Annotated in this window: 96 protein-coding genes and 1 CRISPR repeat array; of the genes, 39 read left to right on the top strand and 57 right to left on the bottom strand. The window is 70.8% G+C overall.

Annotated elements, in window-relative coordinates:
- Positions 1 to 84: 84 nt before the first annotated feature.
- Positions 85 to 1203 carry a molecular chaperone DnaJ gene (dnaJ, locus tag KYK13_RS03120; RefSeq protein WP_223641828.1) on the bottom strand — a complete coding sequence of 373 codons (1119 nt, stop codon included), beginning with the start codon at positions 1201 to 1203 and terminating at the stop codon, positions 85 to 87.
- Between the two features lie 123 nt (positions 1204 to 1326).
- A complete protein-coding gene (locus tag KYK13_RS03115; RefSeq protein ID WP_223641826.1) occupies positions 1327 to 1767 on the bottom strand; it encodes a hypothetical protein in 441 nt (146 codons plus the stop codon).
- Between the two features lie 159 nt (positions 1768 to 1926).
- Here KYK13_RS03115 and KYK13_RS03110 point away from each other — a divergent pair, with 159 nt between their 5' ends.
- The 3 genes from KYK13_RS03110 to KYK13_RS39005 all read left to right on the top strand — a co-directional run bounded on the left by KYK13_RS03110 (position 1927) and on the right by KYK13_RS39005 (position 5225).
- Positions 1927 to 3690, top strand: coding sequence for an ABC transporter ATP-binding protein (locus KYK13_RS03110; RefSeq protein ID WP_223641825.1), 1764 nt, complete (start codon positions 1927 to 1929; stop codon positions 3688 to 3690).
- A gap of 127 nt (positions 3691 to 3817) precedes the next feature.
- Entirely contained in the window at positions 3818 to 4210 is a 393-nt protein-coding gene (locus tag KYK13_RS03105) for a hypothetical protein (RefSeq protein ID WP_223641824.1), read from the top strand.
- A gap of 82 nt (positions 4211 to 4292) precedes the next feature.
- A complete protein-coding gene (locus tag KYK13_RS39005) occupies positions 4293 to 5225 on the top strand; it encodes a hypothetical protein (protein ID WP_304504089.1) in 933 nt (310 codons plus the stop codon).
- Here the strand turns inward: KYK13_RS39005 and KYK13_RS03095 are convergent.
- Positions 5194 to 5919: a hypothetical protein gene (locus KYK13_RS03095; RefSeq protein WP_223641822.1), complete on the bottom strand. Its 726-nt coding sequence runs from the start codon at positions 5917 to 5919 to the stop codon at positions 5194 to 5196. The genes KYK13_RS39005 and KYK13_RS03095 overlap by 32 nt on opposite strands.
- Before the next feature lie 104 nt (positions 5920 to 6023).
- Here KYK13_RS03095 and KYK13_RS03090 point away from each other — a divergent pair, with 104 nt between their 5' ends.
- The gene (locus KYK13_RS03090) at positions 6024 to 6785 is read left to right on the top strand and encodes a hypothetical protein (RefSeq protein ID WP_223646505.1); all 762 of its coding nucleotides are present in this window, start codon (positions 6024 to 6026) and stop codon (positions 6783 to 6785) included.
- Positions 6786 to 6787: 2 nt separating this feature from the next.
- Positions 6788 to 7342, top strand: coding sequence for a hypothetical protein (locus tag KYK13_RS03085; RefSeq protein ID WP_223641820.1), 555 nt, complete (start codon positions 6788 to 6790; stop codon positions 7340 to 7342).
- Between the two features lie 18 nt (positions 7343 to 7360).
- On the opposite strand, the gene KYK13_RS03080 is transcribed toward KYK13_RS03085, so the two are convergent.
- The 5 genes from KYK13_RS03080 to KYK13_RS03060 all read right to left on the bottom strand — a co-directional run bounded on the left by KYK13_RS03080 (position 7361) and on the right by KYK13_RS03060 (position 14528).
- Positions 7361 to 8077, bottom strand: coding sequence for a hypothetical protein (locus KYK13_RS03080; protein WP_223641818.1), 717 nt, complete (start codon positions 8075 to 8077; stop codon positions 7361 to 7363).
- Positions 8074 to 8994, bottom strand: coding sequence for a hypothetical protein (locus KYK13_RS03075; protein ID WP_223646503.1), 921 nt, complete (start codon positions 8992 to 8994; stop codon positions 8074 to 8076). Before KYK13_RS03075 ends, KYK13_RS03080 begins: the two co-directional genes overlap by 4 nt.
- A gap of 70 nt (positions 8995 to 9064) precedes the next feature.
- Complete coding sequence (locus KYK13_RS03070) at positions 9065 to 10606, bottom strand: pilus assembly protein (RefSeq protein ID WP_223641816.1); 1542 nt, start codon at positions 10604 to 10606, stop codon at positions 9065 to 9067.
- The gene (locus KYK13_RS03065) at positions 10585 to 11379 is read right to left on the bottom strand and encodes a TadE/TadG family type IV pilus assembly protein (protein WP_223641814.1); all 795 of its coding nucleotides are present in this window, start codon (positions 11377 to 11379) and stop codon (positions 10585 to 10587) included. The genes KYK13_RS03070 and KYK13_RS03065 overlap by 22 nt, the downstream gene beginning before the upstream one ends.
- 101 nt (positions 11380 to 11480) lie before the next feature.
- Entirely contained in the window at positions 11481 to 14528 is a 3048-nt protein-coding gene (locus KYK13_RS03060) for a helicase-related protein (RefSeq protein WP_223641812.1), read from the bottom strand.
- A 429-nt stretch (positions 14529 to 14957) separates the two neighbouring features.
- On the opposite strand from KYK13_RS03060, the gene KYK13_RS03055 reads away from it, so the two are divergent.
- The 9 genes from KYK13_RS03055 (at position 14958) to KYK13_RS03015 (ending at position 28457) form a co-directional block, all read left to right on the top strand.
- Entirely contained in the window at positions 14958 to 16727 is a 1770-nt protein-coding gene (locus tag KYK13_RS03055) for an ATP-binding protein (RefSeq protein WP_223641810.1), read from the top strand.
- Positions 16728 to 17055: 328 nt separating this feature from the next.
- Positions 17056 to 18867, top strand: a complete 1812-nt coding sequence (locus KYK13_RS03050; protein WP_223646501.1) for a cytochrome C — start codon at positions 17056 to 17058, stop codon at positions 18865 to 18867.
- Between the two features lie 28 nt (positions 18868 to 18895).
- A complete protein-coding gene (locus KYK13_RS03045) occupies positions 18896 to 20059 on the top strand; it encodes an FIST signal transduction protein (RefSeq protein WP_223641809.1) in 1164 nt (387 codons plus the stop codon).
- A gap of 11 nt (positions 20060 to 20070) precedes the next feature.
- Positions 20071 to 23034 (top strand): response regulator, encoded by a 2964-nt coding sequence (locus tag KYK13_RS03040; RefSeq protein ID WP_223641808.1) that lies wholly within the window; start codon positions 20071 to 20073, stop codon positions 23032 to 23034.
- Positions 23027 to 23446, top strand: a complete 420-nt coding sequence (locus KYK13_RS03035; protein WP_143904099.1) for a response regulator — start codon at positions 23027 to 23029, stop codon at positions 23444 to 23446. The genes KYK13_RS03040 and KYK13_RS03035 overlap by 8 nt, the downstream gene beginning before the upstream one ends.
- A gap of 285 nt (positions 23447 to 23731) precedes the next feature.
- Entirely contained in the window at positions 23732 to 25315 is a 1584-nt protein-coding gene (locus tag KYK13_RS03030) for a tryptophan 2,3-dioxygenase family protein (protein ID WP_223641807.1), read from the top strand.
- Positions 25312 to 26457 carry an aminotransferase class V-fold PLP-dependent enzyme gene (locus tag KYK13_RS03025; protein ID WP_223641806.1) on the top strand — a complete coding sequence of 382 codons (1146 nt, stop codon included), beginning with the start codon at positions 25312 to 25314 and terminating at the stop codon, positions 26455 to 26457. Before KYK13_RS03030 ends, KYK13_RS03025 begins: the two co-directional genes overlap by 4 nt.
- Entirely contained in the window at positions 26454 to 27500 is a 1047-nt protein-coding gene (locus KYK13_RS03020) for a methyltransferase (RefSeq protein ID WP_223641805.1), read from the top strand. The genes KYK13_RS03025 and KYK13_RS03020 overlap by 4 nt, the downstream gene beginning before the upstream one ends.
- A gap of 165 nt (positions 27501 to 27665) precedes the next feature.
- Positions 27666 to 28457, top strand: coding sequence for a dienelactone hydrolase family protein (locus tag KYK13_RS03015; RefSeq protein ID WP_223641804.1), 792 nt, complete (start codon positions 27666 to 27668; stop codon positions 28455 to 28457).
- Positions 28458 to 28466: 9 nt separating this feature from the next.
- On the opposite strand, the gene KYK13_RS03010 is transcribed toward KYK13_RS03015, so the two are convergent.
- Positions 28467 to 29174: a response regulator transcription factor gene (locus KYK13_RS03010; RefSeq protein ID WP_223641802.1), complete on the bottom strand. Its 708-nt coding sequence runs from the start codon at positions 29172 to 29174 to the stop codon at positions 28467 to 28469.
- A 232-nt stretch (positions 29175 to 29406) separates the two neighbouring features.
- Between KYK13_RS03010 and KYK13_RS03005 the strand changes: the two genes are divergently transcribed.
- Both KYK13_RS03005 and KYK13_RS03000 read left to right on the top strand, forming a co-directional pair.
- On the top strand, positions 29407 to 31341 hold the full coding sequence (locus KYK13_RS03005) for a CheR family methyltransferase (RefSeq protein WP_223641795.1): 1935 nt from the start codon (positions 29407 to 29409) through the stop codon (positions 31339 to 31341).
- Positions 31338 to 32594: a sensor histidine kinase gene (locus tag KYK13_RS03000; RefSeq protein WP_223641793.1), complete on the top strand. Its 1257-nt coding sequence runs from the start codon at positions 31338 to 31340 to the stop codon at positions 32592 to 32594. Before KYK13_RS03005 ends, KYK13_RS03000 begins: the two co-directional genes overlap by 4 nt.
- A gap of 11 nt (positions 32595 to 32605) precedes the next feature.
- On the opposite strand, the gene KYK13_RS02995 is transcribed toward KYK13_RS03000, so the two are convergent.
- Complete coding sequence (locus KYK13_RS02995; RefSeq protein WP_223641791.1) at positions 32606 to 33664, bottom strand: chemotaxis protein CheB; 1059 nt, start codon at positions 33662 to 33664, stop codon at positions 32606 to 32608.
- A gap of 291 nt (positions 33665 to 33955) precedes the next feature.
- Here KYK13_RS02995 and KYK13_RS02990 point away from each other — a divergent pair, with 291 nt between their 5' ends.
- Positions 33956 to 34351: a response regulator gene (locus KYK13_RS02990; protein ID WP_223641790.1), complete on the top strand. Its 396-nt coding sequence runs from the start codon at positions 33956 to 33958 to the stop codon at positions 34349 to 34351.
- A 19-nt stretch (positions 34352 to 34370) separates the two neighbouring features.
- Here the strand turns inward: KYK13_RS02990 and KYK13_RS02985 are convergent, their stop codons facing one another.
- The 12 genes from KYK13_RS02985 to KYK13_RS02930 form a co-directional block, all read right to left on the bottom strand.
- Positions 34371 to 35681: an AarF/ABC1/UbiB kinase family protein gene (locus KYK13_RS02985; RefSeq protein ID WP_223641788.1), complete on the bottom strand. Its 1311-nt coding sequence runs from the start codon at positions 35679 to 35681 to the stop codon at positions 34371 to 34373.
- Between the two features lie 75 nt (positions 35682 to 35756).
- Positions 35757 to 37616: a serine/threonine-protein kinase gene (locus KYK13_RS02980; protein ID WP_223641787.1), complete on the bottom strand. Its 1860-nt coding sequence runs from the start codon at positions 37614 to 37616 to the stop codon at positions 35757 to 35759.
- Between the two features lie 827 nt (positions 37617 to 38443).
- Positions 38444 to 42270: direct repeats of the CRISPR family, unit length 37 nt; unit sequence GTTTCAACCCACGCTCCGCCCCGAAGAGCGGAGCGAC.
- Positions 42271 to 42453: 183 nt separating this feature from the next.
- Positions 42454 to 42744: a CRISPR-associated endonuclease Cas2 gene (cas2, locus tag KYK13_RS02975; RefSeq protein ID WP_223641786.1), complete on the bottom strand. Its 291-nt coding sequence runs from the start codon at positions 42742 to 42744 to the stop codon at positions 42454 to 42456.
- 4 nt (positions 42745 to 42748) lie between these two features.
- Positions 42749 to 43777 (bottom strand): type I-C CRISPR-associated endonuclease Cas1c, encoded by a 1029-nt coding sequence (gene cas1c / locus KYK13_RS02970; protein WP_223641785.1) that lies wholly within the window; start codon positions 43775 to 43777, stop codon positions 42749 to 42751.
- Entirely contained in the window at positions 43774 to 44433 is a 660-nt protein-coding gene (gene cas4, locus KYK13_RS02965) for a CRISPR-associated protein Cas4 (protein WP_223641784.1), read from the bottom strand. Before cas4 ends, cas1c begins: the two co-directional genes overlap by 4 nt.
- Positions 44430 to 45371 carry a type I-C CRISPR-associated protein Cas7/Csd2 gene (gene cas7c / locus KYK13_RS02960; protein WP_223641783.1) on the bottom strand — a complete coding sequence of 314 codons (942 nt, stop codon included), beginning with the start codon at positions 45369 to 45371 and terminating at the stop codon, positions 44430 to 44432. Before cas7c ends, cas4 begins: the two co-directional genes overlap by 4 nt.
- Before the next feature lie 35 nt (positions 45372 to 45406).
- Positions 45407 to 47164, bottom strand: coding sequence for a type I-C CRISPR-associated protein Cas8c/Csd1 (gene cas8c / locus KYK13_RS02955; protein ID WP_223641782.1), 1758 nt, complete (start codon positions 47162 to 47164; stop codon positions 45407 to 45409).
- The gene (gene cas5c / locus KYK13_RS02950) at positions 47161 to 47829 is read right to left on the bottom strand and encodes a type I-C CRISPR-associated protein Cas5c (RefSeq protein WP_223641781.1); all 669 of its coding nucleotides are present in this window, start codon (positions 47827 to 47829) and stop codon (positions 47161 to 47163) included. The genes cas8c and cas5c overlap by 4 nt, the downstream gene beginning before the upstream one ends.
- Positions 47830 to 47860: 31 nt before the next feature.
- A complete protein-coding gene (locus KYK13_RS39000) occupies positions 47861 to 50074 on the bottom strand; it encodes a CRISPR-associated endonuclease Cas3'' (RefSeq protein WP_304504088.1) in 2214 nt (737 codons plus the stop codon).
- A gap of 140 nt (positions 50075 to 50214) precedes the next feature.
- Positions 50215 to 51165: a ribokinase gene (locus tag KYK13_RS02940; protein ID WP_223641780.1), complete on the bottom strand. Its 951-nt coding sequence runs from the start codon at positions 51163 to 51165 to the stop codon at positions 50215 to 50217.
- A complete protein-coding gene (locus KYK13_RS02935) occupies positions 51162 to 51863 on the bottom strand; it encodes a dienelactone hydrolase family protein (RefSeq protein ID WP_223641779.1) in 702 nt (233 codons plus the stop codon). The genes KYK13_RS02940 and KYK13_RS02935 overlap by 4 nt, the downstream gene beginning before the upstream one ends.
- The gene (locus tag KYK13_RS02930; protein WP_223641777.1) at positions 51856 to 52524 is read right to left on the bottom strand and encodes a phosphoribosyltransferase; all 669 of its coding nucleotides are present in this window, start codon (positions 52522 to 52524) and stop codon (positions 51856 to 51858) included. Before KYK13_RS02930 ends, KYK13_RS02935 begins: the two co-directional genes overlap by 8 nt.
- Positions 52525 to 52831: 307 nt before the next feature.
- Between KYK13_RS02930 and adh the strand changes: the two genes are divergently transcribed.
- Both adh and KYK13_RS02920 read left to right on the top strand, forming a co-directional pair.
- Positions 52832 to 54358 carry an aldehyde dehydrogenase gene (gene adh, locus KYK13_RS02925; RefSeq protein WP_223641775.1) on the top strand — a complete coding sequence of 509 codons (1527 nt, stop codon included), beginning with the start codon at positions 52832 to 52834 and terminating at the stop codon, positions 54356 to 54358.
- Positions 54359 to 54367: 9 nt separating this feature from the next.
- Positions 54368 to 54757: a DUF779 domain-containing protein gene (locus KYK13_RS02920; protein ID WP_223641773.1), complete on the top strand. Its 390-nt coding sequence runs from the start codon at positions 54368 to 54370 to the stop codon at positions 54755 to 54757.
- A 24-nt stretch (positions 54758 to 54781) separates the two neighbouring features.
- On the opposite strand, the gene KYK13_RS02915 is transcribed toward KYK13_RS02920, so the two are convergent.
- The 8 genes from KYK13_RS02915 to KYK13_RS02880 all read right to left on the bottom strand — a co-directional run bounded on the left by KYK13_RS02915 (position 54782) and on the right by KYK13_RS02880 (position 62536).
- Entirely contained in the window at positions 54782 to 57601 is a 2820-nt protein-coding gene (locus KYK13_RS02915) for a GAF domain-containing protein (protein WP_223641770.1), read from the bottom strand.
- A 144-nt stretch (positions 57602 to 57745) separates the two neighbouring features.
- Positions 57746 to 58699: an aldo/keto reductase gene (locus KYK13_RS02910; protein ID WP_223641768.1), complete on the bottom strand. Its 954-nt coding sequence runs from the start codon at positions 58697 to 58699 to the stop codon at positions 57746 to 57748.
- 32 nt (positions 58700 to 58731) lie between these two features.
- Positions 58732 to 59007 carry a DUF5985 family protein gene (locus KYK13_RS02905; RefSeq protein WP_223641766.1) on the bottom strand — a complete coding sequence of 92 codons (276 nt, stop codon included), beginning with the start codon at positions 59005 to 59007 and terminating at the stop codon, positions 58732 to 58734.
- 13 nt (positions 59008 to 59020) lie between these two features.
- Complete coding sequence (locus KYK13_RS02900) at positions 59021 to 59278, bottom strand: DUF5985 family protein (protein WP_223641764.1); 258 nt, start codon at positions 59276 to 59278, stop codon at positions 59021 to 59023.
- Entirely contained in the window at positions 59271 to 59678 is a 408-nt protein-coding gene (locus tag KYK13_RS02895) for a hypothetical protein (protein WP_223641762.1), read from the bottom strand. The genes KYK13_RS02900 and KYK13_RS02895 overlap by 8 nt, the downstream gene beginning before the upstream one ends.
- A 127-nt stretch (positions 59679 to 59805) precedes the next feature.
- Entirely contained in the window at positions 59806 to 60627 is an 822-nt protein-coding gene (locus tag KYK13_RS02890) for a hypothetical protein (protein WP_223641760.1), read from the bottom strand.
- Positions 60628 to 60659: 32 nt separating this feature from the next.
- Positions 60660 to 61049 carry a response regulator gene (locus tag KYK13_RS02885; RefSeq protein WP_223641758.1) on the bottom strand — a complete coding sequence of 130 codons (390 nt, stop codon included), beginning with the start codon at positions 61047 to 61049 and terminating at the stop codon, positions 60660 to 60662.
- Between the two features lie 14 nt (positions 61050 to 61063).
- Positions 61064 to 62536 carry an ATPase domain-containing protein gene (locus tag KYK13_RS02880; RefSeq protein ID WP_223641756.1) on the bottom strand — a complete coding sequence of 491 codons (1473 nt, stop codon included), beginning with the start codon at positions 62534 to 62536 and terminating at the stop codon, positions 61064 to 61066.
- A gap of 85 nt (positions 62537 to 62621) precedes the next feature.
- Between KYK13_RS02880 and KYK13_RS02875 the strand changes: the two genes are divergently transcribed.
- Both KYK13_RS02875 and KYK13_RS02870 read left to right on the top strand, forming a co-directional pair.
- Positions 62622 to 63968 (top strand): short-chain fatty acid transporter, encoded by a 1347-nt coding sequence (locus tag KYK13_RS02875; protein ID WP_223641755.1) that lies wholly within the window; start codon positions 62622 to 62624, stop codon positions 63966 to 63968.
- A gap of 135 nt (positions 63969 to 64103) precedes the next feature.
- Entirely contained in the window at positions 64104 to 64607 is a 504-nt protein-coding gene (locus KYK13_RS02870; protein ID WP_223641754.1) for a hypothetical protein, read from the top strand.
- Positions 64608 to 64701: 94 nt separating this feature from the next.
- Here the strand turns inward: KYK13_RS02870 and KYK13_RS02865 are convergent, their stop codons facing one another.
- The 4 genes from KYK13_RS02865 to KYK13_RS02850 form a co-directional block, all read right to left on the bottom strand.
- Positions 64702 to 66459 carry a DUF4397 domain-containing protein gene (locus KYK13_RS02865; protein ID WP_304504087.1) on the bottom strand — a complete coding sequence of 586 codons (1758 nt, stop codon included), beginning with the start codon at positions 66457 to 66459 and terminating at the stop codon, positions 64702 to 64704.
- A gap of 62 nt (positions 66460 to 66521) precedes the next feature.
- Positions 66522 to 69257, bottom strand: coding sequence for a hypothetical protein (locus tag KYK13_RS02860; protein ID WP_223641753.1), 2736 nt, complete (start codon positions 69255 to 69257; stop codon positions 66522 to 66524).
- 197 nt (positions 69258 to 69454) lie between these two features.
- Entirely contained in the window at positions 69455 to 70498 is a 1044-nt protein-coding gene (locus KYK13_RS02855; RefSeq protein ID WP_223641752.1) for a Virginiamycin B lyase, read from the bottom strand.
- A 113-nt stretch (positions 70499 to 70611) separates the two neighbouring features.
- The gene (locus KYK13_RS02850) at positions 70612 to 71601 is read right to left on the bottom strand and encodes a substrate-binding domain-containing protein (protein ID WP_223641751.1); all 990 of its coding nucleotides are present in this window, start codon (positions 71599 to 71601) and stop codon (positions 70612 to 70614) included.
- A 763-nt stretch (positions 71602 to 72364) separates the two neighbouring features.
- Between KYK13_RS02850 and KYK13_RS02845 the strand changes: the two genes are divergently transcribed.
- Positions 72365 to 73606, top strand: coding sequence for a hypothetical protein (locus KYK13_RS02845; protein ID WP_223641750.1), 1242 nt, complete (start codon positions 72365 to 72367; stop codon positions 73604 to 73606).
- Here KYK13_RS02845 and KYK13_RS02840 read toward each other — a convergent pair.
- From KYK13_RS02840 to KYK13_RS02830, 3 genes are all read right to left on the bottom strand, one after another.
- Positions 73590 to 74018: a DUF1160 domain-containing protein gene (locus KYK13_RS02840; protein ID WP_223641749.1), complete on the bottom strand. Its 429-nt coding sequence runs from the start codon at positions 74016 to 74018 to the stop codon at positions 73590 to 73592. The genes KYK13_RS02845 and KYK13_RS02840 overlap by 17 nt on opposite strands.
- Positions 74019 to 74326: 308 nt before the next feature.
- The gene (locus tag KYK13_RS02835) at positions 74327 to 74602 is read right to left on the bottom strand and encodes a hypothetical protein (RefSeq protein ID WP_223641748.1); all 276 of its coding nucleotides are present in this window, start codon (positions 74600 to 74602) and stop codon (positions 74327 to 74329) included.
- 702 nt (positions 74603 to 75304) lie between these two features.
- Positions 75305 to 75853, bottom strand: coding sequence for a hypothetical protein (locus tag KYK13_RS02830; RefSeq protein WP_223641747.1), 549 nt, complete (start codon positions 75851 to 75853; stop codon positions 75305 to 75307).
- A 283-nt stretch (positions 75854 to 76136) separates the two neighbouring features.
- On the opposite strand from KYK13_RS02830, the gene KYK13_RS02825 reads away from it, so the two are divergent.
- On the top strand, positions 76137 to 76343 hold the full coding sequence (locus KYK13_RS02825) for a cold-shock protein (RefSeq protein ID WP_014393434.1): 207 nt from the start codon (positions 76137 to 76139) through the stop codon (positions 76341 to 76343).
- 201 nt (positions 76344 to 76544) lie between these two features.
- On the top strand, positions 76545 to 76958 hold the full coding sequence (locus tag KYK13_RS02820) for a hypothetical protein (protein ID WP_223641746.1): 414 nt from the start codon (positions 76545 to 76547) through the stop codon (positions 76956 to 76958).
- 169 nt (positions 76959 to 77127) lie between these two features.
- Here KYK13_RS02820 and KYK13_RS02815 read toward each other — a convergent pair whose 3' ends face one another.
- The 4 genes from KYK13_RS02815 to KYK13_RS02800 form a co-directional block, all read right to left on the bottom strand.
- Complete coding sequence (locus KYK13_RS02815) at positions 77128 to 80247, bottom strand: efflux RND transporter permease subunit (protein ID WP_223641745.1); 3120 nt, start codon at positions 80245 to 80247, stop codon at positions 77128 to 77130.
- Positions 80248 to 80308: 61 nt separating this feature from the next.
- Entirely contained in the window at positions 80309 to 81418 is a 1110-nt protein-coding gene (locus KYK13_RS02810; protein WP_223641744.1) for an efflux RND transporter periplasmic adaptor subunit, read from the bottom strand.
- Positions 81415 to 82179, bottom strand: a complete 765-nt coding sequence (locus KYK13_RS02805) for a TetR/AcrR family transcriptional regulator (RefSeq protein WP_223641743.1) — start codon at positions 82177 to 82179, stop codon at positions 81415 to 81417. Before KYK13_RS02805 ends, KYK13_RS02810 begins: the two co-directional genes overlap by 4 nt.
- Positions 82180 to 82236: 57 nt before the next feature.
- Positions 82237 to 82938 (bottom strand): DUF2293 domain-containing protein, encoded by a 702-nt coding sequence (locus tag KYK13_RS02800; RefSeq protein ID WP_223641742.1) that lies wholly within the window; start codon positions 82936 to 82938, stop codon positions 82237 to 82239.
- Between the two features lie 131 nt (positions 82939 to 83069).
- Between KYK13_RS02800 and rnz the strand changes: the two genes are divergently transcribed.
- A complete protein-coding gene (rnz, locus tag KYK13_RS02795) occupies positions 83070 to 83993 on the top strand; it encodes a ribonuclease Z (protein WP_223646499.1) in 924 nt (307 codons plus the stop codon).
- Positions 83994 to 84034: 41 nt separating this feature from the next.
- Here rnz and KYK13_RS02790 read toward each other — a convergent pair whose 3' ends face one another.
- Positions 84035 to 84556 (bottom strand): hypothetical protein, encoded by a 522-nt coding sequence (locus tag KYK13_RS02790; RefSeq protein WP_223641741.1) that lies wholly within the window; start codon positions 84554 to 84556, stop codon positions 84035 to 84037.
- Positions 84557 to 84771: 215 nt separating this feature from the next.
- Between KYK13_RS02790 and KYK13_RS02785 the strand changes: the two genes are divergently transcribed.
- Both KYK13_RS02785 and KYK13_RS02780 read left to right on the top strand, forming a co-directional pair.
- Positions 84772 to 85545 (top strand): rhomboid family intramembrane serine protease, encoded by a 774-nt coding sequence (locus tag KYK13_RS02785; protein WP_223641739.1) that lies wholly within the window; start codon positions 84772 to 84774, stop codon positions 85543 to 85545.
- A gap of 107 nt (positions 85546 to 85652) precedes the next feature.
- A complete protein-coding gene (locus KYK13_RS02780) occupies positions 85653 to 87059 on the top strand; it encodes an NAD(P)/FAD-dependent oxidoreductase (protein WP_223641737.1) in 1407 nt (468 codons plus the stop codon).
- 12 nt (positions 87060 to 87071) lie between these two features.
- Here the strand turns inward: KYK13_RS02780 and KYK13_RS02775 are convergent, their stop codons facing one another.
- Positions 87072 to 87728, bottom strand: a complete 657-nt coding sequence (locus tag KYK13_RS02775; protein WP_370645275.1) for an HAD family hydrolase — start codon at positions 87726 to 87728, stop codon at positions 87072 to 87074.
- Positions 87729 to 87822: 94 nt separating this feature from the next.
- Here KYK13_RS02775 and KYK13_RS02770 point away from each other — a divergent pair, with 94 nt between their 5' ends.
- The 3 genes from KYK13_RS02770 (at position 87823) to KYK13_RS02760 (ending at position 91302) form a co-directional block, all read left to right on the top strand.
- Entirely contained in the window at positions 87823 to 88704 is an 882-nt protein-coding gene (locus KYK13_RS02770; RefSeq protein WP_223641733.1) for an AraC family transcriptional regulator, read from the top strand.
- 33 nt (positions 88705 to 88737) lie between these two features.
- The gene (locus KYK13_RS02765; protein WP_223641731.1) at positions 88738 to 89490 is read left to right on the top strand and encodes a hypothetical protein; all 753 of its coding nucleotides are present in this window, start codon (positions 88738 to 88740) and stop codon (positions 89488 to 89490) included.
- Between the two features lie 111 nt (positions 89491 to 89601).
- Positions 89602 to 91302: an amidohydrolase gene (locus KYK13_RS02760; protein ID WP_223646498.1), complete on the top strand. Its 1701-nt coding sequence runs from the start codon at positions 89602 to 89604 to the stop codon at positions 91300 to 91302.
- On the opposite strand, the gene KYK13_RS02755 is transcribed toward KYK13_RS02760, so the two are convergent.
- The gene (locus tag KYK13_RS02755) at positions 91303 to 93324 is read right to left on the bottom strand and encodes a hypothetical protein (RefSeq protein WP_223641729.1); all 2022 of its coding nucleotides are present in this window, start codon (positions 93322 to 93324) and stop codon (positions 91303 to 91305) included.
- Positions 93325 to 93649: 325 nt separating this feature from the next.
- Between KYK13_RS02755 and KYK13_RS02750 the strand changes: the two genes are divergently transcribed.
- The 4 genes from KYK13_RS02750 to KYK13_RS02735 all read left to right on the top strand — a co-directional run bounded on the left by KYK13_RS02750 (position 93650) and on the right by KYK13_RS02735 (position 96419).
- Positions 93650 to 94006: a hypothetical protein gene (locus tag KYK13_RS02750; RefSeq protein ID WP_223641727.1), complete on the top strand. Its 357-nt coding sequence runs from the start codon at positions 93650 to 93652 to the stop codon at positions 94004 to 94006.
- A 57-nt stretch (positions 94007 to 94063) separates the two neighbouring features.
- Positions 94064 to 94279, top strand: a complete 216-nt coding sequence (locus KYK13_RS39180; protein ID WP_223641725.1) for a TIGR02269 family lipoprotein — start codon at positions 94064 to 94066, stop codon at positions 94277 to 94279.
- Positions 94252 to 95112 carry a DUF6068 family protein gene (locus KYK13_RS02740; RefSeq protein WP_223641724.1) on the top strand — a complete coding sequence of 287 codons (861 nt, stop codon included), beginning with the start codon at positions 94252 to 94254 and terminating at the stop codon, positions 95110 to 95112. The genes KYK13_RS39180 and KYK13_RS02740 overlap by 28 nt, the downstream gene beginning before the upstream one ends.
- Before the next feature lie 62 nt (positions 95113 to 95174).
- Positions 95175 to 96419, top strand: coding sequence for a DUF6068 family protein (locus KYK13_RS02735; protein WP_223641723.1), 1245 nt, complete (start codon positions 95175 to 95177; stop codon positions 96417 to 96419).
- A 6-nt stretch (positions 96420 to 96425) separates the two neighbouring features.
- Here the strand turns inward: KYK13_RS02735 and KYK13_RS02730 are convergent, their stop codons facing one another.
- Positions 96426 to 98261, bottom strand: a complete 1836-nt coding sequence (locus tag KYK13_RS02730) for a patatin-like phospholipase family protein (RefSeq protein WP_223641722.1) — start codon at positions 98259 to 98261, stop codon at positions 96426 to 96428.
- 172 nt (positions 98262 to 98433) lie between these two features.
- Between KYK13_RS02730 and KYK13_RS02725 the strand changes: the two genes are divergently transcribed.
- Positions 98434 to 99324: a bestrophin family protein gene (locus KYK13_RS02725; RefSeq protein ID WP_223641721.1), complete on the top strand. Its 891-nt coding sequence runs from the start codon at positions 98434 to 98436 to the stop codon at positions 99322 to 99324.
- Between the two features lie 4 nt (positions 99325 to 99328).
- Here the strand turns inward: KYK13_RS02725 and KYK13_RS02720 are convergent, their stop codons facing one another.
- On the bottom strand, positions 99329 to 99772 hold the full coding sequence (locus KYK13_RS02720; RefSeq protein ID WP_223641720.1) for an organic hydroperoxide resistance protein: 444 nt from the start codon (positions 99770 to 99772) through the stop codon (positions 99329 to 99331).
- Between the two features lie 38 nt (positions 99773 to 99810).
- Entirely contained in the window at positions 99811 to 100251 is a 441-nt protein-coding gene (locus KYK13_RS02715) for a MarR family winged helix-turn-helix transcriptional regulator (protein WP_223641719.1), read from the bottom strand.
- Between the two features lie 150 nt (positions 100252 to 100401).
- On the opposite strand from KYK13_RS02715, the gene KYK13_RS02710 reads away from it, so the two are divergent.
- From KYK13_RS02710 to KYK13_RS02695, 4 genes are all read left to right on the top strand, one after another.
- Positions 100402 to 101184 (top strand): HipA family kinase, encoded by a 783-nt coding sequence (locus tag KYK13_RS02710; RefSeq protein WP_223641718.1) that lies wholly within the window; start codon positions 100402 to 100404, stop codon positions 101182 to 101184.
- The gene (locus KYK13_RS02705; protein WP_223641716.1) at positions 101162 to 101560 is read left to right on the top strand and encodes a DUF3037 domain-containing protein; all 399 of its coding nucleotides are present in this window, start codon (positions 101162 to 101164) and stop codon (positions 101558 to 101560) included. Before KYK13_RS02710 ends, KYK13_RS02705 begins: the two co-directional genes overlap by 23 nt.
- Before the next feature lie 150 nt (positions 101561 to 101710).
- On the top strand, positions 101711 to 102682 hold the full coding sequence (locus KYK13_RS02700; RefSeq protein ID WP_223641714.1) for an endonuclease/exonuclease/phosphatase family protein: 972 nt from the start codon (positions 101711 to 101713) through the stop codon (positions 102680 to 102682).
- Between the two features lie 79 nt (positions 102683 to 102761).
- Entirely contained in the window at positions 102762 to 103154 is a 393-nt protein-coding gene (locus tag KYK13_RS02695; RefSeq protein ID WP_223641712.1) for a DUF488 domain-containing protein, read from the top strand.
- 117 nt (positions 103155 to 103271) lie between these two features.
- On the opposite strand, the gene KYK13_RS02690 is transcribed toward KYK13_RS02695, so the two are convergent.
- The 10 genes from KYK13_RS02690 to KYK13_RS02645 form a co-directional block, all read right to left on the bottom strand.
- Positions 103272 to 104198: a hypothetical protein gene (locus tag KYK13_RS02690; protein WP_223641711.1), complete on the bottom strand. Its 927-nt coding sequence runs from the start codon at positions 104196 to 104198 to the stop codon at positions 103272 to 103274.
- Positions 104199 to 104200: 2 nt separating this feature from the next.
- A complete protein-coding gene (locus tag KYK13_RS02685) occupies positions 104201 to 106801 on the bottom strand; it encodes a TonB-dependent receptor domain-containing protein (RefSeq protein WP_223641709.1) in 2601 nt (866 codons plus the stop codon).
- Between the two features lie 19 nt (positions 106802 to 106820).
- Positions 106821 to 107558 carry a TonB family protein gene (locus KYK13_RS02680; protein WP_223641707.1) on the bottom strand — a complete coding sequence of 246 codons (738 nt, stop codon included), beginning with the start codon at positions 107556 to 107558 and terminating at the stop codon, positions 106821 to 106823.
- A gap of 12 nt (positions 107559 to 107570) precedes the next feature.
- A complete protein-coding gene (locus KYK13_RS02675; protein WP_223641705.1) occupies positions 107571 to 107987 on the bottom strand; it encodes a biopolymer transporter ExbD in 417 nt (138 codons plus the stop codon).
- Positions 107987 to 108703 (bottom strand): MotA/TolQ/ExbB proton channel family protein, encoded by a 717-nt coding sequence (locus KYK13_RS02670; RefSeq protein WP_223641704.1) that lies wholly within the window; start codon positions 108701 to 108703, stop codon positions 107987 to 107989. The genes KYK13_RS02675 and KYK13_RS02670 overlap by 1 nt, the downstream gene beginning before the upstream one ends.
- A gap of 39 nt (positions 108704 to 108742) precedes the next feature.
- Positions 108743 to 109627: a hypothetical protein gene (locus KYK13_RS02665; protein ID WP_223641703.1), complete on the bottom strand. Its 885-nt coding sequence runs from the start codon at positions 109625 to 109627 to the stop codon at positions 108743 to 108745.
- Positions 109627 to 111153, bottom strand: coding sequence for an OprO/OprP family phosphate-selective porin (locus tag KYK13_RS02660; RefSeq protein WP_223641702.1), 1527 nt, complete (start codon positions 111151 to 111153; stop codon positions 109627 to 109629). Before KYK13_RS02660 ends, KYK13_RS02665 begins: the two co-directional genes overlap by 1 nt.
- Before the next feature lie 40 nt (positions 111154 to 111193).
- Entirely contained in the window at positions 111194 to 111451 is a 258-nt protein-coding gene (locus KYK13_RS02655; RefSeq protein WP_223641701.1) for a hypothetical protein, read from the bottom strand.
- A gap of 42 nt (positions 111452 to 111493) precedes the next feature.
- Positions 111494 to 112729, bottom strand: a complete 1236-nt coding sequence (locus KYK13_RS02650; RefSeq protein WP_223641700.1) for a hypothetical protein — start codon at positions 112727 to 112729, stop codon at positions 111494 to 111496.
- A 425-nt stretch (positions 112730 to 113154) separates the two neighbouring features.
- Positions 113155 to 113904 (bottom strand): J domain-containing protein, encoded by a 750-nt coding sequence (locus tag KYK13_RS02645; RefSeq protein ID WP_223641699.1) that lies wholly within the window; start codon positions 113902 to 113904, stop codon positions 113155 to 113157.
- Positions 113905 to 113915: the final 11 nt, after the last annotated feature.

The raw sequence follows: 113915 nt of genomic DNA, 5'->3' as shown, positions 1-113915 counted from the left end.
ACCGAGGGGAGAGCCCCGTCCCCTCCCCCTTCGTGCGGCCCCGGAGCCACGCTCGCGCGCGGCCCCGGACGCACGCCCGGCCTGCTAGCCGAAGAGCTCCTTCACCTTGTCGAAGAAGGACTTCGACTGCGGATGGGTCTCCTCGCCGGACACCTCCGCGAAGCGCTCCAGCAGCTCGCGCTGCTTGGAGGACAGCTCCGTGGGCGTTTCGATGATGACGCGCACGTGCTGATCTCCGCGCTGCTGGCTGTGCAGGTGCGGGATGCCCTTGCCGCGCAGGCGGAACACCTTGCCGGACTGGGTCCCCGCCGGGATGGTCATCTTCACCTTGCCGTCCAGCGTGGGCACGTCGATCTTCGCGCCCAGCGCCGCCTGCGTGAAGGACACCGGCACCTCGCAGAAGACCTCGTACTCCTCGCGCTGGAACAGCGGGTGCTCGCGCACGATGACCGTCACGTACAGGTCGCCCGCGGGAGCGCCCCGGTCGCCGGGCTCGCCCATGCCGGCCAGCCGCACGCGCGTGCCGTTGTCCACGCCGCCCGGGATGGCGACCTCGATGACCTCTTCCGACGCGACCTTCCCGGAGCCCCGGCACTTGTTGCACGGATCCGGAATGGTGGCGCCCGTGCCGCCGCAGTCGCCGCACGGCCGGGACACCGCGAAGAAGCCCTGCGAGTAACGCAGCTCACCGCTGCCGCCGCACGCCGCGCACGGCCGGGGCGCCGCGCCGCTCTTGCTGCCGGAGCCGGAGCAGGTCTCGCACTTCTTCGGGCGGGGGATGGTCACCTTCGGGCGGCAGCCGAACGCCGCCTCCTCGAAGGAGATTTCGAGGTTGTAGCGCAGGTCCGCGCCCCGGCTCTGGCGCTGCCGGCCGCGGCCGCCACCTCCGAAGATGTCGCCGAAGATCTCCCCGAAGATGTCGTTGATGTTGACGCCCTGGAAACCGCCGCCCACGTCCCCGAAGGGGTTGCCCGCGTGGCCGAAGCGGTCGTACTTCGAGCGCCGGTCCGGATCACTCAGGACCTCATAGGCCTCCGAGGCCTCCTTGAACTTCTCCTCGGCCTCGTGGTTCCCGGGGTTCCGGTCCGGGTGGTACTGCAACGCGACCTTGCGGAACGCGCTCTTCAGGTCCTGCGCCGAGACAGTCTTCTGGACGCCCAGGACCTCGTAGTAGTCGCGCTTCTGCCCTGCGGCCCCTGCCATTGAATCAAACCCCTGGAAATTGCTGGCGTTTTCAAGCTGCGTAGAGAATCGGAGTCACTATAACGCAGCGAAACACGCCAGCAATCCGGGCCCGGGCCCAACCCGTGTGACGCGAGGCTCCGGCTACACGGTCCAGACGCGGTTGGCCGTCAGCTCCATGCGGGCGAGCCGGCGCTTGAGGGCCGGGTCCACGGGGCCGCCGGTGGACCACTTGGGGACCACGAAGTGCAGCTCGGCGTTGTAGAGCTTCGCGGCGCTGGCCAGCAGGCTCCAGCGGTTCTCCGCGGTTGGATCATCCACCATGCCGGGAGTGACGATCTCCAGGATGATGGGCGTGCGGGCGGAGTCGGACTGACGGCAGGTGAAGTCCGGCCGGTGGTCCTCGATGGTGCCGGACAACACGGGCGGCGGCATGAAGCCAGGGAGGCGGGCCTTGATGTCCGAGTAACCAATGGTGCGGAAGTACTCGGCCATCAGCCAGAGCAGACGGCGGCGCTCTTCGTCCTCCACGACCGACTCGCAGCCGGGATTGAATTGGACTTCTTTCTCGGAGTTGGTTTCCATGGCGCATCTCAAGCTGTCCGCATGTGTGGGATGCGGCAACGCAGGCGGGCGTGAGTGCTCCCTGGCCGGCCGTGGGGCGGGCGGCCATGCACACCCGCTCCCCCGCTTCCCTTTCGCTTGGACGCCACCGTCGCCTCGGTGACAGAGTGCGCCCCCTCCGTGGCCCCCCGTCCCTCCGCGCACGTCTATCGCCGGCTCCTGGGCTACCTGAGCCCGTACCGCCGGTTGCTGCTGGCGGGCACGCTGGCCTCGCTCACCGCCGCGGCGGCCACCGCCGCGTACGCGTGGATCGTCGGGCCGCTCCTGCGCGCCGTCCTCACCGGCGCCCCCGTCACCGTCGCGGGGATGACCCTGGCGCCGGAGGCCCTCCTGTCCCGGCTGCCCCTCCTGGTGGTCGCGGTGGCGCTGGTCAAGGCCACCGCCCAGTTCCTTCAGGGCGGCCTGATGCAGCGGTTGGGCCAGCGGGTGATGGCGGACCTGAGGGGCTTTCTCTACGGCCGCCTGCTCGCCCAGCCACCGGCGTTCTTCGAGCAGCGGCACTCCGGAGAAATCCTCTCCCGGTTCACCTCCGACGTACCCCTGGTGGAGTTCTCTGTCACCCAGGCGCTGTCATCGTACGTGAGGGATGGGCTGCAGATTGTCGCACTGCTGGCGACCTGCTTCCTCATCGACGCGAAACTCTTTCTCTTCACGTTCGTCGTCGTTCCCGTGACGGTGGTGCCGGTGAACCGCTTCGCGCGGTCGCTCAAGAAGGTGGCCACCCGCTCACAGGCGAACCTGGGCGCGCTCAGCGCCATCACCGCCGAACAGCTGCAGAACCTCCCGGTGGTGCAGGCGTACGGCACGGTGCCGCGCGCGCTGGAGACGTTCGACGCGGAAGCGGAGGCGTACCTGGCGGAGATGCGCCGCTCGCTCTTCATCCGCGGCGCGTTCAGCCCCACCGTTGAACTGCTGGGCATCGTCGGCGTGGCGGTGGCGGTGGCGTGGGGCGCCCGCGCGGTGTCCATGGATCCGTCGCTCGCCGGGCGCCTCCTGTCCTTCATGGCGGCGGCGCTCCTGCTCTATCAGCCGGTGAAGTCGCTGAGCGGCACGCTGTCGCAGGTGCTCACGGGGCTGGCGGCGGCGGAGCGGCTGTTCGCGCTCGCGGACGCGCCGGTGCCTCCGGATGAAGGAGCGGAGGCGCAGCCCCTGACGCGCGCGCTGGAGCTGTCCGGCGTGCGCGCCACCTACGCGGACGGGCGCGAGGCCCTGCGCGGCGTGGACCTCACCATTCCCGCGGGCGCGCGCGTGGCGCTGGTGGGGCCGTCCGGCGCGGGCAAGACGACGCTGTTCTCCGTGCTCCTGGGCTTCCTTCCGTCCAGCGGCGGCGAGGTGAAGTGGGACGGCGTGCCGCTGTCGTCCCTCAAGTCCTCCAGCGTGCGCGCGCAGCTGGCGTGGGTGCCGCAGGAGCCGGTGCTCTTCTCCGGCACCGTGCGCCACAACCTGCGCCTGGGCCAGCCGGACGCGACGGACGACGCGCTGTGGGAGGCGCTGCGGCTGGCGCACGCGGAGGACTTCGTGCGCGCGCTGCCCGGCGGCCTGGATGAACCCGTGGGCGAGCGGGGCAGCCGCCTGTCCGGCGGACAACGCCAGCGCCTGGCCCTGGCGCGCGCCTTCCTGCGCCGCCCGTCCCTGCTGCTGCTGGATGAGCCGACCAGCGCCCTGGACGCCACCAGCGAGGCGGCGGTGGGCGCGGGGCTCCAGGCGCTGATGAAGGGCCGCACGGTGCTGGTCATCGCGCACCGGCTCAGCACCGTGCGCGACGCGGACCTCATCGCCGTGGTGGAGGGCGGCCAGGTGGTGGAGGCGGGCACGCACGAACAGCTGCTCGCGCTGCGGGGCCGCTACGCGCGGCTGTTGGGCGAGGGCGCCGTCGCCGCCTGAACGCCACCCCGCGGGGCCATGGCGTCCGCTCGCGGAGTGCGTGTACCTGCGGCCCGTGCCCGACCTCCCTGCTCCATTCCCGTCCTTGCGCGACCGGGCACGCCCTGCGAGCCTTCCGCCCTGGCCCATGCGTCCGACGCCGCCCCGCGAACGAGAGCCACTGTCGCTCAACGCGCTCCTGCTGGTGCCCGCCCTGCTCCTGGCCGCGGGCGCGTGCGTCGCGGTGGCCGCCCGGCACCTCGCGCTGGCCGCGGCCTTCACCGGCACGCTCGTCCTCGTCCCGCTCGTCTTCCGGCTGTGGACGCGGCCCTGGTACCGGGGGCTCGTGCTGCGCGGCCTGGGCCTGTTCATCGCGGGCATGCACCTGCCCATGCTCACCAGCGGCGTGCTCGCCTACGGGCGCATCGGCTGCGAGGGCGCGGACTGCGGACACACGCTCCTCTGGGGCATCGTGCTCGCTCCCGTGGCCGGCGCCGTCTGCACTGTCGTGTACTGGCTCGTGGGACGTCCCCCCGTCTGAATTACAAGGAATCACAGTCCCCCTATTCTCACTGGAAATGCTTGTTCCAGTCAGACCTCACGTCGCGCCCGGGCTTTTCGCGGTGGCGCTGGCCGTTCCCACCACGGTGTGCGTGCTGGGGGGCACGCTGCCCGCGCTGCTGGGCAGTCCCGCCGGGCTGTTGAGCGTGGTGACCTCCGCGGGGCCGTTCTCGCTGCTGCTGGTCGTGACGCTGGTGGTGGAGGTGCCGCTGCTCAGCCTGGCGGCCGGCTCCACGCTGCTGGGGCGCACGGTGCCGCTGGCGGTGATGTTGGGCATGGCCACGGTGCCGTGGACGCTGGGCCTGCTGGGCACGGAGGTGCTGCTGGAGCGGCTGCAGGCGGCGCTGCCGCTGGTGTCCGCGTCGGACGCGGGCATCGCGTTGACGGCCGGGCTGGGCAGGGCCATGGCGCCTCGCCTGCTGGGGGCCTGGACGAGCGCGGTGCTGCTGGGCGCGCTGTCGGTGGCGCTGGGCATGGCGCGCTACAACACCGCGCGCGTGGGGCAGGAGCAGACGCGCCGCAGCCTGCTGTTGGCCAGCCTGGTGTCCGCGGCGCTGGCGAGCATGGCGGTGGTGGGCACGCTGGAGGCGCACCAGCTCTTCACGCTGCTGACGCGGCTGGCGCGGGCCCCCGGCGAGCTCCGCCCGGACCTGATGGCGGAGGGCATGGCGCAGGCGGCGCGGCTGCGCACGGTGCGCTGGGGCTGCTTCTCCTGCCTGCTGGTGCTGGGCTTCACCTGGCTGATGACGTACCGCGCGAGGGAGGCCCGGCGCACGCGCGCGCTGGAGTGGGTGGGGGGCCTGGTGCTCACCGTCGTGGTGGCCGTCCTGCTGGTGCTGGACGCGCACCCGCTGCACACCACGCTGGGGCCGGAGCGCGTCACCGCCGGCCACCGGACGTCCGGCAGCGTCCCCACCGACGCGGACGTGACGCACCTGATGGGCGAGCGCTCGCCGCTGCGGCTCAGCTTCCCCGCATCAGCACGAACAGCATGATGAGCCCCACCACGACGGCGAAGCCGAAGACGGCCACCATCACCAGCCCCTCCGACTTGCGCACCACCGGGGGGATGACCTCATTGGGCAGCGGCTGACCGTAGCGCAGCACCACCGGCTCCGGCTCCGGGGCCACCTCCACCAGGGGCGCCGGCGCCACGGCCGGGACGGCTTCTGGAGACGGGGCCACCGGCGTGAAGGTCACGGTCCGGATGGGGACGGTGTCGCGGGCGCCCGCCCCCCGGCCCGGCCGCTCTCCCAGGGGCTCCGGCGACGTGACGCTGGACATCTCCAACCCCTCGCGCGCCAGCGCCAGCACGCGCTGCATGTGCAGGATGTAACGGTCCTGGCCCTCGTAGGTGGCGAGCGCCTGCGCGGCGCGCACCAGCCGCTGGGGCACCAGCTCCGGGTCCGCGCGCACCTCCGTGGACACGGGACGGGACGGGCCGCCCTCCACCCGGCCGGTGCGAACGCCCTGGCCGCTGGCCCAGATGCAGTGTTCATCCAGCAGCGTGAGCTCCTGGCGGCGCACCCGGCCATCCTCGTCCACCAGCGACATCAGCTCCGCTCCCTGGGGAGACAGGTGCCAGACGGTGCGCAGGCCGTTCTCCCCCATGGGGCCCTCCACCGCGCGCGCGCGGTAGAGTTCCTGCATCGCGGACTTCAAGGGGTCGGACGAGGATTCCACGGCCATGACTGCCGCAGAGTAGGGGCGCCGCGCCCGAAACGGAAGCGACGCCCTTCTGGGTGAATGCCCCGTGCGCGGATGCCCGCCTTGTGCCTACCGTCCATCCCACGATGAGCCGCTCCAAGAACCGAGCCCCCGACTTCGTCCGCCAGTTCGAGGGTGCACAGACGCTCGACGGACTGCTGGAGCTGGCCGGCAGTCCCTGCGACACCGCCGACGTGCTCGAGCGCATGCGCGAGGCGCGCGCGGACGGCGCCGACGCCGCCCAGGTGATTCCCACCCTCTTCGACGGGGAGCCCCGCTTCCCGGATCCGGACCTGGCGCGCCGCCTGTACCAGAACCTGCTGGGCCTCTGGGACCTGGTGCTGGAGGGCAAGGGGGTGCGGCTGGAGGACGGCCCCCGCCCGCCGCGCCCGAAGAAGGAGCGGCTCCAGCCGCCCGCGCCCTTCCATCCGGACGAGCCCGGCGCCGAATTCGTGGAGGCCGCCTGGCGTTATCTGGAAGACGACGACAAGGCGCGCACGCGGCTGATGCACGCGTATGAGAACCGGCAGGACAGCCTGCTGGGTGCGCTTGACGCCGCTGGCCTCACGGATGAAGGTTATGGGGTCGCCCGCCACCTGCTCTTCGAGCTGCACGCCATGCTGGAGCTGGGCTGGCCGCCGGGGCTCGCGGCCGTGGATGCCAGGGCCCTGGACAGGGAACCGGATGCGCCGCCCGCCCCGGCCGCCCTCCAGGAATACGTGACGGAAAGCTTGTTCGAGGCGGAGCAGGACGAGGAGCACCCCCTCGCCCCCGAGGAGCTGGCGCAGGTGCGCACCCTCGTCCGGCGGGGACTGGCGGCGCTGTGGAGCGCGCGCAAGGGGAGATGAGGATGGCCCGAGACGACAACGACGGTGGCGGCTTCACCGGCAAGCGCAACAAGACCTACCGCGAGCTGGACGCGCAGCGCGGCAAGAGCAAGTACCACTCGCGCCAGGACGACCCGGCGCAGCAGAAGCTGGAGCGCAGCGCCAGCTACCAGAAATACAAGTCCGCCGCGGACGCCCTCTTCACCGGCGGCGAGCTGCCCGAAGGCCTGGCCAAGACGTTCGACCCCGAAGGCAAGCGCAAGGCCCAGAAGGACGCCCTGCGCAAGGTGCAGGAGTCGGAGACGCGCGCGGACTGGGTGAAGGGCGTGGTGGACTACCTGGAGAAGTACCCGGACATGCCCGAGGACGCGTACTTCCTCGACAGCCTCCTGGACCACCCGCGCGAGCGCATCGTGGACAAGGCGCTGGCGAAGCTGGAGGCGCTCCAGGAGGCGGGCACGCTCCAGAAGAAGCTGCCCAAGAGCCTGGACCAGCGGCTGAAGTCCATCGAGCTCACCGGCCTGGACCCTGACATGCAGGGCCGCGCGAAGGCGCTGCGCGAGAAGCTGCGCACCTGATCAACGCGCGCGCCGCGGTCAGCGCGCGCGCTGCTGATAGATGAGCACCACGCCGCGCTGGCCGTCCTTGGAGGGCTGGTGCGTGAGCCGCAGCTCCGCGCCGGCCCGCGAGTACAGGCCGGCCTCGTCGCCGCGCTTCCACCCGGCCTTCGCCAGGGCGTCGTCGTAGAAGGCGTCCACCTGCGGGCCCGTGAGCGGGGCCTCGAAGGTGAGCGTGCGCGACCCTTCCGCGTTCACGCGCAGCACGCCGTGGGCCTGCGGCGGCAGCGGCGCGAAGTCCCCCGCGGCCTCCGGCGGACGCGCGAGCGCGTGGTTGGCCTCCCCCAGGTACAGCGTGGTGGTGCCGTCCTGCTGCGGCATCATCACCACGGTGTAGGTGATGCGGCGGCGCGGATCCAACGCGGTGAGCATCACGGCGTTGTTCGCGTACTGCGCCTGCTCCTTGCCGGGCGGCACGTAGAGGCCACCGTCGCGGAACGCGTCCGCGAAGCGCTGCACCAGGTCGCGGATGTTCTCCTTCACGTGCACCGCGCGCAGCGCCACCGGGATGCCCCCCGCCTCCACGATGTCGCTGGACTCCACGTGGGCGATGACCTGGAGCCGGGGCCACGCGAAGCGCGGCGCGTCCGGCTGCGCGCCCGCGTCCGGCACGCCCGCGCCCGGGGCCTGGGCCCGGGCGGCCAGGCCCAGGAGCAACACCAGCGCCGCGCCCGCCACGCGCCCGGCCCGCGTCAATGCGGCACGCCTCCCAGCCATTTGTTGCGCCGGCCGTCGTTCCGGTAGTTGGGGGAGATGTTCTCCGCCTCGAAGGGGGTCGTCTCCCAGACGGTCTGGTTGGCCGCGTGCGAGCCGCCGATGTTCTGCTCGTAGTGGCTCTCCGCGCCGCGGAAGCTCATGAAGAACTGGTCCTCGTCCACGCCGCCCTGCGCGTCCACGCCCGCCATCAGCGCGCTGCCGGCGCTGCCGCCACCGCCGTTCTTCTGGTACACGCTCTTGGCCCACTCGTAGTAGTCCGCGTTCGCGCAGGTGGCGCCGGAGTTGATGCTGAGCGGGCACTCGCGGCCCTCCGCCACGCCGGCCAGGCCCCAGTCGTCCAGCAGCATGAAGAAGCGCCCGGTGCAGCGCCCGCCGGACGCGCGCCCGGCGGCGCACACGCGGAACGGGTCGGTGGCATTCCGGTGCGACACCTTGAAGAACTCCGGCTCCATGAACTTGCCGATCCGCTCCGCGCGCAGCGTGGTGAACGCCGTGCAGGAGATGCCGTCGGACTCGAGCTTCATGGACTGCCCCAGCGCCGCCGAGCCGGGGTCCGCGTCCTGCGGGCGGGTGCCCAGGATTCCGACGGGGCTGCCCGCGGGCCGCGTCGGCTCGCAGTCCACCTGGATGCGCGTGGCGCGCGCGAGCGCCTGCTGGAAGGTCATCGCGCCGCTTTGCTGGCTGGAGCGGCCGTCGAAGTCCTGGTAGCGCCCGGCGGCCTCCGACGACGCGAGGGCCTCCGCGTGGGGGCGCTGGAAGACGCCGGCCTGCGGGTTGTGCATCACGTGCCCGGTGGCCTCCCACAGCGCGAAGTTGGCGGCCTCCTGCACCTTGAGCGACAGCGCGCCCACCTCCGCGAAGTAGATGCCGAAGAGGAGGATGGTGACGAACACCATGGACCCGAGGGCCGTCTCGACGAGCGCCTGTCCCCGGCGCGCGGTGGAAGTGCGTGAGCCCCTGGCCACGTCAGTACCTCCCGCCCGTGCTGCTGCCGCCCCGGTAGCCGGCGTTGTCCAGCCGGCGCAGCGCGTCCGCGTGCTCGGTGAAGCCCGCCTGCTCCAGGCTGCGCGCGGGCTTGTCGTCGCGGGCGCCCTCGGTGCTCACCAGCGTGGCGCGCCAGAAGGGGTTGAGGAAGTTGGGCGGCTCCTCCCAGCCGCCGCCCACCGCCGCCGGCCGGGGCCGGTGGTAGTAGGCGATGCCCGCGGCCAGCGCCACCTGGTTGCGCTGCACGTCCTCGCGGCCGGTGGGCAGGATGCGGCCCAGCGGCGCGGAGTTGTCGAACTGCGTCTCCTGGTTGGCGAACTTGAAGGTGAACAGCAGGTTCCACGGATCCGGCCGGGCGCGGCGCTGGTCGCTGGCGTAGTCGCGCCGGAGCATCGCGTACAGCTTGGGCTGGCCGTAGTCGTTCTCGTCGGCGTTGCCGTGCAGGAGCCCCGCGTTGAAGCCCACGGAGTAGGGCCAGATGCCGGGGCACACCACGCAGGCGCCCAGCGTGTGGCGCTCATCCACGGTGGTGTTGTTCTCCGCGCCCTGGCCGGGCGGCGGCTTGTTCGCGCCGTAGACGTGCTGGTCCTCGTGGGACTGGCGCTCGTCGGACATCACCCACGCGTCCGTCGCCCCGGCGGCATAGGGGGTGCCATCCGGGCAGGTGCCCGTCACCGCGCGGCCGTGGTCGTGCGCCCACGAGTTGCGGCCGGAGATGGTCTGGTAGGTGGACGAGTCCATCGAGGACGCGCTGGGGTAGTGATGGAAGCCGGGGTTGTGCGCGGCGGCGCCCGAGCCGAAACCCGCGCTGCCGCTCGCCCGGTTGTGCACCCAGGTCCAGCCCAGGCTGCCCATGGTGGCATTCAACGTGACGGTGCCCTGGCCACCGCCCGTGGGCATCACCGCGCCGGAGGTGTCCGGCACGGTGCCGGTCTTCTCCTGCTGCATCAGGTCGTCGTAGCTGGTGCCGGAGGACGCGCCCCCGGACACCTCCGCCAGCGACTTGTTCGCGCCCTCGGGCGGGGCGCTGAGCTCCGGGTTGACCTCCTTGGCGATGAGGTTCGTGAGCCCCTGGTTCGCCAGGTGCGTGCCGATGAGCTGGTTGTACATGACCAGCTCCGCGCGGAACATGTCGCCCGCGCGCCCCTGCAGCTGCTGCACCTGCGTGGCCGCCGCCTGGTCCAGGGCGGACCACGCGGTCGCGGGCACGGGGCACGGGGACATCTGCCGCGCGGCGTACTGCTGGCTGCCGTAGCTGATCATCGACTGCGTGCCCGCCATCGCCACCATGTGGGCGATCTGGGCGCGGTTCATCACCGCGATGGCGTTGAACGTGCGCGCCGTGGAGACCGCCTGGCTGTAGGCCGCCGCGTCCGCGGCCATCTGGATCTCGACGCGCTCCTTGGCGCGCATGCCGAAGCCCAGCGTGCCCAGCACCATCAGCGTCAACAGGAGGAACGTCAGGCAGAAGAGCACCAGCGCCTGGCCGCGCGCGCGGGCCTTCAGAAGCCGTGCAGGCTGCATCCGGCACCTCCATTGAAGTTCGATGCCTTCACCGGGGTCATCATCCGCATGGCCGCGTGGACCTGGATGGGGAACAGGTAGTGGCCCTGCGCGTTCCAGCGCACCATCCGGGCCCCCAGGTCCCCGCCGGGCCAGTCATCCGGCCCCAGCTCCACGTCGGTGTCCGCCCACCAGTCGGACTTCTTCTGCGCCGGGTTGAGCGGGTTCGCGTCCGTGTAGTTGCGCAGGTGGAACTGCGCCAGGAACATGCGGCTCATCACCCAGTCCGCGAACGGGATGCGCATGTAGTACCAGGCCACCATGCGGATCTCGAGCGTGCGCCGCTGCAGCTCCACCGCGGAGTCCGTGGGCGCGTCGAACATCAGGTCCTCCTCGCCGAGGCTGCGCACCCAGCTGGTGTCCGGGGACTCGCGGACGATTTCCACCATGGGCCCTTCGGTGAAGAGCGCCCCCCGAGAGCCGCGCACGCGCAGGTAGTTGCGCTTGCGGTCTTCAAAGGCCTTGGCCAGCTGCGCGGGTGTGCGCGTGTGCTCCACCGTGGGCAGCATCGTCACCAGCGCCGCGTGCGTCATCGCCTCGCAGCTGCCGTGATTGAGGCTGCCCGCGCGCACCGCGCGGTACACCGCCACCTGCGCCAGGATGCGGCCCTGCAGCAGCATGAAGAGCTGCAGCGTGCCCAGCACCATGAACACCACGAGCGGCATGCACAGCGCCGCCTCCACCGCGGCCTGACCGGACTGGTGCTGCCGACGTTGGGGATGGGGAAGGGCCATGGGGGGAGGCTGCCTTCCTCCTAGATTCTCGATGATTGGGGAATCGGTCAAATGGCCGAAGTCCCGACAGGACCGATTCCATTGTTACACGACTGTTTGCCTCAGCGGTTGAGGGTGAACCCGCAGGCCGAGTCCAGCACCACCTTCGCCCCCGAGAGCGCCTGGAGCAGACGCTCATAGTGATGACGCTCCGCATCAACCTGGGCCTCCACCGCCTCCGGGGCGAGCCCCTGGTGGGAGAGGGACAGGCGCAGGCGGGCGGCGGCCGCGTCGCGCTCCGCCTCGATGGCGGCCCGGGCCTTCTGCGCGGCCCGGCCGAGCTCCGCCTCCGCGGCGCCCTGGGCCACGGGCAGCGCGGCCTCCACGAAGGCGCCGAAGCCGGGGAAGGCCTGGTGGACCTCGTCCCCCTTCAGGGCCTTCCCGTCCGCTTCCAGTGCGGACGATACGGAAGGGTCGGCCACGGGGCCCCGGGGGCCGTCCACCACGGCGACGGGCAGCAGGGTGCGCGTGAGGAAGCGGGCCAGCTGGCGGCTGGGCACGCGGGCGCCGGGCGAGGTGTCCTGGGGCTCCGGCAGCTGGACGTGGAAGAGCAGCTCCAGGCCGCGCGCGGGCTTCTTCACGCCGCGCTTCTCGATGTGGCGGAAGCCGCTGCGGCCATAGGGGCCGTCCTTGAGGAAGCCGAACAGCGCCTCCACCAGCGGGTGGCCGGTGGCGAAGTACTCCAGCTCCTCCGCCTCCACCGCGGTGTCGCGCCAGAAGGTGCCCAGCACGGTGCGGTCCTGCATCACGTCGATGCCGGGCAGGCCCTCGACGTTGAGCGCGTGGCCGAACTGGAAGGCCACCTGGAAGGCCTCCACCTGTTCGTCGGTGTCCACGCCGATGCCCACGCGGCGCGCCAGCTCCGTGACGGTCTCCTCCAGGCGCTCGTCCAGGTCGCGGGCCACGCTCCACAGCCCGTCCTCCAGCGGCGGCGCCTCCTCGTCGGAGTCCTCGTCCTCGGGCTCGTCCCCCATGCGCTCCTGCGCGCGGGCCACCAGCCGGGCCACGGCGGGCTTGTCGAAGCTGCGCACGTCCAGCAGCGGGTCGTACGCGCGCTTCACCTGCTCGCGCGCCGCCTCCACGCGGGCCTTCAGCTCCGCGGCGTACTCCACGCGCGCCTCGCGGGGCAGCAGGGCCAGGTCCGCGATGCGGTCCTCCACCTCCTCCAGCACCGCGTCCAGGCCGCCCACCGTCTCACCGAAGACGCCCACGGCGTCCGCCAGCAGCATCAGCACGTCCGACGCGAGCGTGCCCGCGGGGTCGAAGACGTGGATCTCCACCGGGTGCGTCTGCCCGATGCGGTCCAGGCGGCCAATGCGCTGCTCCACCGTGGAGGGGCTCCACGGCAGGTCGTAGTGCACCAGGTGGTGCGCGAACTGGAAGTTGCGGCCCTCGCCGCCCACCTCCGTGCACAGGAGCACCCGGGGCCCCTCCGGGTCGCGGAAGCGCGCCACCTGCCGGTCGCGCTCCACGAGCGGCAGGTCGCCGTGGTAGCCCAGCGCCTCCACGCCCTCGCGCGACAGCTCCGACTGGAGCGACTCCAGCGTGTCGCGGCTCTCCGTGAACACGAGCACCTTCGCGCGCGGCTCCGCCTTCCAGATGCCGCGCAGCACGCCCACGAACGCGAGGAGCTTCGCGTCACGGCCCGTCAGCTTGAGGTCCGCGCCCTTCAGCGCCGGGTTGGACCTCACCGCGCCCGCGAACGCCGCGGGGCTGGACTCCAGGCGGCGCAGCACGTTGGCCAGGGGCGCGCCGCGCAAGCTGCCCTTCGCCAGCGTGGCGAGCGCGGCATCGCGCGCCTTCAGCTCCTCCGGCGACAGCCGCACCGGGTGCCGGTGGAGCCTTCGCGTGGAGAAGCCGCCCACCACCGCGCGCCGGTTGCGCACCAGCCGGTCGGACAGGCTGTACGTCTCCGCCAGGTGCGCGAGCAGCGCCTCCTTCTCCTTCAGCGTCTGGAGCTTCGCGTCCTCCGGGAAGCGCTTCGCCAGCGCGGCCACGGCGGCCTTCGCGTCCTGGCCCTCCAGCAGCGCGCGCACCGCGGTGGACAGCTCCTCCTGGCGCTGGAGCCGCGCCTCGAAGCCCTTCACCGACGGCGCCGTCGCCGCGTCGATGAGGGTGAGCAGGCCGTGGTACTCCGCCGGATCCAACTGCATGGGCGTGGCGGTGAGCAGCAGCAGGCCCCACGAGTTCGCGGCCAGCCCCTTCGCGGCGGCGAAGGCCTTCTCGCCCTTCAGGTGGTGCGCCTCGTCGATGATGACCAGGTCCCAGAAGGCGTCCTCGGCGGCCACCTCTTCGCGGTGCTCGCGGGTGCGGCTGAGCAGCTCCAGGCTCGTCACCACCAGCGGGAAGCGCGCCCACGGGGAGACGTCCGGCGCCTCCTTGAGGGACTGCTCGTAGCGGTCCGAGTCCATCAGCGTGAAGAGCTGGTTGAACTTGTGGAACAGCTCCACCAGCCACTGCACGGTGAGGTGGCTGGGCGCCACCACCAGGCACCGCCGCGCCAGGCCCACCAGCCGGAGCGCGCTGAACACCATGCCCGCTTCAATCGTCTTGCCCAGGCCCACTTCGTCCGCGAGCACGAAGCGCGGACGGCGCGCGGACAGCACGCGCTGCACCACGCCCACCTGGTGCGGCTTCACCATCACCCGGCTGGCCAGCAGCGCGCCCAGCGCGTCGCCCCGGCGCTCGTCGTCCAGCACCAGCGCCTGCTTGCGCAGCATGAACGCCTTCGCGTCCCCCACCCGCCCGTCGCGCAGCGTGGACATGAGGTCGGAGCGCGGCGCCAGCGCGCGGACCTCCGACTCCGGCAGCTCGTCCTCCTCCCCCGTGTCGTCGAAGCGCACCACGTAGCGGCGCAGCCCGCGAGCGCCCGGCTCCTCGCCCAGGATGGTGGCCTTGCGCCCCCTGGGCGTCTGGATGGGCTCGCCCCTGGGCAGCGGGTACGGCACCAGCGCGCCACCGCGCGTGGACACCAGCACTGGCGCATCCTCGCGGGACGGGAAGGCGATGAGGGCCTTGGCCCCCTGCTCCTGCAGCGACACCAGATGTCCCACGCCCCATTCGGGCTGCGGGAGGTAGCGGACCTTCAGACCTTCGACGAGAGACGCCATATGCCGTGCAACACCCTGGTGACGAGGAGGGGGGCGCTCCATAACGCTCCAGCGCCCGGAAGGCCATTTCACGGGCACCACCCCTCCTTCCAACCCCTTGATTCCAGGCCCCGTTCCCAGAGAGCGCCGGGCCAACGTCCATCATCCGACAGCCCCGCCGCATCTGGCCCGCCAAGAACTTCCCATCCCCCTGGGTAGGGTCCAACATTTCGTGACAAACAGGTAAAAACAGGGTTATAGGATACCCTGCCCGACAGTGCGATGTCGCTCACCCCACCTTTTCGGTGATGTTGAGCGTCCTTCTGCACAGAAGCGCTCGGTGCCGTCGGGGGGGAGTGCCACATGCTGCGACGTTGGACCTTCGCTCAGCGGGTCGGGGCGGGTCGGTCCGTATGCCTTCTGGCCGGACTCATCCTGCTTGCCACCCTGGTGTCCACGGCCCACACGCTGACGGTGGAGGACGGGGCCTTCTTCCATCACGCCTCCGACATCCTCTCCGGCCTCTTGGGCCTGGGCGCCCTGGTCGCGCTGGTGATGGTGCTGCGCAACGCGCTGGGCCCCATGCACGCGGAGCGGCTGCAGAGCGAACAGCGGCTGCACCTGTTCATGGATGGCGTGAGCGACTACGCGCTGTGCTTCCTGGAGCCGGACGGAAAGGTGTCCTGCTGGAGCACGGGCGCGGAGCGGCTCACCGGCTGGACGTCCTCCGACATCGTGGGCCAGCACGTGGAGGTGCTGCACGTGCCGGACGTGGTGGCGCGCGGGATGCCCGCGTCCCACCGCGAGCGGGCCGCGCGCGAGCGGCGCCTCCAGTCCGAGGGCTGGCGGCTGCGCAAGGACGGCTCGCGCTTCTGGGCGGAGACGCTGCTCACCGCGCTGTACGCGGAGTGCGGCACGCTGCAGGGCTTCGCGGAGGTGACGCGCGACATCACCGAGCGCAAGCGCACCGAGCGCATGCAGGCGCTGCTCGCGGAGGCCGGCCGCGTGCTCCAGCCGCAGGCCGGCGCCAAGGAGCTGGCCGCCGCGCTCACCCGCCTGTGCGTGCCGGAGATCGCCGACGCGTGCGTGCTCTACCTGCCGGACGGCAGCGGCGACGTGCGCCCCGGCGCGGTGGCGTGCGCGGACGCGGCCACCCAGGCGCGGCTGTGGGAGCCGCTGATGCGCCGGCCGTCGCCGGAGGAGCCCGGCCCCGCGCGCGTCGTCCACACCGGCCGCGCCGAGCGCTTCGCGGAGGTGGACGCGGACCGGCTGCCGTCCTCCGTGAGCGGCAGCACCTGCGCGGAGCTGTGGCGCGCCCTGGGCGTGCGCTCCGCGCTGAGCGTGCCGCTCGTGGTGGATGACCGCGTGCTGGGCGCGCTGTGTCTGCTGTCCACCCGACCGCACCGCCACTACGGCGCGGTGGACCAGGCCTTCCTGGAGGAGCTGTCCGCGCGCGCCGCGCTGGCGCTGGACAACGCCCGCCTGATGGCGGCGACGCAGAACGCGCTGGAGCTCATCGGCGTGGCGGCGCACGACCTGGGCACCCCGCTGAGCTCGCTGCAGCTGCGCCTGCGCCGCATGCGCCTGCAGTGCGCGCCCGCGCACGGCGAGGACTCGCGCCTGCGCGAGGGCCTGCTCCTGGCCGAGGACGAGACGAAGCGCCTGGGCCAGCTGGTGCACAACCTGCTGGACCTGTCGCGGCTGTCCGGCGGCCGGCTGGTGCTCCAGTCGCAGTCCATGGACCTGGCGGAGCTGGCGCACGAGGTGGCCACCCGCCACGAGGACCAGGCCGCCGCCGCCGGCTGCGCCCTCACCGTCCACGCCCACACCGGCTCCACCGGCCGCTGGGACCGCCAGCGCCTGGACCGCGTCCTCACCAACCTGCTCAGCAACGCCCTCAAGTTCGGCCGGGGCCAGCCCGTGGAGGTGCGGGTGGATGTGGATGAGGGCACACACCGGGTCCGCATGTCGGTGCGGGACCACGGGGTCGGCATTCCCCCGGACGCCCAGCAGCGCCTGTTCACCCGCTTCGAGCGGGTCACGACGGACAGCCGCGCGCCGGGCTTCGGACTGGGCCTCTACATCGTCCGGCAGCTCGTGGAGGCCCACGGCGGCACCATCCGCGTCCACTCGCGGCCCGGAGAGGGCTCGGAGTTCACCGTCGAACTCCCGTTCACCCCGGAAGCACAGAAGGAGGTCCAAAACATGATTCGAGCCTGACCCTCCAGGGTGGGTTGCGCCCCACGCCCCCTTCCCATTCAGTCACCAACAAACCGGGTTCGCCTCTGAGTGGAATTATTCTCAGAAGTTGAATCGGTCTGTTGATTATGGATATTCTCCGTACGGCTAGAACTGTTCATTTCCGGTGAATGCCGGATTTGGACATGACCCCTCCGCCAGCGTCCCCCCGACGCCAGGGCACCCCGGGGTTCTTTGGCCGCGACGCTGCTCCGGCAGCCGTCCGCACATACGCGTTCGGAGGAGTCCCCTCATGGGTGGAACTTTCACGATTCGGGAGCGGTGTTCTCGTACTTCCCCCCGCCTGTTCATGGCGGGCCGCGCGAGCCTGGTGGCAACGCTGGCCAGCCTGACGGTGGCGTGCGGTGGTCCGGAGTCCGCGGAGGCGGTGGCCCCCTCCGTCCAGGAGCCGGAGCTGGCGGTCCAGGGCGAGGCGCTGTCGCTGGGAGACCTCCTGGGCGGCGGCAACGGCGGGTCGTCCTCCGCGCCGGTGGGCCTGGCGCTGGAGGTGGACAACGGCAAGGGCGTGCCCATCAAGGTGAAGGCGGGGCAGACCTTCTGGGTGAACCAGATTGACCTGCGCGCCTCCATCACCGCGTCCAAGGACGAGGGCGTGGACGGCCTGCGCCAGAACAGCGACTTCCTGGTCATTGGCTGGAACGGCGTGCGCCTGGCGGACCAGGAGTTCGTGGGCCTGGCCAACGCGGACGGCACCTTCACCCGCCGCCGCTTCTACCGGGACGCGGCATGGATGAAGGCGCCCAGCCTCTTCACGGTGGAGCCGGTGGACGCGCTCGGCCTGCTGACGGGCGCGCCGGTGCTGTTGAACATCGGCACGGACGACACCCGCCGCACGGAGACGGACGACTTCTTCATCCGCCGCATGCGCGCCATCCAGTGGACGCGCGACTGCCGCTCGCTCACGGACTGCGACGGCGCCCGGGCCTACGAGGAAGAGGCCCTGGTGGAGCTGCGCAACGCGTACGCCCACGCGAAGAAGCAGACCCTCACCTTCAACTCCCGCACGGTGGGGCTGCGCCTGCGCTGGAGCCTGCGCCCGTTCGCCCCGTACTACATCCCGGTCACCCAGGTCTCCAAGCCGGAGTACGACTACGGCTTCGCCATCGACATCAAGCCCCTGACGGCGCCCCGCAAGGACGGCACGTACGCCCCCGGGTCGGACGTCACCTTCCAGATGACCCTGAAGGACGGCAAGGGCAAGGCCCTGCACAAGCCCGGGCGCCTCCCAACCTACAATGAGGTCGCACCTCCGGGCGCTCCCGGCAGCCCGGCGGGGATCCAGTACTATCAGGCCTTCTTCAACCCCACGACGACCTACTATCGCCGCAAGCACCAGGAACGGATGATGATGACGCAGCTCATCGGGCCGGCGCAGGACATCCAGCCCATCCGGAGCATCGTCGACCTGGAGGCCTTCCTGGATGACTCGCAGGACGTGCAGACCATCGCCACTCCGGCGCGCGACGGCGTCTATGCGCAGTTCATGACCTTCCCCCCCGCCAACAAGCTCTTCGGCGGCGCCTTCTTCCCCACCGAGGGCCGCTGGGACGCCCCCGTGAGCGACACCTGGACCTACCACCTGCCCGCGGACGCGAAGCCCGGCACCTACCTGGTGACCGCCAAGGCGCGCCGCGCGTACATGGGCGAGGACCGGCCGGCGTCGCGCACCATCGAAATCCAGGTGGGGACGAAGACCCACACGGACGCGGTGCTGACCACGGGTCCGTGCAACACCTGCCACAGCAAGGGCGGCGAGCTGAGCGAGGTCCTGCATGCGAACGACAACCGCGCCGCGTGCGCGTCGTGCCATGCTCCGCTGGGCTTCGAACTGGAAGGTCCCATCTTCGTGCGCACGCACTTCATCCACTCGCGCTCCAACCGCTTCGACGCGCCCCTGGAGAAGTGCACTTCCTGCCACCTGAAGCAGGAGACCACGCAGCGCACCAGCAAGGCCGCCTGCCTGTCGTGCCACAAGAGCTACCCGGACAGCCACGTGGCGAAGTTCGGCCCCATCGAGAGCATGTACGTCGGCGGGGGCCGCGAGTCGTTCCAGCAGTGCACCGGCAGCTGCCACAAGACACACCCCGGCAGCGGCTTCTAGCCGCCGCCAGTTCGCACGGAGGTCCTCCATGGCGCATGTGAAGATGCAGACGGCTCGCTCCACCCTTACGGATCCGGTCGCCGTCGCGGAGGACCTCCTGCGCCAGTTGCACGGCCCCGCGCCGAAGCTGGTCACGCTGTTCGCGTCGCGGCAGCGCGACCAGCGCGCGCTCAACCGCGCGGTGCGCGAGCGGCTGCCCAAGGACACCCGGCTGGTGGGCGCCACCACCGCCGGCGAGCTGGACAACAACGGCATCCACGAGAACAGCGTGGTGCTGGGCGCGCTCTCCGGTGACTTCGAGGTGGGCCTGGGCCTGGGCTCAGGCCTGACCGGGGACGCCATCGCCGCGGGCGCCATGGCCATCAAGCGCGCGTGCGAGGAGCTGGGCGTGCGCCAGCAGGACCTGGACGCGCGCCGGTACGTGGGCCTCGTGATTGACGACGGCTTCCGCTACAAGAAGGAAGAGCTGCTGCTGGGCATCCTGGAGAAGAACCAGACCCTGGTGCTCGTGGGCGGCGGCGCCAGCGATTCAGAGACGGACCCCGCGCGCCAGTCCGCGCTCATCCACGTGGATGGTGAGGTCGCCGGCGACGGCGTGCTGGTGGCCCTGTTCAAGACGAACGCCCCCTGGGCCGCGCTGCGCTCGCACTGGTACGTGCCCACCGGCGAGCGGCTCACCATCACCAAGGTGGACGAGACGCACACGCGCGCCCTGGAGATCGACGGCAAGCCCGCCGCCCGCCGCTACGCGGACATCCTGGGCGTGGAGAACATCGCGGACCTGGAGTTCGGCCGGCCGGGCGGCTTCGCGCTGCGCCCCACCGCGCTCAAGGTGGGCCGCGAGTACTTCATCCGCGCCGCGTGGCGCCCCCTGGAGGACGGCTCCATCCTGTTCGCCAACCTCCTGGAGGAGGGCAGCGAGCTGGACCTGATGAAGGCCGGCGACCTGGCGGGCATGACGCGGGACTTCTTCCAGGAGGAGCTGCCCAGGCGGGTGCAGAACCCCCAGGCCGCCCTCCTGTTCCACTGCAGCGGACGCATGTGGTACGCGCAGGCCCAGGGTCAGATCCCGAAGCTCTCGGAATCCTTGAAACTTGCACCCTCCGCGGCTGGGATGAATGTGCAATTCGAGATCTACTCGGGCTTCCACATCAACACCACGCTGACCGTGCTCGCGTTCGGCTCCAACTAAGTCACCAGACCATGGCCCAGCATCCGTTCGACGTGGCCCACGCCGAAGCGCCTCTTGGTTACACCCTGTCCCTGCTCCTGGTGGGAAGCGAGCGTGAGACGCGCGCCATGCGCGACGCGCTGGAGAAGGAGGACATCCTCTCCATGCTCACGCTGGAGCCCGTCACCACGGCCGAGGCCCTGGAGGCGGCGCTGGAGCGCCCCTGGGCGCTGGTGCTGGTGGGCTCCGAGCTGCCGGGCATGGGCTGGGAGGCGGTGCAGGCCGCCTGGGTGAAGCGCGGCCGCGAGACGGCCTTCGTGGTGAGCGCGCCCTCCTGGAGCGAGGACACGCTGGGCGCGGTGATGCGCGCCGGCGCGCGCGACTACGTCACGGAAGACCGCTACGGCCACCTGCCCTTCGTGGTGGCGCGCGAGCTGCGCCTGCACGCCGAGCGCGCCCAGCACCAGATGACGGGCGTGGAGCTCAAGCGCACCAACTACCTGCTCAGCAACATCATCGACGCGCTGCCCTTCGTGCTGTTCGTGAAGGACGCGGAGACGCGCCGGCTGGTGGTGGTGAACAAGACGTTCGCGGACGCCTTCAAGGTCACCAAGGAGTGGTTGCTGGGGAAGCTGGACCACGACTACTTCCCGCCGGAGCAGGCGGACTCGTTCATCGCCATCGACACCGAAATCCTCGAGACGCGCCGGATGAAGACGTTCGAGGAGGTGGCCCGCGCGGACGGCGTGGACCGCATCTTCGCCACGCGCAAGATTCCGCTGCTGGATGACCAGGGCGTCGCGCGCTTCGTGATGGGCGTCACGGAGGACATCACCGAGCGCAAGAACAACGAGGCGGCCCTGCGCGCCTCCAAGGATGAGCTGGAGGCCGCCAACAAGCAGCTGGCCGCCAGCCTGGAGGAGATCAAGAAGACGCGCGCGGTGTCCGCCCGCTCCCTGGCGAGCTATCAGCAGCGCGCGCTCCAGATGGAGATCATCCGCCAGCAGAACGAGGACCTGGACCGGCTGGCCCAGGAGCTCTCCGTCGCCAAGCGCAACGAGGAGGAGCGCGCCCGCGAGGCGGAGGGCGCCGTGCGGCTCAAGAGCGAGTTCCTGGCGAACTTCAGCCACGAAATCCGCACGCCGCTCAACGGCATCATCGGCTACTGCGACCTGCTCATGCGCGAGGAGGGCGGCCGCCTGACGCCGCACGGCCGGCGCGACCTCAACGTGGTGAAGACGAACGCCAAGACGCTGCTGGCGCTCATCAACGACATCCTGGACCTGTCCAAGATTGAAGCGGGCCGCGTGGAGGTCGTCACCGAGCCGGTGGACGTGCAGGAGCTGGCCGACGAGTGCATGGCCACCGTGAAGGAGTACCTGAAGGGCAAGGACGTGGCCCTCACGGTGAACGTGGACAGCGAGGCGAAGGAGATCCGCACCGACGCGCTGAAGCTGCGGCAGATCATGCTCAACCTCCTGAGCAACGCGGCCAAGTTCACGGACACGGGTGAGGTCGCGCTCACGGTGGTGCCCGCGGGCGGCGGCGAGCTCTTGATGACGGTGGAGGACACCGGCGTGGGCATCCCGTCGGATCAGCTCCCCTTCATCTTCGAGAAGTTCCGCCAGGTGGACGGCACCACCACGCGCAAGGTGGGCGGCACGGGACTGGGCCTGGCCATCGTGCGCGAGCTGACGCGCGTGCTGGGCGGCACGGTGGACGTGAAGAGCACGCTGGGCCGCGGCTCCACCTTCACGGTGCGGCTGCCGGACGTGCTGGCGAAGACGGTGGGCGCGGACAGCCCGCACGCCACGGAGCGCCTGGTGCCCTTCCACGACGTGGCCCAGCGGCTGGCGCCCATGGCGCGGCCGGGCAGCACGGTGCTGGTGGTGGACGACGACGTGCTCATCCAGCAGCTCGTCACCGGCCAGCTGGAGCCCGCGGGCTTCAAGGTGGTGGCGGCGAATGATGGCATCGCCGCGCTGAAGCTGGCCCGCGAGGTGAAGCCGCAGGCCATCCTGCTGGACATCCACCTGCCGCGCATGGACGGCTGGTCCGTCTTGAGCCAGCTGAAGAGCGACCCCGCGCTGGCGCCCATCCCGGTCATCCTGGTGTCGGTGGAGGAGCAGCGCGCGCGCGGCTTCAGCCTGGGCGCGTGCGAGTACCTGGTGAAGCCGGTGGAGCCGGAGCGGCTGGTGGAGGTGGTGCAGAAGAGCCTGGCCTCCGCGGGCACGGCCGCCACGGGCGACGTGCTGGTGGTGGACGACGACGCGGCCACGCGCGAGCTGGTCAGCCGCAACCTGCGCCGCGCGGGCTTCTCCACCAACGAGGCGCGCAACGGCGAGGACGCGCTGCTCAAGGCGCGCGTGTCGCCGCCGTCGCTGGTGGTGCTGGACCTGATGATGCCGAACCTGGACGGCTTCGAGGTCCTGCGCCGGCTGCGCGCGGAGAAGCTCTCCGTGCCGGTGGTGGTGCTCACCGGCAAGACGCTGTCTCCAGACGAAGAGGCGCTCCTGCGCGACGGCTTCGCCGGCTTCGTGCGCAAGGGCGGCACCGCGCTGGAGGACGTCATCTCGCAGGCCAAGGGGCTGCTCATGTCCCAGCGGGCTGCCAGCGCGGGCAAGCTGCCCCGCGTGCTGTACGTGGAGGACAGCGAGCAGAACCGCGACATCGTCCGCCGCTACCTGGGCGGGCTGTATGACCTCATCGAGGCGGAGGACGGCGAGCAGGGGCTGGAGCGCGCCCGCAACGACGCGCCGGACCTCATCCTCATGGACCTGTCCCTGCCGCGGCTCGACGGCTGGGAAGTCACCCGCAGGCTCCGCGCGTTGCCGGATGGGCAGAATGTGCCCGTCATCGCCGTCACGGCGCACGCGGGTCGCGAGTACCAGGACAAGGCGCATGCGGCCGGCTGCACGGCCTACATGACCAAGCCCCTGGACCGCGATCAGCTCATCGAGACGATTCGTCAGTACCTAGGGAGAAGCCATGGCTGAAGCAAAACCGCGCGTCCTGGTGGTGGACGACGATCCGGACCTGCTCGACCTCGTGCAGCGTTCGCTGAGCGCGTACGGGTTCGACGTGCAGACCCATACGTCCGCGCTGGGCGTGTCCAACATCGTGCGCGCCTCCGAGCCGGACTTCGTGCTCATCGACGTGAACTTCCCCGCCCTCAAGGGGGACAAGGTCGTGGGCCTGGCGCGCCAGTACGCCCCCCCGGGCACCCGCTTCATCCTCTACTCCGCCTCGGACGAGGCCAAGCTGCGCTCGCTGGCCATCGCCTCCGGCGCGGACGGCTACATCTCCAAGAGCGTCCAGGGCGCGGACCTGGCCCAGAAGCTCAACGCCATGCGGCTGAAGCCGCGCCCGGCGTCGCCCAACCGGAATCCCTCGCCGGTTGAGAGCTGACCCCTCCTGGGGGTGAGTCCGACCCCTCGGACTCCCCCACCCTCCGGTCGGATGGGAATCTCAAAAATCGATAACCCGCAAGCCCGGTATGACTTGAAGTTCACCAAAAGGGCTGTAAGGTAGTCGCTTCTAGAGATTTACGCGCTCACTGTTCTTTCGGGACTGGGGCGCGCTTCACCCACCACGAACTGCCTGCGTCCCCCCGGAGGCACCTTGCACACGTCCACTGATTACAGTCACGCGGAAAAGCTTAAGCAGGAGCTGACTCAACCGCTGTTCAACGTGATGTTGAAGAAGTGGGTGGGCAAGGGGGAGCTGGATTACGAGCGGTACCTGCACACGGGCACCCTGCTGTCGCTGCAGTCGCCGGAAGGGGAGCTGGTGTCCCATGACGAGCTGATGTTCCAGATCGTCCACCAGTCGCAGGAGCTGTACCTGAAGCTGGCGTCGCGGGAGATGGTGGAGGTGGTGGCGGAGCTGGACCGCGACGCGCTGTGGGCGGTGTCCGCGCGCCTGGTGCGGGTGCAGAAGATCCTCTCCAGCATCAGCGCGGAGATGTCCATCCTGGAGACGATGACCCCGGCCGAGTACCAGGTCATCCGCCGCAGCCTGGGCAACGGCAGCGGGCAGGAGTCGCCGGGCTACAACACGCTTCGCCACGCGGCGGACGGGTTGGAGTCCGCGATGGAGCGGATGCTGGCGCGCCGCGGGCTGACGCTGTTCCAGGTCTATTCGGCTGGGGGGCCGAAGGACCTGCAGCACGTCTGCGAGCAGCTGGTGACGGTGGATGAGTGCTTCCAGGGGTGGCTGTACGCGCACTACCAGCTGGTGCGCCGGACGATTGGCATCGACCGGACGGTGAAGGCGCTGGACGGGCTGCCGTCCCAGGTGCTGCAGGCGCGGATGAACCTGCCGCTGTTCCGCGCGCTGTGGGACGTGCGCGTGGAGCTGACCGCGGGCTGGAAGCGCGAGGGTGGCTACGCGCCGGGTGAGTCGCGCACCGGCGGCGGCTGCCCGATGGCCGCCATCAACGCGATGAACGACGCGGCGATGAACGCGCCCGTGGCGCAGGCGGCGCCCATGGCCCACGCGGCCGTGGCCCAGGCGCAGGCGGCGAACGCGGCCGTGGCCCAGGCGCATCACGTGCCCGTGGCGGCGTACGCGCAGCATGCCGCGGCGGTGGCGCACGCGGCCCCGGCCCAGGCGCAAGAGGCGCGCACCGGCGGCGGCTGCCCGATGCACGCGATGAACGGACAGCACGCCCCGGCGGCGCATGCGCCCATGGCGCACGCTCCGGTGGCCCACGCGGCGGCGGCGCACTCGCCCGCGCCCCACGCGGCGGCGGTGCACGCTTCGGCGGCGCACTCGCCCGCGCCCCACGCGCACTCCGCTGCGGCCCACGCGGCCCCGGCCCATGCTTCGGACGCGCATGCGGCGACGGTGCACGCCCCGGCGGCCCATGCGGCCACGGCTCACGCGCATGAGGCTCGCGCCGGCGGCTGCCCGATGCACGCGCAGCATGCCCCGGCGGCCCATGCGGCCACGGTGCACGCACCGCATGCCCTGGTGGCGCACGCACAGCCGGCTCCGGTGATCCACGCCCCGCACGCGGCGCCCCATGCTCCGACGGCGCACGCGGCCCACGCTCCGGTGCCTCACGCTCCGGCACCGCATGCGGCGCTCCATGCTCCGACGGCGCACGCGGCCCACGCTCCGGTGCCTCACGCTCCGGCACCGCATGCGGCGGCGGCTCCCGCGCCGGTGGCGCACGCGGCCCATGCTCCGGCGCCGCATGGGCCGCACACGCATCCGCACGCCGCGCACGCGCTGGCATACGCCCACGCCCAGGAGCTGCGGAGCCAGTCGTGAGCGACGCGGCACTCCCGGGAGCCCTGCGCGCGGAGTACCCGCTGCTCCAGACCTGCACGTACCTCAACAGCAACTCCACCGGGGCGCTGCCCCGGGCCGTGGAGGGCGTGCTGGCGCAGTACTGGGGGACGATGCGCGCGTGGCGCGATGACACCTGGGACTCTTGGCTGTCCCAGATGCAGGCGTACGCGGACGGCGTGGCGGACCTCATCGGCGCGCCGGCCGGCTCCGTGGCGCTGGACACCAACCTGAGCGCGCACCTGTCGCGCCTGGCCTCGTGCCTGGACTTCACCGGAGAGCGCCGCCGCGTCGTCATCACCGACCTGGAGTTCCCCACGGTGCCCTTCATCTGGAAGGGCTTCGCGCGCTACGGGGCGGAGCTGGTCGTCGTCCCGTCGAAGGACGGCCGCGTGGACGAGGCCGCGCTGGAGGCGGCCATCGACGCGCGCACCCTCATCGTCTGCGTCGCCCACGGCGCCTTCGCCACCGGCGCCGTGCTGGACCTGGCGCGCATCGCGAAGGCGGCGCACGCGGCCGGGGCCCTCATCGCCACGGACGCGTACCAGACCGTGGGCACCGTCCCCATCGACGTGCGCGCGCTCGACGTGGACTTCCTCATGGGCGGCGCGCACAAGTGGCTGGGCGGCTCCGAGGCCGCGTTCCTGTACGTGCGCCCGGGGCTCCTGCCCGCGCTCCGTCCCGCCGTCACCGGGTGGCTGGCCGGAGCTTCGCCGCTCGGCTTCCAGCAGACGACGGACTACGCGCCGGATGCGCGGCGGATGATGGGCGGCACGCCCGCGCCGCTCATGGTGCTGCTGTCCCGGCCCGGGCTGGAGCTGCTCAAGGGCGTGGGCATCCAGGCCGTGCGCGAGCACTCGCTGAAGCTCACCGACCGGCTGATGGCGCGCGCGGACGCGGCGGGCCTCCGCGTGGTGACCCCGCGCGAGCCGCACCAGCGCGGCGGCGTGGTGGCGCTGGGCTTCCCCGGCGACGCGCAGGTGACCCAGCGGCTGGTGGCGCGCGGCTTCATCTGCAGCCACCGCGGCTACCTGCGCGCCGCGCCGCACTTCTACAATACGCCCGAGGAAGTGGACGCCTTCATGGACGCGCTCCTCGAAGAGCAGCGCAAGGAGGTCGCATGAGCAGCCCGATGCCTCCCTTCACGCGTGAGGCGCCGTCGCCCCGCGCCCTCCTGCACCTGCTGTTCAACGGCGCCCGCGCGATGGACGTCGTGGAGACGGCGCTGAAGCTGGGCCTGCTGGACGCGCTGGAGCCCGGCCCCGTGACGCTGGGAGAACTGGCCACGAAGCACGGCCTGGTCCCCAAGCGGCTCTACAAGTTCCTCGACTGCCTGGAGAGCCTGGGACTGGTGCAGCGCGAGCAGACCTGCGACGCGCTGGAGGCGGCGCGCTACCGCGGCGCGCCCGGCCTGCGCGCGGCGGCGGAAGCCGTGCTCGGCCCGGGGTCGCTGGAGCGCGACCGCGAGAAGTACGACTGGAGGGCCCTGCATGGCCGGCTGCCGGAGACGCTGCACGGCCAGCACTCCATGTCCGCCGCGTCGTTCGACTGGCCTCCGCGCACGCCCGAACAGGTGGAGGGCTTCGAGGCCAGCATGGCCGCGGGCCTGGGCCCCATCCTGGAGACGTTCCGCGCGCACGCGGGCGCCCTGTGGCCTTCCGAGGCCCGGCTGCTCGACGTGGGCGGCGGGGACGGCACGCTCGCGGAAGCCCTGCTGCGCCAGCACCCGTCGCTCTCCGTGGACGTCTACAACCTGCCCGCCACGGAAGCCCTCGTCGCGCGCACGCGCGAGCGCGCGGGCCTCTCCGCCGGACGGCTGGGCTTCGTGGGCGGCGACTTCCTGAAGGAGCCGCTGCCCCGGGGCTACGACGCGCTGTCCTTCGTGCGCGTGCTGCATGACTGGCCCGCGGAGGTGGCGCGGTCGCTGATGCAGGCGGCCTTCACCGCCCTGCCCTCCGGCGGACGCGTGCTCATCTGCGAGGAGTTCCGCACCCCGGAGCGGCTGGCGGCCCAGTTCTTCTGGTCCTACTTCCTCATCGGCGTGGACACGTGCGTGAGCCGGCTGCGCGAGGTGGAGTTCTACCTGGAGGCGCTCACCGCCGCGGGCTTCACGCACGCGCACGTGCTCCCCGGCCCCTTCGAGTTGGTGGTCGCCACGAAGCCCTGACGTCCCGGCGGCCGGCCCCCACCCCAGGCGTCCTCCCCTGTCCCGCGGGCCTGTCCTACGCTGGACACCCGGCACCTTGCGGCAGGTCACACCGGAAGGGGCCGTGGCCAGACTGTGACTCAGCCGGACGCTGTAATCAGCCAAACGCAGACGGGAGGAGCCTGTATGCCAGGTCCCCGGTCACGAACGGGGTTGAAGGCGGTGGGGCAGGACCACGAGTGGGAGGAGGCGCGGGAGTCGCAGGCGCAACGTGGTGTCAGACCGGCGTCGCGCACGCATCTGGAGCGCGAGGTGCAGGTGCCGGTCGATGATTCCGTCCTCGTCCGAGGGCGGCTGGCGGTGCCCGCGGGGGCCCGGGGCGTGGTGGTGCTGGCGCGCGGCAGCGACAGCAGCCTCCAGAGTCCACGGCTCGCGCAGACCGCGAGCCTGTTCCAGGCGATGGGGCTGGGCACCCTGCTGATGGACCTGCTGACCCGCGAGGAGATGGAGGAGCGCCGCACGCGGCAGCTGCGCTTCAACGTGGGCCTGTTGGGCATGCGCATGGCGGGCGCGGCGCGGTGGCTCCAGCGCGAGCCCCTCACCTCGGGCCTGCGCGTGGGCTACTTCGGCGCGCACACCGGCGCGGGCGCGGCGCTGGCGGCCGCGGCCTTCCGGCCCGACCAGGTGGAGGCCGTCGTGTCGCGCGGCGGACGCCCGGACCTGGCAGGCGCGGTGCTGCCGAAGGTGCAGGCCCCCACCCTGCTCCTGGTGGGCGGCGCGGACACGCTGGGCCTGGACATCAACCACCGGGCCCATGAAGCGCTCCGCGCCGACAAGCGCATGGCCATCATCCCGGGCGCCACCCACCACTTCGAGGAGGAGTCGGAGCTGGAGCAGGTGGCCGCGCTCGCCGGGGAGTGGTTCCTCCAGCACCTGGGCGCCCCCCGGGACGACGCGGAAGCAACCGCGTCGCCCTGAGCAGGCGCGTCAGGCCAGCACGGGGCGGGGTACGCCCAGCTCGCACGCCATCACCGCGAGCTGGGCGCGGTTCTCCGGCCCCAGCTTGCGGTAGATGCTCGTGAGGTGGGCCTTCACCGTGCGCTCGGTGATGCCCAGGTGCGCGGCGATCTTCAGGTTGTCCGCGCCGGCCGCCACGTAGCCCAGCACCTCCCGCTCACGAAGGGTCAGCCGCGACAGCGCGGAGGCCGGCACCTGGAGGTCCTCCAGGTGCATGACGTTGGCGTGGAGCATGTCCACGGGCAAGAGCCGCTCGCCCCGGGCCACGCGCCCCACCGCGCGCACCACGTCGTCACACCCCACGTTGAGCTTGCACAGGTAGCCCGCCGCTCCCGCCTGGAAGCAGCGCTCCACCACCTCCGGCTCGTGGTGCCCGGACAGCACCAGCGCGCGCACCTGCGGGTGGAAGTCATGCAGGTACTTCAGCGCGTTGAGTCCGGCCTCCGGTCCTTCGCTGCCCATGGGGGCATCGCGGCTCAAGTTCTCCAGCTGCAGGTCCACCACGGCGACGTCGGGCGCGGCCGCGCGCATGTTGGACAGGAACGAGCTCGCTTCCGCGCACCGGGCCACCACCTTCATCCCCGCGTGTTCGAGCAGGGCCACCAGGCTCTCGCGGAACACCTGCTGATCCTCCAGCAGCGCCACGCGGATCTCCCGCCCCGTTGAGTTCAGCTCCATGGATGACACCCTTGCCTTCCCAACAGCTGGCCATCACCCCCTGGGAAGGATGATCCACGGTACGCCATCCGCACGGCCCCTTTGAAGTGACACCTGTCTCCACCGGCCAGGGAAGAGGGCCAGCGAACGTTTTGTCGTCGGAGACCCAGACGAGGAGTGCGGCCGGTGATGCTCTCGGAAGAGGGGAGTTGCCGGTCTTGCCCGGTCAAAACCCTTGGGTTAGGTCCGTCGCATGGCGACCAAGCCTCCCCGCGACAGCGAGCTCGAAGCCATCCTGGAGAAGGTCCGTCAGGTGAGGAACTTCGACTTCCGCAACTACAAGCGGGCTACGCTTCAGCGTCGCATCGAGCGACGGATGCAGGCGACGCGCTGTCGCAGCCGGGCGGCCTACCTGGCGTTGTTGGAGCGGGACCCCACCGAGGTGAGCACGTTGGTCTCCTCCATGCTCATCAAGCTGACCAGCTTCTTCCGGGACCGCGAGGTCTGGCAGGCGCTGGAGCAGAGCATGACGGAGCTCGTGCGCCAGCGGCCGGACGCGGAGCTGCGCATCTGGAGCGCGGGCTGCGCCACCGGTGAGGAGGCGTACTCGCTGGCCATCATCGCGGCGGAGGCGATGGGGCCGGGCTACCCGGGTCCGGAGCTGAAGGTGTTCGGCACCGACGTGGACGAGGACGCCATCGCCACCGCGCGCCGGGGCATCTATTCGCCGGAGCAGCTGGAGAATGTCTCCGCGGAGCGGCTGGCGCGCTTCTTCGTGCGCACCGGCAACAGCTACACGGTGCGCAAGGAGATCCGCCGCGCGGTGGTGTTCGGGGTGAACAACCTGGTGTCGGACGCGCCGGTGTCGCGCATCGACATCATCCTGTGCCGCAACGTCTTCATCTACCTGGACTCCGAGCTGCAGAAGCGGGTGCTGGCGCGCTTCCAGTTCGCGCTGCGGCGCAACGGGCTGATGGTGCTGGGCCGCTCGGAGCTCATCCCCTTCGCGGCGCGGCTCTTCCGGCCCATCGACCTGACCCGGCGCATCTACCGCAAGGACGGGCAGGCGGAGGTCACCAGCACGACGCAGGACCGGCTGCCCCCGGAGCCCACGAGCCTGCCGCGCCTGCTCGAACCCAGCCAGGACTCCGAGCGCTCCTTCCTGCGCAACCTGCTGGACTCGCACCCGTGTCCGCACATCGCCACGGACAACGACGGCACGGTGACGCTGTGGAGCCGCGCGGCGGCCCGGCTGTGGAGCCGCAACGAGGGCGAGCTGCTGGGCAGGAAGCTGGCCACGCTGGGCCTGCCGGGCCTCAGCGGCGACCTGCTCGTCGAGCAGAGCCAGCGCGTGCGCTCCGGCAGCTCCGAGCGGGAGACGGCGGACGGCCTCATCGAGGTCGCCACCGGAGAGCCCCTCGCCGTGCGCACCCAGGTGGTGCCCCTGCGCGACGCGTCCGGGGAGCGGCAGGGCCTGCTCTACATCACCCACGACATCAGCCACCTGCGCGACGTGGAGCAGGACCTGCGCGCGGCGCAGGATGAGCTGAAGGCCCTCCAACTGCGGATGCAGTCCTCCACGGAGGAGCTGCGCGCGTCCAACGAGGAGCTGGAGACGACCAACGAGGAGCTCCAGTCCGCGAACGAGGAGCTGCAGACGACGAACGAGGAGCTCCAGTCCACCAACGAGGAGCTGGAGACGACGAACGAGGAGCTCCAGTCCGCCAACTCGGAGCTGGACGCCACCAACCGCGAGCTGGCGCACCGCACGCTGGAGATGGACGCGCTCACCTTCTGCCAGCACACCATCATCCGCACCCTCTCCGCCGCGGTGCTGGTGCTGGACGGCGAAGGCCGCATCACCACCTGGAACCTGGCCGCGGAGCGGCTTCTGGGGCTCACCGAGCGCGAGACGGTGGGCCAGCTGCTGTGGACCCTGCACGTGCCCGCGCTCAAGCGCGCGCTGCTGCTCAAGCTGCGCCGCCACCTCCAGGAGAACCGCTCGCTGCGCCTGGAGAACATCCCCTACCAGCTGCCGCACGGGGGGAAGGGCAGCGCCACGGTGGTGGCCACGCCGCTCATCACCGACACGCAGGCGCTGGGCTCCATCATCCTCTTCGAGGACACCACCCGTGCCACCGCCCTGCTGGAGGAGAACCGGCGCCTGCAAGAGAGGCTCAAGGCATGAGCCCGCGCCGCGCATCCCCGCCCCCCTCCGTCCCGGAGCCCGGCGTCCAGGAACCCCCGGGGCTGCTGCGCAAGTACCGCGAGCTCATGAAGAAGCACGCCGCCCTGGTGCGCAAGCTGGGCGAGCACACCCGGCGGCAGGTCATCACCTTCCAGCTGTCGCGTTGGGCGCTGGAGACCAGCGACAGCGCGCTCGCGGTGATGAACGCCACCACCGTGGTGGTGGCCAATGGCCGCTGGCACGCGCTGGGGCGGCTGCGCGGCCCCTGGCGGCGCGACGAGGATGGCGCGGAGCGGATGGCCCTGCGCGACGTGGGCCAGGCGGAGGCCGCGGCGGTGCTCGCGTTCACCGAAGGCACGGCGCGCGTCGCCCGCTACCGGCAGGCGCGCGAGCCCCAGCCCCGGGTGCTGGAGGTGCGCACCGAGCGCGTCACCGGTCAGATGCAGGGGCAGGTGCTGGTGCTCGCGCGAGACATCACCGAACAGGTGCGCGCGGAGGAGGAGCTGGTCATCGCGCGCTCCACCCTGCTGGAGCGCGAGAAGGTGCGCGCCCTGGGCGAGCTGGCGGCGGGCATCGCGCACGATCTGCGCTCCACGCTCAACGCCATGCGGTTGCGGCTGGAGCTGCTCCAGCACGACGTGGTCCCCACGGGTCAGGGACCGCAGCACCTGGACGCGCTCGTCCGCATCGTGTCCGACGCGGAGGCGCGCGTGGGCCGGCTCCAGGACTTCTCCCGCCGCAAGCCCGGCACCGCCCGGGAGCGCGTCCAGCTGGCGGACGTGGTCCGCGACGCGGTGGACATCATCCGGGGCGGCATCGAGCACCAGGCGCGCCAGGGCGGCCACCCGGTGCGCCTGGACGTGGCGCTTCCCGAAGGGCTCCCCGGCATCTCCGGGTCCGCCATGGAGCTGCGCTACGTCGTCATCAACCTGCTCATCAACGCGCGCGACGCCATGCCCCGGGGCGGCACCATCCGCGTGCGGGCCTTCAAGGCCGGCAAGGCCGTGCGGCTCACCGTGGAGGACGAGGGCACCGGCATCCCCGAGGAGCACCTGTCGAGCATCTTCAAGCCCTTCTTCTCCACCAAGGGCGACAAGGGCACCGGCCTGGGGCTGTCCATGGCCCACGACGTGGTGACGCAAGCGGGCGGCACGCTCACCGCGGCCAACCGCCCGGAAGGCGGCGCGGTGTTCCTCCTCTCCTTCCCCGCGCTGAAGCCCGCACCCGACCCGGAGCGCGCCGGAGCGCGCTGAAGCAGGACGCCTCAGTTCGCCTGCTTCGACCCTTCGGGGGCCTGGGGCACCCGAGGCTCCGCGGCCGCCTCTCCGGGCGGGGGCGCCACGAGCACCACCTGGCGCAAGAGCTTCACCTGGGCCTCGGCCGTGCGGGCGCGCTCCTCGAAGCGCACCGCGGAGCGGGCGTGGTTGCGCCGCCGGGCCTGCGCGGCCATCCGGCGCGACAGGGACGCGCGCTCCTCCAGCGCCCGCAGCGCCGCCCACAGCGCGCCGTCCAGGTGGTCCTGCTGCGAGCCGGACAGCGCCTCCGCCGTGTACGCGTGGCCCGTGCGGCAGCGGAAGCGCAGGAGGCCGCCCTCCTCCAGTTCGAAGAGGACACCGCCGCAGTCGGGGCAGCCGTAAGCGGACGGCTTCGCGTACTCCAGCGGGGAGGGCGGGTCCTCCATGGAAGGAATGTCCACCCCCACGGCCTTCACCTCCGTCTCCAACCGCCCCGACCGCTTGCGCGAGCGCGGCGCGACGGGCGCCTCCACCAGCCGCGTCAGCAGCGCGCCCATCTCCGCCAGGGGCACGCAGTGGTCCACCGCCACGAGCTCCAGCGCGCTCCGGGGCATGTCCGGGCAGAGCGCGTCGCGCGGGTCCTGCACCACCGCCAGCCCGCCCTGCTTCTTCACCGCCATCAGGCCGCTGGTGCCGCAGTCCAGCGCGCCGGTCAGCACCACGCCCACCACGCGGGGGCCATAGGTGCTCGCGGCCGAGCGGAACAAGGGGTCCACCGCCGGCCGGTGCCCGTTCTCCCTGGGCCCGTTCAACACCTGCACGCGGCCCGGCTCCACCAGCAGGTGTCTGTCATTGGGCGCCACGTAGATGCGGCCCGGCTCCAGGGGCTCCCCGTCCCGGGGATGGTGGGCCGGCAGCGGACCGGAGCGCGAGAGGATCTCCGGCAGGTAGCTGCGGGGCCGCGCCGGAATGTGGAGCACCAGCAGGATGCTGGCGGCCAGGTCCCCGGGCAGCTGACCCACCAGCTGGCGCAGCGCCTCCACGCCGCCCATGGACGCGCCGATGACGATGATGTCGTGGCGTTGCACGTGTCCCCCTGTCCCAAGCTAGGCAGGGCGCACGCTCGCGCGCAGCATCGGGCCCCGCCATGGCGGGAGGCCCCCCTGCCACGAGGTGCACGTCTCCACCAAGGCTGGGGACGCTGCCCACCCGGCGGGGTGAGGCGAGTGGTCTCCACCGGATATCTCCAGAAAATTCCAGGGAGACTGGCCAGGATGGGGAGGGGTGGGCGATACTCAGGGAGTGCCCGGGTCACTGTTTTCGGGGACGGCATCCTGCCGGCCGGGGCACCCAACTGTCGGTTCCAGGGGGAGCCATCCATGTCGGATCCCAAGATTCGCGTCCTCATCGTGGACGATGACCCGGACCAGCTCGCGCTGACGGAGCGTTCGTTGTCCTCGTACAACTTCGAGGTGCGCACCCACCGCTCGTCCCTGGGGGTCTCCAACCTGGTGCGCACCACGGCGCCGGACCTGGTGCTCCTGGACGTGAACATCCCCGCGCTGAGCGGCGACAAGGTGCTGGCACTGGCCAGGCAGCAGGCCCCGGAGAACACGCGCTTCGTCCTCTACTCCGCCTCCGACGAGTCGAAGCTGCGCGCGCTGGCGCTGGCGGTGGGCGCGGACGGCTACATGTCCAAGAGCACGCAGGGCGCGGACCTGGCCCGCAAGCTGGAGCGGCTGCACAAGCGCTCGCGCGTCGCCGCCGGCACCTGATGCCGGGGCCGGGCGGGGCTCACCCGCCCACGAGCTCACCGACCTCCAGGTACACCTGCCGGAAGTCGCCCTGGGCGCCCACGAGCCGCAGGTTCTGCGCGAGCCCGCCGGTGGCGCGGAAGAACATCATCGCCTCCGGCGGCGGCCGGATGCGCATGATGCGCGCGGCGTTGCGCGTGAAGTGGTTGCGCATGTCGCGGTTGATGTCGCAGGCGGCGTAGTCGTACGGCGCCGTGCGCATGGGCCGTCCGGCGATGTGGAGCACCTCGCGCAGGAGCCCCTCCGCTTCCTCCTCCGGCAGCTCCACGGAGAAGCCCACCTCGCGGCACAGGCCCAGCACGTCCAGCGTCTCCAGCCGCAGCGCCTGCTGGAACATGCGGCGGTTGGCCTCGACGAAGCCCGGGCTGAAGCGCTTGATGGAGCCGAAGTCCAACAGGCCCATGCGCCCGTCCGGCATCACCATGAAGTTGCCGGGGTGCGGGTCGGCGTGGATTTCACCCGCGTCCAGGAACGGCCCGTAGGTGGCGCGGATGAGCTGGCGCGCGACGCGGAAGCGCTCGGCGGGGTCCGGCGACGTCGTCACCCAGTCCTTGAGCGTCTGGCCTTCCAACAGCTCCAGCGTGAGCACGCGGCGGGCGCTGCGCTCCTCGATGACCTGGGGCACGTACAGGTCCGGCAGCCGCGCCACGCTCCTGGCGAAGCCCCGCGCGAGCTTCGCCTCGCGCTGGTAGTCCAGCTCCAGCATGAGCTCGTCGCGGAACTCCTGGAAGTAGGCGGTGCCGTCCATCATCCGCGACGTCTTGGACACCGTCTTCACGACGAGGCCCAGGTTGTCCATGTCGTGGCCCATGGACACGTCGATGCCGGGGTACTGCACCTTCACCGCGACGGGGCGGCCGTCGTGCAGCACCGCGCGGTGCACCTGCCCGAGCGACGCGGCGGCGAGCGCGTCCGGGGAGAACGCCTTGAACAGCGCCTCCGGCGGCGCGCCCAGCTCCTCCTGCACCACGCGGGACACCTGCGCGTAGGACATGGCGGGGGCCTGGTTCTGCAGCCGGGCCATCATCTGCCGCACCTCGGGCGTGAGCAGATCCGGGTCCATGGAGAGGGCCTGGCCCAGCTTCATGGCCGCGCCCTTCATCTCCCCCAGCGTGGCCACCAGCTTCTCCGCGGTGCCCAGGCTGAGCAGCTCCGTGGGGCTGGTGCCGGAGAGCTTCCGGGCGCCCGTCTTGAGCACCTCCGAGCCCACGTGCATGGAGAGGCCCGCCAGCTTGCGCAGGCGGTTGAAGCGCCCCTGGGGCGGCAGCTTGTCGTCGGGGTCGGAAGCCATGGAAGAGGAGAGAGTTAACGGGGACTCCTCTTCCATACGCAAGACGACCTGGAGATGGATGCGAGCCCGCCCCCCCTACCTGGAGACGGCCGAGCCCCGCACCCGGGCCCGGAGGAAGCGCCAGCGCTTGAGCCCCTCCAGGTCCAAGGGGTCCGCGCGGACCGCCAGCTCATAGGCGGCGAGCGCCTCCTCCAGCCGGCCCACGGACGCCAGCGCGTCGCCGGACAGCCGGTGCACGGCGGCGCGGCCCTCGCGGCCGGTGTTGCCGGCGAGGAAGCGGCGGCGGCACTGCTCCAGCATGGTGGCGGTGAGGCCCGCGGCGAGGCACCGCTCGATGCCCTCCACGTTTCCCAGGGTGGCGTCGTATTCCACGCGCCGCTCCACGTGGCCCAGCGTGTGGAGCGCCCCGGCCACGCGCTCCAGCGCGCGGTCCACCTGGGTGCGCTGGCTCTCCGACAGCGGGCGGGCCTTGAGCAGCTCCAGCGCCCCGCGAGCGCGCTGGGCCGCGGTGCGCACCGCCTCCAGCGTGGCGTCGCGCGGCAGCTCCAGCACGGCGTACGGGTCCCCGGCGAGCCGGCGGCGGAAGCCCTGCAACACGACCTCCGCCTGCGGGTCCTCGGGCGTGGGGATGGCGGCGGTGGCCGGGGCCTGAGAGGGCGTGGGGCGCGCGCCGTTGCGCAACTGGGCCAGCTGGGCCTGGAAGGCGGGGCTGGCGTCGCGCAGCTGCACGCCGAAGCCCGGGGCCATGTTCCACGCCTGGGCCTGCTCGGCGGTGACGTGGCGCACCACCTGCGCGACGCACGGCAGGTCGCCGCCGGGCAGCCGCAGCACCAGCGACACGTCCGACAGGAGCGCGGGAGGCGGGGCGGAGGACTGGAAGAAGAGGCCGGAGCGGCCCACCCACTCGCCCTTGAGCTCCACGGGGGCCTGCGTGCCCGTGCCGCGCAGGAGCGCGGTGAGCGGCGGGGCGGCGGCCGCGGGCGGCGGTGCGAGCGACGCCTCCAGGGCCGTGCGCAGCTCCGCGGCGGAGGCGAAGCGGTGTTCGGGCCGCTTGGCCAGCGCGCGCAGGAGCACCCGCGACAGGGCCTCCGGCACGGCGGGGTTCAGCTCGTGCGGCGGGACGGGGTCCTTCTGCAGGTGGCCCACCAGGATTTCGGCGGCGGTGCGGCCGTAGAAGGGCACCTGGCCGGTGAGCAGCAGGTACGCGAGCACGCCGGCGGCGTAGAGGTCGCTGCGCGCGTCCACGACGCCGTCGCCGCACTGCTCGGGGGCCATGAACTCCGGCGTGCCCAGGAGGACGCCCACTTCGGTGGTCATCTCCCCGGCGGGGCGCGACAGGAGCTTGGCGATGCCGAAGTCGAGCAGCTTCACGCGCTGCTTGCCGCTGGGGCTGGGGACGAGGAAGACGTTGGCGGGCTTCAGGTCGCGGTGGACGATGCCGTGCGCGTGCGCGGCGCCCAGGGCGTCACACACCTGCGTCATCAGGTCCACCACCAGCGCCGGGGCCATGGGGCCGCGGGCGAAGTTGGCCAGGCTGTCCCCCTCCAGGTACTCCATGACGAGGTACGGGCGCCCGTCGCGCGAGTCCAGGTCGTAGAGGGTGACGACGTTCTCGTGCTGCACGAGCGTGAGCGTGCGGGCCTCGGAGAGGAAGCGCGCGACGAGCTCCGGCGCCTGGGCGAGGTGCGCGTGGAGCACCTTGATGGCCACGCGCTTCTGGATGAGCGCGTGCTCCGCGAGGAACACGGTGCCCATGCCGCCGCGCCCCAGCTCGCGCACGATGCGGAAGCGGCCGAACTCCTGTCCCACCAGCGAGGGCACCACGGGCGTGGGAGACGACATGGGCGAGGGCGTTTCAGGCTGCGCCACCGCGGGTCCCGGCGGCGGCGTGCCGGCGTAGAGCATCGTGCCACCATGGAGGTCCAGCCCGCGCATCAGCGTGGGACACGCCTCCGCGTCCGAGTGGGGCTGACCGCAGGAACAGATGTGTGGCGAAGAAGCGAGCACGAGGGTTTCGGGAGCAGGGAAGGCGATGCAGGGGTCAGGACAGCGTCAGCGGCCGATGCGAGGCGTGTGCCAGGAGCCAGGATTTTCGGGTTCACGCGGACGGGCGCGCCAACCGGTTGATCCGCTTCGCTTTTGCGACACTTGGGTGCGGCGTGGGTCCCAGCTCATCAGCAGACACCCCTCGGTTCCGGGGATTTTTTACAGCCCCGGGACGGAACAGTTTTCCGTCCAGCACATCCCAATACGTTTGGCCCGCAGGACCTTGGGCAACTTCCGTCCCGACTCCCCTTCAACCTTGCTTCCCCGCAGCGAAAGTCCCTCCAAGAAGATGACAGCACGCGGCGCGGGTTTCCAGTGCGCACCAACATGAACGGCCACGCTGGAAAACATCCCATTCACTCTCGAAGTAAGCCGTGATTGCCAGTCTGGCCGAGGGAGCCGGGAAGGCCCTGTGGCGCGAGAGGAACGTGCGGATCCGACGGTGTTGAGCCGCCGACAAATCGGCCCGGGATGAAGAGTCCTGCGCGGATGACGGGGGTTTCCGGGCTTCTGGCGGGACGCGGGTGCGTGCGGTGGGGACGCGGGGTCCGTCACCCGTCCGGCATCAGCTTCTTCCGCCAGGACCCGCGTCCGTTGGAGCGGAGCGCCCACCTGGAACTCGGCGATGATCGGGCACTGGGATGGATCCGGGGAGCCTTCGCGCGGTGGGTAGCGGCCGCCGTGGTGCGGGTTGAGGTCCGGGACGCGCTGTCGTGGTTTCAACCCATGCTCCGCCCCGAAGAGCGGAGCGACGCCCCCGGGAGGCGCGAACAAGGGTGCGGGGCTCGTGTTTCAACCCACGCTCCGCCCCGAACAGCGGAGCGACCTCCCTGCGCCGGGCGTCAACCACCTGGTGCACGTGTTTCAACCCACGCTCCGCCCCGAAGAGCGGAGCGACGCTCGACCTCGCCGTCTACCTCCGGCAGGCGCTGGTTTCAACCCACGCTCCGCCCCGAAGAGCGGAGCGACAACCGCGCACGACCTGTCACTTCCTGACGTCCTTGTTTCAACCCACGCTCCGCCCCGAAGAGCGGAGCGACGCGGGCCGCATCACGCTCCGCCTGGACGCGCCGGTTTCAACCCACGCTCCGCCCCGAAGAGCGGAGCGACTCCGGACCGGGCCTTTCAGCGCGTGGTGGACGTGATGGTTTCAACCCACGCTCCGCCCCGAAGAGCGGAGCGACCGCGCTCGGCGGGGCATCCGGGTTGGCGAGGTTGTTTCAACCCACGCTCCGCCCCGAAGAGCGGAGCGACGCACCAGCCCGTCGCGGTCGCTGAGCATCTCGCGGTTTCAACCCACGCTCCGCCCCGAAGAGCGGAGCGACGAACCGCCGCGGATGACACAGCGCAAGCGGCACATGTTTCAACCCACGCTCCGCCCCGAAGAGCGGAGCGACGAAGGATCTGCGCGCGTCGGGCGATGCCACGATGTTTCAACCCACGCTCCGCCCCGAAGAGCGGAGCGACGTCCGGCCCGCGCGCATCTGCTGGAGGGCCCAGCCGTTTCAACCCACGCTCCGCCCCGAAGAGCGGAGCGACACCTTGCGTCACCTGTGAAGCCCTCCGCCGCTTCGAGGAGTTTCAACCCACGCTCCGCCCCGAAGAGCGGAGCGACACCAACCGGCGCCGCGACTTCTCCAGGCGCGGGTAGTTTCAACCCACGCTCCGCCCCGAAGAGCGGAGCGACTCCGCCGCGTTGCACCTGGGGGCACCATGCAGATGTTTCAACCCACGCTCCGCCCCGAAGAGCGGAGCGACAACGAGACGCCGGTCCCCTTTGCGCCACGAAACGAGGTTTCAACCCACGCTCCGCCCCGAAGAGCGGAGCGACATTCGGGGCCTCTATAAGATCCGCACCGGGTACGTTTCAACCCACGCTCCGCCCCGAAGAGCGGAGCGACTCCTCCGGCGACGAGGGGCGCGGCCTGACGCGGTTTCAACCCACGCTCCGCCCCGAAGAGCGGAGCGACTCGGCGGTGATGAAGACCAGGTTCTGGCCGTTGCGCGTGTTTCAACCCACGCTCCGCCCCGAAGAGCGGAGCGACTAGGTCGGGTAGCCCGGTCCCGCCCCGAACTGGTTTCAACCCACGCTCCGCCCCGAAGAGCGGAGCGACATGTACTCGGCCACGAGCGCTTCCTGCGCCTTCGTGTTTCAACCCACGCTCCGCCCCGAAGAGCGGAGCGACCGTCGTGGCCTTCCGTGAGATGTCGGCGGTCATCGAGTTTCAACCCACGCTCCGCCCCGAAGAGCGGAGCGACATCCGGATCGACGAGACGTCCAGGTGGCGGTGGTGTTTCAACCCACGCTCCGCCCCGAAGAGCGGAGCGACGTTTCCCAATTGAATCTGGATCTGAATCGGACAAGTTTCAACCCACGCTCCGCCCCGAAGAGCGGAGCGACAAGGGGGTCTGACATGCATTGCCGAGGATGCATGAGTTTCAACCCACGCTCCGCCCCGAAGAGCGGAGCGACTTGGCACCGCACAACGACTCGTCGGCACTGCTCTTGGTTTCAACCCACGCTCCGCCCCGAAGAGCGGAGCGACGCGACCAGGTTCACGAGGGTGGCGGTCGGCGTGGCGGTGTTTCAACCCACGCTCCGCCCCGAAGAGCGGAGCGACTGGACCCAACGGCGTCGGCGGGGTGTGTCGTGGGTTTCAACCCACGCTCCGCCCCGAAGAGCGGAGCGACTGAAAGAGAAGCATGGACACCGCGTGGCGCGGATGTTTCAACCCACGCTCCGCCCCGAAGAGCGGAGCGACGCTGGCTGCCCCGCGTCGTGCACTCGCTGAGCACTGTTTCAACCCACGCTCCGCCCCGAAGAGCGGAGCGACCAACGTACACCGGGCGCGTGCTCGTGCCAGTCTGTTTCAACCCACGCTCCGCCCCGAAGAGCGGAGCGACTCCGGCCGTCCGCGCTGCGGCGGAGGCCTTCATGTTTCAACCCACGCTCCGCCCCGAAGAGCGGAGCGACGAACGCGGTCGCCCGACGCTTGTCCTTCATGGTGTTTCAACCCACGCTCCGCCCCGAAGAGCGGAGCGACACTGGACGCTCCCGTGCCCAAGCATCTTCGAGAGGTTTCAACCCACGCTCCGCCCCGAAGAGCGGAGCGACGTAGACGCGGTTGCGGATGTCCACGGCGCAGTTGTTTCAACCCACGCTCCGCCCCGAAGAGCGGAGCGACCAGGGCAGCCGATGTGCTTCCCCTTCCCCTCCCTGTTTCAACCCACGCTCCGCCCCGAAGAGCGGAGCGACCTCTTCGGGGGTCAGGTTCAAGCGTTTCTCCTTGTTTCAACCCACGCTCCGCCCCGAAGAGCGGAGCGACTGACCGCGACGACGACCGTCAACGGAAACAGCGAAGCGTTTCAACCCACGCTCCGCCCCGAAGAGCGGAGCGACATTCCGGAGCGATTGCGTGGGACGACCGTGTAGAGTTTCAACCCACGCTCCGCCCCGAAGAGCGGAGCGACTGAGCGCGGCGAGGGTCTCCACCGTGTACACCTTGTTTCAACCCACGCTCCGCCCCGAAGAGCGGAGCGACCGGCTTCCGAAGGGATTTCCGCGTGTCGGTCTGGGTTTCAACCCACGCTCCGCCCCGAAGAGCGGAGCGACAGGCCCGCTGGCCGGAGGAGGCCGCGCCAGCCCAGGTTTCAACCCACGCTCCGCCCCGAAGAGCGGAGCGACCCGGGACGGCCACGTGGGCCTGGTTGTACGAGAGGACGTTTCAACCCACGCTCCGCCCCGAAGAGCGGAGCGACCGAACGCCTCGGTCGTTGTCGTCACGGCGCCTCCAGGTTTCAACCCACGCTCCGCCCCGAAGAGCGGAGCGACCAGCGCACCGTAGAGCTCGTGAGCCAACACGAGGGTTTCAACCCACGCTCCGCCCCGAAGAGCGGAGCGACCGCATGGCATCGGTCAGAGGCTGGATCGCTTCGATGTTTCAACCCACGCTCCGCCCCGAAGAGCGGAGCGACTTCCAGACGCTCGCACCGTCTGCTACGTGGAGAGAGTTTCAACCCACGCTCCGCCCCGAAGAGCGGAGCGACGGGCCCCGGCGAGGACTACGCGCAGGTGCATGAGTTTCAACCCACGCTCCGCCCCGAAGAGCGGAGCGACTGCTCGATGACACAGCCGTTCTGCTGGCAGGTGAAGTTTCAACCCACGCTCCGCCCCGAAGAGCGGAGCGACTGGCGCGCAACGAAGGTGGCCAGGGCGCGGCCGATGTTTCAACCCACGCTCCGCCCCGAAGAGCGGAGCGACCAAAGGGCGTCCCCGGGCTGCACTTTCACCTTGGTGTTTCAACCCACGCTCCGCCCCGAAGAGCGGAGCGACGACAGCGGCGTGACAGGTACCCAGGACGAAAAGTTTCAACCCACGCTCCGCCCCGAAGAGCGGAGCGACTGTCTACCTCTCAAGTGACAATGGCACTCCTGGGTTTCAACCCACGCTCCGCCCCGAAGAGCGGAGCGACACCTGCGCTGGGTGTTGGCTGACGAGCGGCGAAGGTTTCAACCCACGCTCCGCCCCGAAGAGCGGAGCGACCCTACTGGTCACAACCTATGAAGTTTCCAAAGAAAATCCGCCCATTTCCGCGAACATCTACGTCCCCACTGTCCATCCTCGACAATCGGGCGACGTCCTCCTCGCAACCCTGCGGACCCGCTCGGGATTTTCCGAGCGCGAACCTCGGGCGGCCCCTCCGTCCATCCAGGTTCGCGGCGCGCATCACACGATGAGCGGCCCCGTGGGATCCAAGGGCGGCCTCACTCCGTGGTGCTCGCACCGGGTCTCCTCGTCCGCGTGCAGGAAATAGAAGCGCAGGCTGTCTTTCGTCAGCTCCGCCTCATCCAACAACCGTTGGCGCAAGGCCACCCATTCGCGCTTCCCCACCCGACACTCAAACAACGAATACTGCACCCGGACCCCGCGATCCTTGCACGCCTCCGCGATGCGCCGCAGCCGCCGCGCCCCCGCCGCGTCATCGTTCGCCACGTCGTAGCAGACCAGCACGAGCATCCCCTCACCTCACCCGAAAGGGCGGATACGCCTCCAGGTCGCCCCGGATCACCCGCGCCAGCAACAGCGCCTGGAGGTGCGGCACCCGCCCCCAGGGCACCTGCTGGCCGAGGAACTCGTGCTGGACCTCCACCTGCTTCGCCTCCTGGTACGCCACCAGGAATGTCTTCCTCGCCGCGTCGCTCATCCTCCACCCACCCGCGGCATCCTCCAAGAAGTCCCCCGGCCCCACCTGCCCCCGGTTCACCAACGACAACACCAGCCGGTCCACCACCGCCGCTCGCAGTTCCTCCATCAGGTCCAGGGCCAGCGAGAGCCGTCCCGGTCGCTCCTCGTGCAGGTACCCCACCGCCGCGTCCAGCCCCACCCCCGCGGCGGCTCCCGCACAGTCCTGCGCCAGCAACGCATACCCAAATGACAGCAGGGCATTGATGCGATCCTTTGGCGGCCTCCGGCTCCGTCCCCCGAACCGGAACGCCTCGTCCTCCCGCTTCACCAGCAGGGGAAACGCCGCGAAGTACTCCCGCGCCGCATTCCCCTCCACACCCCGCACCGCGTCCAGTGTCCCGGCGCGTCCCAACGCTCGCAGGCTCGACGCCAGATGCTCCGCCGCGTCCGCCAGGCCCTGCCTCCGGACCTCCGCCGCATCGCGCCTCGCGTGCAGCAGGAACTGCCGCGCGTTGTAGACCTTGCCCGCCACCATCGCCCGCGCCAACTCCAACGTGCGCGCCGCGTCGTCCGCGCACCGGAACTGCCCCCTGCGCAGCACCACGTTCCCCCCAGGCACGCCCTCCACCCGCGCCAGGAAACGCCCCGTGGGAGAAAAGAACGCCACGTGCACGCCCGCCTCCGCCAGCGCGGACATCAGCTCCGGCGACACACCCACCCGGCCAAAACACACCACCGACGCCAGGTGCTGCAACGGCACCTGGACCCGCGTCGTCTCCTCCACCCGGACCACCACCGTCTCATGATCCTTGCGCAGGTACGCCCCGTCCGTCGTCACGAAGAGCGTGTTGAGCTGAAGGCTCATTCCCCCTCCTCCAGGTTCAGCATCCGCGCCAGATGCCGGGCCGCCCGTCCCGGCTGAGACACCGGCTCCGGCAGGCAGCGGGCCCGCAACGAGCACGGCGGGCACCGCGCGTCGAAAACAGCGCGTGGCACCCACCGCTCCTGGATGAAGCCCGCCAGCCGGCGCGCCGCGGCCTCCGTCTCCTGCCGCAGCGCCACGTCAAACCGCACGCTCACTCGCCGGTGGCTCGCGCCGTAGAAGAGCGCGCCCTCCGGCACCGCCACGCCGTGCATCTCCTCCAGGCACAATGCCTGGGCGCACAGCTGCACCCGGTCCGCGCGCTCCGACTTCAGCCGCCCTCGCTTGTACTCCACCGGGAAGGGGCGCCACCCTCCCGGCACCGACGCGTCCGCGTGGTACTCCACCGCATCCGCCTGTCCCACCAGGCCCAGTCGCTCCGAGCGCAGCGGCAACGCCCTCACCACCCTCCCAGACCTGCGGCGCTCGGTCCCCGCCCGGTCCACCCGTTCATGGAAGAGCTTCCCCGCCACGGTCGCCGCGTCCTCCTCCCAGACTCGCTCGACGTGGATGAGCGCCGCCTGCCGCTCGCAGTACATGAGGTGCTGCAAGCCAGAGATGGGCACGAGGGCATCGGACTCACTGGGCCCTCCGCTCATCCACCCAACTCCATCACCTCCACGCCCTGCGGGATGCTACCCATGCTCAATGCGTAGTCCGCGAAGTCACGCGGCGGCTTCGAGTCATCCTTTCGCCGCACCGACATGGCGTCGAACAGCTTGTGCGCGGGCGCGTTGCCAAGGGCGCTCGCGTGCCGGAACACCAGCAGCCGCCGCGTCGCCATCAGACCGCGCGCCGCGCTCCGGTCGTGGTCGAACATCTCCACCAATGCCTTCCACAGCAGATCCAAGTCCGCCTCGCCGAATCCCGTCTGCTTCGCAAGAGCCGGCGACACGAAGCCGTGCGCCCGGTACAGCCCGTAGGGCACCGTGTTCTTGCGGCCCATCGTGCGATTGCCTCCACCCTGATTGTCCGCCTCGGCCTGCGTCGTCACCGCCATTCTCGTGATGGTGTGCTCGACTGCGGCCACCGGATCCAAAGAACGCCCGAACGTGAGCTGCACCGGACCTCGAACCTGTCCCGCGTTGGAGTTGGACTCCTTTCCAGGCATCACTGCCCCGAAGGCCCGAACATCGAAGTAGTACCGGCACATCTCGTCGCGAACCTTGTCGACTACCTCGGCCTCCGAAGCCTTACGCGACTTCTTCTCCCCCTTCCCCTTGGCTGGCTGCTTCTCATGTGGCCCGACATCATCGGCACCGGCCTGAGTCCTCAACCCCAACCGTTCATAGGCCTTGATCTGGAGCGTCGAGAGCACCCCTCGCTCCTTCACGTAGATGTCGTAACGTTCCTCGCTCCCCTTCAGGAGCTGCACGTAGTTGCGCACCTTGCGCTTGAGACACACGTCTGTAACAAGCCCGTGGCCGGTCTCCGGATCGATGCGGGGCAGGTTGCCCGCGTCGGGATCGCCATTCGGGTTGCCATCCTTCACATCGAACAACAGGACGAAGTCATAACGGTTCTTGAGTTCGGACATGATTCACTCCTGGAGCAGGACAGGAACAGACAGACTCAGGACTCAGCCGTAGCGGGTTCGGCGGGTGCAGCCTTTTTGAAGAGGTCCTCACGTTGGTGGTAGTACCCCACGGCGAACAGCCCCTGAGACTCCAGCGTCAGCGTGTTCGGCCAGACCTCGGCGGGGAACTGGCTCATGATCTGTCCAATGACCCGATCCAACCGCCCGGCACGCTCCCGTCCAGCCTTGGCCAAGTGGTGCGTCGACAAGCGGACCAGCCGAGGCATCACGATGCCTGGGTTCGCCATCGCCGCGCCGAAGTAACGCTCCTTGATGCTGGCATCCACGTCGCCCAGCGCGACGAACTGGAGCCGCTCCAGCACGGCGAACAGCCGACCCAACTGATAGGACACCTCGGGACTGTTTGGATCCAGCGCCACGGATACCTCCGGGAGTTGAGGGGAAAGACGTCGCAGCCGCAACAGCGTGGCTTTGATGAGCGCGCAGCGCGCGTACAACTGGAAGCCCGGCGCATCGTCCTTGTCAGGCACGCGCAGGCGACGCAGAGCCGCCGCAAGCAGTTCACGCGGTAGTGGGCGATTCATCATCACCGCGGCCAAGAGCCGACTGGCCAGCTCTGGTGGGGTGCCATCCCTGCCTCTGAGTTCCACGGATCGCAGCAGTCCCCACAGGGAGAGGGGTCGGCCTTTGCCTCCGTCCAGTCGCAGGTCGTCGAACCATTCGCGCAAACTTTGCTTCAGGTCTCGGACCGAGGACTCGAACCACTCGCGCACCACCACGCGCGCCGTGTTGCCTCCCAGCACCAACGCATAGAAGGGCTTGTAATCGAACACCGCCGGCTCCAGGCCGCGCAGCGGAGCCTCCGCGAAGTGGAGCGCCTGTCGTACGCCCGGAGGGCTCGAGCCCTCCTGCTGCGTGGCTGGCGCGTCGAGCAAGGCCAGCAGCACATCCACCGCCTGCTCGGCCTCGCGCGTCCAGAAGACCGCCACCGCATCCTTCCCGAGTGCAACCCCCCGTCGGTGCCGGCGTTCCCCGTCGCTCGACAGCATGTAATTGAGCGCTGTGCCATAGCCCTCCGCCACGGACCGGGAGACTGGCGCGTTGTACCCTTGATCGAGGCCATGGGAGCAGAATGCGTCCTCATTGAAGGACACCAGTGGCGATCCCTGTGGCTGTGCATTCGGGAGTCGTTTGATCAATGGATGCAACCGCGCCACGGGCTCCCATCGCCCAGTCACCAGACACTGCATCAGAGGCCCTTCATCCTCTTGCTTCGCGCTTCGCCTCCGGCGCCAGGCGTCACGCAGTGCCAGTCTCTCGTGCACGAGCAACGCGTCATCTCCCGACCACCGGAAAGCGAGTCGTTCCTCACCGGTCCATTCAGCGCGCTGGTTCAGGATGCGCGGCAGTTCGGAGTCGAGCCGTCCCAGGAACGCGGCCACAGCGCGTGCAGCCGGGTCCTGCGTCTCCTTCGCCGTCGCATCCACCAGCGCGCGGAACGCCGCGTTGCGCTCAGGGTGGAGGCGTGCTTTGGCTTCGTCCCCACCGTGCCCCAGCACGTACTTCGCGTTGTCCACGAAGAAGCCGGCCACAATGGCTGTGCCGGAGCGCTGAGGCTTGCGAGGCACTGCCCGTCGAGGGACTCTTCCCTCTTCATCCGAGGTGGGCACCAGCGCGAGGAAGCGACCGTCGTCCGCGACCTCCAGGAAGAAGTCCACCGCGAGCGGCTCGACGTCGGGGTCCTCTAGCAACCCTTCACGAAGCGCATACTCATAAAGCGCGCCGATAATCATGGATTGCCCCCTCTCTTCTGCTCGCGCAGCACGTCCTCCAGCGGAGGCACCCGCAGGCGGCCCCCGCTCAGCGTTGCGTCGAAGAACAACGGCACCACGCCGTCATTGCGATAGTCGAAGTCGTAGAACATCCATCCCAGCCGCCGCTCCGGTTCGGTCGTGATGGGCTTCACCTCCTCGGGTGGTGGCGCGGGCTCCACCGCAGCCGCGAACTCGCGGCAGCCCAGGTAGGGCGCCTGGAACGTCTGCCCCCTCTCCAACCGGCGCTCGAACATCTCCTCGAACTTGCGCACGTTGTCGTCGGGCCCGGCGTGCTCAGTCCTGCGGAAGGACGCGGACACGACGTAGTCCACGTTCTTCAGCGCCACCGTGTTGCGTTGCGTGCGTCTGTCCGGGTGGTCCGCGAAGAACACCGTTCCCGGTGACATCCGCTGCTTCACCTCGTTGCGCCGGAAGCTCACCCACTGGATGGGCGCCAGCACCGCCACCTCGTGCACCTGCCAGCGGATGGCGGGCTTCCACAGCACGGATTCGAGCAGCCCCCGCGCCGCCGAGGGCGTCATCACCTCGTAGCTCACCCGCTCCACCTTCATCTCCGGCCGGCTGAAACACGCCACTGGCCCCCGGGCCCGGAGACGAAACACCCGGCTCACCTGTGCACTCATGTCGCCCTCCCGCGTGTCGTTCTCGTGTTCATCAACTGACCAGCTTCTCGGGAGCCCACGTCCCCACGCGCTCGGGCACCAATCCCAGACGCTTGCCGTAGGCTCCGTCCGCGGCATCCAGGACCACCACCGTCTCCGCCACCCAGCGGGCGCAGTGGCTCTTCAGCCAGACCTCCCGCTTCCCCTTCTCCACGTTCACCGTGAAGCGTTGCAGGCGCCGCAAGCGCTCACGCGAGGGCCCCAGCCGCTCCAGCTCCGCGACCGCCTCCCGCGCATCGCCATACGGAACGACCACCGGCGCGGACCAGTCGTCCTCGATGAACTGGAACAGCTTCGCCGTCGTCCTGAAGCACAGGGCCTCCCGGAGCGGCAAAAGGCCCTTCGCGTCCAAGGACTTCGCGCTGTAGAGCCTCTGGAAGTAGCGCTGGTACAGGGCGGGGTCGAAGAGGTCCAGGTCCGGAGCCTCCTCGAGCAGCCCCTGCGTCACCGCCATCGCGGTCCGCGCCACGCCCTTCGGCGGCTTCGTGGGCGACAGGAACACGCGCAGCGCTCCGCCCTCTTCCAGCCTTCCCTCGCGGTTGCACCGGCCCGCGGCCTGAGCCAGCGCGTCCAGCCCGCCCAACGCGCGGTAGACCACCGGGAAGTCCAGGTCCACGCCCGCCTCCACCAGCTGCGTGGACACCACGCGCACGGAGTCGCCTCTCACCACCGCCTCGCGGATCCGCCCCAGAACCTCGCCCCGGTGCGCCGCGCACATGAGCGCGGACAGATGGAAGGTAGATGTGTCGCCCAGCCGCCGGTCCAACGCCTCGCAGACCTCGCGCGCATCCGCTCGCTTGTGCACGATGGCGAGCACGCTCCGCTCCGCCGCCAGCTCCTCCGCCAGGCGCTCGTGTGACAGCGGCTCCTCCGACGCAGGCCAGCGCACCCGGACCCGGCGCAGCCGCCCGAAAGCCTCGCGCGGCTCTGGCGCCAGCTCCCGCACCTGCTCGAAGCCCTCCGGCAAGCCCGCCCGTCGTCCCAGCGCGGGCTGGGTCGCCGTGCAGATGACCACCGACGCGCCATAGTCCGTCACCAGCGTGCGCAGCACGTCCAGGATGGGCGCGAGCAGGTCGGGCGGCAGCGTCTGCGCCTCGTCCAACACGATGACGCTGCCCGCCAGCCGGTGCAGCTTGCGGCACGGCCCGGGCCGGTTCGCGAACAGGCTCTCGAAGAGCTGCACGGTCGTCGTCACGATGACCGAGCGGTCCCAGTTCTCCGCCGCCACGCGGTTGCGGTTCGTCTCCCGCTGCGGATCCCCTCCGGAGTGGTGCTCCAGCACCGCGTCCTCGCCGAGTGCCTCCGCGTAGACAGCCGCGTTCTGTTCAATGATGGAGGTGAACGGGATGGCCACCACCACCCGCTCCAGCCCGTTGCGCACCGCGTGCTCCAGCGCGAATGCCATGGACGCCAGCGTCTTGCCGCCCCCCGTGGGGACCGTTAGGCTGAAGATTCCAGGGCGCTCCGCGGCCTTGGCCAGACATGAGGCCAGCACCTCGGAGCGCACCCGGTTCACCTCCGACAAGGGTCCGCGCGCCCGCACACGCGCCTCCAGCCGCTCCAGGTGCGCGCGCAATCGCTCTCGCAACGTTTCGATGGAAGGACCAGCGCCACGCAGAGCTGCCCTCCCGGCGTCGAAGAAGGCCTCCGTGTCCAGGAAGTCCGCGTCACAGAGCGCGGAGAAGGTCATCCGGATCCACATCTCCAACCGCCGCCTCCGCTCGCGCGCCGACTCCTGCCCACCCGGCCTGGGAGCCAGAAAGGACGGAATCGCCGGGCGTGCATGGGGGCGCAGCAGCCCTTCCGGGATGGGCCACTTCAGGGCCTGCGCGTACAGCGCCTGACGGTCTGGCGCGTTGAGGCGGTCCGCTTCGAGCTGCTCCTGGTCCGCCAGGCCGCTGTGATGTCCCGCGATGATGAATGCCAGGAACAATCCCTGACCGCCCAGCATCGCCTGTGCATGCAGCGCTCCCGCCGTGGAGTGGTCTCGCGGGCCCACCGGCCCTTCCTGCTCCAGGTGGGCCTCGATGCCGTTCTCGCGGCGGATGATGTTCTGGAACGCGACCGTGTACTTCCCCAGGTCGTGCCATCTGCCGGCCAGCCGAGCCCAGCCTTCGGACTGGAACCGCTTTGCGAACCGCGCCGCCAGCTCGCCCACGGCTTCCAGGTGCTCCTCGAGCAGGTGCGGCCGTCCCTGTTCATCCACGTGTGCCCAGGCCGCATGTGCATTGGACAGAGTGCCTCCCAGGCAATGAATGGCGTCAGCATGGACCACGGCCCACGCGCGCCGACATCCCCCGGAAGAGGCATGGTGAGACAGCAGACGATGTGTCTTGGACGTCTTCGCTATGGCGGCGCAGGCCGGACATCCAGCCCCACATCCGACAGCAATCCAAGCACCTCATCCCGATAGGGCAATCCCGCCTGCGCTCCCACTCGCGTCGTCGCGATGGCGGCTGCCGCCTGCGCGAAGCGCGCGGCGGCGAGCAGCGGCTGGGACTCCGCCAGGGCCACAGCGAGCGCCGCGGAGAACGCATCCCCTGCTCCGGTGGAATCCACGCTGTCCACCGGCAGCTCGGGCAGCCACGCCTCTTGCTCTCCTGACACCAGGAGGCTGCCTCCGGGCGCCGCGATGATGGCCGCCCCCACGCCGCGCATCAGCAGGTTCCGCGCGGCACGCCTCGCGGAGGCACGGTCACGCACCGAAATGCCGGTCAGCGCCCGGGCCTCTTTCGCGTTGGGCCGGATGACGTGGACATCCTCCAGCAACACCTCCGGCAACGGCCGGGCCGGCGCGGGATCCAACACCACCCGCATGCCGGCGGCTCGCGCCAGACGCACCGCCGCCTGGACCACGTCCAGGGGCACCTCCAACTGCACGAGCAATACATTCGCGGCGGCGATCCGCTCCGCGTTTCGCAGCACGTCCCGGATGGAAAGTCTGTGATTGGCGCCCGGCGCGGAGAAGGTCTGCTTCCTCCCGCCTCCATCCACCATCACCAGCACCGCGCCAGAAGGCGCCTCCGTGTCGGACGCCACCGACTCCAGCGCCACCCCTTCCCGCTCCAGGGACGCCAACTGCTCCAGGCCGCGGCGATCCGTCCCGACCCGCGCCACCAACGTGGCATCCGCGCCCAGCCTCACCGCGGCCACCGCCCCATTCGCCCCCTTCCCTCCGAGCGCCTCCTGGAAGATGCCTCCCTCCGCGCTCCCGCCCGGCTCCGGCAGCGACGGGCCGCGCACGAGATAGTCCGTGGCCACGCCTCCCACCACCACGATGCGAGGACGCGGGCTCATGGCGGCGCCTCACCGGACGGTCGTTCCCGTGCCGCCGGAGCAAGGTGCTGGAGGAACCAGTCCCGGGCCAGCCTCGCCGCCTGCTCGAGCGTCCCCGCCTCCTCGAAGAGGTGGGTCGCTCCGGGGACAATCTCCAACAGCCTGGGCGCGCGCATCGCCTCCAATGCCTGCCGGTTGAGCTCAATCACCTCCGTGTCATCCCCCCCCACGATGAGCAGCGTCGGCGCCCGCACGGCTGGCAGCACGGTGCCCGCGAGGTCCGGACGGCCGCCCCGGGACACCACCGCCTGGATGGCATCCGGCGCGCGCCCCGCGGCCACCAATGCCGCCCCCGCCCCCGTGCTCGACCCGATCAGCCCGAGCGGCCGACCTCCCAGCCCCGGCACCCGCGCCAGCCACCGCGTGGCCCCCTGAAGCCTCCGCGCCAGCAGCTCGATGTCGAAGCGCAGATGCCGCGTCCACCGCTCGGCCGCCTCCTCGTCCTGCGTGAGCAGGTCCATGAGCAGCGTCGCCAGCCCCGCCTGTTGAAACACGCCCGCCACGTACCGGTTGCGTGGACTGAAGCGGCTGCTGCCGCTGCCGTGCGCGAACAACACCACGCCCGAGGGCGCGTCCGGCACGCTCAGCGTCCCGTCCAGCCACACGCCAGGCTCCGCCTCCAGCCGCACCGTGTGCTCCGTGATTCCTTGCTCAGCCATGATGGGCCGCCCCTTCTTCATGCGCCGCTCGCGCCAGCAGCTCGCGCACCTCGTCGTCGGTGGTCTGCGTGAAGTCCTCGTACCACTGGCCCACCGCGTAGAACGGCGTCGGCGTGTGGACGCAGAGGACCGCGTCCGCCTCCTCCTGGAACGACTCGCACGTCTCCGGCGCCGCCACCGGCACGGCCACCACGATGCTCGCGGGCCCCTGCTGGCGAAGCGCCCGGAGCGCCGCCCGCATGGTGGAGCCCGTGGCCAACCCGTCATCCACCAGGATGGCCGTCCGCCCCTCCACACGCGCCGGCGGCCTGCCGTCGCGGAAGAGCTTCTCCCGCCGGACCAGCTCCCGAGCCTCGCGCTCCGCGACCGCCGTGATGGCCGACCCGGGAATCCCCAACCCCCGCACGACGCTCTCGTTGAGGACCCGCACACCGCCCGTGGCGATCGCCCCCATGGCCAGCTCCTCGTGCCCCGGCGTCCCGAGCTTGCGCACCACGAACACGTCCAGCGGCGCCCCCAGCGCCCGAGCGACCTCGAACCCCACCGGCACGCCGCCGCGCGGCAGCGCCAGCACCAACAGGTCACCCCTCCCCCCGAGCCGCACGTGAAGCCGTTGGCCCAACGCACGCCCGGCGTCGAAGCGGTCTCGAAACAATTGCATGCCATGCCCCCCGGGCCCTGCGAGCCGTCCTCCCTCTTGAGGTGGAAGACCTGGAGGACGGCAGCAAGGGCACCCTGCACGCCCGCCCGCATCGCGCCCGGGTGATGGCTCGCTCGCCCGGAGCCAACCACTCGCTGACGGGCGCCCCCCGCACCGTGTATGTCTTCAGGGCACCTGACTCAGCGAACAACCATTAACAAACATTTGCATCCTCCCCTGCGCACATAACGCGGAGCGTCACCTGCCTATCGTCTGTTCCGCGTCAAACCCCCGCACGAGTGCGTCAAAACCAACGCAGGGAGTCCCCATGTCGAAGGTCTATGAAGCTCCGGGTCAGAAGGGCAGCAAGGTCGAGTACAAGAGCCGCTACGGCAACTACATCGGCGGTGAGTTCGTCCCGCCCGTGAAGGGCCAGTACTTCGAGAACATCAGCCCCGTCACCGGCCGCCCCTTCTGCGAGATTCCGCGGTCCACGGCGGAGGACATCGAGAAGGCGCTGGACGCGGCGCACAAGGCGAAGGACGCGTGGGGCCGGACGGCCGCGGGCGAGCGGGCCAACATCCTGCTGAAGATCGCCGACCGCATGGAGCAGAACCTGGAGATGCTCGCCGTCTCCGAGACGTGGGACAACGGCAAGCCCGTGCGCGAGACGCTCGCCGCGGACCTGCCGCTGGCCATCGACCACTTCCGCTACTTCGCGGGGTGCCTCCGCGGACAGGAAGGCACGCTCAGCCAGCTGGACGACAACACCGTCGCCTACCACTTCAATGAGCCGCTGGGCGTCGTGGGGCAGATCATCCCGTGGAACTTCCCGCTGCTGATGGCCGCGTGGAAGCTGGCCCCCGCGCTCGCCGCCGGCAACTGCGTGGTGCTCAAGCCCGCGGAGCAGACCCCCGTCACCATCCTCAAGTTCGCGGAGCTGGTGGGCGACCTGCTCCCCCCCGGCGTGCTCAACATCGTGAACGGCTTCGGCATCGAGGCCGGCAAGCCGCTCGCCAGCAACAAGCGCATCGCGAAAATCGCCTTCACGGGGGAGACGACCACCGGCCGCCTCATCATGCAGTACGCCTCCGAGAACATCATCCCGGTCACCCTGGAGCTGGGCGGCAAGTCCCCCAACATCTTCTTCGAGGACGTCTTCGCCAAGGACGACGACTTCGCCCAGAAGGCGCTGGAGGGCTTCGCCATGTTCGCCCTCAACCAGGGCGAGGTGTGCACCTGCCCGTCGCGCTCGCTCGTCGCCGAGCGCTTCTACGACGAGTTCATCGCGAAGGCCGTGGAGCGCACGAAGCGCATCGTGCAGGGCAACCCGCTGGACACCGCCACGCAGATTGGTGCGCAGGCGTCCAACGACCAGCTGGAGAAGATCCTCAGCTACCTGGACATCGGCAAGAAGGAGGGCGCGAAGGTGCTCACCGGCGGCGGGCGCAAGGCGCTGCCCGGCGCGCTGGCGGAGGGCTTCTACGTGGAGCCCACCATCTTCGAAGGCCACAACAAGATGCGCATCTTCCAGGAGGAGATCTTCGGCCCCGTCGTCGCGGTGACGAAGTTCAAGACCGCGGAGGACGCGCTCGCGCTGGCCAATGACTCGCTCTACGGCCTGGGCGCCGGCGTGTGGACGCGCGACACGAACACCGCGTACCGCATGGGCCGGGGCATCCAGGCGGGCCGCGTCTGGGTGAACTGCTACCACCTGTACCCCGCGCACGCGGCGTTCGGCGGCTACAAGCAGTCCGGCATCGGGCGCGAGACGCACAAGATGATGCTCAATCACTACCAGCAGACGAAGAACATGCTCGTCAGCTACGACCCCAAGCCCATGGGCTTCTTCTAGGCCACGCCCATGCCCGTGCCGCGCGTCGACGCCACGCCGGCCGCCGAGGCCCTGCTTCGCAAGATGCAGGGCCTCCACGGCCCGCTGCTCTTCCACCAGTCCGGCGGCTGCTGCGACGGCAGCGCGCCCATGTGCTTCCCGCGCGGGGACTTCCGCGTGGGACAGGAGGACGTGTACCTGGGTGAAATCGTCGGCACGCCCTTCTACATCTCCGGCCCGCAGTTCCAGCTCTGGCGCCACACCCACCTCACCGTGGACGTGGTGCCCGGGCGCGGCAGCGGCTTCTCCGTCGAGGCCCCGGAGGGCGTGCGCTTCCTCATCCGCTCACGCCTGTTCACGGACGACGAGTACCGCGCGCTCGAACAGGAAGGGCCTCCACCCAAGGGGCCCCAGCACTGAAGACAGCCCGGGTCCCTGCCTTCCTCACACGCGGGGAGGCAGGGGCTGAGCCTCGGCCAGGCTCCGGGGCAGCCGCAGCGTGAAGGTGGCGCCCTGCCCCGGCTGGCTGTCCACGTCGATGCGGCCGCCCAGCGCCTCGACAATCTGGCGGCTGATGTAGAGCCCCAGCCCCATGCCGCCGTAGTGCCGCTCGCTCACCGCGCGCTCGAAGCGGCCGAAGAGGCGCGGCAGCGCGTCCGCCTCGATGCCGATGCCCTCGTCGCGCACCTCCACCCAGGCCTCGCCGCGCGCGTCCACGCCCGCGCGCACCGACACCGGGTGGCCCGCGCCGTACTTCGCCGCGTTGGTGAGCAGGTTCACCAGCACCTGGTCCAACCGCTGCGCGTCCCAGTGGCCCGTCAGCGTGCGCGGCAGGTCCAGCTTCACCGGACACCGCGCCTGCGCGAACACGTTCTCCAGCCGCTCCACCGCGTCGCGCGTGAGCTGCGACAGGTCCACCTCCGCGCGCTCCAGCGACAGCTTGCCCAGGGACAGCCGGCTCACGTCCAGCAGGTTGTCCACCAGGGCCGTCAGCCGCAGCACCTGCCGCTGCGCGGTGCCCAGCCTCCCGGTGACGGGGCCTGGCGTGCCCGCCGCCTCCAGCGCCCGGCCCAGGAGGTTGTGCTGGAGGATGAGGCTGGTGAGCGGCGTCTTCAGCTCGTGGCTCGCCACGGAGAGGAACTCGTCGCGCAGGCGCACCGCGGACTGGGCGTCGTGGAAGAGGCGCGCGTTCTCCAGCGCCACGCTCACCCGCAGCGCCAGCTCCTCCGCCATGGTCACGTCCGCGGCCACCAGCGTGCGCTGGGGCTCGGCGGTGAAGAGCGTGATGACGCCCAGCATGCGGCCCCGCGTGCGCAGCGGCACCGACAGCACCGACGTGGGCGCCAGGCTGTCCACCAGCTCGCGGTGCGCGTCGCTCGTGGAGACGTCGTCGCAGCGCTTGAAGTCCACGCGCGACAGGAAGCAGGGCTCGCCGGTCCGGAAGCACTGGAGCGCCGGGTGCGCGGGCCCCCGGCCCATGTCCTCCAGCGCCGCCTTGAGCCGCGCGTCGTGCGTGGCCACGCGGTGGGCCGCCGTCACCCGCCGCAAGCCGCCGTCCGGCGCGGTCAGGTCCACCAGACAGCCGGTGGCCACATGGTCCACCACCAGCCGCGCCACCTCCGGCAGCGCCTCCTCCACGTCGTCCATGCGCAGCGCCAGCACGCGGCTCGCGTCCAGCAGCAGCTGCAGCCGCTCCTCGGCCTCCTTGCGCCGGGTGATGTCCGCCATGGCGCCGGTGAGCTCCGCCACCTTCCCGTCCGGCCCGGCGAAGGACTGCCCCACGCTGTGCAGCCAGCGCACGCCTCCGTCGCGGCGCACCACGCGGAACTCCAACTCGAAGAAGGCTGGCGCCTCGCGCTGGAAGCGGTGGAACTCCGCCTCCACGTGCGGCCGGTCCTCCGGGTGGAGCAGCCCCAGCAGGTCCCCCACCGGCACCGAGGAGTCCACCGCCGGCAGGCCCAGCATGTGGTTGAGCGCCGCGTCGCGCAGCTCCTTGCCACGCACCAGGTCCAGGCGCCACGTCCCCATGTCGCCCGTCACCAGCGCCTGCCGCAGGCGTTCCGTGCGCTCGCGCAGCGCCTCGTAGAGCGCGGCCCGCTCCAGCGCCTGTGCGCACTGGTGCGCCAGTGCTTCGAGGAACGCGCGCTCCGCGTCCGGGAAGACACGCGGCTCCGGCCACCCGAGCAGCAGCAGGCCGCGCACGCGCGTCTCGCCCCACAGCGGCACCACCGCGCGGGCCCCCGGCCCCTGGCGGCGCGCGCAGTCCGCGCCCTCCGGATGGCGCGCGATGAACTCCTCCAGCGAGCCGAACCACCCCGCCTCGCGCCGGATGTCCTCAGTCCTCGTCCGGGCGGCACCGCTCGCCAGGCGGTCGAAGACGTCCAGCGCGGCCTCGGAGTCCCCCAGCACGCGCAACGGGCGCACGAGGCCGTCCTCCTCCAGCGCCAGCACCGCGACGCGCGTGGCGCCGCTCGCCTCCCACACCTCGCGCGCCAGCACCTGCGCCACCGCGTCCTCGCTGGCCGCTCGCGACAGCGCCGCCGTCACCGCCTGCAGCCGCGCCGTGCGCGCCTGGGCCTGACGGGCCTCGCCATACAGGCGCGCGTTGTCCAGCGACAGCGCGGCGCTGCGGGCCAGCCCCCGCGCCAGCTCCAGGTCGGGTTCGCCAAAGCGGCCGGCCGTGCCGGACATCAATGACATACATCCCAGCACCCGCCCGCGCGCCACCAGCGGCACCACCATCACGGACCGGCACCCCAGGCGCCAGGTGTCCTCCAGGGCCGCGTTGCCCCGCGCCGCCTCCAGGAACGCCTGCTCGGACACCTCCGGGATGAGGCGCGCCTCGCCGGTGCGCAGCACGTGGGTGATGTTCCGGGAGCCGCTCTCCTGGAGGGCCCAGCGCTCGCCAATGGCATACACGACTGGCACGAGCGCCGGGTCCCGGTGCGTCGCGGCCCTTCGGACCACCTTGTGCGAAGGCGTGACGACATCCACCGCGCACCAGTCCGCCAGCTCCGGCACCACCAGCTCCGCCAGCTGGCGCAGCACCGTGGGCTCATCCAGCGACGACGCAAGCACCTCGCCCGCGCGGGCCAGGAAGGCGAAGCGGCCCTCCTCCCGGGCCGAGGATGGCTCCCGCATGACGGCCAGGGGAGCGGACGCCGCGACCTCCCCGGTCGAGACGCCATTCGTCATCGCGGCGGACGGCGGCGGCGGTGGCGCGCCAACGGGCTCGGTCGAGGGCTCGAGGGACGGTTCAGGCATGGAGCGCGGGCCAGGGCGTCACGGGGATGACGCCTCACCAATGGGGCATTCCGATAATGACGCTCTAGGACCTGCCACAAGCCTCCGCGGCCACCGGACGCCCGGCGAGTGTCCGGCAGGCAACCCGCCGGCCCCCACGGTGACTCAGCGCGCCGTGACCTCGGGTGAAGGCGGGTTCCACCACACCGCCCCCTTCCCCTGGATGGCGGCGTGCGCCCGCTCCCTCACCGCCTGCATCCCCGGCGCGTCCAGGGGCTGGAAGGCCGCGGCCGCCTGGAGCGCGGCGTCCTGTTCGTTCGGGAACCCCATCCCCATCAGCATCACGTCTGGCTCCAGCGTCAGCGTGTACCGCACGCACTCCGCCACCGACAGATGCGGCAGCACGGGCGTGTCACGCGCCTCGCCGCCGGAGCCGACCTTGCCGCGCGGACGCGCCTGGAGCGGCCGGCCGTAGCCCTCCGTGTCCCCCAACAGCTTGCCCGCACCGAACGTCTTGAAGGACACCACCCCCACGCCGAGCGACCGCGCCAGGGGCAGCACCTGCTCCACGTAGCGCGCGTCCACGAACGGCCCCAGCGGGAACATCACCACGTCGCACCGCCCGGACCGCACCGCCGCCACCAGCGCATCCGGGTGGTGGCAGGAGATGCCCTTGAAGCGCGCCTTCCCCTTCGCCACGCACGCCTCCAGCTGCTCCATCGCGCCGCCCGGCCGGGCCAGCTCCTCCCACTGCGCCAGCGACTTCACCGCGTGCAGCACGAACAGGTCCACCGACGGCAGGCCCAGCCGCTGGAGGGACGCCTCCACCTGCGGCGCCACCGGCGCGTCCAGCACGTCCACCTTGTCGATGACGAACACCCCCTCGCGACGGCCGCGCAGCGCCTCGCCCACCACCTCCTCACTGAAGCCGTCTTCGTAGCCGGGCGCCGTGTCGATGACGTTGAGCCCCGCGTCCAAGGCCCGCGCGAGCGTGGCGACCAGCTCCGCGCGCGGCACCGTGCGGTCCGCCAGGTCGCCAATGCCCACCGCCGTCGCGGTGAAGCCCGTGCGCCCCAACGCGCGGCGCGGGGTGAAGCGGGGAAGCGAGGTCGTGGTCATGAAGGAATCCTCCCGTCAGGAGGCGCAGCATCTCACCGGGCTCCGCGCCCCGCGCGGTTCTTGTCCCAGATGGCCCCCAGGATGAGCAGGTAGGCCATCAGGCGCACGACGTACAGGTAGTGGATGCGCTCGGCATCCAACGTCGGCGCCAACAGCGCGCCCAACAGGTTGTGCACGCCCATCAGCGTGAAGGCCAGGGAGAACAGCGCGAACAGCCGGTCCTTCGACTGGAGATAGAAGCGCAGGAAGAACAGGGCGCACGCCAGGTACGCCATCAACACCGCGCCATCGAGCAGGGTCTTCAACATGGTGTCCCCTCCTTCAGGACACGTCCCAGATGAGGCCAAAGAGCAACACGCCAGCTCCCATGAGCGACGTGACGGTGCGCGCCAACGACAGGTCCATCGTCTGGATGAGCACCAGGTCCGCGAAGAGCAGCACGTTGTTCAAGGTGAAGACCGTGAAGCACAGGCCGCTGTAGAGCAGCAGCCGCATCCGCGTGCGCCGCCAGGCGCGCAAGAGCAGCAGCGCGCACGCCGCGCTCGTCAGCCCACACAGGATGTAGACCGCCTCAGCCATGGTCGTCGCCGTCCTTGTCCTTATTGAGCACGAACGCGTCCGCGAAGCCCCTCACCCGGTCCATGGGGCGTGAGAAGATGAACGAAATCACGCTCACCCGGCGCGCGGCGTACGCCGCCGCCAGCTCCGCCGTGGACTGCACGTCGTCCGACCGGCCGGGACTGAACCGGTAGGCGCCCTCCGCTGCGCCATCCTGGAGAAGCAGCCCCCCCGTCTTCAGCTCCGCCAGACGGCGGGCCGCGGAGGCTTCGGTGATACGCAGCTCCAGGGCCACCGCCGACGCTGTCCACGCCCGCTCCGTGCGGGCGCGAAGCAGGAGGAGCACCTCCAGCTTCTCGATGGAATCGATGTGCGTCGTGAGGAAGCGCTGGACCCGTGGTGAAAGGCCGGCGTCAGTCACGTCTCCACCTATGGACCCTGATACTTTGTGAATCAACCTTTATGGCAACGACGGTTGTTCACAGCTCTACACGGGCTGGCCGCCTGCCTGGTCCGGGTGCGTCACGGCAGGAGGTACCTGATTCCGACTAGTTACGCACCCGGGGGGCGGGGGCGCGCACGCGGACGTCCATGTGGGCGTCGCCGGCCACCATGCTGCTCAGGGCCTCTGGCTGGGCTGGGGACAGCCGGGCCACGGCGCGCAGGGCGGCCACCAGGATGAGGGACTCCAGGCTGGAGGGCACGGAGAGCCCCTGGGGACCGGCCTTCACGGGCAGGGGCAGCCGGGGCACGCGGCCGGCGGCGGACAGCGCCTCCACGGCGTAGGCGGGGCGGGACTCCAGCGACACGGTGATGGCGGGCAGGGACTGGGCCGCCTTGTCGGCGCCATGCACCTGGAGCTCCAGCAGCCGCCCCAGTGAGCCGGGGGACAGGTAGAGGGCGAAGCCCGAGGGGCCGTCCTCGTCGTGATGGAAGACGCAGCCCTCGTAGGTGTGCTCGTGCGCGCCCGTCACCTCCACGGTGAAGGCCTGGCTGTCGTCCCAGTGCGCCCAGGGCTGCGCGTCCCAGAACTCGGTGGCGGCCTGGACGAAGAGCAGCGCCTTGTCGCTGCCCAGCCCGGACACGCCCAGCTGGCCCCACGCGAGGAAGGTGGCGATGGCGGCCCGGGCGGAGAGCGCCGCGGTGGACGGGGGCGCCACGGCCAGGCCCAGCGCCTCCGCGGCGTCCGCCAGGGCGGGCTCGCACGCCACCTGGGACGGCTCCACGCCGGCCAGGAGCGCGCGCACGCCGGCCTCGTCCGTCTGTTCGAAGACGGGGGCGGACGGGTCGCCGGACCCGCCGATGCGCAGATAGACGCCGGTGGTGCCCATGGAGAGGGGCACCGGACCCAACTTGAGCAGGTGGAACATGGCGGACCCTCCGGGCACGCGGGTGGTGCGCCTCACCCTCCCCGGACGCGGGGATTCGCGTCCAGGGCCCTGCGCACCAGCTTCATCAGGGCTCGGATGTCGAACGGCTTCTGGAGGAACTCCATGCCCGGGTACAGGCGCTTGAGGCCGTTGACGTCCACCGCGCTCATGCCCAGCACGGGGATGTGGCGCAGCGCCGGGTCCTGCTGGAGGCGCTCGATGAGCGCGGGGCCGTCCAGCACGGGCATCATCCAGTCCGTGAGCACCAGGTCCGGCTTCACCTCCGACATGCGCTCCAGGGCCTCGCGGCCATGGGACGCCGTGAGCACGCGGTAGCCCTCCTCCCTGAGAAGGTCCGCGAGCGCCTCCAGGATGCCCTGTTCGTCGTCCACCACCAGCACGGTCTCGGTCGCGGGAACCACGGGTCCTCTGGGGGTCAGGAGTGGTTGCCCGGGAAGCGGGCGATGCCGGTGAGCAGCAACTCGGGCGCCGGCTGGAAGGGCGGCTGGATTTCGATTCCCTGGGAGGTGATGTGGAACTCGCGCAGCGTCGGATCATAGTCCGCGTCGCGCAGCTTGAAGATGGAGAGCAGCCGCCGCAGGCGGCCATTGAGTTCCAGGTGGCGCATGAACAGCAGGTTCTCCGCCACGCCGGACAGGCCCGTGCCCAGGGGCACGTCCATGTCCGGGCCGAAGAGGCGCGGCGTCTCCAGCGTGAAGACGGTGGTCACCCCGTGGCGTCGCAATTCCTGGGTGAGCGCGGCGAAGAAAGGGCTGATGCGCGCCGGCTCGTGGGTGGTCTCCACCATGGCGCTCAGCCCGTCCACGAACAGGCGCTTCACGCCGCGTCTGCGCACGTCCTCCAGCATCGCGTGCGCCACCAGGTCCAGGTTGCACTCGGCGGGCATGTTCCACTGGAGCACCAGCCGGCCGTCCTTCACCGCGCTGCCCAGCGCCAGCCCCACGTTGGCCGCCTTGTGCAGCAGCCGGTCCGGCCCCTCGTAGAAGCTCATCATCAGGCAGGGCTCGCCCAGCCGCAGCCCCTCCGCCAGGTGGCTGGCGCCAAGAATGGTCTTGCCGCAGCCCGGGGGGCCCATCACCAGCGTGGTGGACGCGGCGGCGATGCCCTCCGGAATCATGGCGTCCAGCGTGGGCACGCCGAACCTCACGCGCTGCGTGCCCCAGTCCGGCGGCTGCGCGCGGCTGACCATGGTCTCCAGGCGGGGGAACACCTCCAGGCCCGCGTCGGAGATGCGGAAGTGGTGCGCGCCGTTGAGGCTGGCGCTGCCCCGGAACTTGCGCACCTGCAGCTCACGCCAGGAGCGCATGGCCGCGGTGCGCTCGCGCAGCTCCAGGATGCCGTCCACCATGGTGTACTCCGGGTGCACGGTGGGGCCCACGCTGCTGGTGAGCAGGAGCGCGGTGAAGCGCGACAGGCCGGCGGACACCTGGAGCTCGTGGATGAACTTCTTGAAGTCGCGGCTGCTGCCCGCGGCCTCCTGCGCCTGCACCAGGCCGTCCAGCACCAGGATGCCCGCGCCGTGGTTGCGCATCTCCCGGCGCAGCAGCTCCAGCAGCCCCGGCAGCCCCTGCTCCTCCAGCATGCGGAAGCCGCTGACGTAGTAGATGCGCTGGGGCAGCTGGGCGGCGTCGAAGAACGACATGCTGCGCAGGTTCGCCAGCATGCGCGAGTGCGACTCGGCCAGCAGCGTCACGTACAGGCAGCGGGTGCCCTGGCGCGCCTGCGAGTAGCACAGCTGGTTGGCGAAGATGGTCTTCCCCGCGCCGGGCTCCCCCACCACGATGTAGACGCCTGAGGCCACCAGGCCACCGCCCAGGATGGGGTCCAGCCCGGGGACCCCCGTCGCGATGCGATCGAAGACAGGGGGGTGCTGCTCGCTAGGGGACATACCGACTGCTCATACCGTAAAACCCGGGGTGTCGCCCTGGGAGATTCGCGCCGGGGCCCTCCTGACCGCCTGGAGCCCTCACACCGTGGAAACCCTCGTCCGGTTCGCTGAAGGCCTGGGCCGCTTCTCCGCGCGCTTCGTCCCCAGCGCCTTCGCCATCGCGGTGCTGCTCACCCTGCTCACCATGGCGCTGGCCCTGGGCTGGGTGGGCGCCGCGCCGCCCGCGGTGCTGGACGCGTGGGGGGGCGGCTTCTGGGAGCTGCTCACCTTCTCCATGCAGATGGCGCTGGTGATGTTCACCGGCTACCTGCTCGCGCTCACCGCGCCGGTGAAGGCGCTGCTGGAGAAGGTCGCCAGCCTGCCCGGCAGCCCCCGGAGCGCCACCGCGCTGATGGCGGCGGTGTCCATGGCGCTCGCGTACTTCAACTGGGGCCTGTCGCTGGTGGCCAGCGCCATGCTGGTGCGCTTCATCGCGCGCAGGCGCCCGGACGTGGACTACCGGCTGCTGGTGGCGTGCGCCTACTTCGGGCTGGGCGCCACGTGGCACGCGGGCCTGTCCGCCTCCGCCCCGCTGCTCGTGGCGACGCCGGGCCACTTCCTGGAGAAGCAGCTGGGGGTCATCCCCATCGACCGGACGCTCTTCTCCCCCTTCAACGTGGGCCTCACGCTGGCCACGGTGGCGCTGCTCACGGCGCTGGCGTGGGCGCTCCATCCATCACCGGAGCGCACCGTGCGGGTGGAGCCCGCCGTGCTGGAGAAGCTGGGCGACTTCGTCCCGCCCAAGAAGCCTCAGGGGAGGTCGAGCCCCGCGGAGTGGTTGGACCACGCGTGGCTGCTCAACGCCCTCTTCGGCGTGCTGGGCCTCCTGTGGTTCGCGCGGCACCTGTGGCTCAACGGCGGCTGGAAGGCGCTCAACCTCAACGTGGTGAACTTCACCTTCCTCACGCTGGCGGTGCTGCTGCACGGCACGCCCGCCCGGCTGCTCAAGGCGAGCGAGGAGGCCGCGAGCGTGCTGCACGGCATCGTGCTCCAGTTCCCGCTGTACGCGGGCATCTACGGCATCTTCAAGGCCACGGGGCTCACGGACCGCATCGGGGAGCTCTTCGTGTCGCTGTCCACGCAGAAGACCTTCCCGGCCATCGTGTACCTCTACAGCGGCGTGGTGAACTACTTCGTGCCCTCGGGCGGATCCAAGTGGGCCATCGAAGCGCCCTACCTGCTGGACGCGGCCGGCCGCCTGGGCGTGGCGCCGGAGAAGGTGGTGCTGGCGTACGCGTGGGGCGACATGGCCACGGACCTCATCCAGCCCTTCTGGGCGCTGCCGCTCCTGGCCGTGGCCCGCTTGGAGTTCAAGGACATCCTCGGCTTCCTGCTGGTGGCCTTCCTCGCGTACCTGCCGCTGGTGACGCTGGGCTTCTTCCTGTTCGGATGAGGGATGGCGCGGCGCGGCGGGGCCGGGGCTTCCCGGGACGCGGGAAATGGCGTGGAATGTTCCATGGTAGACACGCACACCGAGGGGCCGGACGTGGGCCGGCCGCCTTCACCATTCAAGAGGGGACCCCAAGACATGAAGAGCCTGATCAACGGAAGCGTGCTGTGCGCGGTGCTGGGTGTGGCGGCGGTGGCGGGTGCGCAGGATGCGGCGGCGCCCGCGGCGGAGTCCGTGAAGGCCCCCAGCGCGGACGCGGTGCGCGACACCTGGAACTACTTCTACAAGGGCCAGGGCCAGGGCCCCGTGCTGGTGGAGGCCAAGCTCTGCACGGACGTGGCCAAGGACGGCCCCAACAAGTACGAGTGCACCGCCGAGGTGGGCCCCGAGGGCGTCAAGGCGGGCACCAACGTGATGCTGTGGCAGAGCTACCTGGTGCCCCAGGGGGACTCCATCGAGGACCTGACGGTGCAGGTGAAGCAGGGCAACACCGTGCGCGAGACGAAGGACGTGAAGGTGAAGGGCGAGGGCTGGCGCGCCCGTCAGTGGACCGGCGTGCGGCTGCCCAAGGCCGGCGCGTGGACCGTGACCATCATGCGCGGCGACCAGGTGCTCAAGGAAGTGCCGGTGAAGGTGCTGTAGTCCCTCCGCCCGTTCCATACCAGGCCCTGAAGCACCGACGCCCGCCCGGGAGGAGCTCCCAGGCGGGCGTCGTGCTGTCCGCGAGGCGGGAGGCTCAGGGCTGGAAGAGCGCGTCGCCGCGGGGCGTGAGCACGCTCCAGGTGTTGGAGCGCAGGTTGAAGGCGCGGAACGTGGGCCCCGCCGCCCAGTCCCCCATCAGCAGGAACAGGTGAGGCCGGGCGAGGGGCTGTCCCTTCACGGACCGGTTCACGGTGGAAGCGCCCACGGTGCCCCGGACGCCGTAGTACGCGTAGGTGCCCGTCACGTCGGTGCCTGTCGGCGCGGGGAAGGCCACGCCCTCCGAGGGGCCGCCGGACGCGCCGTACGCCACGTCCGGGATGACGGGCGTGAAGGTGTTGCCCCGGCTGCTGCCGTCCCCTGCCACGTTGAAGTAGCCCAGGCTGACGCCCGTCGCGGGGGACGTGGGGCAGGCGTTGATGAACCGCACGCGCGCGTCCTGCGCGTCCACAGGCAGGGAGTCCGGCACCACGAAGGCCCGAGGCGCCAGCGCGCCCGTCCCGCCCGCCTGGCCCGACACGACGACGAGGTAGCGGCGGCCCGCCTCCAGCGGCCCCGTCTGGATGCCGTCCAGCACGGACGTGGTGCCGTCCGACTGGAGGACGAACGACAGCGAGTGGCCCGCCGCGCTGGCCGGCACGTCTCCCGGCTTGGGGTCCGCGCCGTAGCGGAAGTCCGCCGCCACGGGCACGCCCTGGCTCAGGGCCCTCAGCGGGGCGCCCGAGGCGAGCGCGTGGAAGAAGTACAAGAGCGGGTCGCGCTTCAGGCGCACCGCCCCGTCCCTGCCGGCGGGGAGCAGCAGCAGCGAGGAGGCGCCCGGATCATTCATGGCGCGCCGGTCGTCTCCTGAAGACAGGACGTAGTACGCCTGTCCCTTCACCAACGCCCCGGCGGGCAGGGTGTAGCCCAGCTCGCCGCTCTGCGAGGGCTCGGGGGCGTCGATGCTGCCCCGCACCAGCAGCCGGGTGGTCGTCTCCGGGATGGCGCGGCCCTTCACCTCCGGGTCCGCCGTGAAGGGCGTGACCTCGGGGAGCTCGTCGCCCTGGTCCGTCTTGAGGAAGCGGGGGAAGAAGTCCGCGATCGTCTGATCCGCGGTCACGTGGCGCACGCGCACCTCTCCGGACGGCACGGCGCCGAAGTCGCGGTCCGCCAGGGCCAGGAGCTTCGGCGCGTTGAACTCCGCCGTGCCCTGGCTCGCCATGCCGCCAATGGCCATCAGCGTCAGCCGGTCCCCTTCCGCCAGCGTCACCTCGCCGGTCGTCGCCAGCGCGGGCCCGGAGGCCGCCGTCCCCGCGCCTCGGACGGAGAACGTGAGCTTCGTGCCCGGCGCCACCGCGAGGAAGTCCCGGGTGCCCGTGTCGCCCGGCTCCACCGCCGCGAACAGGGGCTGCGCGGTGGCGCTCGAATAGACATCCATCCGGTACCGCGCGGCGTCCCAGGGCGTGTTGCCGTCGTCGAAGTTGCCCTCGTAGAGCGCGTTGACGAAGCGCACGTAGGCGAAGGTCCCTGTCCCGGCATCCACGCCCGCATCCGGGACACCCGCGTCCGTCCCGGCATCGGTGACGCCGGCATCGGCGCCCCCCGCGTCAGGGGTGACGCCGGCGTCGGCGCCCGCGTCCGGCTTCGAGGGCGTGAGGGTGAGGGTCACGCACTTCGATTCCTGGCACGCCCACGTCTGGCCCTGGGGCGCGGTCCCCTGGTCGCGACAGTCGAACGCGTCCACGCACTCGTTCGAATCACAGCCAGCCAGGAGCGGCATCAGCCCCACGCCGACGCACAACAGAAACGCCTTCAAGCGGTGTCTCATCACGCGGTCTCCCCCTCCGGGAGGTGGTTGCTGCGAGGTCATGGGTGGGCTCAGGGAACGGAGCGCTTCTCGCACTCGCCGCGCAGCGGGTGGCTCCAGCCGGCGGGGTGCTGGGACAGCTCATCCTTGAGGAAGAAGTAGGCCATCACGCCCACGTTGAACTCCGCGTGGCGCAGCCACTCCTGCAGCCCCGCGGTGTCCGAGCCGTCGCGGATGCCGTCCGTCAGGGGATTGTCCACGGTGCACACGCGCGTCCACATCCGCGTGCCCCCCAGGGCCGTGACGTTCGCGCTGGGCGGCGTGGCGGTGCCGAACTTCCCCAGCCGGATGAGGTCGCACGCGCCGCGCGCCGCGCCGAGCATGTTCGCCCCCCACGACGCCCAGTCCCGCGTGTCCGCCGAGAAGTCGATGTCCACCTCGCCGTACTTCACCCACGCCTGCATGAACTCCTCGGTGAAGTGGACCGTGGTGCCACCGCTCGCCATCCAGAGCAGGTAGCGGGCGCCGCCGTTCGCGCCGTACGCCTGCTCGAAGGGCGCCAGGTGCGGCACGCCGTCCGTCGAGCCGAAGAGGCCCGCGGTGAGGTTGGCCACGCGAGCGCCGTTGAGGGCCACCAGCGTCTTGGCCGCGCCGCTCTGGCCGTCGCCCCCGCGCCCGTGGCAGTTCGCGCAGATGCCCTGGAACGCGGTGGCGCCCGGCGTCGAGTCATACAGCCGTCCCCAGCTGTAGCGGGGGCGGCCCAGCGAATCCAACATCCACGGCTCGATGGGGTCCGGGGCGGTCCGGCTCGGGAAGGAGCAGCCCGTCTTGCCCACCCACCAGTTGGTGGGGAAGCTCTGCCGGGCCAGCTGCTCGTGCTCGGCGGTGATGGGGTAGCGGGTCAGGTGCTCATAGGGAGGCTTCCCGATGGCGTCCCTCCACCCGGTGTTGCGCGGCTCGTAGGGCACCTTGTCCGTGAAGTCCTCGGTGATCCACCGCACGTCCGACGGGTTCACGCACGACGCGCTCACGGCCTGCTCCGCCTGCCGCAGCCGCTCCTGCTTGCGCGCCGCCTGCTCCTCCGCGGACAGGTCCGCCTCGCCCTTCCACTCCAGCGCGCCCAGGTAGCGCGCCATCAGCAGCGCCGCGCGGCAGTCGACGCCGGGGACGTTGGCGGGCATGTGGATGATGCGCGCGTCCGTGTCCCGGGCGACGCGCTGGTAGAGCGTGCTGCTGGGCGTCTTGAGCAGCAGGTCCTTGAGGAAGAAGTCGGACTGGCCGCCCGAATCACAGACGGCGTAGGTGCGCTGTCCGTTGCTCTCCTTCACGCCGCAGGGGTTCCAGCCGAACAGCACGCCGCCCGCGGAGAAGTCCAGCGAGGCGATGGCGGGGTTGCTCCGCACGGCGAAGCCGCGCGGGTTGTGGCATTGCGCGCAGTTACCCACGAAGTAGCCCTGGAGCTCCAGGGCCTCCTTGCCCGGCGCGGGCTGGCCCGCGGGGACCGCCTGCTGGGCGATAGCCTCCAGCTTCGGCAGTGAATCCCTCAGCTCCTGGCGCGAGCCGGTGGCGGGCAGGCCTGTGATGACGCCCGCGTGAACCAGCCGCTCCACCTGCCCCAGCTCGTCCTCCTCGATGAGCGCCTTCGGGTCCACGCCCGCCTCACCGGGAGCGCGGCGGTTGAGCTGCAGCGGCGTGAAGCCGAGCACGAAGTTCTGGCCCTCCGAGCCCGAGTGGCAGTTGATGCAGCGGTGCGCGCCGGGGATGGCGTAGTTGCGAGTCTTTCCGGTGGCCTCGTTCTCCGTGTAGACGAGGACCCGGTCGGAGAACGGCTCCCCGTTGCGGTAGCGCAGGTCATGCAGCTGCGCGACGGTGCCCTCGCTGTTCCAGATGTACGTGCCGAAGAGCGACCGGTCCCAGGGCTCGCGCACGACGATGAGCCGGGTTTCGATCTTCTGGTAGCGCACGGAGCCGTCCTTGCCGGCGACGGCCTTGAAGAACGTCTTGTAGAAGCGCGTGTTGGGCGGGACGTGGAACGCCTTCGTCTCCGCGTCGTACCGGATGGACTGGCCCGCCGGCACGTGCACCAGGCGCAGCTTCTTCGCGTGGTCGGAGAAGAGCGGATAGGTGGGCGCGAAGGCGAAGGTGCCGCGCGCGGCCAGCTTCTCCGCGTCGAAGGTCATGATGTCGCTGTCCGTGTCCGACAGCAGGGGCGGCAGCCGCGTGAGCGCCGCGAAGGCCGCGTCCTTGTCCGGGTCGCTGCCCAGCGCGCCCTCCTTCGTGACGTCCGGGACGCAGTTGCCCAGGTCGGTCATGTCCGCCGCCACGCCTTCGGCCACGGTGACGCCGCCTGGCGTCTTCTCCTCGCAGCTCACCGGAAACTCTCCGGCGGGCGAGCCCTGCGCCAGCCAGGCCTTGAGCACGCAGGACAGCTCCACCGCCTTCTTCGTCTGGTCGGGCGTGGCCAGCGGGGGCATCTCGCCCTGGGACGTCTTCAGCGCCATCCGGGCCGCTTCCTTCTTCAGGCCCTCCACGTCCGCGGTGTATTGGAAGCCCCCCACCCCATTGGGCGGCGCATGGCATCGGGCGCATTGCGCGTCCACCCGCGCCTTCAGCCCGTCGAAGGTCTCCGAGAAGGTCGCCGCCGGAGCCCCCGCGCGCATCGGGATGTGCTCCCCGGAGCGCGTGGGACGGCAGGACACGGGCTGCTCCGGCGGGGGGCCCGGCTTCACCGGCCCCGGGTCCGATCCGGAGCAGCCCGTCACGAGCAGCAGGGCCAGCAGCACACCACTCCGGCTCGGACCGGACACGGTCCTCTCGCGCATCATCCGCATGGGTTCGGGACCTCGTTCGTCGAAGGCGGCGCCCAAACCCTGTCAATGGGAGGCAACACGGCAGGGCGCCAATCCGGTGCGGCACCCTACCGCCGGGGTCCTGTCACTCTTTGACAAGTCTTTGCAACACCTGACGTCACGAATCCGCATCAATCCGTGGCACAGGCGCTGACTCAGGGCGTCGCGACCACCTGGAGCTTGCCAATCCGGTCACCAAACCGCTCCGTGAACCAGACATTGCCATCCAGACAGAAGAATCCAGCGGGGCCGAGCGTAAGGCCAGCCGGGAAGACATCCGGCGTGAGGAGCGCGAACTCGGTGATGGCTCCGGCGCGCGTGATGCGGCCCACCTTGTTGCCGAACTGCTCGACGAACCAGACGTTGCCGTCGGCGCCCAGGGAGAGCGCGGAGAGGCCGCTGTCCGGCGTCGGCACGGCGTACTCCGTCACCACGCCCGCGGGGGTGATGCGGCCCACCTTGTTGCCGAACTGCTCGACGAACCATATGGCGCCATCCAGGCCCGGGATGATGGCGGTGGGGCCGCTGTCCGGCGTGGGGAGGACGAACTCACGCACGCTGCCGTCCTTCGGGGTGAGGACGCCAATCTTGTTGCCCGCCAGCTCGGTGAACCAGATGTGGCCGTCCACGCCCACGGTGATGCCACGCGGCTGGGACGCCGGGGTGGGGATGGCGTACTCGGTCACCACGCCCTGGGGCGTGACGCGGCCAATGCGGTTGCCCGTCACCTCGGTGAAGTAGACATTGCCATCCAGGCCCGCGGTGATGCCGAACGGTGACGAGCCCCGCTCCGGCAGGGAGAACTCCGTCACCACGCCCGCGGGCGTGATGCGGCCCACCTGGTCCACGCTCAGCTCGGTGAACCAGAGGTTGCCGTCCAGGGCCGGCGTGAGGTTCTGGGGCGAAGCGGACGGCGTGGGCAGCGCGAACCGCGTCACCTGTCCCTCCCGGGTGACGCGGCCAATCTCATTGCTGCCGGCCAGGGTGACCCAGACCTTCAGGTCCGGCCCCACGGTGATGCCCAGGGGCTCCGAGCCCACGGGAAGGGCTATCTCCCCCTGGGTGCCCACGACGCCGCCGGGCTGACGGCACACCCAGGGGGCGCTCGCGGAGAGGGATTCAGACGGGGTGGAGGCGGCGAACGCGGGCGCGCCCAGGACCAACGAGGAGGCGACGAGCAGCGAGCTGAAGGAACGCATGGTTTCGGGTTCTCCGGATGGGGGAGACGGCGGTGCTCCACGGCGGAGAGGCCGGGAGAGGGATTCCCCCTCCCAGCCTGGTGAGGCCTTGCGCGTGGGACTTCAGCGACGGACTACTGGCAGGCGCCGGCGCCCTTGCCGTCGTTGTTCACGCCGCCGCACTTGAGCGGACCGGTGGCGTCGCAGGCGATGAAGCCCTGGTTGACCAGGATGTTCTCGAAGGCCTGCTTGTTGGCGGCGCTGTAGGCCCACGCGTAGAGGATGCGCTCGTTGCTGGAGCGGGTGTTGGTGGTGCTCTCGTTGAGGAACAGGCCGCGGGAGAGCGGATAGGCGTTGGCCTTGTCCGTGAGGAACTTGCGGACGTTGGTGGCGTTGGGGGCGATGCCATTCACGGTCAGCGCCCGGTTGCCCGTGCGGGCGGCGGAGTCACCGGAGTAGCCGATGGCGTTGGCATCCGTCGCGGTCAGCTTGCCGATGCAGTTCGTCGCGCTCGTCTCCCCCGCGCAGGCCGCCGGAAGGGCGCCGTCGGCGATGACGGTGACGTCGGAGCAGAAGGTGCCGCCGCCCACCAGCGTCTTGAAGGTGTCGGTGGTGCCGGACAGGTCGTCGCGGCGGTACTTGGTGAGGGTGCTGGCGCAGGAGCCGGGGATGGCGACGCCCGCGCTGTCCGTGGCGAAGAACATCTTGCGCAGGTCCGCCAGGGAGATGTCGGTCACCGGGTTGGCGGTGTTCACGAACGCGTTCACCGCGTCCAGCGCGATGATGTTGCTGCGCTCACCCGTGCGGCAGGGCGCCTTGAAGTCGCGCGACATCGGCGCGAGCGCCTGCTGCTTCGCGGTGCAGTAGGGCGACGAGCCATCGCGCACACAGCCCTCGCCCACGCCCGAGCCCTTGCCCTGGACGTTCAGGTTCGCGCCCGACGCCAGGCTGGCGGCGATCATCGCGTCCTTCAGGGTGTCCGACCCGTAGAACTCCCGGTTCGGGCCCAGGTCCTGCGCCACCGTCTCCAGCTCCGGCGCCGCCGCGGCGTCCGACGCGCCACCGCAGCCCACCGCCGACATCGCAACCACCGCAGCGGACATCACCCACGTCATCGTCTTCATGGACAGCTCCTGGTTGGTGCGTGATTCAGGTTGAACGGCCCCCTGCGCCCGCCCGGGTCCCCCCGGACAGACCCCGGCCCTGCCGCGTCAAGCGGTCACGAAAACGTGGCGAGGGCGGGAGAAACGCCGAACCCGGAGCGTCCCGGATTCGACGGGACGCAAGATGCCGCAATGGCAGACAGCGGGGTGACTCAAACGCGTCAAGAATTCGCGTTGGGCAGGTCACACCGCGCGAGCGGATTCTTCCAACACCTCTCGTGACGAACGCGCAACCCGGTTGCGGGAGCAACCCCGTCGCGAACGTGCCCCGCCTCACCGCTCCACGACGCCGGGCGGCGCCGGAAGCCAGACACCCGGCGGCCGGGCGCGAGTGATGACTTTCACGCAGTCCAGCGACCTGTCCGAACGTCTGGGCGTTTTTTCACCCTGGCTCGCCCCCACGAGCAGGAGTTTTTTCAGACAGGCGGACAGCTCCTCGCGCCGCGGGGGTGGGGTTCTTTCGGATTCCCGAGGGAACACCTTTGCCGGGACACGTTGGCCGCGCGCTTGCACAAGGACTGGGCGCGGTTGAAGGGCGGGGGAGTCGGGGTCGGTGGTGGGGCTGGGACCGGGACGGGGGGCGGCGGTGGCGTGGTTTCGGATGGCGGTGTGCGTGGGGGGGCTCTTCCTCGTGGGGTGCGGGGAAGCCCGGGCCACGGCACCGCGCATCCCGGTGCTTGGCGAGGTGGGTGGACAGGTAGCGCGAGAGGGCGAGGAGGCCCACGTGTGGTCGCGGACCCTGATGGTGGGGGACCCACAGGCTCCGCACGCGGTGGTGACCTCCGACGGGGACGTCCTCGTCGCGGCGACCTATCAAGAGCCCATGGACCTGGGGGCGGGGCCCCTGCCCTTCAATCGCAACGTGGTGGCGCCCCACCTGCTGGTGGCGCGGTATTCGTCAGACGGCACGCTGAAATGGGCGAGGGGCTGGACGCCCCAGCACGCGGGGCGTGCGCGCGTGGGCGGCCTGGCGGTGGACGCCGAGGGCCACGTCTTCCTCACGGGTTTGTCCGCGGGCTTCACCCGCGACGGCGCCACGCTGCCAGAGGGGCCGTTCCTGGCCCGGCTGGACGGCGGTGGCGCGCTGGACTGGGTGCGCTCGCTGCCGGGGGAAGGCCCGGTGGCGGTGAATGGCGTCACGTCCGACCATGAAGGAGGCGCGGTGCTGGTGGGGGACTTCGCCGGCGCGCGCGACCTGGGAGAGGGATTGAAGACCACGCCCCGGGGCAGGCACGCGGGCTTCGCGCTGCGCGTGGGGCCCAGGGGCGAGCAGCGCTGGAGCCGCGTGTGGATGCCCACGGGCGAGGGCGAGGTCTCCGCGCGGGCGGTGGCGGTGGATGACTTTGGCGACGTGCACGTGGTGGGCGGCTACGCGGGGGCGGTGTCCTTTGGAGACGCCACCTTCGTCACGGTGCGCCAGCACACGCCCTTCGTGGTGAAGCTCACGCGCGACGGCGACCCTGTCTGGAGTCACGACGTGAGAGGCACGGACGGCACGGCGGTGTCCGTGGCCGTGGGGGCGGACCGCGTCTTCGTGGGCGGCGGCTTCAGCGGCCGGCTGTATTTCCAGGACACCTTCCACCGCGCGGACTCGCGGGACGGTTTCCTGCTGGCCTACGACGCGCGCGGCGGCCAGCGGTGGGCGCGCACCTTCCCCACCGGCGCGCCCCTGGTCGCGACGGACGACGCGGGCCAGGTGACGGTGGCAGGCGGCCATGACGGTGGCCCCGCGCTGGGCGGAGGCAACCTGCCGCCGGGCCTGTACGTCGCGAAGCTGTTGCCGGAAGAGGGCACGTCGCTCTGGGTGCGCGGGTTCGCGAGCCCCGGCACCGTGGCCCTGGCCCGGGCCGTGAGCGTGGACGCGTCCGGGAACGTGCTGCTCGCCGGCGGCTTCAACCGGCCCGCCCCGGAGGACGGGCCGTCGCGGCGGCTTCAGGACGGCTTCGTGCTCAAGCTGAACCCTTGAAGAACTGCTCCTGGATGATGGCCTCCAGCGCGTGAACCTCCTCGTCGGTGAGGAGCTCGAAGTGCGACGCGCGCTTGGTGGCGGACAGCCTGCCCTTGTTGTGGAGTGCCACCTGGATGAACAGGTTCAACTGGCGGTCCGGCATGTCCACCACCTGCTCCATCTGTTCGCGGGCCTGACGGTAGCGGACGATGAACTCCAGCTCCTTGCGGAACTCCGTGCGGATGGTTTCGTCGGTCCATGCATAGAGGTCCTCCGCCATCCGCGTGCAATCGATTGCACGGTACAGGTTGCGGGTCTTGCCCTTCACCGTGACCTGCCACTCCTCGTCACGCGTGTAGCCGACCTGCTGCATGAGCGGGACGCAGAAGGACTCCAGGCAGGCGTTGTACTCGGAGCGCTTCTGCAGCATCACCGCGGAGACGGGGAAGATGAGCCCCTGAGGCGTGAAGCCCGAGCGCGACAGGAGGAGCGGGTCTCCTTGGCGTAGAGATAATTGACGGCCCGACGGAGCGCGTCCTCATCGTACTCCTCCATGAGCCGGGAGGCCTGCTTCGCCAGCTCCAGGCTGGCGAAGCGCTCAAGCTTTTCGGTGCGCCGCACCATGGGGCAGCATCCCACGGTACCCAACAGATTGTTGATGACGCGATGGCGCCGGCTCCGTTCATCCGTGGCGGTGAAGTACTCCTGGGGGTCCAACATGTTTCCGGTGAGGAACTCTTAGAGGAACCAAAGCCGCCGCGAGTACTGCCCGGTAGGCCGTTGCTGGATGTGCTCCTTGAGGAGTGGTTCCAGCACTCCCCTTGGCACCTTCTCAAACAGGGCGGAGAGGATTTCGAGCGACACCCCCTCGTACTTGAGCGCGAACTCCAGCTGAGCGAAGAGCCCTGGTTCCGGAGTGTAGGCCTGGGGATAGATGACGATGCTCTGCCCTCCCTCGACGCGCTCGCGCCTCCCCCCAGGAGCGACAAAGGACACCTGGTGATGCGGCAGCACGACGAGCTCATGCTCCAGGATGACCTGGGCATAACCGATGGGCTCTGCTCTGGGAGGAAGGTCAACACCCAGGCGTGCACGAATCGTTCGAGAGCGCTCTGACGGCGGAAGCGCGGGCATTGGGTCACGCCAACCGGGCTACCCGGCACGTCATCCGGGGAAGGAACGGGGCTGCCATAACGTGAGAGCGACTCAAGAAATCGTTCGTTCCAGAGGACCCGTATGCAAACCGCTCAAGCGGCTCCAAAAATCGTTCTCTTGAGGGCGAGCGTGCTCAAAACGTTTAGGTGGCTCCAGAAATCGTTACGGAGGGGATTACGTCCACCAAAACGATTAGGGGGCGCCAGGAAGCACTCATTTCGAGCAGAGCAGGATCCCCTGCCGCAGCCTGCTCACCCCCCAGTCTGACGCTCGGCTCGCTCAGTCTCCCAAAGCGCGGCCCATCAGTCGCCCCACGTCAGGGCAGCCAATGATCATCTCTCGGGGCTCACGATTCCATGAAGCCCCGGCGACATTGAACAGGGGACACCCAAGCACGCGGGCTGCGATTTGTGCTGGAAGCCCGCCATCGAGACTTGATGCTGACCACCCAGTCCCAAGATGACCAGCAGCGTCGCCGCACCGAGACACCGAGCCTCAGTCTTCCGTGGAACGACTGCGCCCCCATTACTTCCGCCCGGCGCTCTTGCCTCGCCCGTGACATCAGGCCCCGATGCCCTCGGGGTCCGTGGCCAGCTCGCCGCCCAGGTGCATGCCCGTCTGGCAGCGGTAGTCCGTGACGAGCGACACGGCGAGCACCTTCACGCCCAACAGCACGTGCAGCGCCGCCGCCACGGGCGAGCGCTTCGCGTACCCCAACACGAAGGGCGCCAGCACCGCGCCCAGGCCATAGGCGTAGTCCGCCAGCTCGTGCGCCTCGATGGGGATGAGCTTCGTCAGGCTCAACCGGTAGTCCGTGAACAGCGACACGCCCACCGCGGCGCCCCCCAGCGCCCAGCCGGCTGCCTTCGCCGTCCTGTCGCCAGACGCGCTGCCCACCACCGCCAGCGCCGCCCCGCCCACGTAGTCCAGCACCGAGTGCATGTCCTGCGGCAGCCAGCGGCGCAGCGGCAGCCGGCCGAACAGCGGACGCGACAGGATGCCCGCCGCCGCGCTGTGGTCCCGCAGCCGACGCCACTCGCGGCGCAGCGCGCCCTCCGAACGCGGAGGAACAGGGGGCAGCAGCGGTTCGGGGCCTCGGACCTCGTACATGACGTGACTCCTCTCCCGGCCGTGGTGGCCTTGCCCGGAAACGGTAGCCATGCCCTCACACCCGGGCGCCGGAGCCGCCCCTCCCCCTCGCCCGCCTGCCTGTGCCAGCAATGGGTAGGGCGGAGGCCTACCCCTCGAACTGTTGGCTGCCGAGCAAGGGGGCTTCCACCCACCCCTCCCCGCCGGGCAGACTGTTGTCTGCACTCAGGCCCTCACATTTCGAGAGGACCGACCGCTCTCGAGCGGTGGGTGCCGCGCCCCACCAACAAAGAGAAGACGATTCATGGCTACTGGTACGGTGAAGTGGTTCAACGATGCGAAGGGCTTTGGCTTCATCACTCAGGACGGCGGTGGTGAGGACGTGTTCTGCCACCACAGCGCCATCAACATGGACGGCTTCCGCACCCTTCAGGAAGGCCAGAAGGTGGAGTTCGAGGTGACGCGCGGCCCCAAGGGCCTGCAGGCGCAGAACGTCCGCGCAGTGGGTTGATCCCAACCCGCTCCGGGTCAAACCCAGAGCACCGGAGCCCGGTCCCGCTCACGCGGGCCGGGCTTCTTCATTTTTACAACCTGCCGCGACGGAAAAACGCGCAATCCCTTTCAAACCTTCCACCCCGCCGGGAATCATGGGGGGCTGGTGAAAGTCCGAAAGACGTCTGTTAGGCTTTGAGCCGCGAGGGAGGGCGCACCTATGTTCGAAGTCACCAACGATGTCAGCCGTCGGACCATCACTGCCCGGATGAGCGGTTTCATGCGTCCGGCGGAGATGAAGGAGTACGTGGCCGTCTACAAGAAGGCCACGGATAGCTACAACGGAGGGCGGCACCTGGTTCTGGCCGACATGCGGGGGCTTCGCCCGCTGGAGCCGGAGTCCGCGAAGCTGTTCTCCGAAATCGTCGACCACGGGCGCAAGAACGGCTGCGTGATGTGCGCGCACGTGTCGGACTCCACCATCGCGCGGCTGCAGACGGCCCGCGTGGCGTCGGAAGCATCCCCCAATGACGACATCACCGTGGATTGTGTGTCGTTGGAGGAAGCGCAGAACCAGCTCGCCAAGGCGCGCGTGCGCCTGCTGAGCGGCGAAGGCATGGCGGCTGCGCGCTAGACGTCTCCCGGGCAGGACGTCCGCGAGTGCCCCGTCTCCGGCGTGAAGCCCGGAGCCGGCGGCCTCCCGCGACAGGACGTCCACCCAGGACCTGTTTCATCCCCCTTGTCTCAAATGAAAGGCGCGGGTGACGACACCGTCACCCGCGCCTTTGTTCTTCCAGGGGACCTCAGGCCGCGCGGTCGTGCGCGGCGGGCGCGTCCATGGGCGGCGCGGAGAGCGGCCCGTCCGCGCGAGGCTTGCGCTTCTTGAAGGACAGCTTCTCCATGCCCGCGAACACCACCGGCACCACCAGCAGCGTGAGGAAGGTGGAGGTGATGACGCCGCCGATGACGGAGATGGCCATGGGGGCGCGGAACTCGGAGCCGATGCCCGTGCCCACGGCGGTGGGCACCATGCCAATGGCCATGGCCGCGCTCGTCATGAGGATGGGGCGCAGGCGGCGGGGGCCGGCCTTGAGCAGGGCCTCGTCCACGGAGTCGCCCTCGCGCAGGTGGTGGAGCGCGCCGTCGATGAGGAGGATGGCGTTCTTCGTGACCAGGCCCATCAGCAGGATGACGCCAATCATCGCGCCCATGCTGAGGTGGTGGTTCGTGACGACGAGCCCCAGCAGCGCGCCCACGAGCGCCAGCGGCAGCGACACCATGATGGTGAAGGGGTGCTTGAAGGACTCGAACTGGCTGGCGAGCACCATGTAGATGAAGACGAAGGCCAGGCCGAACGCGATGCCGAACGCGTCGTTCTGTTCATCCAGGCTCTTCATCTGGCCGTCGTAGACGATGGCGTAGCCGGGCGGCAGGGGCTTCTGGGCGATGGCGGCCTTGAGCTTCGCGGCCACGTCACCCAGCGCGGCGCCCTTGGCCAGCTGGGACACGACGGCCACCTGGCGCTCGCGGTTCTCGTGCTCGATGACGCTGGGGCCGTTCTTGAGCGACACGTCCGCCACGTCCGTCACCTGGTGCAGGCCGCGGGGCGTGGCGATCATCAGCTGGCGCACGCGCTCCGGCGTGGCCCGGTCCTCCTCGCGCAGGCGCACGCGGATGTCGGTCTCGTCCGTGCCCTCGCGCAGCTTGGCCGTCACGTCGCCGTCGATGGCGAGCCGCAGTTGCGCGGCGAGCGCCCCGGCGGACAGGTCCATGTCCGCGGCGCGCGCGCGGTCGACCTGGATCTGCAGCTCCGGCTTGGCCGGGTTGGAGTCCACGCGCACGTCGGAGGTGCCCAGGGTGCGCAGGATGCCGGCGATGCGCTCGGCCTCCTCGTTGACGCGCTTCAGGTCCGGGCCCACCACGCGGACCATGATGGGGAACCAGTCCCCCAGGCCCTCGATGGACGGCGGGTCGGACAGGGTGATGGCCGTGGAGACCAGGTTGGGGACCAGCAGCGCGCGGGCCTCCTCCTTGAGGGTGGCGATGCTCTTCGTGCGCTGCTCCTTGCCCACCGTGAGCACGCGCATGCGCGCCTTGTAGACGTCTCCGTTGGGCCCCACGGTGGTGTAGATGTCCGTGATCTCCGGCAGCTGCTTGAGGAGCGTCTCCGCCTCCGCGGCGCGCTCCGTGGTCTGCGCGAGGTTGGCGGAGTCCGGCAGCTGCAATTCAACGATGAGCTGCGAGCGGTCCTCCGCGCTCATGAACTCCACGCCCAGGCGGCTGGCGGCGCCGAAGGACAGGACCAGCGCCAGCACGGTGAGGCCCGCGGTGGTCCACTTGTGGCGCAGCACCCAGCCCAGGATGCGCGAGTACGTGGACTCCGTGGCCTCCAGGAAGCGGCGCAGCGCGCGGAAGACGGCGGGCTCGTGCTGGCGCTCCCCCGGCTTGTGCGCCTTGGCGAAGCGCGCGGACAGCATGGGGTCCAGCGTGAAGGAGATGAACAGCGAGATGAGCACCGCCACGGAGATGGTGATGCCGAACTGCTTGAAGAACTGCCCCACGATGCCGGGCATGAAGGCCACGGGGATGAACACCGCCACCAGGGCCAGCGTGGTCGCGAGCACCGCCAGGCCCACGTCCTTCGTGCCGTGGTACGCGGCGCTCATCGGGTCCTCGCCCTGCTCCAGGCGGTGGGTGATGGCCTCACGGACCACCACCGCGTCGTCGATGAGCAGACCGATGGCCAGCGACAGCGACAGCAGCGTCATCTGGTTGAGCGAGTAGCCCAGCACGTACATCACGAAGAACGTGCCAATGACAGACGTGGGCAGCGCGAGCGCGGAGATGAACGTGCCGCGCGGGTCCAGCAGGAACATCAGGATGATGAGGACGGCCATCAAGCCGCCGAAGATGAGGGCGACCCACACCTCGTGGGTGTTGGCGCGGATGAGGTCCGACTGGTCGATGAGCAGCGTGGCCTTGAAGCCCTGCCCCACCACGGGGCCCATCTGCGCGAGCGTCTTCTTCACCGCGTCGCTGACGCTCACGGTGTTGGAGCCCGGCTGCTTCACGATTTCGAGCACCACGGCGTCGCGGGCGTTGAGGCGCGCGGTGGTGCGGCGCTCGGCGACGCCGTCCGTGACGGTGGCGATCTCCTCCAGGCGCACCTGCGCGCCGGTGCTGCCCCGGGCGATGGGCAGCTTTCGCAGGTCCTCCACGCTGGTGAACTCGCCCATGGCGCGCACGGTGAGCTCGTTGGGCCCCAACTGCAGGCGGCCCGCGGGAAGGTTGAGGTTCTCCATGGCGACGCGCTGGGACACCTGGGAGGGCGTGATGCCCACCGCGCGGGCCTTGTCCAGGTCGATGTCGACCTGGATTTCGCGCGTGTCGCCGCCGGTGATGCGCACCTCCGCCACGCCGGCCAGCTGCGCGAGCGCGGGCTTGATGCGGTCATCCAGCAGCTTGCGCAGCGACTGGGAGGTCATGTCCGCGGACACGGCGTAGGTGAGGATGGGCGCGGCGGACAGGTCCACGCGGCTGACGATGGGCGCGTCCGCGTCCGTGGGCAGCTTGTTGACCGCCTGCCCCACCTTGTCGCGCACGTCCTGGACGGCGGTGTCCAGGGCGGTGCCCAGCGTGAAGGACACCACGACGGTGCCCACGTTCTCACGGCTGAAGGAGTGGATCTTGTCCACGCCGCTGATGCCGGCGACCGCGTCCTCCAGGGGCTTGATGACCTGGGTCTCGATTTCGCCCGGGCCCGCGCCCTTGTAGAGGGTGTTGACCACCACCACGGGGAAGCTCACGTCCGGGTAGAGGTCGGTGCCCAGGCGCTTGAGGCCCATCACGCCCAGCACGATGAGCAGCAGGGACACCATGGCCGTGAACACCGGCCGTCGGATGGAGACGTCACTGAGAATCATGGGAAGAGCTCACGCACGCCGCGCACGGAAGAAGGCCGCGGCGAAGAAGGGCGGCTTGCGGCTACTTCACGGAGACGCGGGTGCCGGGGGTCAGGGTGGGCGTGGGGTAGTCCACCACCTGCTGGAGGACGGCGGCGGCGCGCACCACCACCTCGCGGTCTCGGCGCTCCAGCACCTGCACGTCCACGCGCTGGAGGGCGCCGTCGCTGACGACGAGGACGTGGTCCCCGTTGGAGGAGGACAGCGCCGTGGTGGGCAAGAGCTGCGCGTCCTGGGTCTCGCCCAGCTTCAGCATGGCGCGCGCCAGCGTGTGGGCCACGAAGCGGCCGTCCGCGTTGGGCACGGCGATCTCCACCGGGATGCGGCGGGTGGTGGGGTCCGCGGAGGGCAGGATGGTGCGCACCACGGCCTCGTCGGTGGACGCGCCCTGCCCCACCGCCGTCACGCGCACCTTGGTGCCCGGCTTGAGCAGCGCGCGGGCCCCTTCCGCCACGGTGGTGCGGAAGATGAGCGTGTCCAGCTGCTCCAGCGTGAAGAGCGGCGAGCCCGGGGCCACCGTGGCGCCCGTCTGGTCCGGGGACTCAATCAGGGTGCCCGCGAAGGGCGCCTTCAGGTCGTGGCGGCGGCGCGCCGCGCGGGCCTGCGCGAGCTGCGCCTTCGCGGCCAGCACCTGCGCCTGGGCCTGCGCGGCGGCGGCCACGGCGTTCTTGTGCTGCTGGTCGCTGACGCCTCCGCCGGTGCTGAGCTTCTCCGTGCGCTCGGCCGCGTCCTGCGCCATGGAGGCGGCGGCCTCCGCGGCGGCGACGGCGGCCTCCGCGCCGGCCACCTGCGCGTCCGCGATTTCGGCGTTGAGCTGGGCGAGCGTGTCGCCCTTCTTCACGGCCTGGCCCTTCTGCGCGCGCACCACCTCCAGGCGGCCCCCCACCTCGAAGCCGACCTGGAGGCCCTGGGCGGGGTACAGCGTGCCCGTCACCTCCTCGGACTGCGAGGCCTGCACGCCGCGCGCGGCGACGACCTTCACGGCCGGCGCCGGCTTGTCCTGGCCGGTGGCCGCGGCGGCGGGGGGCGGCGAGGACGCGTCCGCCTTGTCGCAGCCGCTGAGCGCGAGCGTGGCGGCCACGCCCAGGGCGGTGAGGGCGCGGGAGGCGGAGGGCTTCGTGGAAGGTTTCACGGGCGTTTCCTTGAAGGGCGGTGCGGGTTGGCCGCGCGGGCGGAGCGCCGGCGCGTGGAAGGCGGGGGGGCAGGGCGGGCGAGGACGGCGGCGGGCCCGGGCACGGCCTCGCGGGGCAGCGTGCCCTCGTGCATCAGGCGCTGGAGGCCCACGGCCCAACTGGCCAGGTCCGGCTTCTGCGTCAGCCGGCCCATGCGCCGGGCCAGCAGCAGGTACGTGCCGACGACGAAGGAGCCGAAGAGGCTGGGGTCCACGTCCGGCGTGTCCGGCTGCCGACCGCGCAGGTGGTGGAACTCGCGCGCGATGCGCTCCACCTCGCGGTCCACCACGTCCCACATGACGGACTCGAAGGCGGTGCCCGCGCTGCCCACGATGAGCGCCGTGACGAGCTCACGCTGCTCCCACATGAGCTCCAGCATCTCCACGTCGAGGCAGGCCTCCATGCGCAGGAACTCGCGGTAGCGCTCCGTGCGCGCGGCGACGTCCCCAGGGCCCGGCAGGCCGCCGTGCTGGGCGCAGAAGCCGTCCATGCGGGACTTGCGCTCCGCGGCCAGCCGCTCCAGCGCCGCCAGGAAGTCCTCCACCAGCGCCGCGAAGAGGGCCTCCTTCGAGGGGAAGTGCAGGTAGAAGGCGCCCTTGGACAGGCCGCTGGCGGCGGTGATGTCGCTGATGCGCGCGCCCGTCACGCCCCGCTTCGCGAACTCCGCCCGCGCGGAGGTGACGAGCGCGCTGCGGGCTTTCGGGTCTGCGGGGCGGGGCATGGCGGCGCATTCCTAACCCGCCGGTCAGAAATAAACCATTCGTTGCTGAACGCCGGGTCAGGAATCCGAGGGGCGTGTCGGCGGAGGGCGCAGGAGGGCGGAGCAGAGCGGACACGCGGGCGGGGCGTGGGGGGCGTCCCGGCGGTGCAGGTCCAGGACGGCGCGGGAGATTTCCGCCAGCTCGCGGCGCACCTCGCGGCGGGCGCCCTTCACGCGCTGGATGCGCATGTCGTCATAGCTGGTGGTCTGGTGGCGCATCCAGGCGATGACGGCGGCCTCCGCGCGCCGCTCAATGGGGATGCGCTCCGTGCGGGCGACAGTGCCACTGCCCACGGGGGTGGCGTGGCCGGCGACGAGCACGGCCAGGCGCTTGGCGTGGGGGAGCCACGCGGGGCTGAAGGCGAGGAAGCGCAGGACGGCGTTGGCGAAGTCGACCTCGTAGTCGGCCTGCTCCCTGGCGCGGCGCTCGCGGCCCTGGGCCAGCTTCCTGGCGTAGGCGGGGGTGGCGCGCTCCGCGTCCAGGGCGGCGCGGGCCTGGACGATGTGGGCCTCCGGCGCCCACACGCCCCGGGAGAAGAGCTTGCGGCCCACCTTCTCCACCACGGTCCAGGTGGGGCCGGCGGCCTTCACGCGGCGGGTGAGGCCGGCGTCGCCGGGGGGGAGCAGGGCCCAGCCGGCAGGAACGGTGAGCAGGCGGCCGTCCGGGGCTTTCACCCGGCGGGGGTCGGCCGTGGGGCCGACCGTCAGGGAATCAGTCATGGGGGCGGGTCCGAAAGGGCCGGCTGCATAGCACGCCCCTTCGCACCCTGGTAAATGCCCCCGGGAACGCGCGCGCGGAGGACGGACTCCGCGCGTGCGAGGAGGCCACTCTCGACGTGGGAAGCGCTGGCATGTCGCTCTTGAGGCTCACCTTCCTCGGCACCTCCGCCGCGCAGCCCACCCTGCATCGGGGCCTGTCCGGCCTGGCGGTGAAGGCGGACGCGGACCTGCTCCTGTTCGACTGCGGCGAGGGCAGCCAGCGGCAGATGGTGCGCTTCGGCACGGGCTTCACCGTGGACGCGGCGTTCTTCACGCACTTCCATGCCGACCACTACCTGGGGATCATCGGCTTCCTGCGCACGCTGGGGATGATGGGCCGCACCGCGCCCATGCACCTGTACGGGCCGCCCCCGGCGCGCAGGCTCCTGCACCAGGCCGTGCACCTGGGGCTGGAGTCACTGGCCTTCCCGGTGGAGATCCACGAGCTGAAGGACGGGGACGTGGTGCGCCGCAACGGCTACGCCGTGCAGGCGGTGGGCGTGGACCACCGCATCCACGCGCTGGGCTACGTGCTGGCGGAGGACGGCCGCCCGGGGCGCTTCCACCTGGAGAAGGCGCGGGCGCTGGGCGTGCCGGAGGGGCCCTCCTTCGGGAAATTGCAGAAGGGCGAGGCCATCACCCTGCCGGACGGGCGCGTGGTGAAGCCGGAGGACGTGCTGGGAGAGGCCCGGTCCGGGCGGCGGCTGGTGCTTTCCGGCGACACGCGGCCCTGCCCGGCGCTGGTGCAGGCGGCGAGGGACGCGGACCTGCTGGTGCACGAGTCCACCTTCTCCGACGACGAGCAGGAGCGCGCCGTGGAGACGCGGCACTCCACCGCGCGCGAGGCGGCCCAGGTGGCGCGGGACGCGGGGGCGAAGCGGCTCATCCTCACCCACCTGTCCAGCCGCCACGACACCGACCCCGGACGGCTGCTCGCGCAGGCGCGCGAGGCGTTCAAGGGGCCGGTGGAGGTGGCCTTCGACGGCCTCACCGTGGAGCTGCCGCTGCGCGACTGACGTCCCCGTCGCGCAGGCGGCGTGCGCCACGGTGGGCGGGGCTAGTCGATCTTCTGCGCCTCGGCCTTGAGGGCGGCGGCGGCTTCGGGGTCCACCTTCTGGAGCAGCTCCCACTCCAGCTCGGAGTCGCGCTTCATCTGGGAGTTGCCGGCGCCGACCGCGGTCTCGCCCATGTCCTTGCCGCGGCCGCTGGTGTCGTCCGCGGCGCGGGACTCGGAGCGGTCCTGGCGGCGGAACTCCACCGCGCACTGGCCGGGCCCGCGCTCGAAGCCGCGCACCAGGTAGCGCGCGTAGGAGGTGCCCAGGGAGGACGGGGCGCTGGTCATCAGCCACTCCGTGGTGGTCTCGAAGCCGGTCTGGGTGTTCGTCACGGAGAAGCCCTTCTCCTTGATGAGGGCGAGCGCCGCCGGCCACACCTCCGCGATGGGCTTGCGGTAGACGTGCCCCATGGCCTTGTCCTCCAGGTACGCCTGCTGGCGGCGCGCGGCGCAGCCGCTGAAGGCGAGGGCGAGGACGGACACCACGAGCAGCGCCGAGGCGCGGGACGATTTCGACGGGTTCATTGCTCCGGACTCCATGAGTGAGATGACGGCTGCGGAATTTCGCCCGGCACGGGCCCGGAAGCCAAGTCCAGGTCCGCACCGGGAGGGGTCACCCACACCGGGCAACCTTCGTTTGGTAGAGCCCCTCGGCCTTCCGGTGATGCGTCCGGCGCCGCACATCCGCGCGCACGAGGCCGTCCGCGGGGCCGCGGACGGGGCCATGCTGGCGGGCGGACATGATTCCCATCAGTGACGACAACCCGACCCTGCGCACCCCGGTGATGACGTACCTGCTGCTCGCGGCCCTGGGGCTCGCCTGGGTGTTCCTCCAGGGCGCGGGCTTCAACGTGGAGGCGCTGGCCACCAGCATCTGCGAGCTGGGCCTGGTGCCCGGGGAGCTCACCGGGCGCGCGCCCCTGGGACAGGCGGTGCCGCTGGGGGACGGGCTCGCGTGCGTCGTGGACGACGAGCCCATCAACCGCCTCACCCCGCTCACGTCCATGTTCCTGCACGGCAGCTGGGGGCACCTGCTGGGCAACGTGCTGTTCTTCTGGGTCTTCGGCAACAACATCGAGGACAGCATGGGGCGCCTGCGCTTCCTCGTCTTCTACCTGGTGTGCGGGCTGGTGGCGGCGGCGACGCACGTGGCGGTGGACCCCACGTCGCCGGTGCCCACGGTGGGCGCGTCCGGCGCCATCGCGGGCGTGCTGGGCGCGTACCTGGTGCTCTACCCGCGCGTGCGGGTGAACATGCTGTTCATCATCTTCATCCTCATCCGCGTCATCCCCATCCCCGCGTGGGCCGTGCTGATGTGGTGGTTCGTGCTCCAGGTCATCACCGGACTGCCGCAGTTGATGACGCTGCGGCCGGACGTGTCCGGCGGCGTCGCCGTCTGGGCGCACATCGGCGGGTTCGTGGCGGGCATGGTGTTGATCAAGCTCTTCGAGAACCCCCGCTACACCTCCCAGCGCACGACGTGGCGGCACCGCATGCACCCGGACCACCCCTGAAGCCCGCAGGGCGGACGGCCGGGCAGGCGTCCCCCAGGCACAAGATGCGGACGCGCGCGAGCGCCCCGACATTGGAGGGGTGTCCTTCGCGCCGTGAGGAGGCGGGCATGGGGGCGGACGAGAAGTCGAAAGAGCTCTGCGTGGAGGCGCCGCCGCCGCGCAAGCGGGTGCTCATCCTGGGGGGCGGCTTCGCCGGCATGTACGCGGCGCTGCACCTGGAGCGGCGGTTGGGGAAGCGGGACGACGTGGAGGTGACGCTCGTCAGCCGCGACAACTACTTCCTCTTCACCCCCATGCTCCACGAGGTGGCGGCGAGCGACCTGAACGCGACGGCCATCGTCATCTCGCTGCGCAAGCTGCTGCCCCACCTGACGTTCGTGGAGGGCGACGTCAGCGGGTTGGACCTGAAGGCGAAGAAGGTCACGGTGGCGCACGGCGGGCTGGACGGGCACACCCACATGCTGGACTCCGACTACGTGGTGCTGGCCATGGGCTCGGAGACGAACTTCTTCGGCAAGTCCGGCCCGCGCGACTACGCGCTGACCATGAAGACGCTGGGCGACGCGATGCTCCTGCGCAACTGCCTCATCGACCGGCTGGAGGAGGCGGACGCGGACTGCGTGACGGCGGGCGCGCGCGACGCCATCGTCACCTTCGTGGTGGTGGGCGGCGGCTTCGCGGGGGTGGAGACGGCGGGCGCCATCAACGACTTCATCCACGGCGCCCTGCCCTTCTATTCCAACATCCAGCACGCGAACGTGCGCGTGATGCTGGTGCACGGCGGCAAGGAGGTGCTGCCGGAGCTGGGCGAGGACCTGGGCGCGTACACGCGCAAGAAGCTCATCGAGAACGGCGTGGAGGTGCGCACCGGCATCCACGTGAAGGACGTGACCGAGGCGGGCGTGGAGCTGCCGGACGGCACGGTGGTGCCCACCAAGACGGTGGTGTGGACCGCGGGCGTCACGCCTCCGTCCCTGCTGGAGGACCTCCCGTGCGAGAAGGAGCACGGCCGGCTCAAGGTGAACGAGCGCATGGAGGTGCCCGGCTTCCCCGGCGTGTGGGCGCTGGGCGATTGCGCGTCGGTGCCGGACATCACCAACGGCGGGAAGCCCTGCCCCCCCACCGCGCAGCACGCGCTTCGCCAGGGCGTGACGGTGGCGCGCAACGTGTGCGCGGCGCTGAAGGGACAGCGGGGCAAGGCCTTCCGCTACCGGATGCTGGGGCAGCTGGCGGCCATTGGCCAGCGCTCGGGCGTGGCGCGCATCCTGGGGCTGAAGTTCTCCGGCACCTTCGCGTGGGTGCTCTGGCGCACCATCTACCTGCTCAAGCTGCCGAGGCTGGAGACGAAGGTGCGCGTGGCCATGGGCTGGACGCTGGACCTGCTCTTCCACAAGGACGTGGTGCAGGTCATCAGCCCGCGGGAGTTGGATCAGCTCACGCTGCCGGCCCTGCCGCTCGACAGCCGCCAGCAGGTGCGCCAGGTGCGGTCGCTCCAACCGCAAGCCCAGCACTGAAGGCCGTCCGGCTCAGACGAGCGGCGGCAGGTGGTGCAGCAGCCGCTCCAGGTCCGGCTGGAGCTCGTCCGGCGTGGCGGTGGCCAGCTCCTCGCGAGGGTGCGTGCCCCAGGTGACGGCGTAGGTCTTGAGGCCCGCGGCCTGGCCCGCGCGCAGGTCCAGCGTGGTGTCGCCCACCATCCACAGGCCGCCGGTGCCCAGCGCCTTCAAGGCATGGTGGATGACGTCCGGCGCGGGCTTGTGCGGAAAGCCGTCCGTGCCCTGCACGTGGTGCAGCAGGCCGCCCAGTCCCATCGCGTCCACGAAGCGCCGCGCCATGTCGCCGCGCTTGGTGGTGGCGACGGCGAGCAGGTAGCCCCGCTCGCGCAGCGTGCGCAGGACGCGCTCCACGCCGGGGAAGGGCCGGGAGCGCCGGTGGAAGTTGAGCGGGTAGTGCTCGCGGTAGGTCACGCAGAGCGAGGTGGCGTGCTCCGGCGCGAAGCGCGTGTACATGTCCTCCAGCGGCTGGCCGATGAGCGCGCGCACCTCCGCGACGGGAGGCGCCGGAAGGCCGTGGTGGGTGAAGCCGTGGAGGAAGCTGTCGATGATGTCCGGCAGCGAGTCCACCAACGTGCCGTCCAGGTCGAAACAGATGCCGCGAGGGGTGACGGTGCTCACCCGCTGCTCCATACGCCCTCCGGGGCCGCGTGTCCTGGTCCGTCCGCTATGCTTTCACCCGCCGTGCGTTCCCTGTCATGAAGGGTGCGCGGCACCAGGGGGAGCCATGCGACGCACGAAGCAAGGGGACGGCTTCTGGGTGGCGCCCGAGGTCCCGGGCGTGGAGCTCCATCAGGCGACGTACACCCGGTGGACCTTTCCCAAGCACTCGCACGACGCCCTCTCGCTGTGTGCCTATGACGCGGGCGCGGAGTCGCTGCACCTGCAGGGGCAGCGGGTGGTGGCCTCGGTGGGCAGCTTCCTGGTCGTGCCTCCTGGAGAGATGCACGAGGGCCGCGAGGCGGACTCGAGCGTCGGGTGGGCGTACCGGATCCTCTACGTCCCGCCCTCGCTGCTCATCCGCGCGGCGGAGGAGACCGGGGCGCCTCCGGGCACCCTGCCCGGCTTCGCGTCTCCCGTGCTCCAGGACGCGGCCCTGATGGAGCGCTTCACCGCCACCTTCGACGCGCTGAAGGACGGCGGCGTCTCCCACCTGGAGCGAGAGGAGCGGCTCCTGGGGTTGCTGGTGGCGCTGCTGCGGCGGCACGCGGGTCTGCCCCAACGGCGGCGGGCGACCGCGTGCGCGCGGGGCGTGAAGCGGGCGCGCGAGTTGCTGGAGGCACACCCCACGCGCAACCTCTCCCTGGAGATGCTCGCGCGCGTCGCGGACCTCAGCCCGTGGCACCTGGTGCGCGCGTTCCACCGTCAGTTCGGCCAGACGCCGCAGGTGTTCCAGCGGGCCCTGCGGCTGCGGCTCGCGCAGGAGTTGCTGGGGGGGCCGCTGCCCATGGCGGAGGTGGCGCTCGCGGCCGGCTTCACGGACCAGAGCCACCTCATCAAGCACTTCGGCCGCACCCTCGGCGTCACGCCCGGCGAGTACCGCGCCGCCGTGTACGCGGGGCGTGGACCGCGCAAGCACGTACAATCCGGCGCGCCCGTGCGTCCGTAGTTTGGAGCCCTCTTCTCAAGGAGGGGTCCACACATGCGGAAACACCTCATCACGGTGGCGGTGCTCATGGGCTGGCTCATGGGTTGCGCGCCGGACGCACTGCCCGACGAGACGGCACCGGAGCCCGCCGCCTCCGAGGAAGCGCTGGACGCGGAAGCCTGGACGCGAGGCGCGGTGGTGCTACCGCCAGGAGCCCGCGTGTACGGCCGGCCCATCAGCGCATGGGCGAAGGAGTGGTACCGCTGGCACTTCCGCGTTCCAGCGGACCGCAGCCCCATGCTGCGGCTGGAACAGGACTGCGACGAGGACCAGGACGGCCCCGTCTTCTTCGTGCCCACCTACGACCTGGACACCACGTACCAGCGCACCTGCCGCGTCCCCCGGAACCGGCCTGTGCTGGTACCGCTGTGGGTCATCATCAATGACTATCCGTGCCCCGACCCGTCCTTCGAACCGGCGCCGGGCCAGACGCTGGAGGACTTCCTCCGCCAGGGCGCCATGGACTTCAACAACGGCACGCAGGACCTGGTGGTCACCGTGGATGGCCGGCGCGTGGACACCCGCCGTCATCGACATACGAGCGGCCTGTTCACCTTCGACGCGGACCCCAGCCTCGTGGGGAGGATTCCGGATCCGTGCCTCGTGGGGGGCGAGCAGCGCGGCGTGACGGACGGGTGGTGGCTGATGCTCCAGCTCGCCCCCGGGAAGCACGTGGTGCGAGTGCAGGCCCTGGCTCCCTTCGGCGCGCCCATTGATTACACATACACGCTGCGCGTGGGGCACTAGAGCACCGGGCAGGCTCGTGGAACTGGCCGTCGCGCGGGGCGTGCGTCAGAGTGCCCCGCGACGTCCCGGGACGGACTGCCCGGGCGAACGGTCATGGCGGGTGCGCGGATGATGCGAGGACGTCTCGGTTGGATGCTGGGAGCGCTGGTGCTGTGTGCGGGCGCGGGCTGCTCGCGGCGCGTGCCGGAGGGAGCGCCCACGGAGCAGGCGGTCGCGGGCGCGCCCACGGTGTACGTGGCCCGACGCATCCGCACGCTGGACGCGGCGAAGCCGGAGGCCCAGGCGCTGGCCGTGCGCGACGGCAAGGTGCTGGCCGTGGGCACGCGCGAGGAGGCGCTCGCCGCGGCGGGCCCCACCGCGCGCGTGGTGGAATTGGGCGATGCCACGGTGGTGCCCGGCCTCACGGATGCGCACGGGCACCTGGCGGGGCTGGGCCAGGCGCTCTCCGGCGTGCGGCTGGAGGGCACCACGTCACTGGACGAGGTGCGCCAGCGGCTGGAGAGGGCTCCCGCCACCGCGTACCAGGGCGACTGGCTGGTGGGGCAGGGCTGGGACCAGAACGACTGGGCCACGCCGCGCTTCCCCACGCTCGCCGACATGGGCGAGTCCCTGAAGGCCACGCCCGTGGTGCTGTGGCGCATCGACGGCCACGCGCTGTGGCTCAACGGTGAGGCGCTCAAGCGCGCGAACATCACCCGCGACACGAAGGCCCCCGAGGGCGGCACCATCGTGCGGCTGCCGGACGGCGCCCCCAGCGGCGTGCTCATCGACAACGCCATGGACCTGGCGCTGAAGGCATTGCCTGCGCCGACGAAGGAGCAGCACGCGTCGCGCATGCGCGCCGCGCTGGAGCACTGCGCGCGCGTGGGCCTCACCGGCGTGCACGACGCGGGCATGGACCTGCGGACGTTCCGCCTGTTCCAGGCGTGGGACCAGGCGGGCACCCTGTCCCTGCGCGTCTACGCCATGGCGGATGGGCAGACGGATGACCGCGTGCAGTACCTGAAGGACGGCCCGTTCCAGGGGAAGCTCCTGACGATGCGCGCGGTGAAGCTCACGCTGGACGGCGCGCTGGGCAGCCGGGGCGCGGCGCTGGGCGCGGCCTACAGCGACGAGCCCGGCCACCGCGGCCTGCTGCTCCTGTCGCCTGAGGAGTACGCCTCGCGCGTGCACGCCTTCGTGGGCCGCGGCTTCCAGGTGGCGACGCATGCGATTGGCGACCGCGCCAACACGCTGCTGTTGGACACGCTGACGCGGGAGCTGGGGGACCCGAAGACGAAGGACGCGCGCCCTCGCGTGGAGCACGCGCAGATCATGACGGCGGAGGACATCCGGCGCCTGGGCGCCAACGGCTTCATCGCGAGCGTGCAGCCCACGCACGCCACCAGCGACATGCCCTGGGCGGAGAAGCGCGTGGGCTCGGAGCGCATCCAGAACGCCTACGCGTGGCAGAAGCTGAAGGGCGCGGGCGCCGTGCTGGCGCTGGGCAGCGACTTCCCGGTGGAGCGGCCGGACGTGCTCGCGGGATTGTACGCGGCGCGCACGCGGCAGGATGCCAGTGGTCAGCCGCCGGGCGGGTGGCACCCGGACCAGCGCCTGAGCGGTGAGGAGGCGCTGGAGGGCTTCACGGTGGGCGCGGCCTACGCGTCCTTCGCGGAAGGCCAGCGCGGCCGGCTGAAGCCCGGCATGGATGCGGACTTCGTCGCGCTGTCGGTGGACCCCGTGGACGCGCCCCCGGCGGACCTGCTCACCGGGCAGGTCCGGCTGACGGTGGTCGCGGGCCGCGAGGTGTTCCGCGCGGACGCGAAGTAGCTACAGGTCCGCTTCGTAGGAGAGCGACTCGATGCGCTGGGTGACCTCCGCCTGGAGGCGGGTGCGCTCCTGCTCGAGTCGCTCCAGCTCCCGGCCGATGGCCTCCAGCCGGTCCTCCTGCGCGTTGAGCTTGGTGACGAAGCGCTCCACCAGCTCGCGCTGGGACGCGCCGCTCTTGAGCGAGTCGATGTTGGAGCGGATCCGCTCCTGGTCCTTGAAGAGCTGGGCGCGCTCCTCGTTGAGGCGCTGGAGGTCGCGGGCCACGGTGGCCTGCTTCTCGCGCATGGCCACCACGTCGCGCAGGGCCTGGGCGACGCGCGGGTCGATGTAGTGCGAGTCGAGGAAGAACGTCACCTCCTCCAGCCCCACGTTGCCCAGGTAGTACTGGCGGTGGCCCCGGGTGCGCTCGGTGATGACGAGCGTGTCGGAGGTGCCCGGGGCCAATTCGCGCTTGAAGCGCCAGAAGCCGTCCGTGGTCTCCGCGGGGGCCGCGGTGTCCTTCAGCTCCCAGCCGGTGCGCGGATGCTCCACGAAGAGCACCTGGGGGCGCTTCGCCTTGTTGCGCGCGAGGACCTTCGTGCGGCGCTGGTGGAAGAACTCCACCACCAGGGTGCCCCGGGTGAGCCGCGCGCGGAACACCGGGCCGTCCTCCTGGTCCTCCTCCACCGACACGACGCAGGACAGCTCCACGGCGTAGGGGACGAAGCGCGTGTCGTCGGGCTTGAGGGTGTCGAGCATCGCCTCGCCCACGTAGGTCTCGTCCTCGGTGATGGTGACGGGGCCGCCCTCCAGCGTGAGGCCGGTGGTGTTCTTGAACTCGATGCAGGCCATCGGGTTCTTCTCGCGCGTGGCGCGGTTGTAGAGCAGCACGCGCCGGCCCTCGAAGGGGCGCTGCAGGATGGGCACGAGCGCGCTCTGGTTGCGGTGCACGGTGACGGGGCGGTCCACGCCATACTCGAAGAGGTCCCCCACCTCCTTGGTCAGCGTCGTCACGGCGGTGCTCTGCTCCAGCGTCTCGCGCATGCCGCGTCCGGTGCCGCCCACCCTGGGGCCGCCCTTGGCGCGCATGCGGGGCGCCGGTGCGGGCGCGGCCATGGCGGGCATGATGCCGGACGAGGACGCCATGTCGGCGGAGCCGAAGGAGCCCTCTTCTTCCGCGTCCACCATGGGCTCGGCGACGCTCTCGTAGGCCTCCTGGGGGATGACGGGCGCGACGCCGGTCTCCGAGCGCACCTCCACGACGGGACGGCGCAGGTAGCGGGGGTTGTAGAGGTCGTGGACGAAGGACACGGGCAGGCCCGCGATGAGGGACAGCTCCACGTCCACCCAGTCCTCGTCACCGGTGTTGTCCACCATGGCCCAGCCCTGGAGCAGCGGCGGCTGCTTCTCATCCAGGAGGATGCGGTAGCTGGTCTTCCACACCGGGGACTCCAGCACGTAGCTGACGAACAACTCGCGCGAGCCCTCTCCGGCGGTGAGGATGGACAGCCGCTTCGAGTCCTTCTTGTACGAGGACATGACGGTGGCCAGGTAGAACTCCAAGTCCTTGCGCACGGCCTCGTCGAGGAACTCCAGCTCGCCCAGCTCCAGCACGTCGAACGTGCGCAGCGACGCGCCGACGAGCAGCGTGAGGAAGGGGCGCACGACGCTCGTCTCCCCCTGGACGACGGGCAGGGACTCCAGGCCGACGATGGCGCCTTCCACCTGCGCACCACCGACGCGAGCGCGGACGCGGGCCCCCTTCACCTGGCCGAGCAGCGCGGTGAGGCTGCCGTGTTCGGGGATGCGGATGGTGGCTTCGGAGAGGAGCTGCTCCAGGGGCTTGGTGGAGTCATAGCTCACGGCGGACACGGAGCCGCCGTTCAGGTCCAGCACGGTCATGGACTTGAGGACGTCGTTCATGTCGCGCGCCTTGAAGTCCAGGTGCGCGGTCTCGCTCCCGGTCACCTTCCCCCGGCGCTCGAAGTAACCGACGCCGTGCTTGTAGAGGACGACACGGCGGATGGACAGGGGCGAAGGCATTCGCGGAGCTCCGGGTGCGGTGTGATGGCGCCCCTGGTCTAGCAGTGGCGGGGCCGGGGGTTCCACTCCGGGTGAGTGTCCCTGCGCCCCGCCTGCCCCTCCCTGGGGGGAGGATGCCAGTCCTGGATGATATAATCGCAACCGGAATACGGTTGAAATCCAACTGCATTTGTTTGAATTGCAAGCCAGCCCTGGAAAGGCAGCAGCGTGGCCCCAGGCATGCCCCTGTTCCTTTGGGGGAGCGGCGCTACCTTCGCGGATGGGGCCGGGCTGAGAGACAGCGGTCCCTCCAGCAACGCAATTCCTACCGAAGGGGAGACGGCTCATGAATTCCAAAGGCAGCCATTCGCACACCTCGCATGACCACCAGCACGGAGAGGCCTGTGGCCATACGGCCGTGCAACATGGCAGTCATGTGGACTACCTCCACGAAGGGCATCTCCACCGCATGGAGGCCACCGGCATCAGCGAGTGCCGCATCGCCGCGGACGCAGCCAATCCCGTCCGGTGCACGCCCACGCACGAGTGCTCGGACCACGCGAAGGAGCACCAGCATGGCCCCCGGTGTGGCCATGAGTCCGTCCCTCATGGCGACCATGTGGACTACCTGGTGGCCGGGCACCTGCATCATCCCCACGGCTCTCATTGCGACGACCACGGCGCGCTGCGCCCCCTTGCCTGAGGGGGCCGTGAACGGGAGGAGGTTCCGGAGCCTCCTCCCGTCCTCCATGCTCCTGGCATGCTTCGCGAAGCGTTCTTCCGGGGGGACCTGTGCTGGCTGTTCATAGGGCTGCTCTGGAGCTGTGCGTCGACGTCATCCGCCCCGGCTTTCTCGCCGGAGGTCGTCTGGGCGGAGGCGGGCAGCGGACATGAGTGCGAGGACGGTGATGGGGACCAGTGCTTCGCGCCCCTGTGCGTGGACGGAGCTTGCGCGCTGTTCCGGTGCGAGGACTGACGGGTGCGCTATTTCGAATCGAGGGTGGCAGCACCGCCACGACCCTCCGCTGGGCCTTCGCGGCCGGGCAGCACTGGCTGGCCCGGCGGACCTTCCGAGACGACTCCCCGGGGGACGGCCCCACGCAGCACCGGCTCTACGCCACGACGCCCGGGCCGCTCTACCTCACCCATGGGCTGCTCGAGGTCTCCTTCAGCGCTGTCGGCCCCTCCATGTCCGCCGCACACGACGTCGCGCTCGTGTCATTCCAGCGAGGTTCAGGCACCACCGGCGGAACCCCGCCCGCCATGGACAACCCCTGGGGACCCGGTACCTGGTACGAGACGCAGGAGACCACCGACAGAGGCGTCCAGGTGAACCGCGTCTGTCTGGGCGCGGAACAGGGCTACCTGCTGCGCAAGGTCTGGAGCCGGCCGCGAGGTGAGAACCGGTGCGAGGACTTCCAGGGCGCGGAGGTGCTTTCCCTGGAGGATGCGTTGATCGACCTCGTCAACAACTCCGTCTACATCCCCGCCTGGCCTCCCCGAGACTACGGTGCCCCGCTCCCCAGGCAGGTCCATGTCTATGTGAGACAGGAGCCCGTGGCGGCGTACTTCGATGAAGTCCCTGAATACAGTCTGGGGGCACCCTGGATGCAGTCCACGAGCGACTCCACGGACCTGTGGAACCCCGTGCTCCGGGGGCTCCCCATGGAGGCGCGGTTCGACCCGCTGTCGAAAGGCGTGTACCTGGAGACCGCGTCCGGTGTGCGTCAGTACCGGTCAGACAGCCGGCTCACCCGCTGGGGCACGTGGCTGGAGTCCGCCCCCGAGCTGTCGACCAGCGCACGTTGACGCCACGCACGCGACCACCGTCCGCGCGGCTCCACGCGTCGCTCCGTGTATCTAGCGACCGCATGCGACACCCTCTCTTCCGCGCTCCCTTCCTGCTGTGCTCCGCGCTCCTCCTGGGCACGGGCTGCGAAAGCATGAAGCCCCGCGCCGTCTCCCCCGCCGACGGCACCACCGCCACCGAACAGCCCGGCGCTTCCTCCGAGCCTGAGGCCGCCATCACGGACGCTGGCGCTCCCACCACCGAAGCCACCCCCGCCACGCCCTCACCGTGGCAGCGCGCCCGCGTGGGCGACCGCGTGGAGTACGCCTTCTCCGCCCACCGGAGCCGCCCCGGCACGGACACCGGCGTGGGCGTGGCCGGTCATGTCGCGCTGGAGGTCGTCGCCGTGCAGGCGCCGTGGGCATGGCTCACCGTCACCTTCACGGATGATCAGGGCCGGCCCCTTGCCCACCCGCGCCTCTCCCAGCCTCGCGTGCTGCCCATGCGCGTGGAGGAGACACAGCCGTGGAAGGAGGAACACCGCGGCCAGCGCTCCACCGAACAGACCACCGCCGCCGGCCGCACCTGGGACGCACGCCGCTTCCTGGACGACCGCCGCCCCAGCGACGGCCCCCTCCAGAACCGCCTCTACGCCAGCGAGCCCGGGCCGCTGTACCTCACCCACGGCCTGCTCGACGCGAGCACCACGCTCTCCGGCTTCGGCGCCAGCGGCAGCCAGCAGCTCACGCTCGTGTCCTTCCGCCAGGGCACCGACGCCGCGGGCAGCGTGCCCGCGCTCGACCGGCCCTGGGGCCCGGGCACCTGGTACGACGTGCGCCAGGACCTCTCCGGCACGTCCTCCGTGCGCCGCGTCTGCCTGGGCGCGGAGCGCGGCTTCGTCCTGCGCAAGGAGCTGACCGGCCCCACCGGCGACGCGCCCTGCGCGGACTTCCAGGAGGCCGAGGCCCGGCCCCTCGAGGAGGCCCTGCTCGACGCCGTCAGCGAGACCCTCAGCCAGCCGCAGCAGTGGCCCCCCGTCCCCGCCGGCGCCGCGCCGGCGCGCCGGGAGACGTTCACCGTCGGCCAGCACCCCGTCCCCGCCCTCGTCGTCGAATCGCCCTTGGGTGAAGGCGCCGAGCGCCGCGTGCAGGTCACCACCTACGCCGCCGAGCCGTGGGGCGCCGCGCTGAACGGGCTCGCGGACGAGGCCCGCTTCACGCCCCTCGCCGACGCCGTCTACCGCGCCCCGCCCAAGGGCAAGCGCGTGCCCGAGGACGGGACCGCGCTCGCCGGCTGGGGCAGGTGGGTCGTGGACGGCGGCCGGTAGCCCGCCTCACCTACACGTGCGGCGCTCCGGCTTGTCCTTGCGGCACTGCGCCACGGACGGGAGCGCCTCGCGCGCTTCGTCCGCCACGTCCACCACCTGGCGCGCGCACTCGCTCGCCGCCAGCGTGCCCTGGATGTCGAACAGGGCCAGCACCTCCGCGCAGCGCTTCTGCATGGACTCCACGCCCGCCACGAAGAGCGGCTGCATCACCTCCGGCGTGAACGAATAGCCGTTCGCCTTCGCCAGCCCTGCGTCCGGCTTGAACATCCACGCGCTGCGCCAGCTGGACGCCACCTGGTCGAAGCGCGCCGAGCCCATCCACACCGCCTGCCCCGCCCCCAGCGCCCTCAGCGTGGGCGGTTGGAAGCCCGGCCCCTTGCGGCGGCAGAAGTCCTCCGTCGCGCCGCGCAGGCCGCAGACGGTGTACTCGCCCAGCCGGCGCGTCACCGCGAGCAGCTCCGCCTGCTGCACCTCGCCCACGCGCGGCTGCTCCACGAACAAATCAAGGGTGCGCATCAGCGCGTTCACCGCGTTCTTCGGCTCCAGCGCCGGCGACGGGTTCACCCCCCCCGTGGAAATCACCAGCACCCGCTCCGCCCCGCGCTGCACCGCCTGGAGCAGCGGCAGCCCCGAGCGCACCCCGCCGTCGTAGTACGTCCCCGTGCGGTCGCCCGCCGCCGACGGCAGCTTGCTCACCGGATCCGACAGCACCGGCTCCGCGATGGACGCCACGACGGCGTGAATCATCCCGCCCTTGCGCACAAGGTCCGACGCGCCCGGCTTGAAGTCCGCCGGGTCCTGGTCGCTCACGCTGAACACGTCGCCCGTCTCGAAGTCCACCGACACCGCCACCAGCTCCGTGCCGTTGTGCAGCTGCGCCGGCTGGACGAACTGCTCCAGCTTCGAATACATGCCGTCGAACCGCACCAGCCCCCGCGTGTCGTCCGCCAGATTCCACAACCACGTGGAGTTCACGCAATACAGGTCCGACTCCACCGTGCACGTGTAGTTGCCCAACAGCTGCCGGCGCGCACTCGCCTCCTGGCCCGGCGTGTGGAACAAGTCCACCAGCGTGCTGATGAGCGCGCCCGTGCTCGTCCCCGCCGCCAGGTCGATTCGCGCGTCCCCGCACCCCTCCGGCGCGGGCTTGCCCCGGCACTGCTCCAGGATGCCCAGCAGCCGCCAGATGGCCCCCGCGCTGAACGCGCCGTTGGCGCCGCCGCCGCTCAGCACCACCGCGTTGCTGGGCCGCTGCAGGTCGCGGTGCCACGAGCGCGCCCGCACGTACGCCGCCGCGGACGCCGCGCCCCGCTGGATGCCCTGCGCCAGGACCTCGCGCGTCAGCGGCACCTCCAGCGACTGCTGCAGCGCCGCGAGCGACGGTCCAATCCCCATCGCGTTCGCGAGGAAGCGCTGCGCGTCCACCTCCTCCCCGGCCGGCGTCGCCACGGAGAAGGACTGCACCGGCAGCGGCACGCCCCACGCGGACGCCTTCACCGTCCGGTCGATGTAGCCCGTGTGCTCGGCGTTCTCATAGCAGGACGCCGTGTCCTGCCCCGCGTGCTGCGCGATGCACGCCGTCATGTCCAGCACGGCTTCCGGAGACGCGCCCAGCGCGTCCATCCACGCGCCCGCGCGGGCAGGGTCCACGTAGGAGTCCGTCAACTGCGCGCGCGTCAGCCCCGCCACGCGCTCCACCGCCGGCACGCGGACCGGAACGTCCCCCGGCTTGGAAGACTCCGGCGCGTTGAGCGCGTCCAGGAGCGTGCCCGTGCGAAGGAAGCTGCAACCGCTCGCCATGGCGGCGAGGAACATCAGCAGGGGCGGAAGGTGACGGCGCATGGGAGACGCCTCCATGACGGAGAGGTGGACGGACCGCCCTCTTCCTTAGCTGATGCCCCCGACGCCCGGCCATCGCTTGAAGCGTCCGGCATCCGCAATCTCGCAAAGCACCGCTCGCGACGCGTCGCGCTGCGGTTAGCATGCGCGCCCCGTCCCGGAGGGTATCCCCCACATGGTTGAGTATGACCCGCATCGCTGGTGGAGCTACTTCCACTACCTGCGCGGTTCGATGGTGAAGGAGATTGTCGGCCGCGTGCTGCTGTGCCTGGTCTGGGCCGCGGCCGTGGTGGGCTTCCACCACCACGTGCGCGACGTGGGCGTGCCCCCCACGGTGCACACGCTGGCGGGCATCTCACTGAGCCTCCTGCTCGTGTTCCGCACCAACGCCTCCTATGACCGCTTCTGGGAGGGCCGGAAGCTCTGGGGCGGCATCGTCAACGAGACGCGCAACCTGGTCCGCGCGTCGGAGCCCTTCCTGGGCAGGACGCCGCTCTACGCCGCGCTCGTGCATTGGACGGCCGCGTTCCCCTTCGCCACCGCCGCGTGGCTGCGCGGGCAGCAGCGGCACCTGGGCCCCCACACCGCCCCCCTGCCTTCGCAGGAGGTGGCGGACGCGCTCAAGGCCCAGCACGTGCCGCTCACCGTGGCCCGCCGGATGACCGCCGTGCTGGACGAGGGCCGCCGGCAGGGGCTCTATCCCGAGTACGTCCAGATGCAGCTGGACCAGAACGTCCAACAGCTCATCGACTACCTGGGAGGTTGTGAGCGCATCCACCGCACCCCGATGCCTTTCGCATACATGGTGCACCTGCGCCGCGCGCTCATCCTCTACTGCTTCACCCTGCCCTTCGCGCTGGTGGACAGCTTTGGCTGGGTGACAGTCCTGGCCACGTTCATCGTCGCGTATGTCTTCTTCGGCATCGAGGAGATCGGCGTCGAAATCGAGGACCCCTTCGGCACGGACGACAACGACCTGCCGCTCGACACCATCTGCCAGAACATCCAGAGCAACCTGCTGGCGCTGCTGCCGGGCCCTCCCTCCAGGGAGAGCCCGGGGGCGTGAAGGACTACTCCGCGACGGAGACCTTCACCTCGATGTTGCCGCGCGTGGCGTTGGAGTACGGGCACACCTGGTGGGCCGCCTCCATCAGCTTCTGCGCCTCCTCGCGGGGGACGCCGGGGAGGATGCCCTGGAGCTCCACCGCCAGGCCGAAGCCGCCTTCCGGCGTCTTGCCGATGGTGACGGTGGCCTTCACGCCCGCCTTCTCATCCAGCTTCTTGCCGGCCTTGCCCGCGACCAGGCGCAGCGCGCTCTCGAAGCAGGAGGAGAAGCCCGCGGCGAAGAGCTGCTCGGGGTTGGTGGCCGTCTCCTTGCCGGAGCCTCCCAGCTGCTTCGGCATGGCCAGCTCCAGGCCGTTCAGCGGGCTGTTCTCCAGGAGCAGCTTGCCGTTGCGGCCGCCGTGGGTGATGGCGGTGGTGGAGTAGAGCGGCGAGATCTGGACCGGGGCCATGGTGTTGCTCCTTGCGTGAGTGGATACCGCGTGTGCCTTCAAGCGCTGCGTGAAACCTTCTCGAACAACCGCTGGATGTCCCGGCGCAGCCGCGCCAGCTCCTCCAGCGACAAACCCGTGCGGCAGACGATGGCCTCCGGGATGGACGCGGCCTTGCGGCGCAGGGCCTTCCCCTGGGACGTGAGCGACGCCGTCACCGAGCGCGCGTCCTCCTGGGAGCGCTCGCGGCGCACGAAGCCCAGCGTCTCCAGCCGCTTGAGCAGCGGCGTCAGCGTCCCCGAGTCCAGGTACAGCTTCTCCCCCAGCTCCTTCACCGTCACGCCGTCCGTCTCCCAGAGGACCAGCATCACCAGGTACTGCGGATAGGTGAGCCCCAGCTTCGCCAGCAGCGGCGTGTAGGCCTGCACCATCGCGCGCGACGCCGCGTAGAGCGGGAAGCACAACTGCAGGTCCAGCCGGAGGAAGTCATCCGTCGACATGGAGAATATGTAGTGCGCAATTCAATTGCGCGCAATCAATTTGATGGCGCGTGGGGAAGGTGCGTGTGGGTGCGGCGTGTTCCCCCCGCGGGCGGGGCCGTGCTACAGCCGCGCCTCCCGGGGTGCCCGGGAACGGACGAGGACGTGAGGATGCTCAGGACGGTCACCGCCACGCGCTACGTGACGCCCTTGCGCGAGGGGGGCTCGATGCCCGCCATCGTGGAGGCGAACGACGCGGGGCTCTATGTCGTGAAGTTCCGGGGGGCGGGCCAGGGGGCCAAGGCGCTCATCGCGGAGCTGTTGGCGGGCGAGCTGGCGCGCGTGCTGGGCCTGCGGGTGCCGGAGCTGGTGTTCGTGGAGCTGGACGCGACGCTGGGGCGCAACGAGCCGGACAGTGAAATCCGTGAGCTGCTCAAGGCGAGCGCGGGGTTGAACCTGGCGCTGGACTATCTGCCGCGCTCGGTGACGTTCGACCCGCTGGCGGTGCCGGTGCCGGAGGCGCAGGTGGCGTCCGCCATCGTGGCGTTCGACGCGTACGTGACGAACGTGGACCGCACGCCGAAGAACCCCAACCTCCTGGTGTGGCACCGCAACCTCTGGCTCATCGACCACGGGGCGGCGCTGTACTTCCACCACTCGTGGGACGGGTGGGAGGAGCGCAGCCAGGGGAGGTTCGCGCCCATCAAGGACCACGTGCTCCTGCCGTGGGCGCACGCGCTCAAGGACGCCGGGGACCTGCTGCGGCAGAAGGTGACGCGGGAGGTGGTGGAGCGCATCGTGGCGGCGATTCCGGAGGCGTGGCTGGGCCAGGAGCCCGCGTTCGCGTCCACGGCGGAGCACCGCGCGGCGTACGTGACGTGGCTGATGCGCAGGCTGGACGCGGCGCCGGCGTTCATCGAGGAGGCGACGCGTGCCCACGCCCAGCTCGTTTGATTACGCCATCATCCGGCTGGTGCCTCGCGTGGAGCGCGAGGAGTTCATCAACGTGGGCGTCGTCCTCTTCTGCGTGCAGCACCGCTTCCTGGGCGCGCGCGTGGAGCTGGACGTGGCCCGGCTCAAGGCGCTGTCGCCGGACGCGGACGTGGAGCTCTTGAGCGGCCACCTGGAGAGCTTCCGCCGCGTGTGCGTGGGCGGCAAGGACGCGGGGCCCATTGGACGGCTGCCGCAGAAGGAGCGCTGGCATTGGTTGGTGGCGCCCCGGAGCACGATGCTCCAGACGGGGCCCGTGCACACGGGCCTGTGCGACGACCCGGAGCGCGCGCTGGAGCACCTCCTGGACACGATGGTGCGGGTGAAGCCGGCCCGGTGAGCAGCCGTGCGGGCAGGGGCTCAGCCCGCCTGTTCGCACATCGCGGCGGGCGCCCGCGCATCGCATGGTGAAGAGAGCGGGGAGGCCTGGACGTTTGCCCCAGGGCTTCCCATTTTTCGCCGCGAGGCACGGGGAGGTGGCGACCGGACCATGGAGCCGTCAGCGCTACGCATCGTCACGTACAACGTCCGCTACTTCGGACACATGCTGAGGGGGCTTGCGAGCACCATCGGCCCCAAGCGCCGCGTGGCGGCCGCATTGGCCACACTGGATCCGCTGCCGGACATCATCTGCCTCCAGGAGGTGGAGACCTCGTCGCTGCGCAGCAACATCATCCACCGGCCCACCCATCCGGGTGAGACGCAGCTGGAAGCCTTCATGACGCGCGTGGAGGAGACGTTCGCCCTCCAGGGGAGGGACATGCCCTACGAGGCGTTCTACTTCCGCGCGCACCACTACAAGGTGGGCGAGCTGTCCCTGTACACCACCGGCCTGGCGATGCTCGTCAACACGCGCACCCTGCTGGTGGACCAGCACAACGTGCAGGCGCCGGAGCACATCACGCACCACCACGTGCAGGGGCTCAAGGAGCGCAAGCAGAGCCGCATCTGCGCGCACATGCGCGTCATCCGCCGCTCGGACCTGCGCGCGTTCCACATCTTCAACACGCACCTGAGCCTGCCCACGCCGTTCGCCCGCGAGTTCTGGGCCACGCGCGACAAGATGGGCTGCGGCGTCAACCAGCTCCACGAGGCGAAGAAGCTCGCGGGCTTCATCGGACTGCACGCGAAGCAGGAGCCGTTCGTCGTGTGCGGGGACTTCAACTCGCCGCCGTCGTCGCCGGTGTTCCGCTACCTCACGGGGGACGCGCACCTGACGTGCGCGCAGGCGGCGGTGGGGCAGATCAACCCGGCCGTGTCCCGCGCGTTCCCCACCGCGGGCTTCATGCGCATGCGCATGCACCTGGACCACCTGTTCTCCGGGGGCGGCGTGAGCTGGCTGGACACGGCCGATACGCGGCCCTTCGGCGACCTGAGCAGCCGCTTCCACGGCCTGTCCGACCACGTGCCGCTCATCGCGCGGTTCCGGCTGGATGCACCGGCCCCCGTGCTGCTGACCTGAGAAGCGGGCCGCCGCGTCCCCGCCGGATGCTCCCCGCGCGCGCTTCGCGTGGGCAGCGTGTCCTTCCGGAGGCTCGCCGATGATTCGACTCCAGCGCGTTTATGGGGAGCACCGCCCGGACCCTCGGGCGGGGACCCGGTTCCTGGTGGACCGGCTGTGGCCGCGGGGCATCAAGAAGGTGGACCTCCGACTGGACGGCTGGCCCCGCGAGGTGGCGCCCAGCACGGAGCTGCGGCAGTGGTACGCCCACAACGTGGAGCGCTTTGACGAGTTCCGGTCCCGCTACATCCACGAGCTGGACGCGCACCCCGACGCGTGGGAGCCGCTGCTGGAGGCCGCACGCCACGGCCGCATCACGCTGCTCCACGGCGCCCGCGACACCGAGCACAACAACGCCACGGTGTTGAAGGAATACCTGGAGGCACGGCTGAAGCACCCGTCGCGAAAGAAGCCGCGCCACACGGTGCACTAGAGGCTGTCCCTGATTGACGCGGCCAGAGCAGCCTGGAGGCACCGTGCAGGACGGCGAGGGAGCTGGCCGCCGTCTTGTCGTCACTCGGGGACAGCGCCCGGGGCGGCATCCCGGCCATCAGCGCGCGGCGACGGTTCCGTGCAGCGCGAGGAAGTCCACGCCGCCGCGCGCGTCGCGCAACACCACCCACAGCTGCACGGGCCCGGGCGTGGCCGGCGCCGTCCAGGCGTTCTCGCTGAAGGATTCGGTTTCGTCCTCGCTCCGGCCGGTGCGGTCCGCCTCGAAGTCGCCCGAGGTGGCGTACCAGGAGACGCGCAGGCTCTCGCGCCGCTCGACGAGCGACTGGGAGGCGACGTCGTACACCACGTACGTCTCCGCCGAGGGCTCCGCGTCCTCCGGGCCGCTCCAGCGGGCGCGCCAGGTGATGGTGGCATCGGCGGGCAGCGCGTCGAGCGCCACCGGCGCGCCGTTCACCTGCGCTGTCACCTCCAGCAGATGCGGGGCGCGGTTGGGCACGTAGCGCTCGCGGAAGTCGCGGGCCACCTCGGGGCTGGCGCCCACCAGGTTGCAGCGGATGCGCTCGAGCGCCACCGCCGGGTCCGACCCCGGCAGGTCCACGCGCACGGGCAGGTAGTAGCCGCCGGTGACGTCCGGGTCATGCGGGCGGAAGGGCGGCTCGCCCGGGCGGGGCGCCGGCGTGTCCGGACCGAACAGCGTGCATGCGTCCGCGGGCACCTCTCCCGACGTCTCCGGGCCGCGACCGCCGAAGGCGCGCACGTCCTTGCCCAGGCAGCTGGCGCCCACCACGTTGTTCTCCGTGGCGGGCTTGGAGGTGGCGCAGGTGGACCAGCTCAGCGCGGGCGCGCCGTCCGCCAGCGCCACCAGCGCGCGGTACGTCACGACCTCTCCGGGGCGTGCCTCCGCGGGCGTGGCCTGCACGGCGAGAATGCGCGGCTCGGTGATGCGCGAGGACCGGGTGCCGAAGTCCGGGCGGCAGCCCACGGCGAGCACGGCCACGGCGAGGAGGGGCAGAGGAGCTTTCATCGTCAGAACTGGTAGCGCAGGCCGGCCACCGCGAGCACGGGCAGTCCGACGATGTACTTCCGCTCGCGGTAGTCGAAGTTGTAGGTGATTTCTTCGGGGTTCTGCCGGTTCGTCACGTTCTGCATGTCCAGGTAGACATTGAGCGTGCCGCTCCCCACCTGGAAGTCGCGCTCGGCGCGCAGGTCCACCTGGTAGAAGGACGGAATGCGCACGGAGTTCTGCGAGCCGAACAGCGGCTGGTACACGTCATCGCGGACGTCGTAGAAGGCGCCCGCCACGGGCGTGCGGGGCGCGCCGGTGGCGAAGCGGAAGCGGGCTCCCAGCGTCCACGGCCCCATCTGGTAGCTGCCGACCACGCCCAGCACGTGCGTCTGGTCGTAGTCGAACAGGCGCACGGCCGCGGCCGGCGAGTCCTGCCGCTCGCTGCGGCTGAGGCTGTAGGTCACCCAGCCGAAGAAGTTCTGCCACAGCTCCTGGCGCAGGAGGAACTGCACGCCGTAGCTGCGCCCGGTGCCGTCCTGGGTGAGGGCGCGCGCGAGCTGCGGCGTGGCGTAGGGGCTGCGGGCCACCAGGTTGTCGAGCGTCTTGTAGAAGCCCACCGCGTCCGCGGTGAGGGTGCCGGTGACGCGCCACGAGGCACCCGCGGTGGCGTGCACGGCGCGCTGGGGCAGCAGCGTGGGATTGCCGAAGACGGCGCTCATCTCCTCGGGCGCGGGGGCCTGGTAGTAGACGCCCGCGGCGGCGTTGAGGGTGAGGTCCTTGCGCAGCTTGTAGCTGGCGGACAGGCGCGGCTCGATGACGGGGGTCAGGGTGGAGCGGCCAATGGGCAGCGTCCCGCCCACGCTCGGCGTCAGCCGGCTGGCCTCCAGCAGGAAGCCCGACAGGCGCAGGCCGGGGTTGAGGGTGAGCGCGCCCAGCCGCAGCTCCGCGGTGGCGTATGGAGACACCGTCACCTGGTTGACGTCCCAGGTGTCCGCGTTGCTCTCGTCACTGGGGCGCTGGCCGAAGACGAAGATGTCGCCCTCGCGCGCGGGCAGGTTGAGCGAGCCCTGGCGCCGCACGTGGGTGGGCGCGCCCTGCAGGTCCAGGCCGAGCGCGAGCGTCACCCCGCGATCCACCTTGCGCCGGTAGCTGCCGCGCAGGCCCCAGCGCACGCCGCGCATGTCCAGCAGCGCCGGCGTGGGCCCGAAGGTGGCGAGCTGATGGCTGCTGTCCAGCCCCACCGACGGCGTCACCACGAAGCTGGAGCCGTCCTCCAGGATGCGGTTGTAGCGCAGGATGACGCGGGAGAAGGAGCTGTCCGTCGTCTCCGAGCGCACCTGCGCCGGGTCGCTGGAGGCCACCGTGCGCTTCAGGTAGTCATTCGAGCCGAGCACCAGCACGCTCAGCGACTCGTCCTTGCGCAGGTCCAGCTGCCCCTGGAGCTGGTAGTCGTTGTAGCGGGGAATGGGGAAGAAGTCGCCCACGTCCTGGGACACCACGCCGGCGAGGACGCGGTCCAGGTAGCTGTAGCGCACGGCGCCGGCCACGCGCAGCGTGGGAGTGATTGAGGCGGAGAGCTGCGCCGAGGCGTCCATCGCGTCCGCGGACACCACGCCGTGCACGCCGTCCGCCTGGGGCGCGCGCGTCTCCACCCGCACGAGGCCCCCCATGCCGCGTCCGTAGTCCCCGCCGTAGGCGCCGGGCGTCAGGTCGATGCCCTTCACCAGCCCGGAGTTGATCGTCGAGCGCAGGCCGCCCACATGGTAGAGGGCCGGGATCTCCACGCCGTCCACGTTGACGCGCGTGTCGCGCGGGGCGCTGCCCCACACGACGAGCTGCCCGCTGCCGAAGGACGAGCGCGCCACGCCCGGCAGGTTCTGCACCACCTTGAGGGTGTCGCCCTGCGTGCCGGGCACGCGCCGGGCCTCCTCGGTGCGGATGCTCACCTCGGTGGACTCCTTGCGGATGCGCGGCGCGCGCACCACCACCTCCTCGTCCACGCCCTCCTGCTTCTCCTCGGCCAGGTAGCGCACCGTCTTCTTCTTCGCCTCGGCGATGTCCTCCTGCGTGGAGACGGTGATGAGCGTGGCGCTGGAGAGCTGCACCTGGTGCGTGCCCACCGGCACGTCGATGAAGGAGAACGTGCCCTGCTCGTCCGTAGAAGTGGTGGCGCCCGTGTCCACGACCGTCACGGTGACGCCCGCCAGGGGCTTCTTGGTGAAGCGCTCGAGGACGACGCCCTCGAAGTTCACCTGCGGCCCCAGCTTCACCTTCACCTCGTCGATCTTGAAGGTGTAGCGGTAGTCGATGCGCACCGGCGACGGCACGCCGTCCACCTCGGCCGGCTCGAAGACGAACCTGCGGGCGGCGGCCACCGCGGCGGCGTCGAAGTCCGCCCCGCCGCTCTCCACCACCTTCACGTCCTCCACGGTGCCGTCCGCGGCGATCTCGATGCCCAGCAGCACGGAGGCGGTGACGCCCGCCTCGCGCTTGTCCGCCGGGTACTCGGCCTCCACGAAGGTGGTCAGCTTGGGGGCCTTCGTGAGCTCCCCCTGCTGCGGCTCCTGGGCGCGCGCGCTCCCCAGCGCGCACACCAGCGCCAGCACTGCCGCCACCAACATTCGCCCTTCGCGCACCACGTTAGTCTCCGAGTTCGAAGCGCCGGGCGAGCGTGAAGACGCCGCCGGTCACGGGTTTTCCGCAGGCGGTGGAGGGCTTGAAGCGCCACAGCTTCACCGCGGCCACCGCGGCGGCGTCCAGGGCCGCCTCCACGGCGCTCACCACGTCCACCCGCGCCACGCTGCCATCCGCGGAGATGATGACGGAGAGCACCAGGCGGCCCTCCACGCCGTCGGCGCGCGCCTGGGCGGTGTACTCAATGTCCGGCGTGCGCACGAGCGGCACCGGCTTGGTGGGCGCCTCGGTGCAGGGGTCCTCGTCCGGTGGCGGCGGGGGCTTCACCGGCTCGCGCCGCGCGATGGGCTGCTTCGCGGGCTCGGGGTCGCCGCGGGTCGTCGGGCCATGCGTCAGCCCGCCCACGGCGATGCCGCCGCCTGGGCCGCCGCCATCGTTGCCCAGCGTCAGGCCGGTGGAGAGGGCCGCGGGCCGGGGCGCCGGCGTGGGGGTGGACGCGGGAGGCGGCGGGGCCGGGGCAGCCACCTCGGGCGCCGCCTCCGGGCGGCGCGGGCGGGGCGCCGGCGGCGGCGGCGGGGGGGGCTTCGGAGGCTCCTCGGGCTTGGGCTCTGGCTTCTTCTTGGCGCCCTCCACCACCGCGACGGCGATGGCGCGGTGTTGCATGGGGGTGCGCGACAGCCAGAAGAGGAGCGCCACCGCCAGCGCGTGGAGCGCCAGGGAGATGAAAAGGGGCTTACCGCGCATGGCGTCGTCTTCTCAGTCGGCCTGCACGTTGATGGCGAAGTGGGTGATGCCGGTCACCTTCGCCAGGTCGATGATGTGCACCACCGCGCCATGCGGCGTGTCCTTGTCCGCGCTCACGACCAGGTTCATGTCCGGGTTTGCCTTCACCGCGGCCGTCAGGCGCTCGCGCACCACGGCCTCCTCCGCCGGCTGCTCGTCCATCAGCAGCTTGCCGTCCTTCTGGACCACCACCGTGGTGGGCTTCTCCGCCATGCCGTCCGAGCTGGAGGCGCGCGGCAGCTGCACCTTGAGCGTCTGCGCCACGATGTACGTCGAGGACACCATCAGGATGATGAGCAGCACCAGCACCACGTCGACCAGGGGCGTGACGTTGATGTTGGAGATCGTGCCGCCGCGGCGGCCCCCGCCTCCTCCGAGCGTGCCGGCCATTACGTCTGCACCTCGCGCTCACGGACGGGGGACCTGGCGGCCAGCGCGGCAGCCCCGTTGGCGGGCGCCTCGGACGGGGCGCGCGCCGGGTGCGCGCTGCGCAGGTGGGCCAGCAGCTGGCCGCCGAGCGTCGCCACGTTGTCCTCCACCTCGGTGCACTTCTTCTGGAAGTAGTTGAAGGCCACCACCGCCGGCAGCGCCACGAGGATGCCCACCGCCGTGGCGATGAGCGCCTCGGCGATGCCGCCCATGACGTTGCCCATGCCTCCGCCCCCGGCCTGGGCGCTGCCCAGCTCCTTGAAGGCGGTGATGATGCCGAGCACCGTGCCGAACAGGCCGATGAAGGGCGAGTTGTTGGCCAGCGTGCCCAGGAAGAGCAGCCCGGACTCGAACTGCGGCCGCCGGTCCTTCAGGCCGCTGCCGAGGATCTCCGCCACCGCGTCCGCGCCGTCCGCGTACCACTCCAGCGCCTCGGTCAGCACCTGCGCCTCGATGCTCTTGTGGTGGGCGAGCACCGCGCGCGCGCCCGCCACGTCCCCGGCGCGCAGCCGCTCCACCAGCGCGCGGCCCAGCTTGCGCGGGTCCACCCGGCGCTTGTGGAAGTACACGATGCGGTCCACCACCACGCCCACCGACAGCACCGACAGGGCAATCAACAGCCACAGCACCGCGGTGCTGCCCATCTGCACCGCGCCATGCATCTTCTCCAACATCATCAACTCCTCGCGAAGCGCGAAAATGAAACCCGGAACGGCTCAGGGAATGTCGAACTCGAGGGCCAGCAGGCCGGCGCCCTTCTCGTGGGTGCCGCGCGTGTCGGACTCCACCACGCTGCCCTCGGCGCGGCCGAGGACCACGCCGTCACGGCGCGCCTCCAGCTTCCAGTTGGCGCCGGCCTCGGCGCACAGGCTGAAGGCGTCCACGCGCACCACGTAGTGGCCGGAAGGGGGTGGCTGCCGCCACACCACGTCCTCCTGGCGGCGCCCGTCCAGCACGCACTGCGCGTTGGAGTCGTAGAGGAGCACGCCCCCGGCCTCCACCTGCGAGGGGTCGATGACGCCCACGGTGGGCGGCGTGTACGAGTTGATGTTGCGCGCCCAGATCTCCACCCCGTCCGGGATGGTGACGTGCAGGTCCAGGTCCGACTGGGTGTCCCAGGACAGGCTGATGACGAGGCTGCCCGAGGGGGCGGCGCTGGCCATCACGTCCACGCCGAGCGCGCGCGGCGGGCCGGCGCGGCCCTGCCCGTCCAGCGCGCGCGCCACCACCTCGTAGTGCCCGGCCTCCACGCGCGGCGAGAAGGCGAGCTGCGCGCTGAACGTCACCAGGTCCTGGTTGAGGGTGTCCACGTTGCCGGTGGGGATGCGCCAGTGGCCCTGCTCGCCGGAGAAGCTGAGCGCCACCGCCTCCGCGCCCTTGACGGCCAGCCCGCTGAAGGACTTGGCCTGGACGCCGGCGCGCACCAGGGTGTTGGAGGTGGTGACGTCCACCAGGTCGGGGCCGCCCTCGGGGGCCTGCAGCTCCTGGGGGTAGTGCCGCGCCCCGGCCACCTGCATCAGCGCGTCCAGCCCCGAGTCGCTCGTCTCTCCACAGCCGGCCAGCGCCAGGAGCGCCAGCGCCATCGTCGTCGCGAGCCGCATCAGAAGACCACCTCGCCGCGCACGGTGAGCGCGTCATCCGGCAGGGTGGTGGGGGCCCCGCTCGTGGTGCGCGCCAGCGCGTTGGTGTTGTGGTCGTACTCCACCATCACCCGGCCGTAGGGAGGCAGCCGCGCGCCCAGCACCACGGCGGTGGTGGACAGCGCGTTGGTGCGCACCACCTGCGCGCCGTTGCGCACCTCGCTGGCGTCCCGGTCCGGGTCGTAGAAGTCGTAGCGCACGCCGCCGAAGAGGTGGGGGCCCACCTGCGCGGTGAGGCCCACCAGATAGCCCTGCTCGCGCAGCGCGCGGCCGGCACCCACCGGGTTCGCCACCTGGAAGCCCCGGTCGAGGTTGGAGGCCCAGTACAGCTCGCCCAGGGCCTGCAGCGTCACCCGCTCCGTGACAGGCACGGTCACCGTGAGGTCCGCGCCCACCGCGTCGCGGGAGAAGGACTGCGAGGCCTGCGCCGGGTAGCCGGGGATGATTTGAATCTCCGGCAGCTGCACCTGGCCGTCCTCGTTGATGTCGCGCCAGGTCACCTGGTCCTTCGTGGCGGCGACGCCCCGGGTGAAGCCGTGGCCGACGAGGTACGAGACGCCGGCCCGCACCCCGACGCGCTCCAGCTGGGTGTCCACGCCCAGGCGGCCCACCACGTCCTTGAGGGCCAGCGGGGCGCGTCCCGGGAAGGACTTCTCGCCCAGGGGGTGGCCGTTCATCACGCCCACCGCGTAGCGCAGGAAGCGCCAGCCGCCGGACAGCTGCGCGCCCAGGTCATACTCGCCGGGGAAGAGGGCCGAGGCGGCGTTGCTGCGCTCCAGGAAGGGGCGCACGCGGTCGCTCTCCAGCACCTCGTGGCCCCAGGGAATCTTGAAGAGGCCCACGGTGGCCATGGCCAGCGGCGGGGCGTCCGCGTCCGGCTGGTAGCGCAGGCTGACCTCGGCCGCCTGGAGGCGGGCGGCGGGGCCTCTGACGGTGTTGCCGTCCAGCTCGAGCGCGCCGGAGATCCACGGCGCGGTGAGCTCGGCGCGCACGCGGGCGCGGCGGATGAGGAAGCGCGTCTGGTTGAGCGGCTCGCCCGTGGCGGGGTTCAGCTCGTCCTCCGAGGACTGGCGCATCAGCACGCCGTCGGACTGGAGGAAGCCGGTGAGCCGGAAGTCCACCGGGCCTGCCTTCGGCTCCGGAAGGGCGGGCGGCGGCGCGGGGCGCAGGCGCTCCAGCTCCAGCTTGAGGGCGGCCACCTCCGCGTCCCGGCTGGACTTCTCGGCGGCGAGCGCCTGCTCGAGGGATTCGAGGCGCGCGTCCGCCGCGCTCCTCCCCGCTCCATCGGCCGGCGGCGCGGCGATGGACGGGGACTCCTGGGTTCCCGCGGGTGAGGAGACGCCGCTGCCCCCGGGGGCCTCGGGCGGCGTCTGGGCCCACGCGGTGCTGGCGGTGGCCACCACGGCGGCCGCGACCAGCGGCCACGCGCCCCCGCGAAGGCGGGCGTGCGCGCGGCGAGAGAACTGGGGATTCAGGGAGCGGGACATACGAGGAGAGCGCGGCGGACGGGCGTTCAACGGACGCTCACTACGGCAGCGACGGCAGGGTGCCGTCCGCGTTGAGCGGGAGGGTGGGGTTCTTGGTGATTTGCGTGACGCCCGCGGGCGGGCACGAGTTGATGATCTCGTTGTTCGTGTCGGCGGGGGTCTTGAAGCAGGTCTCCTCCTCCGTCGGGGTGCCGTCGTCGGGGGGATTGGGATCGGGCTTCTTGTCATCACCGCAGCCGGTCAGGGCGAGCACGGTGAGCGCGCCCGCGGCAAGCAGCCGCATCATTCGGGTCGACATGGAGGTGTCCTCAGTGAGGTCAGGGGTTGAAGCCACGCGGGCTTACTTCGCCTCGCAGAAGCCGCTCTGGCACGACTGGTCACTGCTGCACTGGGAGTCCGCCGTGCACGCCTTGCAGGAGGCGGAGGCGGTGCCCACGAGGCTCTCGAAGTAGCAGCCGCACGCGGTGGCGGGCTTGAAGCGGTGCAGGTCGCCGCCCTCGGCGGTGCGGTGGACCTTCATGGCGCACAGGGGGATGAGCTTGGCGTCCTGGGCGACCGTCTTCACCATGTCCACGCCCGCGAGCGCCTTCGTGCCCATCACCACGTCGATGAACGTCTTGGCGTTGGCGTTGGTGGGCACGCCCTGGGCGTCCACCGGGGTGATGAGGTGGGCGTAGCCCAGGCCGGCGTAGCGGCCCTCGCGCACGTTGATCTTGTCGTGCGAGGTGCTGGTGGCGTCCGGGTAGTAGGCGAACTTCTGGCCGCGGCCCTTGAGGGCCAGCACCTTCACCTTTTCGCGGTTGGTGCCCGCGTCCACCACCTCCATGCCGAGGATGCCGATGGTCCCCTCGCCGTTGGCGCTGGAGCTCACCGAGGCGAGCACGTCACCGGAGCCGGCGTCCTTGCCCGCGCTGTTCTTGCGCTGGCCGAACCACTTCTCGTTGGGCACGCCAATGACGGAGGCGAGGATGCGCAGGGTGCCGGAGCTGTCCGGGCGGATGAAGAAGAAGTTGGGGTCGGTCCACGGGGCGGCCTGCTTGCCCTGGGCGCCGCCGAAGCCGAACGCGAAGTAGGCCTCGTCGGCGGTGATGGCCGTCTGGGTGCTGGTCGGCGGCACCACGAACGTCATGACCTGCGCCGGGCCGGTGAAGTCACCCAGGGTGGACGGGCGCGCCGCGCGGGTGCACGTCTCCAAGAAGACGTCGGAGATGGCGAGCTGCGTGGCGGTGGCCGCCGACAGGGTGCACGTGGGCGCGGTGCCCGCCGCCCCTTCGTTGAAGGACTCCGGGAAGTAGGACAGCGCGGAGCCCGCGGCGACCCTGTTCTGGTCCGGAGCCACCACGCCATTGACGCCGCTGCACGAGCCGTTGCCGAGGTACGCGACGAGGATGTTGTTGGGGGCCGCCGCCAGCTTCGGGCCCATGACGTTGAGCAGTGGCTTGAGGGCCGTGGAGCCGGTCACCAGCAGCAGCTGCTTGCCCTGGTTGGCGGCGAGGGTGGCACAGTCATCCGCGAGCGCCGGAGCCGCCCCGGTAAGGGCAGCGAGCGCCAGCAATCCAGTCAAACGACGACGCATGGTGGATCTCCTGGACAGGAGGCGGTGGGTTTCGACCAGTGAGAGCATTTCCAGGCCATGCGCCTGTGATTGCGGACGCGACTCCGATGGCTGGATTTGCCGGGGAACTCGCGATGCTCTCTACAGGATTTTGGAGGGGGCGAAAGTCGCCAGACGGCGCTGTCCCAAGAGTTTTCAATGGGATTGGCGTCGTGACAGTTTCGAGATGAAGCTGACACAAACCCCGGGGTGAACGGTCACGGATGTGAAACATGGGCTGTGGGCGTGTCACTTGTGTCACGCGCCCTTCGTTGTCCGCGCGGGAGGTGCGGCGCGGCCAAACCCGCTCACCACCCGCGGGAGGGAGGAGGGCCAGGTCGAGGGGAGGGACTGGATCTCCCATTGGGCCAACACGCAGGCTCGGCGGACTTCATCCGGGGCGAGGGCTAGCCCGCGTCGCGCTCCAGCGCCTCCCATGCGTCCAGGATTTCGCGCGTCTTGCGTTCGGCGAGCGCGTGGAACTCCGGCGCCAGGTGGGCCACCTTGTCCGGGTGGTACTGCGCGACGAGCGCGCGGAAGGCCTTGCGCGCCTCGTCCCGGGGCGTGCCCCGCGCGATGCCCAGCACCGTCCAGGGGTCCTTCGGCTCGGGCGGGGCGGGCGGCGGATTCACGGCACGGCTTCCACGCGGGGGCGTGGCTTCATCATTCGCGGGCCTGTAGCGCGGCGGCGCTCGGGGGGCGGGCTCCGGGCGGCGGTGCCCCGGGCGCTTCGCGGGGTCGGGGGCGGGGATGCCCGGGGACAGGCGGCTCAGGGCCTCCTGGAGGAACCACACGTCCTCCGCGGGGCTGGAGTGCTTGCGCACCACCGCGCGCGGCCTGCCTCCCTCCAGCAACACGTAGCCCGTGGCCGCCACGTAGGCGCGCTTCTTGTCGTCCGGGTAGAGCCGGTCGCCCAGGTCCCCCAGCGGGTCGCGCCACATGCCCTCCGTGGTGCCCTCGTCCGCCACGATGACCTGCGCCAGCACCTCCCCGAACAGGTCCTCCAACGCCGCGAAGGGCTCGCGCGCCTGGGGTGGACGCGTCATCCCCGCGTCGTGGCGCACGCCGGTCACCAGCAGCAGCCCCTGCGCCGCGTCCACGAAGGCGAAGAGCTTCTCGCGCACCTGCTTGTCGGAGAAGTAGAGAACGGCCTGCACGATGGTCCCAT

It is taken from the genome of Corallococcus sp. EGB (genome assembly GCF_019968905.1).
Lineage (GTDB): Bacteria > Myxococcota > Myxococcia > Myxococcales > Myxococcaceae > Corallococcus.
The sequence above is the reverse complement of the archived record's forward strand: the minus strand, read 5'-3'. Positions and strand labels throughout refer to the sequence as shown.

What these genes read in the sequence shown, in the direction of transcription:
- KYK13_RS02780 (WP_223641737.1), top strand. Translation starts at nt 85,653, where the DNA reads ATGGGGGCGGACGAGAAGTCGAAAGAGCTCTGCGTGGAGGCGCCGCCG.
- KYK13_RS02855 (WP_223641752.1), bottom strand. Translation starts at nt 70,498, where the DNA reads ATGCGTTCCTTCAGCTCGCTGCTCGTCGCCTCCTCGTTGGTCCTGGGC.
- KYK13_RS02720 (WP_223641720.1), bottom strand. Translation starts at nt 99,772, where the DNA reads ATGGCCCCGGTCCAGATCTCGCCGCTCTACTCCACCACCGCCATCACC.
- KYK13_RS02830 (WP_223641747.1), bottom strand. Translation starts at nt 75,853, where the DNA reads ATGTACGAGGTCCGAGGCCCCGAACCGCTGCTGCCCCCTGTTCCTCCG.
- KYK13_RS03115 (WP_223641826.1), bottom strand. Translation starts at nt 1,767, where the DNA reads ATGGAAACCAACTCCGAGAAAGAAGTCCAATTCAATCCCGGCTGCGAG.
- KYK13_RS02930 (WP_223641777.1), bottom strand. Translation starts at nt 52,524, where the DNA reads ATGCAATTGTTTCGAGACCGCTTCGACGCCGGGCGTGCGTTGGGCCAA.
- KYK13_RS02785 (WP_223641739.1), top strand. Translation starts at nt 84,772, where the DNA reads ATGATTCCCATCAGTGACGACAACCCGACCCTGCGCACCCCGGTGATG.
- KYK13_RS02800 (WP_223641742.1), bottom strand. Translation starts at nt 82,938, where the DNA reads ATGACTGATTCCCTGACGGTCGGCCCCACGGCCGACCCCCGCCGGGTG.
- KYK13_RS03105 (WP_223641824.1), top strand. Translation starts at nt 3,818, where the DNA reads ATGCGTCCGACGCCGCCCCGCGAACGAGAGCCACTGTCGCTCAACGCG.
- KYK13_RS02730 (WP_223641722.1), bottom strand. Translation starts at nt 98,261, where the DNA reads ATGCGCCGTCACCTTCCGCCCCTGCTGATGTTCCTCGCCGCCATGGCG.
- KYK13_RS03075 (WP_223646503.1), bottom strand. Translation starts at nt 8,994, where the DNA reads ATGGTGTTCGTCACCATCCTCCTCTTCGGCATCTACTTCGCGGAGGTG.
- KYK13_RS02920 (WP_223641773.1), top strand. Translation starts at nt 54,368, where the DNA reads ATGCCCGTGCCGCGCGTCGACGCCACGCCGGCCGCCGAGGCCCTGCTT.
- cas7c (WP_223641783.1), bottom strand. Translation starts at nt 45,371, where the DNA reads ATGTCCGAACTCAAGAACCGTTATGACTTCGTCCTGTTGTTCGATGTG.
- KYK13_RS03035 (WP_143904099.1), top strand. Translation starts at nt 23,027, where the DNA reads ATGGCTGAAGCAAAACCGCGCGTCCTGGTGGTGGACGACGATCCGGAC.
- KYK13_RS03030 (WP_223641807.1), top strand. Translation starts at nt 23,732, where the DNA reads ATGTTGAAGAAGTGGGTGGGCAAGGGGGAGCTGGATTACGAGCGGTAC.
- KYK13_RS02710 (WP_223641718.1), top strand. Translation starts at nt 100,402, where the DNA reads ATGCTCAGGACGGTCACCGCCACGCGCTACGTGACGCCCTTGCGCGAG.
- rnz (WP_223646499.1), top strand. Translation starts at nt 83,070, where the DNA reads ATGTCGCTCTTGAGGCTCACCTTCCTCGGCACCTCCGCCGCGCAGCCC.
- KYK13_RS39180 (WP_223641725.1), top strand. Translation starts at nt 94,064, where the DNA reads ATGCTTCGCGAAGCGTTCTTCCGGGGGGACCTGTGCTGGCTGTTCATA.
- cas2 (WP_223641786.1), bottom strand. Translation starts at nt 42,744, where the DNA reads ATGCTCGTGCTGGTCTGCTACGACGTGGCGAACGATGACGCGGCGGGG.
- KYK13_RS02915 (WP_223641770.1), bottom strand. Translation starts at nt 57,601, where the DNA reads ATGCCTGAACCGTCCCTCGAGCCCTCGACCGAGCCCGTTGGCGCGCCA.
- KYK13_RS02725 (WP_223641721.1), top strand. Translation starts at nt 98,434, where the DNA reads ATGGTTGAGTATGACCCGCATCGCTGGTGGAGCTACTTCCACTACCTG.
- KYK13_RS03010 (WP_223641802.1), bottom strand. Translation starts at nt 29,174, where the DNA reads ATGGAGCTGAACTCAACGGGGCGGGAGATCCGCGTGGCGCTGCTGGAG.
- cas1c (WP_223641785.1), bottom strand. Translation starts at nt 43,777, where the DNA reads ATGAGCCTTCAGCTCAACACGCTCTTCGTGACGACGGACGGGGCGTAC.
- KYK13_RS02820 (WP_223641746.1), top strand. Translation starts at nt 76,545, where the DNA reads ATGTTCGAAGTCACCAACGATGTCAGCCGTCGGACCATCACTGCCCGG.
- KYK13_RS02900 (WP_223641764.1), bottom strand. Translation starts at nt 59,278, where the DNA reads ATGGCTGAGGCGGTCTACATCCTGTGTGGGCTGACGAGCGCGGCGTGC.
- KYK13_RS03020 (WP_223641805.1), top strand. Translation starts at nt 26,454, where the DNA reads ATGAGCAGCCCGATGCCTCCCTTCACGCGTGAGGCGCCGTCGCCCCGC.
- KYK13_RS02890 (WP_223641760.1), bottom strand. Translation starts at nt 60,627, where the DNA reads ATGTTCCACCTGCTCAAGTTGGGTCCGGTGCCCCTCTCCATGGGCACC.
- KYK13_RS02770 (WP_223641733.1), top strand. Translation starts at nt 87,823, where the DNA reads ATGCGACGCACGAAGCAAGGGGACGGCTTCTGGGTGGCGCCCGAGGTC.
- KYK13_RS02765 (WP_223641731.1), top strand. Translation starts at nt 88,738, where the DNA reads ATGCGGAAACACCTCATCACGGTGGCGGTGCTCATGGGCTGGCTCATG.
- cas4 (WP_223641784.1), bottom strand. Translation starts at nt 44,433, where the DNA reads ATGAGCGGAGGGCCCAGTGAGTCCGATGCCCTCGTGCCCATCTCTGGC.
- KYK13_RS02715 (WP_223641719.1), bottom strand. Translation starts at nt 100,251, where the DNA reads ATGTCGACGGATGACTTCCTCCGGCTGGACCTGCAGTTGTGCTTCCCG.
- KYK13_RS02790 (WP_223641741.1), bottom strand. Translation starts at nt 84,556, where the DNA reads ATGAACCCGTCGAAATCGTCCCGCGCCTCGGCGCTGCTCGTGGTGTCC.
- KYK13_RS02980 (WP_223641787.1), bottom strand. Translation starts at nt 37,616, where the DNA reads ATGCGCGGGCTGGACCTCCATGGTGGCACGATGCTCTACGCCGGCACG.
- KYK13_RS02825 (WP_014393434.1), top strand. Translation starts at nt 76,137, where the DNA reads ATGGCTACTGGTACGGTGAAGTGGTTCAACGATGCGAAGGGCTTTGGC.
- KYK13_RS02870 (WP_223641754.1), top strand. Translation starts at nt 64,104, where the DNA reads ATGAAGAGCCTGATCAACGGAAGCGTGCTGTGCGCGGTGCTGGGTGTG.
- KYK13_RS02805 (WP_223641743.1), bottom strand. Translation starts at nt 82,179, where the DNA reads ATGCCCCGCCCCGCAGACCCGAAAGCCCGCAGCGCGCTCGTCACCTCC.
- KYK13_RS03095 (WP_223641822.1), bottom strand. Translation starts at nt 5,919, where the DNA reads ATGGCCGTGGAATCCTCGTCCGACCCCTTGAAGTCCGCGATGCAGGAA.
- KYK13_RS02660 (WP_223641702.1), bottom strand. Translation starts at nt 111,153, where the DNA reads ATGTCCCGCTCCCTGAATCCCCAGTTCTCTCGCCGCGCGCACGCCCGC.
- KYK13_RS03060 (WP_223641812.1), bottom strand. Translation starts at nt 14,528, where the DNA reads ATGGCGTCTCTCGTCGAAGGTCTGAAGGTCCGCTACCTCCCGCAGCCC.
- KYK13_RS03000 (WP_223641793.1), top strand. Translation starts at nt 31,338, where the DNA reads ATGAGCCCGCGCCGCGCATCCCCGCCCCCCTCCGTCCCGGAGCCCGGC.
- KYK13_RS02750 (WP_223641727.1), top strand. Translation starts at nt 93,650, where the DNA reads ATGAATTCCAAAGGCAGCCATTCGCACACCTCGCATGACCACCAGCAC.
- cas8c (WP_223641782.1), bottom strand. Translation starts at nt 47,164, where the DNA reads ATGATTATCGGCGCGCTTTATGAGTATGCGCTTCGTGAAGGGTTGCTA.
- KYK13_RS02880 (WP_223641756.1), bottom strand. Translation starts at nt 62,536, where the DNA reads ATGTCCCCTAGCGAGCAGCACCCCCCTGTCTTCGATCGCATCGCGACG.
- KYK13_RS03070 (WP_223641816.1), bottom strand. Translation starts at nt 10,606, where the DNA reads ATGCAGCCTGCACGGCTTCTGAAGGCCCGCGCGCGCGGCCAGGCGCTG.
- KYK13_RS03090 (WP_223646505.1), top strand. Translation starts at nt 6,024, where the DNA reads ATGAGCCGCTCCAAGAACCGAGCCCCCGACTTCGTCCGCCAGTTCGAG.
- KYK13_RS03050 (WP_223646501.1), top strand. Translation starts at nt 17,056, where the DNA reads ATGGCGGGCCGCGCGAGCCTGGTGGCAACGCTGGCCAGCCTGACGGTG.
- KYK13_RS02985 (WP_223641788.1), bottom strand. Translation starts at nt 35,681, where the DNA reads ATGGCTTCCGACCCCGACGACAAGCTGCCGCCCCAGGGGCGCTTCAAC.
- KYK13_RS02665 (WP_223641703.1), bottom strand. Translation starts at nt 109,627, where the DNA reads ATGCGGCTCGCGACGACGATGGCGCTGGCGCTCCTGGCGCTGGCCGGC.
- KYK13_RS02905 (WP_223641766.1), bottom strand. Translation starts at nt 59,007, where the DNA reads ATGTTGAAGACCCTGCTCGATGGCGCGGTGTTGATGGCGTACCTGGCG.
- adh (WP_223641775.1), top strand. Translation starts at nt 52,832, where the DNA reads ATGTCGAAGGTCTATGAAGCTCCGGGTCAGAAGGGCAGCAAGGTCGAG.
- KYK13_RS02735 (WP_223641723.1), top strand. Translation starts at nt 95,175, where the DNA reads ATGCGACACCCTCTCTTCCGCGCTCCCTTCCTGCTGTGCTCCGCGCTC.
- KYK13_RS02815 (WP_223641745.1), bottom strand. Translation starts at nt 80,247, where the DNA reads ATGATTCTCAGTGACGTCTCCATCCGACGGCCGGTGTTCACGGCCATG.
- KYK13_RS02910 (WP_223641768.1), bottom strand. Translation starts at nt 58,699, where the DNA reads ATGACCACGACCTCGCTTCCCCGCTTCACCCCGCGCCGCGCGTTGGGG.
- KYK13_RS03065 (WP_223641814.1), bottom strand. Translation starts at nt 11,379, where the DNA reads ATGGCCCTTCCCCATCCCCAACGTCGGCAGCACCAGTCCGGTCAGGCC.
- KYK13_RS03015 (WP_223641804.1), top strand. Translation starts at nt 27,666, where the DNA reads ATGCCAGGTCCCCGGTCACGAACGGGGTTGAAGGCGGTGGGGCAGGAC.
- KYK13_RS02695 (WP_223641712.1), top strand. Translation starts at nt 102,762, where the DNA reads ATGATTCGACTCCAGCGCGTTTATGGGGAGCACCGCCCGGACCCTCGG.
- KYK13_RS02940 (WP_223641780.1), bottom strand. Translation starts at nt 51,165, where the DNA reads ATGAGCCCGCGTCCTCGCATCGTGGTGGTGGGAGGCGTGGCCACGGAC.
- cas5c (WP_223641781.1), bottom strand. Translation starts at nt 47,829, where the DNA reads ATGAGTGCACAGGTGAGCCGGGTGTTTCGTCTCCGGGCCCGGGGGCCA.
- KYK13_RS03085 (WP_223641820.1), top strand. Translation starts at nt 6,788, where the DNA reads ATGGCCCGAGACGACAACGACGGTGGCGGCTTCACCGGCAAGCGCAAC.
- KYK13_RS02655 (WP_223641701.1), bottom strand. Translation starts at nt 111,451, where the DNA reads ATGTCGACCCGAATGATGCGGCTGCTTGCCGCGGGCGCGCTCACCGTG.
- KYK13_RS02680 (WP_223641707.1), bottom strand. Translation starts at nt 107,558, where the DNA reads ATGCGCGGTAAGCCCCTTTTCATCTCCCTGGCGCTCCACGCGCTGGCG.
- dnaJ (WP_223641828.1), bottom strand. Translation starts at nt 1,203, where the DNA reads ATGGCAGGGGCCGCAGGGCAGAAGCGCGACTACTACGAGGTCCTGGGC.
- KYK13_RS03005 (WP_223641795.1), top strand. Translation starts at nt 29,407, where the DNA reads ATGGCGACCAAGCCTCCCCGCGACAGCGAGCTCGAAGCCATCCTGGAG.
- KYK13_RS02775 (WP_370645275.1), bottom strand. Translation starts at nt 87,728, where the DNA reads ATGGAGCAGCGGGTGAGCACCGTCACCCCTCGCGGCATCTGTTTCGAC.
- KYK13_RS02935 (WP_223641779.1), bottom strand. Translation starts at nt 51,863, where the DNA reads ATGGCTGAGCAAGGAATCACGGAGCACACGGTGCGGCTGGAGGCGGAG.
- KYK13_RS02850 (WP_223641751.1), bottom strand. Translation starts at nt 71,601, where the DNA reads ATGAAGACGATGACGTGGGTGATGTCCGCTGCGGTGGTTGCGATGTCG.
- KYK13_RS03045 (WP_223641809.1), top strand. Translation starts at nt 18,896, where the DNA reads ATGGCGCATGTGAAGATGCAGACGGCTCGCTCCACCCTTACGGATCCG.
- KYK13_RS02685 (WP_223641709.1), bottom strand. Translation starts at nt 106,801, where the DNA reads ATGTTGGTGGCGGCAGTGCTGGCGCTGGTGTGCGCGCTGGGGAGCGCG.
- KYK13_RS02840 (WP_223641749.1), bottom strand. Translation starts at nt 74,018, where the DNA reads ATGCTGCAGAAGCGCTCCGAGTACAACGCCTGCCTGGAGTCCTTCTGC.
- KYK13_RS02700 (WP_223641714.1), top strand. Translation starts at nt 101,711, where the DNA reads ATGGAGCCGTCAGCGCTACGCATCGTCACGTACAACGTCCGCTACTTC.
- KYK13_RS03040 (WP_223641808.1), top strand. Translation starts at nt 20,071, where the DNA reads ATGGCCCAGCATCCGTTCGACGTGGCCCACGCCGAAGCGCCTCTTGGT.
- KYK13_RS02650 (WP_223641700.1), bottom strand. Translation starts at nt 112,729, where the DNA reads ATGCGTCGTCGTTTGACTGGATTGCTGGCGCTCGCTGCCCTTACCGGG.
- KYK13_RS02675 (WP_223641705.1), bottom strand. Translation starts at nt 107,987, where the DNA reads ATGGCCGGCACGCTCGGAGGAGGCGGGGGCCGCCGCGGCGGCACGATC.
- KYK13_RS02670 (WP_223641704.1), bottom strand. Translation starts at nt 108,703, where the DNA reads ATGATGTTGGAGAAGATGCATGGCGCGGTGCAGATGGGCAGCACCGCG.
- KYK13_RS02990 (WP_223641790.1), top strand. Translation starts at nt 33,956, where the DNA reads ATGTCGGATCCCAAGATTCGCGTCCTCATCGTGGACGATGACCCGGAC.
- KYK13_RS02760 (WP_223646498.1), top strand. Translation starts at nt 89,602, where the DNA reads ATGCGAGGACGTCTCGGTTGGATGCTGGGAGCGCTGGTGCTGTGTGCG.
- KYK13_RS02755 (WP_223641729.1), bottom strand. Translation starts at nt 93,324, where the DNA reads ATGCCTTCGCCCCTGTCCATCCGCCGTGTCGTCCTCTACAAGCACGGC.
- KYK13_RS02690 (WP_223641711.1), bottom strand. Translation starts at nt 104,198, where the DNA reads ATGAAAGCTCCTCTGCCCCTCCTCGCCGTGGCCGTGCTCGCCGTGGGC.